Annotated in this window: 95 protein-coding genes, 1 pseudogene and 1 riboswitch (2 of these 97 cut by a window edge); of the genes and pseudogenes, 67 read left to right on the forward strand and 29 right to left on the reverse strand. The window is 40.8% G+C overall.

All coding sequences use genetic code 11. The annotated features are described in order from the left end of the window. From IPP86_08555 to IPP86_08590, 8 genes are all read left to right on the forward strand, one after another. On the forward strand, positions 1-25 hold the end of the coding sequence (locus IPP86_08555; GenBank protein MBL0138564.1) for an O-antigen ligase family protein. It extends 797 nt beyond the left edge of the window; only the last 25 of its 822 coding nucleotides appear in the window; its start codon lies beyond the left edge, outside the window; its stop codon occupies positions 23-25. Then, complete coding sequence (locus tag IPP86_08560; protein MBL0138565.1) at positions 22-930, forward strand: sulfotransferase; 909 nt, start codon at positions 22-24, stop codon at positions 928-930. The genes IPP86_08555 and IPP86_08560 overlap by 4 nt, the downstream gene beginning before the upstream one ends. A 2-nt stretch (positions 931-932) precedes the next feature. Continuing rightward, positions 933-2,051, forward strand: coding sequence for a glycosyltransferase family 4 protein (locus IPP86_08565; protein ID MBL0138566.1), 1,119 nt, complete (start codon positions 933-935; stop codon positions 2,049-2,051). 1 nt (position 2,052) lies between these two features. After that, a complete protein-coding gene (locus tag IPP86_08570; protein ID MBL0138567.1) occupies positions 2,053-3,153 on the forward strand; it encodes a DUF1972 domain-containing protein in 1,101 nt (366 codons plus the stop codon). Then, on the forward strand, positions 3,134-4,216 hold the full coding sequence (locus IPP86_08575) for a GNAT family N-acetyltransferase (protein ID MBL0138568.1): 1,083 nt from the start codon (positions 3,134-3,136) through the stop codon (positions 4,214-4,216). The genes IPP86_08570 and IPP86_08575 overlap by 20 nt, the downstream gene beginning before the upstream one ends. Positions 4,217-4,425: 209 nt before the next feature. Next, positions 4,426-4,617 carry a cold shock domain-containing protein gene (locus IPP86_08580; protein MBL0138569.1) on the forward strand — a complete coding sequence of 64 codons (192 nt, stop codon included), beginning with the start codon at positions 4,426-4,428 and terminating at the stop codon, positions 4,615-4,617. An 86-nt stretch (positions 4,618-4,703) separates the two neighbouring features. Beyond that, on the forward strand, positions 4,704-5,549 hold the full coding sequence (locus IPP86_08585; protein ID MBL0138570.1) for a polysaccharide deacetylase family protein: 846 nt from the start codon (positions 4,704-4,706) through the stop codon (positions 5,547-5,549). 255 nt (positions 5,550-5,804) lie between these two features. Then, positions 5,805-7,400, forward strand: a complete 1,596-nt coding sequence (locus IPP86_08590) for a hypothetical protein (GenBank protein ID MBL0138571.1) — start codon at positions 5,805-5,807, stop codon at positions 7,398-7,400. Positions 7,401-7,498: 98 nt separating this feature from the next. Here the strand turns inward: IPP86_08590 and IPP86_08595 are convergent, their stop codons facing one another. The 7 genes from IPP86_08595 to IPP86_08625 form a co-directional block, all read right to left on the reverse strand. After that, positions 7,499-8,782 (reverse strand): T9SS type A sorting domain-containing protein, encoded by a 1,284-nt coding sequence (locus IPP86_08595; GenBank protein MBL0138572.1) that lies wholly within the window; start codon positions 8,780-8,782, stop codon positions 7,499-7,501. Next, positions 8,755-9,078, reverse strand: coding sequence for a hypothetical protein (locus IPP86_08600; protein ID MBL0138573.1), 324 nt, complete (start codon positions 9,076-9,078; stop codon positions 8,755-8,757). The genes IPP86_08595 and IPP86_08600 overlap by 28 nt, the downstream gene beginning before the upstream one ends. A gap of 4 nt (positions 9,079-9,082) precedes the next feature. Next, positions 9,083-12,418, reverse strand: a complete 3,336-nt coding sequence (locus tag IPP86_08605; protein MBL0138574.1) for a T9SS type A sorting domain-containing protein — start codon at positions 12,416-12,418, stop codon at positions 9,083-9,085. Next, positions 12,372-15,206: a hypothetical protein gene (locus IPP86_08610; protein MBL0138575.1), complete on the reverse strand. Its 2,835-nt coding sequence runs from the start codon at positions 15,204-15,206 to the stop codon at positions 12,372-12,374. The genes IPP86_08605 and IPP86_08610 overlap by 47 nt, the downstream gene beginning before the upstream one ends. A 14-nt stretch (positions 15,207-15,220) precedes the next feature. Continuing rightward, a complete protein-coding gene (locus IPP86_08615) occupies positions 15,221-15,673 on the reverse strand; it encodes a hypothetical protein (protein ID MBL0138576.1) in 453 nt (150 codons plus the stop codon). 525 nt (positions 15,674-16,198) lie between these two features. Further along, complete coding sequence (locus IPP86_08620) at positions 16,199-17,116, reverse strand: T9SS type A sorting domain-containing protein (protein ID MBL0138577.1); 918 nt, start codon at positions 17,114-17,116, stop codon at positions 16,199-16,201. Positions 17,117-17,271: 155 nt separating this feature from the next. Continuing rightward, a complete protein-coding gene (locus tag IPP86_08625; protein MBL0138578.1) occupies positions 17,272-18,897 on the reverse strand; it encodes a hypothetical protein in 1,626 nt (541 codons plus the stop codon). A 372-nt stretch (positions 18,898-19,269) separates the two neighbouring features. Between IPP86_08625 and IPP86_08630 the strand changes: the two genes are divergently transcribed. The 20 genes from IPP86_08630 to metH all read left to right on the forward strand — a co-directional run bounded on the left by IPP86_08630 (position 19,270) and on the right by metH (position 43,442). Further along, positions 19,270-20,331 carry an undecaprenyl/decaprenyl-phosphate alpha-N-acetylglucosaminyl 1-phosphate transferase gene (locus tag IPP86_08630; GenBank protein ID MBL0138579.1) on the forward strand — a complete coding sequence of 354 codons (1,062 nt, stop codon included), beginning with the start codon at positions 19,270-19,272 and terminating at the stop codon, positions 20,329-20,331. A gap of 141 nt (positions 20,332-20,472) precedes the next feature. Next, on the forward strand, positions 20,473-21,603 hold the full coding sequence (gene wecB / locus IPP86_08635) for a UDP-N-acetylglucosamine 2-epimerase (non-hydrolyzing) (GenBank protein ID MBL0138580.1): 1,131 nt from the start codon (positions 20,473-20,475) through the stop codon (positions 21,601-21,603). A gap of 57 nt (positions 21,604-21,660) precedes the next feature. Further along, entirely contained in the window at positions 21,661-22,860 is a 1,200-nt protein-coding gene (wecC, locus tag IPP86_08640) for a UDP-N-acetyl-D-mannosamine dehydrogenase (GenBank protein MBL0138581.1), read from the forward strand. Between the two features lie 41 nt (positions 22,861-22,901). Beyond that, positions 22,902-24,212 carry a polysaccharide biosynthesis C-terminal domain-containing protein gene (locus IPP86_08645; GenBank protein ID MBL0138582.1) on the forward strand — a complete coding sequence of 437 codons (1,311 nt, stop codon included), beginning with the start codon at positions 22,902-22,904 and terminating at the stop codon, positions 24,210-24,212. A gap of 127 nt (positions 24,213-24,339) precedes the next feature. Beyond that, positions 24,340-25,605, forward strand: coding sequence for an O-antigen ligase family protein (locus IPP86_08650; protein MBL0138583.1), 1,266 nt, complete (start codon positions 24,340-24,342; stop codon positions 25,603-25,605). Then, positions 25,602-26,729 carry a glycosyltransferase gene (locus tag IPP86_08655; protein MBL0138584.1) on the forward strand — a complete coding sequence of 376 codons (1,128 nt, stop codon included), beginning with the start codon at positions 25,602-25,604 and terminating at the stop codon, positions 26,727-26,729. The genes IPP86_08650 and IPP86_08655 overlap by 4 nt, the downstream gene beginning before the upstream one ends. After that, positions 26,713-27,723 (forward strand): glycosyltransferase, encoded by a 1,011-nt coding sequence (locus IPP86_08660; GenBank protein MBL0138585.1) that lies wholly within the window; start codon positions 26,713-26,715, stop codon positions 27,721-27,723. The genes IPP86_08655 and IPP86_08660 overlap by 17 nt, the downstream gene beginning before the upstream one ends. A gap of 123 nt (positions 27,724-27,846) precedes the next feature. Continuing rightward, positions 27,847-29,451 carry an alginate lyase family protein gene (locus IPP86_08665; GenBank protein ID MBL0138586.1) on the forward strand — a complete coding sequence of 535 codons (1,605 nt, stop codon included), beginning with the start codon at positions 27,847-27,849 and terminating at the stop codon, positions 29,449-29,451. Positions 29,452-29,516: 65 nt separating this feature from the next. Beyond that, positions 29,517-30,737 carry a glycosyltransferase family 4 protein gene (locus IPP86_08670; GenBank protein MBL0138587.1) on the forward strand — a complete coding sequence of 407 codons (1,221 nt, stop codon included), beginning with the start codon at positions 29,517-29,519 and terminating at the stop codon, positions 30,735-30,737. 137 nt (positions 30,738-30,874) lie between these two features. Then, positions 30,875-31,921 (forward strand): nucleoid-associated protein, encoded by a 1,047-nt coding sequence (locus IPP86_08675; protein ID MBL0138588.1) that lies wholly within the window; start codon positions 30,875-30,877, stop codon positions 31,919-31,921. An 86-nt stretch (positions 31,922-32,007) separates the two neighbouring features. Next, positions 32,008-32,910, forward strand: coding sequence for a protoheme IX farnesyltransferase (gene cyoE / locus IPP86_08680; protein MBL0138589.1), 903 nt, complete (start codon positions 32,008-32,010; stop codon positions 32,908-32,910). Positions 32,911-32,912: 2 nt separating this feature from the next. Beyond that, entirely contained in the window at positions 32,913-33,566 is a 654-nt protein-coding gene (locus tag IPP86_08685; protein ID MBL0138590.1) for a cytochrome c oxidase subunit 3, read from the forward strand. 62 nt (positions 33,567-33,628) lie between these two features. After that, a complete protein-coding gene (locus IPP86_08690; GenBank protein ID MBL0138591.1) occupies positions 33,629-34,444 on the forward strand; it encodes a cytochrome c oxidase subunit 3 in 816 nt (271 codons plus the stop codon). 29 nt (positions 34,445-34,473) lie between these two features. Beyond that, complete coding sequence (locus IPP86_08695) at positions 34,474-34,812, forward strand: cytochrome C oxidase subunit IV family protein (GenBank protein ID MBL0138592.1); 339 nt, start codon at positions 34,474-34,476, stop codon at positions 34,810-34,812. 14 nt (positions 34,813-34,826) lie between these two features. Then, positions 34,827-35,486 carry an SCO family protein gene (locus tag IPP86_08700; GenBank protein ID MBL0138593.1) on the forward strand — a complete coding sequence of 220 codons (660 nt, stop codon included), beginning with the start codon at positions 34,827-34,829 and terminating at the stop codon, positions 35,484-35,486. An 89-nt stretch (positions 35,487-35,575) separates the two neighbouring features. Beyond that, positions 35,576-36,109 carry a DUF420 domain-containing protein gene (locus tag IPP86_08705; protein MBL0138594.1) on the forward strand — a complete coding sequence of 178 codons (534 nt, stop codon included), beginning with the start codon at positions 35,576-35,578 and terminating at the stop codon, positions 36,107-36,109. Positions 36,110-36,111: 2 nt separating this feature from the next. Continuing rightward, a complete protein-coding gene (locus IPP86_08710) occupies positions 36,112-36,339 on the forward strand; it encodes a hypothetical protein (GenBank protein MBL0138595.1) in 228 nt (75 codons plus the stop codon). A gap of 133 nt (positions 36,340-36,472) precedes the next feature. Further along, entirely contained in the window at positions 36,473-37,534 is a 1,062-nt protein-coding gene (locus tag IPP86_08715) for a rhodanese-related sulfurtransferase (protein MBL0138596.1), read from the forward strand. A 22-nt stretch (positions 37,535-37,556) separates the two neighbouring features. Next, positions 37,557-39,161 (forward strand): T9SS type A sorting domain-containing protein, encoded by a 1,605-nt coding sequence (locus IPP86_08720; protein MBL0138597.1) that lies wholly within the window; start codon positions 37,557-37,559, stop codon positions 39,159-39,161. 133 nt (positions 39,162-39,294) lie between these two features. Further along, positions 39,295-39,470, forward strand: a riboswitch (SAM riboswitch). A gap of 120 nt (positions 39,471-39,590) precedes the next feature. After that, positions 39,591-43,442 (forward strand): methionine synthase, encoded by a 3,852-nt coding sequence (gene metH, locus IPP86_08725; protein ID MBL0138598.1) that lies wholly within the window; start codon positions 39,591-39,593, stop codon positions 43,440-43,442. A gap of 201 nt (positions 43,443-43,643) precedes the next feature. On the opposite strand, the gene IPP86_08730 is transcribed toward metH, so the two are convergent. Then, positions 43,644-44,855, reverse strand: coding sequence for a hypothetical protein (locus IPP86_08730; GenBank protein MBL0138599.1), 1,212 nt, complete (start codon positions 44,853-44,855; stop codon positions 43,644-43,646). Continuing rightward, positions 44,852-45,190 (reverse strand): PadR family transcriptional regulator, encoded by a 339-nt coding sequence (locus IPP86_08735; GenBank protein MBL0138600.1) that lies wholly within the window; start codon positions 45,188-45,190, stop codon positions 44,852-44,854. Before IPP86_08735 ends, IPP86_08730 begins: the two co-directional genes overlap by 4 nt. Before the next feature lie 351 nt (positions 45,191-45,541). Here IPP86_08735 and IPP86_08740 point away from each other — a divergent pair, with 351 nt between their 5' ends. The 5 genes from IPP86_08740 to IPP86_08760 all read left to right on the forward strand — a co-directional run bounded on the left by IPP86_08740 (position 45,542) and on the right by IPP86_08760 (position 52,448). Then, a complete protein-coding gene (locus IPP86_08740; protein MBL0138601.1) occupies positions 45,542-46,588 on the forward strand; it encodes a hypothetical protein in 1,047 nt (348 codons plus the stop codon). 70 nt (positions 46,589-46,658) lie between these two features. Continuing rightward, on the forward strand, positions 46,659-48,092 hold the full coding sequence (locus IPP86_08745) for a TolC family protein (protein ID MBL0138602.1): 1,434 nt from the start codon (positions 46,659-46,661) through the stop codon (positions 48,090-48,092). A 9-nt stretch (positions 48,093-48,101) separates the two neighbouring features. Then, entirely contained in the window at positions 48,102-49,496 is a 1,395-nt protein-coding gene (locus IPP86_08750; protein ID MBL0138603.1) for an efflux RND transporter periplasmic adaptor subunit, read from the forward strand. A 59-nt stretch (positions 49,497-49,555) separates the two neighbouring features. Further along, a complete protein-coding gene (tsaB, locus tag IPP86_08755; GenBank protein MBL0138604.1) occupies positions 49,556-50,278 on the forward strand; it encodes a tRNA (adenosine(37)-N6)-threonylcarbamoyltransferase complex dimerization subunit type 1 TsaB in 723 nt (240 codons plus the stop codon). A 322-nt stretch (positions 50,279-50,600) separates the two neighbouring features. Further along, positions 50,601-52,448, forward strand: a complete 1,848-nt coding sequence (locus IPP86_08760) for a tetratricopeptide repeat protein (GenBank protein MBL0138605.1) — start codon at positions 50,601-50,603, stop codon at positions 52,446-52,448. A 46-nt stretch (positions 52,449-52,494) separates the two neighbouring features. Here IPP86_08760 and IPP86_08765 read toward each other — a convergent pair whose 3' ends face one another. Next, complete coding sequence (locus IPP86_08765; GenBank protein MBL0138606.1) at positions 52,495-53,172, reverse strand: response regulator transcription factor; 678 nt, start codon at positions 53,170-53,172, stop codon at positions 52,495-52,497. Positions 53,173-53,628: 456 nt separating this feature from the next. On the opposite strand from IPP86_08765, the gene IPP86_08770 reads away from it, so the two are divergent. From IPP86_08770 to IPP86_08780, 3 genes are read left to right on the forward strand one after another with little or no spacing between them, the layout of a single operon-like run. Then, complete coding sequence (locus IPP86_08770; protein MBL0138607.1) at positions 53,629-54,102, forward strand: hypothetical protein; 474 nt, start codon at positions 53,629-53,631, stop codon at positions 54,100-54,102. Positions 54,103-54,152: 50 nt separating this feature from the next. Further along, positions 54,153-54,557: a hypothetical protein gene (locus IPP86_08775; GenBank protein ID MBL0138608.1), complete on the forward strand. Its 405-nt coding sequence runs from the start codon at positions 54,153-54,155 to the stop codon at positions 54,555-54,557. Between the two features lie 52 nt (positions 54,558-54,609). Further along, on the forward strand, positions 54,610-55,230 hold the full coding sequence (locus tag IPP86_08780) for a hypothetical protein (GenBank protein MBL0138609.1): 621 nt from the start codon (positions 54,610-54,612) through the stop codon (positions 55,228-55,230). A gap of 66 nt (positions 55,231-55,296) precedes the next feature. On the opposite strand, the gene IPP86_08785 is transcribed toward IPP86_08780, so the two are convergent. The 9 genes from IPP86_08785 to IPP86_08825 form a co-directional block, all read right to left on the reverse strand. Further along, on the reverse strand, positions 55,297-58,740 hold the full coding sequence (locus IPP86_08785) for a pyruvate carboxylase (protein ID MBL0138610.1): 3,444 nt from the start codon (positions 58,738-58,740) through the stop codon (positions 55,297-55,299). Positions 58,741-58,882: 142 nt separating this feature from the next. Further along, positions 58,883-60,910, reverse strand: coding sequence for a thioredoxin domain-containing protein (locus tag IPP86_08790; protein ID MBL0138611.1), 2,028 nt, complete (start codon positions 60,908-60,910; stop codon positions 58,883-58,885). A 126-nt stretch (positions 60,911-61,036) separates the two neighbouring features. Next, positions 61,037-62,104: an alpha/beta hydrolase gene (locus IPP86_08795; GenBank protein ID MBL0138612.1), complete on the reverse strand. Its 1,068-nt coding sequence runs from the start codon at positions 62,102-62,104 to the stop codon at positions 61,037-61,039. Positions 62,105-62,212: 108 nt separating this feature from the next. After that, positions 62,213-62,656 carry a DUF1801 domain-containing protein gene (locus tag IPP86_08800; GenBank protein MBL0138613.1) on the reverse strand — a complete coding sequence of 148 codons (444 nt, stop codon included), beginning with the start codon at positions 62,654-62,656 and terminating at the stop codon, positions 62,213-62,215. 77 nt (positions 62,657-62,733) lie between these two features. Then, positions 62,734-63,894, reverse strand: a complete 1,161-nt coding sequence (locus IPP86_08805) for a hypothetical protein (GenBank protein MBL0138614.1) — start codon at positions 63,892-63,894, stop codon at positions 62,734-62,736. Beyond that, complete coding sequence (locus IPP86_08810; GenBank protein MBL0138615.1) at positions 63,891-64,619, reverse strand: ABC transporter ATP-binding protein; 729 nt, start codon at positions 64,617-64,619, stop codon at positions 63,891-63,893. The genes IPP86_08805 and IPP86_08810 overlap by 4 nt, the downstream gene beginning before the upstream one ends. A 6-nt stretch (positions 64,620-64,625) precedes the next feature. Next, the gene (locus IPP86_08815) at positions 64,626-65,837 is read right to left on the reverse strand and encodes an ABC transporter permease (protein ID MBL0138616.1); all 1,212 of its coding nucleotides are present in this window, start codon (positions 65,835-65,837) and stop codon (positions 64,626-64,628) included. 12 nt (positions 65,838-65,849) lie between these two features. Next, entirely contained in the window at positions 65,850-67,004 is a 1,155-nt protein-coding gene (locus IPP86_08820) for an ABC transporter permease (protein MBL0138617.1), read from the reverse strand. 56 nt (positions 67,005-67,060) lie between these two features. Beyond that, positions 67,061-67,816, reverse strand: coding sequence for an outer membrane lipoprotein-sorting protein (locus tag IPP86_08825; protein MBL0138618.1), 756 nt, complete (start codon positions 67,814-67,816; stop codon positions 67,061-67,063). A gap of 286 nt (positions 67,817-68,102) precedes the next feature. Between IPP86_08825 and IPP86_08830 the strand changes: the two genes are divergently transcribed. The 5 genes from IPP86_08830 to rpmA all read left to right on the forward strand — a co-directional run bounded on the left by IPP86_08830 (position 68,103) and on the right by rpmA (position 70,945). Then, positions 68,103-68,729: a phosphoribosyltransferase gene (locus IPP86_08830; protein ID MBL0138619.1), complete on the forward strand. Its 627-nt coding sequence runs from the start codon at positions 68,103-68,105 to the stop codon at positions 68,727-68,729. A gap of 190 nt (positions 68,730-68,919) precedes the next feature. Beyond that, on the forward strand, positions 68,920-69,342 hold the full coding sequence (locus IPP86_08835; GenBank protein ID MBL0138620.1) for a hypothetical protein: 423 nt from the start codon (positions 68,920-68,922) through the stop codon (positions 69,340-69,342). Between the two features lie 117 nt (positions 69,343-69,459). Next, entirely contained in the window at positions 69,460-70,041 is a 582-nt protein-coding gene (locus IPP86_08840; protein MBL0138621.1) for a CDP-alcohol phosphatidyltransferase family protein, read from the forward strand. 257 nt (positions 70,042-70,298) lie between these two features. After that, the gene (rplU, locus tag IPP86_08845; protein MBL0138622.1) at positions 70,299-70,610 is read left to right on the forward strand and encodes a 50S ribosomal protein L21; all 312 of its coding nucleotides are present in this window, start codon (positions 70,299-70,301) and stop codon (positions 70,608-70,610) included. A gap of 62 nt (positions 70,611-70,672) precedes the next feature. Then, entirely contained in the window at positions 70,673-70,945 is a 273-nt protein-coding gene (gene rpmA / locus IPP86_08850; protein ID MBL0138623.1) for a 50S ribosomal protein L27, read from the forward strand. Positions 70,946-71,070: 125 nt separating this feature from the next. Here the strand turns inward: rpmA and IPP86_08855 are convergent, their stop codons facing one another. Beyond that, positions 71,071-71,478: an SRPBCC domain-containing protein gene (locus tag IPP86_08855; GenBank protein ID MBL0138624.1), complete on the reverse strand. Its 408-nt coding sequence runs from the start codon at positions 71,476-71,478 to the stop codon at positions 71,071-71,073. Positions 71,479-71,735: 257 nt separating this feature from the next. On the opposite strand from IPP86_08855, the gene IPP86_08860 reads away from it, so the two are divergent. From IPP86_08860 to IPP86_08900, 9 genes are all read left to right on the forward strand, one after another. Next, positions 71,736-72,425, forward strand: coding sequence for a WYL domain-containing protein (locus tag IPP86_08860; GenBank protein ID MBL0138625.1), 690 nt, complete (start codon positions 71,736-71,738; stop codon positions 72,423-72,425). A gap of 84 nt (positions 72,426-72,509) precedes the next feature. Then, positions 72,510-73,007 (forward strand): DinB family protein, encoded by a 498-nt coding sequence (locus IPP86_08865; GenBank protein ID MBL0138626.1) that lies wholly within the window; start codon positions 72,510-72,512, stop codon positions 73,005-73,007. A 254-nt stretch (positions 73,008-73,261) separates the two neighbouring features. Beyond that, complete coding sequence (locus IPP86_08870; protein MBL0138627.1) at positions 73,262-75,625, forward strand: TonB-dependent receptor; 2,364 nt, start codon at positions 73,262-73,264, stop codon at positions 75,623-75,625. Positions 75,626-75,636: 11 nt separating this feature from the next. Beyond that, complete coding sequence (locus IPP86_08875; protein MBL0138628.1) at positions 75,637-76,359, forward strand: hypothetical protein; 723 nt, start codon at positions 75,637-75,639, stop codon at positions 76,357-76,359. A 1-nt stretch (position 76,360) separates the two neighbouring features. Then, entirely contained in the window at positions 76,361-77,407 is a 1,047-nt protein-coding gene (locus tag IPP86_08880; GenBank protein MBL0138629.1) for a histidine kinase, read from the forward strand. Between the two features lie 3 nt (positions 77,408-77,410). Beyond that, the gene (locus IPP86_08885) at positions 77,411-78,532 is read left to right on the forward strand and encodes a histidine kinase (protein ID MBL0138630.1); all 1,122 of its coding nucleotides are present in this window, start codon (positions 77,411-77,413) and stop codon (positions 78,530-78,532) included. 13 nt (positions 78,533-78,545) lie between these two features. After that, on the forward strand, positions 78,546-79,334 hold the full coding sequence (locus tag IPP86_08890; protein MBL0138631.1) for a response regulator transcription factor: 789 nt from the start codon (positions 78,546-78,548) through the stop codon (positions 79,332-79,334). Between the two features lie 259 nt (positions 79,335-79,593). Further along, positions 79,594-80,277 carry a hemerythrin domain-containing protein gene (locus IPP86_08895; protein MBL0138632.1) on the forward strand — a complete coding sequence of 228 codons (684 nt, stop codon included), beginning with the start codon at positions 79,594-79,596 and terminating at the stop codon, positions 80,275-80,277. Between the two features lie 236 nt (positions 80,278-80,513). Beyond that, on the forward strand, positions 80,514-81,074 hold the full coding sequence (locus IPP86_08900) for a DUF2807 domain-containing protein (GenBank protein MBL0138633.1): 561 nt from the start codon (positions 80,514-80,516) through the stop codon (positions 81,072-81,074). A gap of 191 nt (positions 81,075-81,265) precedes the next feature. Here the strand turns inward: IPP86_08900 and IPP86_08905 are convergent, their stop codons facing one another. Next, positions 81,266-81,925 (reverse strand): DUF2461 domain-containing protein, encoded by a 660-nt coding sequence (locus IPP86_08905; GenBank protein MBL0138634.1) that lies wholly within the window; start codon positions 81,923-81,925, stop codon positions 81,266-81,268. Positions 81,926-82,063: 138 nt separating this feature from the next. On the opposite strand from IPP86_08905, the gene IPP86_08910 reads away from it, so the two are divergent. The 8 genes from IPP86_08910 (at position 82,064) to IPP86_08945 (ending at position 93,825) form a co-directional block, all read left to right on the forward strand. Then, positions 82,064-84,412 carry a hypothetical protein gene (locus tag IPP86_08910; GenBank protein MBL0138635.1) on the forward strand — a complete coding sequence of 783 codons (2,349 nt, stop codon included), beginning with the start codon at positions 82,064-82,066 and terminating at the stop codon, positions 84,410-84,412. A 68-nt stretch (positions 84,413-84,480) separates the two neighbouring features. After that, positions 84,481-85,752 carry a serine--tRNA ligase gene (serS, locus tag IPP86_08915; protein MBL0138636.1) on the forward strand — a complete coding sequence of 424 codons (1,272 nt, stop codon included), beginning with the start codon at positions 84,481-84,483 and terminating at the stop codon, positions 85,750-85,752. Between the two features lie 26 nt (positions 85,753-85,778). Next, entirely contained in the window at positions 85,779-87,644 is a 1,866-nt protein-coding gene (locus IPP86_08920; protein MBL0138637.1) for a tetratricopeptide repeat protein, read from the forward strand. A 31-nt stretch (positions 87,645-87,675) separates the two neighbouring features. Further along, entirely contained in the window at positions 87,676-87,981 is a 306-nt protein-coding gene (locus IPP86_08925) for a DUF4286 family protein (protein ID MBL0138638.1), read from the forward strand. Beyond that, the gene (locus tag IPP86_08930) at positions 87,978-88,826 is read left to right on the forward strand and encodes a DUF1571 domain-containing protein (protein ID MBL0138639.1); all 849 of its coding nucleotides are present in this window, start codon (positions 87,978-87,980) and stop codon (positions 88,824-88,826) included. Before IPP86_08925 ends, IPP86_08930 begins: the two co-directional genes overlap by 4 nt. A 41-nt stretch (positions 88,827-88,867) precedes the next feature. Continuing rightward, the gene (gene rsmA, locus IPP86_08935; GenBank protein MBL0138640.1) at positions 88,868-89,647 is read left to right on the forward strand and encodes a 16S rRNA (adenine(1518)-N(6)/adenine(1519)-N(6))-dimethyltransferase RsmA; all 780 of its coding nucleotides are present in this window, start codon (positions 88,868-88,870) and stop codon (positions 89,645-89,647) included. Positions 89,648-89,664: 17 nt separating this feature from the next. Then, positions 89,665-90,618, forward strand: coding sequence for a hydroxyacid dehydrogenase (locus IPP86_08940; GenBank protein ID MBL0138641.1), 954 nt, complete (start codon positions 89,665-89,667; stop codon positions 90,616-90,618). A 177-nt stretch (positions 90,619-90,795) separates the two neighbouring features. Further along, positions 90,796-93,825, forward strand: a complete 3,030-nt coding sequence (locus IPP86_08945) for a T9SS type A sorting domain-containing protein (GenBank protein ID MBL0138642.1) — start codon at positions 90,796-90,798, stop codon at positions 93,823-93,825. A 7-nt stretch (positions 93,826-93,832) separates the two neighbouring features. Here IPP86_08945 and IPP86_08950 read toward each other — a convergent pair whose 3' ends face one another. The 3 genes from IPP86_08950 to serA form a co-directional block, all read right to left on the reverse strand. After that, on the reverse strand, positions 93,833-95,104 hold the full coding sequence (locus tag IPP86_08950) for an aspartate kinase (protein ID MBL0138643.1): 1,272 nt from the start codon (positions 95,102-95,104) through the stop codon (positions 93,833-93,835). Between the two features lie 75 nt (positions 95,105-95,179). Next, positions 95,180-95,656: a GNAT family N-acetyltransferase gene (locus IPP86_08955; protein MBL0138644.1), complete on the reverse strand. Its 477-nt coding sequence runs from the start codon at positions 95,654-95,656 to the stop codon at positions 95,180-95,182. Between the two features lie 38 nt (positions 95,657-95,694). After that, complete coding sequence (serA, locus tag IPP86_08960) at positions 95,695-96,927, reverse strand: phosphoglycerate dehydrogenase (protein ID MBL0138645.1); 1,233 nt, start codon at positions 96,925-96,927, stop codon at positions 95,695-95,697. Between the two features lie 226 nt (positions 96,928-97,153). Between serA and fbp the strand changes: the two genes are divergently transcribed. Then, entirely contained in the window at positions 97,154-98,173 is a 1,020-nt protein-coding gene (gene fbp, locus IPP86_08965; GenBank protein ID MBL0138646.1) for a class 1 fructose-bisphosphatase, read from the forward strand. Positions 98,174-98,228: 55 nt separating this feature from the next. On the opposite strand, the gene IPP86_08970 is transcribed toward fbp, so the two are convergent. Beyond that, entirely contained in the window at positions 98,229-99,107 is an 879-nt protein-coding gene (locus tag IPP86_08970; GenBank protein MBL0138647.1) for a hypothetical protein, read from the reverse strand. A gap of 166 nt (positions 99,108-99,273) precedes the next feature. Here IPP86_08970 and mfd point away from each other — a divergent pair, with 166 nt between their 5' ends. Next, positions 99,274-102,624, forward strand: a complete 3,351-nt coding sequence (mfd, locus tag IPP86_08975) for a transcription-repair coupling factor (GenBank protein ID MBL0138648.1) — start codon at positions 99,274-99,276, stop codon at positions 102,622-102,624. Between the two features lie 17 nt (positions 102,625-102,641). Here mfd and IPP86_08980 read toward each other — a convergent pair whose 3' ends face one another. Beyond that, complete coding sequence (locus tag IPP86_08980) at positions 102,642-104,546, reverse strand: hypothetical protein (GenBank protein MBL0138649.1); 1,905 nt, start codon at positions 104,544-104,546, stop codon at positions 102,642-102,644. Between the two features lie 207 nt (positions 104,547-104,753). After that, positions 104,754-106,025 carry an ABC transporter permease gene (locus IPP86_08985; protein ID MBL0138650.1) on the reverse strand — a complete coding sequence of 424 codons (1,272 nt, stop codon included), beginning with the start codon at positions 106,023-106,025 and terminating at the stop codon, positions 104,754-104,756. Positions 106,026-106,423: 398 nt separating this feature from the next. Between IPP86_08985 and purH the strand changes: the two genes are divergently transcribed. From purH to rodA, 6 genes and pseudogenes are all read left to right on the forward strand, one after another. Further along, positions 106,424-107,950 carry a bifunctional phosphoribosylaminoimidazolecarboxamide formyltransferase/IMP cyclohydrolase gene (gene purH / locus IPP86_08990; GenBank protein ID MBL0138651.1) on the forward strand — a complete coding sequence of 509 codons (1,527 nt, stop codon included), beginning with the start codon at positions 106,424-106,426 and terminating at the stop codon, positions 107,948-107,950. Between the two features lie 82 nt (positions 107,951-108,032). Beyond that, positions 108,033-109,055, forward strand: a complete 1,023-nt coding sequence (locus tag IPP86_08995) for a rod shape-determining protein (protein MBL0138652.1) — start codon at positions 108,033-108,035, stop codon at positions 109,053-109,055. Positions 109,056-109,259: 204 nt separating this feature from the next. After that, complete coding sequence (mreC, locus tag IPP86_09000; GenBank protein ID MBL0138653.1) at positions 109,260-110,060, forward strand: rod shape-determining protein MreC; 801 nt, start codon at positions 109,260-109,262, stop codon at positions 110,058-110,060. Beyond that, positions 110,050-110,517 carry a rod shape-determining protein MreD gene (gene mreD / locus IPP86_09005; protein ID MBL0138654.1) on the forward strand — a complete coding sequence of 156 codons (468 nt, stop codon included), beginning with the start codon at positions 110,050-110,052 and terminating at the stop codon, positions 110,515-110,517. The genes mreC and mreD overlap by 11 nt, the downstream gene beginning before the upstream one ends. Before the next feature lie 45 nt (positions 110,518-110,562). Further along, positions 110,563-112,481 (forward strand): annotated as a pseudogene (mrdA, locus tag IPP86_09010) (penicillin-binding protein 2). A 44-nt stretch (positions 112,482-112,525) separates the two neighbouring features. Continuing rightward, positions 112,526-113,746, forward strand: coding sequence for a rod shape-determining protein RodA (gene rodA / locus IPP86_09015; GenBank protein MBL0138655.1), 1,221 nt, complete (start codon positions 112,526-112,528; stop codon positions 113,744-113,746). Positions 113,747-113,798: 52 nt separating this feature from the next. Here the strand turns inward: rodA and IPP86_09020 are convergent, their stop codons facing one another. Together IPP86_09020 and IPP86_09025 are read right to left on the reverse strand one after the other, a co-directional pair. Then, positions 113,799-114,188 (reverse strand): hypothetical protein, encoded by a 390-nt coding sequence (locus IPP86_09020; GenBank protein MBL0138656.1) that lies wholly within the window; start codon positions 114,186-114,188, stop codon positions 113,799-113,801. Between the two features lie 73 nt (positions 114,189-114,261). Beyond that, a complete protein-coding gene (locus IPP86_09025; protein MBL0138657.1) occupies positions 114,262-115,032 on the reverse strand; it encodes an energy transducer TonB in 771 nt (256 codons plus the stop codon). A gap of 193 nt (positions 115,033-115,225) precedes the next feature. Here IPP86_09025 and IPP86_09030 point away from each other — a divergent pair, with 193 nt between their 5' ends. After that, on the forward strand, positions 115,226-115,343 hold the start of the coding sequence (locus IPP86_09030) for a HAMP domain-containing histidine kinase (protein MBL0138658.1). 1,100 nt of this gene lie beyond the right edge of the window; 118 of the gene's 1,218 nt are visible here — the first part of the coding sequence; the start codon lies at positions 115,226-115,228; the stop codon falls past the right edge of the window.

Genomic DNA, 115,343 nt, shown 5'->3' on the forward strand with positions numbered 1-115,343 from the left:
AACTTCAGAACCTTCGCTCGTATGAAAAACTGGCCCGACTTCCTTGTTGTTGGTTCTGCACGTGCAGGCACAACTTCTTTACAACGTTATTTACGTCAGCACCCTGGTCTTTTTCTCCCCAAACTGAAGGAGCCTTGTTTCTTTTCATTCGCGGAAGATAAAGCAACCTACAAGCACGGTAAATTTGCATTCGCAGTTCGTGATCCAAAAAAATATCTGGACTTATTCGAGACTGCTGAAAAAGAGCAGGTGAGAGGTGAAATTTCTACGCCTTATTTGTATCTGTATGAAAAGACGATTGCGAATATTCGAAAATATCATCCGCATGCTGATCAACTCAAAATCCTGATTTTGCTGCGAAACCCTGCCGATCGCGCATTTTCTCAATATATGTGGAGGGTAAGGGATGGGAGAGAGCCTTTGAGCTTTGAAGAGGCGATTGCAGCCGAACAAAAAAGAAAGCAGGAAGGTTATAGTTTTGATTATTTCTATACTGATCGCGGATTTTATTTTTCACAGGTGAAAGCTTACTTAGATGCATTCCAAAATGTGAAGATTGTTTTGCTGGATGATCTTAAAGAGCGTCCAATGGAAATGCTTTCTGAAATCTGTGAATTTCTTGGTGTTGATGAGCACTTCGATTTTCTTCGTGAAGAAAGCCTGAACTCTTCGTATGAACCTCGCTGGAAATTTATCAGTAAGCTCATCACAGTGGAAAGCAGGACAAAGTTTCGCCTGCTCAATCAACTACCCGATTCCTGGAGACAGGGAATTCGCGAACAATTTCGTCAGTGGAATTCAAGACGCAGTACCCCTGTGAAATTGAAAGCGGAGACAAGGCTCAGCCTGCAAAACCTCTATCGTGAGGATATTCAGAAACTGGAAAAACTCATTCACCGGGATCTTTCCGCCTGGTTACTGCCGGAATGAGTATGCAACATCCATCAGTCGCTATTATTGATCCGGTTGGTGCCAAAGCCGGATTGGATCAGTATAACCTTTCTCTTTTGCAAGAACTAAAATTGCTGGGTTGTAAAGTCCGACTCTTTTCTAATTTTTCTAATTCTGCAATCGAAGGAGAAAATTCATCTTTTTTTAAATTCAAGGAAAAACAAAATCTGTTTTCTGTTTTGTCGCTCATGAACAGCTACAGAAAGGCCTTGAATATTTCAAAACAGAATAAGATTGAATACCTGATTTTTCACATATTTCATTTTAATTATTTTGATGAATGGTTGTTGCGAAAAGCATTTCTGTCAGGCTATAAGATTATTCTGATTATTCACGATGTGGAGAGTTTTATATTTAAGCCTAATGCCGACAGGCTTCAGAGAATATGCGGAGAATATGCATTTCGCCTGGTTGTTCACAATGAGTTTTCAAAAAGTGAATTAATCAAAATATTCCAACCCTCTGTAAACAAGAATGTCACAGTCATTCCGCACGGAAATTACATTGCGTTGGCAGAATCTAAAATTTCCAAAGACAAAGCAAGAACTGAACTAGGTTGGGATCAAAATGGTAAGTATGTATTATTCTTTGGAATGATAAAACAAACAAAAGGACTGGATGTATTGTTGAATGCATTACCCAAAACAAATCCGTCGTGTAAACTTGTTATCGCCGGTCGTTTGCGGAAACATTCTTTCAGTATTTACAATGAAATTATCCGCCGTGAAAAATTGACGGGAAGAATTCTCTTGAAAATCCATCACATTTCCAATGAAGAAAGAAATCTTTTGTTCTCCGCTGCGGATTTGATTGTACTCCCATACCGTAAAATATATCAAAGTGGAATTTTGCTGATGGCCATGAGTTATGGACTTCCGATCATTGCATCACGATTGCCGGCAATGGAGGAAATTATCCATCATGGTGAGAATGGATACTTGTTTGAAGCAGGAAATCAGAATCAGCTGTCGGAACAAATTAATTACTTGTTAGGGGATCCTTCACTTGGTAAGAAATTGGCCGGACAAGCATTCACCGACAGTGCAAAACATCATGACTGGAAGTCGATTGCCGCTTCTTTTTATTCCTTATTTTCCTGAAATGAAAATTGCGATCATTGGTTCCCGCGGAATCCCGGCACGTTATGGAGGCTTTGAAACATTTGCGGAGCATCTGGCAATGGATCTTGTCAGACATGGCCATGAAGTTACTGTAGTTGTGAGTAAAAATCATCCTGGACTTGAAACACTGGATTCAAGAATAAAAATCATCCAATCAGCCTATAAAAAAAGTGTTCATCCCGTGTGGTATTACTGGGATTCCCTGCGTCTGACCAAAGGAAAACAGGATATTGTCCTGGTGTGTGGAGTAGGTGGGGCACTATTTTATCCGATGTACAGAAGTGCCAAAACACAACTGATCACCAATGTCGATGGACTTGAACACCTGCGTACGAAATTTTCAAGAGTGAAAAAAAGTTATGTAAGACTGGCGCAACGATTAACCAGACAATACAGTCAGCACATCATTGCGGATGGTACAGGAGTTCGTGATTTCTGGACGCGATCTCTTCATGTTCCGGAAAGTAAAATTTCTGTCATCGAATACGGTGCGGATGAACCAATGAAATTCCGTACTGAAGATTTGGCTAATTATGGTGTAGCGCAAGGCGGATATTATCTAATTGTGGCCCGACTGGTTCCTGAAAATCATATTCGTGAAATTGTGGAGGGTTATTTGCAAACTTCCACTTCCAGGAAATTAATTGTTGTTGGCGGGACTGATAATTCCAATTATGTAAGGGAGATCTTGAAACTGCAAAGTCCAAATGTGAAATTCGTTGGCGGGATCTATGACAAACAGATTCTGGATTCTTTGCGCATTGGAGCTTTCGCGTATTTGCACGGGCACAGTGTTGGAGGGACAAATCCTTCTTTGCTTGAAGCTATGATCACTGGTGCTGTATGTGTTTGTCATGATAATAAATTTAACAGGGAAGTAACAGCAAATTCGCAATTGTACTTTACTTCTGTTCCGGAGCTGGCAAGACAGCTTGAAGCGCTGGAGCATTTGTCTGATGAAAAAATATCGGGGTATAAACATTCCGCTATTCAACGTGTGAGATCCTATTATACCTGGGAAAGAATTTGTTCTGTTTACCGCAACCTCTTTGAGAAAATCCATGGGCGAAGTGAAAAATGATATTTCTTTTTCAGAGTTCGGTGATCCGGATTTTCACAGGCTTATTCAACTGACTGAAAATACCTATCCCGGTCAGGACATTTCAAAACCTGCTTATCTTGATTGGGAGTATTTGCGGAATCCGGATGGAAAGGCAATTGTTTTTGTTGCTGAAAAATTTAACGAGTTGTATTCTCAATACATCATTCTTCCCAGGAAATATTTTGCAAATACCAAAGTGCTGAATGGATCTTTGTCTGTGAATACACTCACGCATCCGGATGCCCGCGGACAGGGATTATTTCCAAAACTCGCGGAGCTGACATACGATAAAGCGAGCCGACAGGATATTCAGTTCACTGTTGGTTTTCCTAATCCTGTTTCATCCCCGGTTTTTCGTTCCAAATTAAATTTTAATACACTTGGATATCTTCCGGTTTATGTGAAGATTCTCAAGCCATTGAATGTTCTGAAAAAATATTTCTCCAAAGGAAATTTGAAGCGGGGAGAAGAACAGCAAATTGAATTTCCGAATTCAGAAAACAGGGATGGATTCACAATTGATCTGTTCGATCCCGAAAAGGATGCATCAGACTTCGAAAAGTTTCATCAGAAATTTTTAAAGGATAAAAAATATTGCACACTTCGTGATCTTGCTTATATCAAATGGAGATATCTGGATATTCCGTCAAGAAATTACCGGACGTATATGATCACGAAAGACGGCTTAATCAATGCGATTATTGTTTTTCGGATCACTGAATTTTTCGGTTTGAAAACAGTCAGCATTCTGGAGTTGATGAAATATGATGAGCCGGAATCAGAAACCTCTGCTAGGGTTCTATTAACCTGGCTGTCCGGACAGGCTAAAATTCATCAACTTGACCTGATCATGATGGTATTTCAGGACCTCTCAACAGGGAAAATCACTCCTTCCAGACTCGGTTTTCTTCCGGTTCCTTCCAGGTTTTTGCCTCAACCATTGGAATTCATTCTAAGAATTCACCACGAAAAGGCGAATATTCGGGGTATTTTGGACTTCAAAAATTGGTATCTCAGTCTTGGGGATCTGGATACCTTTTGAAATACCATCTTTTTTACATTCATAAACAGTTGAATAACAGGTATATATAGTTTTAAATTGGCTTTATGGGAACCTGATTCTTTTACCTTCCCCATTACATCCTCATCTGATCACAAATTCATAAATATCAGCGTCCCGAGAGGGTGGTATCGATTATTATCGTACCTTTGTCACACATCAATTAATATAATACAACACAATCAATTAAAATGGAAAAAGGAATTGTAAAATTCTTTAATGAAACCAAAGGATTTGGCTTTATTAAAATGAGTAGCTCTGATAAAGAGGTATTTGTACACGTAACTGGTCTGAAAGAAGAAATTCGTGAAAATGACGAAGTAGTATTCGACCTCCAGGAAGGTAAAAAAGGTTTAAATGCTGTGAACGTACGCCTCGCGTAATTTCATTCGTTATACTTTACCGGAAAAGCCTCTCGAAATTCGAGGGGCTTTTTTCATTTCCTACCTTTGTATCCAGCTTTTTTCTGATGAATATTCTCACGATCGATCTCGAAGACTGGTTCCACATCCTGGATCATCCTGCGACCGAACGGCCTGAACAATGGTCAGGGTTCGAGTCGAGACTGGAAGGTAATGTAGATCGTTTGCTGGATTTGCTTGATGAACACCAACAACAGGCAACATGGTTTTGCCTCGGCTGGATCGCGAAAGAGTATCCTGCCATTGTAAAAAAAGTTGCCGCGAAACACGAGATTGCCTGTCATTCGGATATACATCAGCTGGTGTATACCCAATCACCTGCAACTTTCAGAGAAGACACACTCACTGTGATGAAACGACTGGAAGATCTTTGCGGAAAGAAAATGAACGCTTACCGTGCATCAGGATTTTCAATCACCGAAGAGACTTCATGGGCATTTGAAATCCTGAAAGAATGCGGAATCACAGTGGATTGTTCTGTTTTTCCGGCAAGCCGTAACCATGGTGGGTTTCAGAAATTCGGAACTGCGCAGCCATGCCGAATTTCAGTTGGCGGGACTTTTCTAAAGGAATTCCCGCTGAACACGGTGCGTTTGATGGGAAAGGAAATTGTTTTCTCCGGAGGAGGATATTTCCGTGCATTGCCTTATGCATACATTCATTCGCAAATGAAAAAGTCGGAATACGTGATGACTTATTTTCATCCGCGTGATTTTGACCCTCAGCAACCTGTCCTCCAAACATTACCATTTAAAAGAAAGCTGATGTCGTATGTAGGCCTGAAAGGAGCTTTGCCAAAGTTTAAGAAACTATTGAGCGATCATTCTTTTGTTGATGTAAGAACAGCGGAACAGCAAGTCAAATGGGATCATACACCGGTTGTTTATTTGTGATTAGAAAATCCGTTCAATTATATTGTTTGTGATTTAATATCAATTTTAACACAGAGTATCACAGAGTACACACAGAGTTACACAGATTATTAAGGGTTGAATCTCCTCTATGTTACTCTGTGTGTACTCTGTGATACTCTGTGTCTAAAAAAATAATTATCCTAACGTTCAGAATTCCCATGTTTAGATTAGGATTTGTATATTTGAACAAACCCGCACAGAAGTTTCTCTATTAATTTCAGCAAGCAATTTTTTATGAAAATATCCTTACGGTTCTTCATCCTCTTGCTCCTTTTCGCAAATCATCTCTTTGCCCAGGAATTTCTATTTCCACTCAACCGCGACATGAATACCCGCATTGGCGCTATTCTCAACAAGGATACAAGCGGACTTCATACCAGCATTCAACCCATGATTGTACCGGAATTGAATAGCATTGCATCCCTGGATACTGTTCTTGCCGCTGATCTGAAAGATTACAAATTCTACAAAACATGGGTAGGAAGAAAACTCCGCAAAGAACATTTTCTTGCCGTCGATGCCGATGATATCAAATTATCTGTTGATCCTGTTTTCAATGTGCAGTTGGGACGTGATCAGAAAAATGATCGTAATGTGTATGTAAATACGCGCGGTGTTTTGGTGATGGGGAATATGCAGGACAAGTTTTATTTCTATTCCGGGTTCCATGAAAACCAGGCAAGATATCTTACTTATGTTGACAGTCTGGTGCGAAAGGATACTATTGTACCCGGACAAGGAAAAGTGAAATTTCTTGCGAACGAATCATTTGATTTCAGCCAGGCGACCGGTGGGGTGGGTTATAGAGCAGGTAAACATTTTGATTTTCTCCTGGCAAACGACAAGAATTTTATCGGCGACGGGTATCGCTCTTTGCTGCTTTCGGATAATACGTATAGCTATCCTTTCCTGCGTATACACATGAGCTTCTGGAAATTCAGATATTCGGTGTATTACATGGTTTTGCAAAATATGCGTGGTGGCTATGATGAGAACATCGGTTATACCAAAAAGTATGCTACCATGCATTATCTCGATGTCAATATCGGGAAAAAGAATTCTCTCACTGTGGGGATCTTCGAAGCGGTGATGTGGAAACCGGCTGCATCCAGAGGATACGAATTACATTATCTGAATCCGATTATATTCCTTCGTCCGGTTGAAAATTCCGTGGGCTCACCCGATAACGCGTTACTGGGAACCAACATTCGCTGGAAGTTGAATTCAAGAAATACACTCTACGCACAACTCATGCTGGATGAATTACTGCTTGATGAAGTACGTGCAGGCAAAGGCTGGTGGGGAAACAAGCAGGCGTTTCAATTGGGTTACAAAAGCTGGAACCTGTTTGGTTTGAAACAACTCAACATTCAAACGGAATTTAATTTCGTGAGACCATTTACCTATGCACATCGTAGCAATTCACAGAATTATTCCAACTCCAATCAGGCTCTCGCGCACCCATTGGGTTCGGATTTTGTTGAATCGGTTTCCTTTATCAATTACCGTTGGAAAAATATTTTCGCTGAGATCAAAGTTCAATATGCGAAAATGGGAAGAGATACAGGTTCTGTGAATCTTGGTAACGATATTTTTAAACCCTACGATACACGAAAGAATGAGTATGGAAACAGGATGTTCCAGGGCTTAAGCAGTACACTGAACAGTGTCGAATTCCGAATCGATTATCTCGTGAATCCGAAAACGAATTTCAATATCGAACTCGGTGCCGCGATGCGTACTTTTAAAAATGATCGGAGTAATGATCAGTCACTTTTGGTTTTCTTCGGCTTACGAACTTCTTTGGAGAATTACTATTTTGATTTTTAAAAAAAATCTGCGCCCCCTTTCGAGGACGCAAATTCAAAATGGAAAAATTCTTTGCGATCTCTGCGGTTCACCTCTGCGCTCTTTGCGCGAAAAAAAACTCACTTCCCTCCATTCACAAAAACCTTTTTCACCATTGCCCCCCTTGCATCCGACAAAGTCAACACATAAATCCCCGGTGTAGGAGAAAACGATGGAGTACGATGAGTATTCATACCCGCTATGCAATCAAAATTTTCTTTTAATACACAACGACCCATGAGATCAAAAAGAGACAGCTTTAATTCAGATGCCAACTCAGCATTAAATTCCAATTGAATGGAACCTACGGAATTTTCATAAGCAGTAAAATCAGAAACACCCGCTTCCAGTTCAGGAACATTCACGCCGGGTGGGGAGAGTTTTACAACCCAGACGTCTTTTAAGCCATGGTTTCCTACTACATCATAATCTGTAGACTCTGTCGATCCAACCGCGATATAGCCGCCATCGCTTGTTTCGATTGCATCATAAGCAATATCATCTTCAGAGCCACCTAAACATTTACTCCAAATAAAATTTCCAAGACTGTCAGTTGTCATGATAAAAAAATCACTTTTGAAAGTGTTCAGACAATTTGTTTGAAAATTTGTAGAGCTGGAAGTGCCCGCAATTATTGACCCATTACCGGAAATTAAGTGTGTTTTACGATCTGTATCGTAAGAAGACCCTCCAAAGCAAATCGAAGACTCCAGATTTGTCGAATCAATTGTAAAGAGCCAAATATCGGAGGCGCCACTAAAATTTGAAATATCGAAATCATTAGATTCAGTATTGGCTCCAATTTTTATTTTATTATTTGCATCGAAATAAATACTGCCACCCCAATCATTATATGACCCTCCAAAGCATTTTTGCCAAACAATATTATGAGAAGCATCAAGTTTTGCAATTAACAAGTCCTGAAATCCATGATTCCCGGTAATTATACTATCATCTGAATCGGAGGAAATTGAGAAGTAAAACACGTTCGTGTCTCCTTCAACCACTGAAACTCCATAATCTCCATCATATCCCCCCAGAGTTTTTTCCCACAATATATTTCCAACGCTATCCAGTTTAACTGCCCAGGCATCCGGCGGCAGGTGTACAAATGAAAGATCCCCATCGCCTGTAAGTGATCTTGTGGTGCCAATGAGAATATAGCCACCATCCTTAGTTTCTTTAATTTCATTTCCAACTTCATCATTCCCGCCACCCAGACATTTTTGCCATAGTAAATTGCCGGAACTGTCTGTTTTTACAACCCAAATATCCGGAGATGAACCATGCATTCCTATAACATCACCATCTTGAGAACTTGCTTTACCAATCATTATTATTCCACCATCTTTAGTAATTTGCATGTTATTCGAAATTTCATATCCAAAACTTCCCCATAGGATTTTTCCCAAATTAGATTACCATTATTATCGATTCTGAATAGCCACAGATTACCATAACCATTATTATGATGTACATCCCCATTATGCGATTCTGTATGTCCGGAAATATAAAACCCTCCTGTTGGTGATTCGCATATGCTTAACCCCATATCATCATTGCTTCCACCAAAGCATTTCTTCCATTGGATAGCAGGAGCCTGAGAATAGGTGCTTTTACATAAAAAACAAAACAAAAAGGAAAGTAGTATTGTTTTCATTTGTCTATTCCAGTTTAATAAATTTGGATATTAGCTTGTTTTCGATTCGAATAAAATAAATTCCGGGGGCAAGGCTCTCAATGTGAATGTCCTGTTGTGAATTTAAATATAATTCCTGTTTTACACAAGCACCGTACACATTTAAAATCTGAATTAATTTTTCATTTTCAGCCCCTTCCACATGAATGAGGTTAGTAGATGGATTTGGTGAAATTTTCAACTCGCCGAGTTTCTGGTCAGACTTACTTGCATTTCTCTGAGAAGGATTCGGATTCGGACAGGTTTCTTCATATTCAAGGATGTTGCAGGCGATGCAATTAACATCACAGTCCTGGCAATCAATATCTATTTGAACGGGATTTACACGACAATCAAAGTATTTTGGGACACAGACAGCAGGTATAAAAATATGATTTTGATCCAGAGGAGGCACAGCGTTGTTTGGTTCGCAAGTTAGTTGATGATAATCAATCCTGTAATAAGTATACTGAGGGCAATTTGTTGGTGTGTTAACAGTTCCATTAAGTATTCGAAATTGTGTACCGAAGGTTATTTTTGTATTAATAAATTCTCCGAGCGATGTATAACAAGATGTTGATCCACACAATTGAGTATTCATACCGTCATTATTAAAAAAACAAGCACTTAATTCTAACTTATCATAAGAGTACATAGTATCTGGCCAAGGACCAGGTCCTCTATCATGATGCCCGCTAAAGAGACCCCAGCGCATTGAATAATTGCTGTTGAAAGTGCAACCTTCGAATAGAGTTCTTGCTCCATAGGAAATATGAATAAGCCCCTGGTCTCTGGCATCCACACAGCCTTGTGTGTTCCCGCATACAGGTGTAGAACATTCATTCACAGTTTGATGGTTCATACTCTTCCCATTATATATTTCATTAAAAGTGCAGTTAATAAATTTTGTCTGTTCATCCCCATTTAAATCAATAATCATAGGTGAAAAGTAAGACTTCAATACCTGACCATAAAAATGGCATGTTGTAAACGTGAAAGCTTTTCCATTTGGAATTGCGGCATAACCATTTTCGGAACCGACGAATGTACAATAGTTGAAATTGAACCTTTTTTCAAATAAATCTAATCTTGAAGGAGGATTTGGTTGAGTTGTCTGATAAGGGTAAGCAAGAACTTCATAGGTTTGATCGCTTTCGTTTTCGATCCCGGCGTTTTTATTAAAATGAAATCTGCATCCATTAAATTCGATAGCAGGATCTGTGCCGGAGTTAGTACTTCTGATTTGCGAATTTCCGTTTTCCCATTCAATATCCACTCCTACACCGGGCATGGATGCAAGACGACCAACGGCATTGTGATTAAATTCTGAATTGTTTACAATTATCCCATGGCCACCAACCAGTGAAAAACCATTTCGACCATTCCAGTTAAATTTGCTCCTGCCGATACGAATATTGAGATTATCGCCAATCGGAGGTGGATTAAAGTTGCATACATTATCCGCTATCATTAATCCATCCCTCCCAAAATGATGCGCATTTACATTTTTAATAATAACACCTATTGAATGATCAATGAATATTCCGTCATGCGGTAATTGAATCCCATCAGTATAATGCCCACCATAAATGATGTTGTCGGAGTTTCCATCGAGTTCAAGATTTTCAATTTTCATGTTGTTGCAATTCACCATTGCAATGCATTCTCCTATATAAGCTGCAACACGATGCCATGCAGCGCCACCTACTACACAGTTGACCAGTCTGCCCTGCCAGCACGCTCCTGTTTCATCCCACAATGGTAAATGTGTCCTCAATCCACAATTGTTATATGAACTCAACCAGCGATCTCCTGTTATAGGATCAAATGCTCCGAATTTAAGACAATCAACGTATTTTATTTTTGTAACAGGCTGTTGTCCTGCATAATCCAGATTTCCCCCTTTGATGGTAAAGTCTTGCCAACCATCCATACACATTATATCATGACCTTTTAAATACCATTGGCAGGGTACATCCGGAGTGTATTGATATCCGACGTAAAATGTTCCGGCAGGAATTGTAAGAATGCCATTTCCTGGTCTTGGAGGGCCATTTGCATTATACCTATCTGGTTTCAAATTATTTCTAAAGAAATTCATGGCCTCTTCAAAAGCACATCGGTCGGATTCAGGGTCACCATTGGCGCCAAAATCCGCATGTAAATCTTTTATTACTGTAAAATTGCCGTTGTTCCCGCCACTACATGTTTGAATTGTTGAAAAATCGATATAAGGATCACAGTGAAAATTTTGACACCCTGTAGAGCTTATTTCAAAAAACGATGAATCAATGCAACCCTTTGCATCGGTCACAATAAGAGTATCAATTCCGGCATACAAGTTCAAAGCAATAGGTGTTGAATCACCGGATGGTATCCATTGGTATGAAAATGGTAGCGTACCACCAAGGATAATACTTCCTGCATTTCCATCATTTGTACTATCTGATGAAGCATTGGTCGCATAGATGTTTACCTGAAGAGGAGCAGGTTGATCAAGTGTAATAGTCGAAACTCCATAGCAATTGTTTGAGTCCTTCACGATTACAGTATAAGTTCCCGACCAAAGATTATTCGCTGTGTCTGTTGTGGAGACAGATGGAAACCAATTGTAGGAATAGGGCAACGTTCCTCCTGTAGCAGTGACAAGAATGGAGCCACTGGTGTCATCATAGCATGGAATCGCAGATAAGATTGTTGAGCTAACGGTTGGTCCATTTGAATTTGAAATAATGGCGGTGGTTTTTACTCTGCACTTGTTCAAATCTTCTACAATCAATGTATCAATTCCCTGAGGGACCGATTTCTTTTCTGCCTCATTAGATCCTGATACAATCCAACGATAAGCATAAGGGCTTATTCCTCCGCTTACCGTCGGAGTGACTTCTCCGTTAGATTGGCCACAACCGGAAGGGGTTATGGATAATGAAACACTTAATTCAGTGGGTTGAGTAATTGTAAGGTTTTTAAGACTTAAACAACCATCATTGTCAGTAATTTTAACGGACTGTGTACCAGCAGGCAGTCGCACAGCGACAGAATCTGTATCACTTGAATTTAGCCATTCAAAATGGAATGGAGCCTTTCCCGAGCTAATTGAAATTTGCGCACTACCATCACGATAGCCATGGCAGGAAACATGTGAAAGCACGCTGATTGTACTAACAGGTCCATTCGTATCAGCAACAATGGCCTCATAAGTTTTAAAACATCCATTGGTATCGCCAACAATAACAAAATAGTTTCCTGCCTTTAAATTGGTTTCAGTTGAATCTTCATTTCCTGAAAGTGACCAAAGGTAATTGTAAGGGAGGCGTTCCACCGGAGGGTGTTACAATTGCAATTCCTGTACTGTCTTTGCAAACGGAAGAAGTGGTTGAAAAAGTAACAGTAATGGAGTCGGGTTGATAAATATGGACGGTGTCAGTCAGCAAGCATCCATGCACATCTGTTGTATTTACTATAAACGTGTCGGGAGCCAGGTTGGAAATTTCATATGCAAAACCCAGACTATCGGACCAGGAATAATAATATGGTGGTGTTCCACCTTGTGCGATTACCTTTGCATAACCATTCTTATAGTTATAACAAGATACATTTTTTGTGGAAGGATAGGTTTCAAATGTCACACAAACATTATTTGATAATGCGAATGCACCGAATTGAGTTATTGTATTTAAAGAAGTTACATTACCGATGATACTATCTCCTGAAGAATGAGAATTGCCAAGATCCTTCCACCGCGTGCCATTCCAACCGGCTACACGCATTTCAGTAGGTTTGGTTAGAATACAATCATCATCATTCCAACTCAGATTAACTTTTACAGCTGAAGAACCATTTGTACGGTACAATTTCCAATAATCACAAGCACTTATGTTCTCAATTGTAGAATCCATTTCATTCCCGTAATTCTGTTGTGCAGGAATGAGAACCGACAGGAAAGCATCCGTTGTATTGGCAGGTGCTGAAATTCCCAATGGATGATAGGGATGGGTTAATTCAGGAGATCCGAGTGGGAATAAAAATGAATCGTTACCGATCTTGGAGACAAATCCCATAATATAACTTGAATCACTTCCCCCAGTTACTTTTATATTGTCGCTTAGCGTAAGTAAATTGATCGAATCGGAATGCAGATAGTATTTGAATAAATTTAAGGAATCGGTAACTGTGATAGGAGTTGCCAATTCAACATAGTTTCCTTTTTTGTCTACTTCGAGCTTTTTGAACTGAATTGTTCCGGAGCCATTCCTTTGAATTGTTTGTATGGATCCGGCTTTAAATTTTGAAAATCCCCCGTTTGCACCAAATTGCATACCGCTTGTACTTTCTACAACAACATCACCGGAGAAGAATGTCGATTCTGAGTATGCAGGGTAAATGTTCACTCCGGAGCCTTTTTGAATGAAGGTCACATTGCCGTCAAACTTGTCTCCGAATGAATTTGCTAAAATAAAATTATGTGCAGTTGAACTTGAATCTTTGATGATGGTATTCCAGCCAAATGTATTTCCGCCGCTACAGACATCGCCTGTGGTTCCATACCTTGTAATCGTAACAGAGGAGTCAAAACTTGCTCCATTTAATTGAATGTTCCGGCCATAAAAAGAAAATGGCCGCTCAAAATAAACACCAGAATTCAATATTAGTTTACTCGAAGCATTGTTCATTATAATTGAAACACTGTCAGAACTTGAATATTGAAAATTCTTTAATGTTAAAATACCGGTAAATGTGGATAATATGGATAGTGAACCTGTGCCTACAACTGTACTTATTCCTCCGGAATTCCCGAAGTTCATTCCTGCAAGAGCATTGTCAAGGATCAATTTACCCTCAAATACTGCATCCCCGGAGTTGGCTACATAAAAGCGATCAGAACCTGTTGTGGAATTCAGATTTTTCATCGTTACACTGTCCTGAAAAAGAGACTTGTTTATGCTCATGGTGCCGATGCCGTTTTTAATTACAACCGGTGAGGCGAATGTGTCGGGAGCGCTTGTTCCTGTGGTGAAGGTGCAAGCGGAAGAAGGATTGTGATAAATAGTTGTAGCCTTCGCAAAATAAGACCCTCCAAGAGATGTCGAATTGGAAGAGCCTGTAGTTGTGATTGAAGTGATTCCTAGAAATCGTGTCCCGTCAAGATAAAGTAATGGAGCACTTGCGCTGAATGTTGCTTTGAAGCTGGAGCCTGATTCAAAGGCCAAACGAGCTGTTCCTGTAAGAGTCAATGAAATACTAAGAGTTGAATCTGATTGCACAAAATTCCGAAAATACAGATACCCGGCACTAAAGCCTCCGGCTCCTATGTAAAGATTCTTGCCATTAGCAAGACCCGCGCTCCCGGTTGAATAACCAAAATACACTTCACCATTCGGAGTATCAAAAGTTATATTGCCATTGTAAGCAGCTGTTCCGTAATAGTTGGACCAGATATTTTTCCCTTGAAAACACACATCTCCATTAAATGTATTTCCTGAGCCGCGGTGTGCAAGATAAATTTTAGATGTGCTGCGATTAGCCAGCCAGAGTCGGGAATTGAATGTGTCCGGAAAGGAATCCGATAATACAAGTATTCCATTGGCGCTATCAACAATTGAAACCGCGCTATTAAAGGTGTTTCCACCTTTTCCGTTATCAGTAGCTGTTCCCTTTTTTACCACACTCAATGAATCGTTGAATGTGGAACCATTTAAGAGGATACTGTTTCCTGTTGCATAAACTTTTGCTCCGAACTGAGTTCCTTTAAAAGTAATGGTGGCAGTTCCATACATTGAAAGTATACCATTGTTGACTTGTCCGGATGTAAAAGTTGCATTTCCACTAACAGTAAGTGAATAAGATTGCAAGTCCAGTACTCCGGAATTGATTGAAATAAGCTTTATGCTGGTGTTGGAAGCAAGGTGTACATTGTTTGAGCCGGTGACAATGGTGACACTGTCATTGCTTGAAGGTACTCCATTCGGGGTCCAGTTTGTACTCGTTGACCAATCAGTGGATGTTGTACCATTCCAGGTAAAATTACCGGCAAAGGCTTGCACATTAATTGCAAAAACAAAGATTAATAAAACTAAAAGTCGTCTTGAAGTAGAAATAATATTTTTCATGGTGAGGAAAGGTTTTAGCGATTAAAAAGCACTGAATCTGTAAAGGAGCCATCTTGCCGTTTTATCCGAATTTCCGCAAAATAATCGGTCAGTCCGGGATAATGTCCAAGTCCTATACTGACATTAAAATCATTCCTATAAAAGGATGTTCCATCTCCAAATGATCCGGGAACATCGAATAGGAAGTTTTTGGATAAGTAGTCACTGCCACCCAAAACTGAACCGAGTTTAACTTCAATCTGATCGATTCCTACGGTATCAAAAAGATCGATTGACATGTTTGCAGAAAACACTGTGGTATCCGTTAATGCCGGCAAACCACCCAGACTAGTGTCAGAGCTAATGGCAGTAACCTGCACAGACATAGCCAAAACAGGATATTGATTTGATTGAGCAGAAATAATTTTATTACTAAAACAAAATAAGGCGAACAAAAAAATCGCCTTGAAGCAAAGGGGAGTTTTCATGAGATTTGATTTATTAATTAAAAAAACACCAAAATGACCAGGAAAATAATATGAATAAAAAAAGAACGAATAATTGAAATCCTTATGCTATTAAAAACAAACAGCAAAAAATAATTGAAAAATTAATATGAAAAAATAATCAACGAAATACCTCTATCGAAGGTAAGAATGTAAAATTTAGATATGCAATTAATTTAACAAAAATATTTTCATTAATTGACGAAAATCATAAAATCATATGCCAGTGAATTCAAATTAGAATGATTCTAAATAGAAAAGTGGAATTTAAAATCGGTTAGGAATGATGGATATTTCTTTGAAATGAAGGATGTGAAGTAATTTTGCAGGAATATTCAGAAGACCAAAACAGATAAATGGGAAAATGTAATTTTCTAAAAGGGCTTTCATCTAAAGCAAGATGCTGGCAACATTTTGTACAAATGTTCTGCCAGCATCTTTGAATGAAATTAAAATAAAGATGAATAGAAATTTTGAAGCGAGTTATTTTATTTCAAGTTGAGGGTTTCAATGTGCCACCACAAAATTCATTCGATTGGAATGATTGCTGCTCACAAATTCAATCGCATAAACACCATTTGAAAATTGCCCGGTAGAAATGGACTGAGTTCCCGGAAGAATTTTTCCTTCCAGAATTTTCTTTCCAAGCATGTTGTAAACGCAATAGTTGATTTCTTCAGCATTCTTCGAAGAAATATTCAGATTTTCTTTTGATGGATTTGGAAACAAGGAATAAGAACTTTCCAACAGATTGTTTGATCCAATGCCGGTAGTGCTGCTCAATTGCACATCATCAATAATCAATGATGTTCCAAGATGAGGTTCTGTAGGCATATCGGCTAAACTGAACTTCGTGCTGAAGTTTAATGAATAATACGCCACAGGATCAGGTGATGTAAATGTGATCGGAACAGAAGTATAAGTATACACAGAAGAAATTCCTGAAAAGACGACTTCCGCATTTCCAACCGGATTCATCATGTAGTCGTAGACAGTGAGCCTTGCGATTCCGGAATCATCGGCAACTGAATTGTATTTGTAATAAAAACTAAAATCAGTTGGTTGAATCTGAATGCTTACAAATTCCAGAGCACCCCAGGCGGTATACACGGAATCTGTATCCGCACTCACACTGCCTGCAATCCCATGATTTGTTGTGTAATTGTAAGCGTTGCGCATTTCCATCGCGAAATTGCCAGTGTTGGCATCAGCTGTCTTTGAATAGTAGGGCCCATCCCAGACAATCGAATCCATAATTGTATTTCCAAGCGAATCAATGCTCACTGACATGAGATAGACATTTCCCCAATTGCTTAAGGTTCCATCCCAATTCAGGGTTTCAAAATTACCATTCGGTATCTGGGCGGAAACCTGCTTATTGCTGAACAGCAAGGCGAAGAAAAGAAGGGGTAGAAGCTTTTTCATAGGATTTGGTTTTTGGATTTGGTTTGGTCTGGAATTACAGTTGTAAAACTAAATCCATCAGGGGCAATTACCTATTTTTTCAGGTAGACTTGAGGTAGACAAGGTCGTAAAAAACAGTATACAGCAGGTAAACAAATTGGGAAATTATAATGAAATCATAGTTTCAGGATAAATTCGGTCAGATTGTCCTCCGAATTAAGCTGAAGTTTTTTGCGTAAACGATAGCGAGCTGTCTTGACACTGTCCGGAGAAATATTCAGAATTCCGGCCATCTCTTTGATCGATAAATTGAGCTTGATGAGGGCACAAATTTTCAGATCATTCGGACTGATATCAGGATAAGCCTGCCGGATCCTCGCATAAAAGTTCTTGTTGATGCTTTCAAACTGAACGTTGAAATCAGCCCACTCTTTTTCCTGGTTTTGTCCTTTGTTGACCAAACGGGTAAGCGGACTGTCCTTCGAAATGCTCTGATCCGCTTCGAGTTTTTCGCGAAGTTCCTGCATGAGCTCGTTTTTTTGTAACATCTGAACCGTCAGCGCCGATAACTGAGCTTCCTTGTATTCCAGTTCATTTTGCATGTATTGTTCGCGCAGTACTTTTTGTTCTTCAAGCGCTTTGACGAGTTCTACTTTGGTCTGCAAGAGCAATTTGTCGCGTTTGTGATTTTTACGGATAAAATAAATGATACCACCGGCAAAGAGCAGGAGGAAAGCGATGGTAGCCCAAAGAAGATAATTTGTAAGTCTGGAAATGTCATTTTCATTCTGAATAAGCTTCAGCTGACGTTCTTTTTCCGCTACATCAAACTGGATCTCCAGGCTTTTCTGAATCTTTTGTTTCTCCCAGGAATTCATGGAGTCGCGAATGACAGCTTCTTCTTCACTCAATTTCAGTGCACCTGAAAAATCGCCTTGTACTTTTTTCAGCTCAATCAAATGGTCAATCGCATTGAGGTAGAATGAACGATCCGACAGTACTTTCGCAATGGATTCGGCTTTCAGATAATCAGATTCTGCTTCGTTAAAATTCTTTTCGAAATGCATTTTCCATTTGCCGATTGCCAATAATGCCATCACTTCCTCCTGACGATTGCCGGTGCTGTCAGACAGGAAAAATGCTCGATCGTAAAGGGATTTACTTTCACTTTTGTTGCCTTTTGCCGCTTCGATATCCGCGACACGGATCAGGGAAACCGGAAGGTATCTGTAATCTTTTGTAAGGATTCTTTCTTCCAGAGCTTTGCGATGAAAATATTCTGATGAATCGGGAAGATTCAGTTTTGAATAAGCAACACCAAGGGAATTGTAAATAATTCCAAGATATGTAGTTGTGTCTTCATTTTCCGAAAAACCAAGTAAGGCTTCTTTACTCATTGCAGCAGCTTCTCTGTATTTCCCTTGCCGTAAATTAATCGTACTGATCAGCTGCAGACATTTACTGCGCCCCTGCAGCGCCTTAGCCGGAAAGGTTTTTTCGAATTTTTTAAATTCTTCCATGGCCCTGAGTGCGTAATCAAGTCCATCCGTATAACTCACACTGTACGTACAAATCCCCATGTCAAGCAAGGCGAGGGCAATGTTTTCAGTGTCTTGTTCAGTTTTCGCCTCTTCGTACGCTTCTCCAAACAAACGAAGCGCGTCAATGTCATTGTCTTTAAAAAGCTCGTCCCAGCCTTTATCAAGAAGGTCTTTGGATTTTGAGGCAAAAAGTTCGGGTGAAGCAAAGAAGCAGAATAAAAAAATCACCAGAAGAGATGGAAAAGTTTTTGAGCTATTCATAATAATCTTCAGTGGTGCTGTAGCTTTTGTTGTTCTCAAAAATAAATTGTTCAATTGAATCTCAAAACACTTCTGTCAATTTGTTTTTAATGTCAATGAAACAATCCTGTATCACAAAGAACGCAAAGATTTTCACAAAGCGCACAAAGTGAAATTATGAAGACATACTTCTTTGCTCTGTGCATCCTTTGCGTTCTTTGTGATAAATAATTGTTTTAATCCTATAAATACCCGCACTTAAAAGGGTTGGCCTTGAAATGTCACTTCAGTGCTATTCAGACTCCTCAAAAGTGTATTAAATGTGTTCATATCCTGAAACCAAAGAGTCATCCAAAAAGCCTTGCTTATTCGTACATTTGTTGCATCTAAAAAATGATGAACCCGCTTTTCCTTTCCGCCTTCACGGCATTCATGATTTCCCTGGCTTCGATCCCGTCTCTTATCAGGGTCGCAAAAAAGGTGGAACTATATGACGAGCCGGATGAACGAAAATTGCATCCAAGCAATATTCCATTGCTGGGCGGACTGGCAATTTTCGCGGCGACGATATTTTCCTTCACATTCTGGGCAGCAGGTTACTTCGAGCAGCAACATCTGTTTATTGTAGCCTCACTGATCATTCTCTTTTTCCTTGGTTTACGGGATGATATCATGCCCTTGCGACCATCGGCGAAAATTTTTGGTCAGGCTGTCGCCGCTTTACTCGTAGTACTTTTTTGCAACATACGTTTGCTCGGTATGCACGGCTTATTTGGATTGCATGCTTTGCCCGTGTGGGTGCTGGTATTTGTTTCTGTTTTGGTAATTCTGTTCATCATCAATGCCTACAACCTGATCGATGGAGTGGATGGTCTGGCCGGAGGGTTGGGATTCATCGCATCAGCAGTATTTGGTGTGTTGTTTTATCAATACAATGATCTTCTGATGGCGGTATTAGCGTTTTCTTTATGTGGCGCATTGCTCGGTTTTCTCTTTTTTAATTTTCATCCCGCGAAAATTTTCATGGGCGATACCGGATCCATGACACTCGGATTTATTCTCGCGATTCTCTCGCTGCGTTTTGTTGAAGTGAGCCGAAGCGTTCAACTACCGGAGTTGTTTGATTCACGATCCGCTCCTGTAATGGTACTTGCCATTCTCATCATTCCGGTGGTCGATACATTACGTGTTTTCACCATTCGTATCATCCATAAACGATCACCTTTTTCTCCCGATCGAAACCACATTCACCACAAATTGCTTCAATTGGGATTGAAGCCCGCATTGGTCACTTTGACGCTGTATTCCGTGAATTTGCTCTTCATTGCCGCCGCATACGTTTTTCGAAAACAGGATCCTTCTCTGGTTTTTTACCTGATGCTGGCTAATGCTTTGTTATTCACTCAGTTACCTTATCTGGTGCTGAAATTCAAAAAAATGAGGCAAATCGCCTGAAATCGCAACCCCTTTTCTTATAAACTGTACAACATCTTGTGATAAACCCCTCATTTCATCAGCGATTTGAGGCCGGGGAAAATTGAGGACTTTGTCCTGATCGAAGGATTTTCCCGTTTATCGGAAACATAAAATTTAAGAATGCAGAGCAATTCCCTGAAGTTACTTTTTGTTTTTGGAACCCGACCGGAAGCCATAAAACTGGCTCCTCTGGTGCGGGAATTTAAAAACAGAAAAAACGCGGAGGTAAAAGTTTGTGTGACAGCACAACATCGTCAGATGCTGGATCAGGTATTGGAGTTTTTTGATATCGTTCCGGATTACGATCTGAACATCATGAAACCCAACCAGACTCTTTTCGATGTAACGGCGAATGGTTTGAAAGCGCTTGAGCAGGTACTTACTGATTTTGAACCGGAGATTGTTTTCGTTCAGGGTGATACTACTACTTCCTTTGTTGGTGCACTCGCGGCGTATTACAAAAAAGTCAAGGTAGCTCACATCGAAGCCGGACTTCGAAGTGGAAATAAATACTCTCCTTTCCCTGAAGAAATCAATCGCATTCTCGCAGGACATCTTGCCGATTATCATTTTCCACCTACACAACAATCGGTAGAAAACCTCAGACGGGAAAACATTTCAGAGCATGTTTATAATGTCGGCAATACAGTGATTGACGCGCTTTTCCTCGGACTTGATCTTGTGAAAAAGAAGGATGAAAATGCATATGCGAAAGCATTTGCCGGCATAAAACTGGATCACCGAATTGTACTCATCACAGGTCACCGTCGCGAAAGTTTTGGTGAACCATTCGAAAATATTTGTCATGCGATCAAAACCGTCGCCTCACAATTTCCGGATGTTGAATTTGTCTATCCTGTTCATCTCAATCCGAATGTACAGGAGCCTGTTAACCGTTTGCTCAGCGGATTGAAGAATGTTCACCTCATCACACCGCTCGATTACCCGCATTTTATCTGGATCATGGAAAAATGTTATGTGGTACTCACCGATAGCGGCGGTCTTCAGGAAGAAGCACCTTCACTCGGCAAACCTGTATTGGTGATGCGTGAAGTAACAGAACGACAGGAAGGCGTTGATGCAGGTACAGCGAAATTAGTTGGAACAGATAAAGAAGTTATCATCCGTGAACTAGTGACTTTACTTTCCGATAAAGTCGCGTATGAGAAAATGGCGAAGGCTGTAAATCCATATGGTGATGGTACAACCTGCAAACAAATCGCGGATATTATTTTGAAAATAAAAAAGTAAAACCAGAAGCAATCATCTTCTGAGAAGATATTGTTCTCCGGTGAAAAGAAAATTATTATGAATGTAACCATCATGGGCCTCGGATACATAGGCCTGCCAACCGCCGCTTTGATTGCCAGTAAGGGAATCACCGTCAATGGTGTGGATGTAAATAAAACTGTAGTAGATACAATCAACAAGGGCAAAATTCACATCGTTGAACCTGATCTCGAAGGATTGGTGCATTATGGAGTTCAGCGCGGACATTTACTTGCTTCCACACAGGTGAAACCTGCTGATGTGTTTCTTGTCGCTGTTCCAACTCCCTTCAAAGGCAATCATCAACCGGATTTGTCATTTGTTGAAAAGGCTACACGAATGGTTTTGCCACATTTGAAAACAGGGAATCTGTTTATCATCGAATCGACCAGTCCTGTTGGTACGACAGAGAAAATGGCGAAAATCATTTTCAAAGAAAGACCTGAATTGAAAGATAAAATCTGGATTGCCTATTGTCCGGAACGCGTATTACCCGGAAGTGTCATCTACGAATTGCAACAAAATGATCGTGTCATCGGTGGAATTGATGAAGCAAGCACGGAATCTGCGGTTCGTTTTTATTCGAAGTTCGTGAGAGGAAATCTTCACCGCACCAACTCACGCACCGCCGAGATGTGTAAACTGGTCGAGAATGCATACCGTGATGTGAACATTGCTTTCGCGAATGAGTTGTCAATGATTTGCGACAAAGCGGATATCAATGTCAATGAACTGATTGATCTTGCCAGTAAACACCCGCGTGTTCGCATTTTAAAACCCGGTCCCGGAGTTGGCGGTCATTGCATCGCTGTGGATCCCTGGTTCATTGTTTCTGAGTTTCCGACAGAAGCAAAAATCATCAAACAAGCGCGTCTCATCAACAACTATAAAAGGGAGTGGGTGATGAAGAAAATAAAAACGGCTGCAAAAAAATTCCAGAAGGATAAAGGCCGTGCACCGATGATTGCCTGCATGGGACTTTCCTACAAACAGGATATTGATGATTTGCGTGAATCACCGGCACTGGAAATTTATCATGAACTCGAAGCAGAGAAATTTAAAGTCATGGCTGTTGAACCCAATATCCGCAAACATGCTGAACTGGAAATAACAGATACGCTGAGGGCAGTAATGGAAGCCGATATCATTGTGTTTCTTGTTTCGCATAAAGAATTCCGTTCAATCACCATGGCAAGTGATAAAATAATTCTCGATTTTTGCGGAGCGACAAGTAAGTAAGCATCACAACCGAAACCGAATACGTTTCCGGTAAAACCCCTATGGAACAGGTTTTGAATATCTTTTCTCAATACAAAAATCCTGATGGATTGCTCAAGTCCATTTCACACTCCTTTGTGTTTCGGGTGCTTGGCCTGTTATTGATTTATCTCAGCCAGGTGTTGCTGGCCCGACTCATGGGCCCGAAAGCATATGGAGACTATACTGTCATCATCACCATCGTCAACATTCTCCTTGCCATTAGCTTGTTTGGAATGGATACAAGTGCACTGCGTTTCATTCCATCCGCGCTTGCGAAAAAGGAATACGGATATGTCCATGGCTTCATTCGCTTTTCGTACCGACTGATTACATTTATTTCTATTGCCTGTAGTATTGCCTTATTTGTTTTCCTGCTTGCGAAAGCAAAAAAATTCAACATCGCCTTTTCTGAAGGATTATTTTGGGCGGTATTGCTGCTTCCTTTTCTCGCTTTCATCTACCAGGCCAGTTCTGTATTGCGTGCATTGCAGCAAATAAAAACTTCCCTGCTTCCGATTTATATCCTGCTCCCGGTTTTTATCAGTGTTGGTTGTATTTATTATTATTCAGATCACAACAAACTGACTGTAGATGCGGCAATGATGATTAATCTGCTTTGTACTGTCGTCGTTTGCATCTATATTAATAAAAAAGCGGGGCGAACAGTTACTCAGCTGGTTCCACCGGCGGAAAGTACTGCTCGTACAGGCTTGTGGACCAGTGTCTCAGCGATTATCTTTATCAGCACGCTCTTAAACATGTTGCTCAAGCAGAGTGATATCTTGTTTGTGAGTTATTTCCTTGGAAATACAAAAGCCGGAATCTATGGTGCGGCGGTGAAAATTTCCACGCTCGTTGCACTGGGTTTATCGGTTACAGATTATGTCTTTATGCCGAAAATCGCTGCTTTGTGGGAAAAACGACAGGTGATTCGTCTTCAAAAACTTGTGCATGAAGGGTCCAGACAAATTCTGTTGATTACAGTTCCAATCGCAGTGGTTTTACTGACAAGCGGGAAATGGTTGCTTGGATTTTTTGGTGACGCATTTTCTTCAGCCTACCTGCCATTGGTTATTCTCATCATTGGGCAATTGGCAAATGCTGTAACAGGAATGGTAGGAGGATTACTGACTATGACCGGCAATCAAAAGATGTTTCTTGTTTTTTACATCGCGGCATTCTTTTTTCAATCCCTGATGAACATTATTCTCATTCCTGCTTTTGGTATTCTGGGAGCTTCTATAGCATCTTCAGCAGGACTCATCATCCTGAATGTCATAGGTTACCGTTTTATTAAAAGGAAGCTGAAAATTTCAGCGAGTGTTGTCTGAATTTTTCCCTGAATGAACATCAGAAGATTATACTGACAATCGATCCTGCTTAAGCCTGTTCCAATAGTTTCCTGTTTTTCATGACGCCAAATCAGGGTGGAATTCATAAATTCGCCTTGTGATTGAAATGGCGCTCGTACAACCTCGTTTTGAAATCAGATCCTCTTTGTTTGACAGGATTTTGATTTTCTTGCTTGTGTTCAGTATTTATTTTGAGGCCAACCTGCCCTACGTTGGTACCGCGAGTACACCCTTCATGATCTTTGGGTTTACCTTCTTATACATCGGACTTACACGACTCAAAACACTTCTTCGTTTATTCTCGAGCAAGTATTTTATTGCTTCCATCGTCTTTGCCGTCATTTGTATTTTCATGGAAACAATGCATCCTTTTGCTTCCTATGATTTTATTTTCCGCTATCTGAACATGACGCTTGGGATATTTTGTATCGCTGTTCTGTGTCGGGACAAAACGGCATTCGATATCGCCTTGTTTACATTTATTCTTGCCAGTGCATTTCAATCATTCATTCTTATTTTCGGAACTGTCCCTATGTTACGTAGCTTTTCAGCGGAAGGATTTTACGATGCTTCCCGTGCACGCATCCAGGCATTTGAAACTTTCTTCCTTCGTGGTAACCTGAATGATATCTCATATTTCTCGTCCATTGGCGCATTGATTGGGTTGATCTGGATGTATTATGAAAAAGTTCGGTGGAAGAGAACTGTACTTGCGATTCTCACTGTTCCTTCTATTCTTGGCGTTTTTCTTCCGGCTTCACGCACCGGAGCCATTATCTTTTTTGTTTCCATTTTGATTTTTGTTTACAAATCAAAAATTAATCTTCGAGCTTGGGTTCTGCCTTCAATCATTCTCCTGATTTTTCTTTTTGTAGCAGTCCCTGATGTGGTTTGGGTTCGACTCGGATCAATTCTTCGATTTGCTGAATTACAGGAAACGGATTCCCGAACAAAAGTTTATACTGCGGTACTTAACAATATTGATCAATATGCGCTCACAGGAATCGGGGCGGGAAATTATTGGCATGGATGGGCTGTGGCTGCAGGAATTACCAATCGTTTTACTACCGATGTTGCCATGGCGGCACACAATGCCTTTTTTCAATTGTGGATTTATTGGGGCTTACCTGGATTGATTTCCTTCCTCTTGCTGATTTATTTATTTTGGACTGCACTTGACCGTAATATTTCAGGTGACAGAAGAAAATCATGTCTGTATATTTTTATGGCAATGATTCCGATGATTTTTCTGTTTTATCATTCATTTTATCATAAATCATTCTCCATTGGTCTCGGCATGTTGCTGGGTTCCCGATTCTGGGATTTTTTTAATCTTGAACAAAACCGAATCGAAGGGGAGGAGCTGAATTGAATAACCTCACCCATCTTGCAATTGTTATCGGTAGTCTCCGTATGGGTGGCGCTGAAAAAGCAGCTGTTCACCTTGCGAATGAATTTGCTTCAAGGGGAATTCGTGTCGATTTGGTACTGGTAAATGCAGATGGGGAATTCATGAGCAGTCTTGACCCTGCAGTTCGGGTGGTCGATTTACAGGCGGGGAAAACAAGAAACGCTGGAAAGCCGTTTTATAATTATCTCAGGAAAGAAAATCCTCAGGTTATAATTGCTATTCAGTCGCATGTTCAGCTCATGGTGCTGATGACAAGACACCGCTACAGGATGAAAATTCCTGTGATACTGAATGAGCAAAGTTTATTTTCGGCAAATGTCCCTGCACAAGGATTGAAAAATTTCATATTTCGATTATTAATCAAAAAGTATTTTCCCATGGCCGATGCGGTTGCGGCGGTTTCAACTGCAAGTGCATTGGATTTCACGAATTGTTTTCCTGAATTAAAGGGGAGAGTTGATATTATTTACAATCCGGTTTTATCTAAAGTAGTTCCGGTAACAAAATTTCAGATTCCTGATCATCCTTTTCTTCATGATAAAACTATCAGTGTAATAATGTCAGCAGGCAGATTGGTTCCAAGCAAAGATTTCCCGACATTATTACGAGCATTTGCGGTGATGAATAAAGCTCATAATGCACGACTCATCATTCTCGGAGAAGGTGGGGAGAGGGGTAATTTAATTGCCCTTTCCGCTGAATTGGGTATAAAAGATTTTGTTAGTTTGCCCGGGTTCATTTCAAATCCAATGTCATGGATGAACTATGCCTCAGTTTTCGTGCTGAGCTCCGAATATGAAGGTCTTCCGTTTGTACTGGTTGAAGCAATGGCAGCAGGCTGTCAGGTCGTGAGTACGGATTGCCCTGGAGGTTCATCCGAAATTCTCGGCGACGGTAAGTACGGAGCACTTGTACCGGTCCATGATCACATTAGTCTGGCAGCAGCAATATCGGAAGCCATAAAACATCCGATAGATGCGCAACAAATCAGGAGACGATCTGAAGAATTCACTGCTCCTAAAGTAGTATCAAATTATCTTGAACTCATCAGTAAGTTAATCAACAGGAATGAGCAAAGGCCGTAAAAAAATTCTGCTGATCGGTCCAATGCCGGTTCCCCCGGGCGGTGTTTCTACACACCTTTCACGTTTGTTATTACTTTCAAAAGATGTAAAGGATCTTCAAATTTCGGTACTCGATATCCGAAAGAGAAGATGGTATGGCATGCATGGTGAAAGCGGAAACTGGTTCAGGATTTTTTTCGAGTTTTTGACAGCTCATTGCATCCATATTCACATCAGCAAGCCGGTAAAAGCAACCCTTGGCCGTATTGTAAAAATTTTAGGCAAAAAACTTTTTTATACGCAGCACAACCTGAGAGATCTTAAAAAGCAATCCACATTGCGTATTATGAGGTATGCGGATAAAATAATATTTGTTCAACAAGCACCGGAATTACCTGAATTTATTCAGAAAAAATCAATTGTCATACCGGCTTATCTTCCTTCACTACAGGAGCATCCGGTTCCTGAATGGTTCGAGAAGGAAATACAGAATCATCCGAATGTGCTTTTGTCTCTGGCTTTTCATGAACCTGACAGGCCCACACTTTTTGAAGGAAAAGATTTGTACGGCTTTGACCAGATTATCGAAACGATAATTTCCATTCATCAAAAAAAATCACTACGGGATTGGATGATCATGTTAATAGATCCGAATGGTACAATGGCCTCTATCTATGCTAAAAAAATGGCAGACATCGAAGAGCAGACCGGAATCCGCATGATTTTTTTTGGAAAACCATTTGATGTTTTGTCGGTCATGCCGCATTGTAAGATGTATCTGCGTTCGACCTGGTCGGATGGTGACGCGCTTTCACTTCGCGAAGCCCTGGCTTCCGGAATTCCGGCGGTAGCAAGCGACTGTGTTGAAAGGCCCGCCGGGACCATTGTTTACAAAACCGGCGATGCGGAAGATATGAAAGAAAAAGTGCTGGCAGTAATGGAAAACCCTTACCGCATCACCTTCCAACAGCCTGATTTTTCTCTAAATCTTTTCGACCTATATCGCAGTGTTTGAGATTTTTGCGTTTTTTTTATTATAAATTAACCAGACACTTTCCCGTTTTCATCTGGAGTCCTAAAAGGACACACCCAAAGTTGCTATATTCGTAGAGAACAGGGATCAATCAATTCGGATTCAATGAAACTTCTCAGGCTGTTGCGTACCGCGCGTCATGTGCATCCCGACCAGATTCGGTTGAAGATGATGTATGCCTTGAGAAAAGCGAAGGCGGAACGAGGTAAATTGCAATTATCAGATCCGGGAACACTTTCTATTTCTCCCATCAAGCTTAAAAAATATCTGTCCTTACAACCATCTTGTCATGGCGGAACTTTTAATTTCCTGAATCACAGTATTGCTTTTAGCATTGATCCCGATTGGAATTTTAAAGACTATGGTGCCTTGTGGACCATTCGTCTGAACTCATTTGAATATCTGTATCATCCTGAAACAACTCAGAAGGAAGGAAATTTTTTGATGAGCAGTTTTGCACGTAAAGCGGAGAGCAATCAGTTGCTCTATGATAGTTATTGCGTTTCGCAACGGATCATGAATTGGACCAGCTTCCTGTCTCGCTACGAATCGAATGATCTTGAAATCCTTTCCTTCCTCTGGAAACAAGCCTATTATCTATCCGTCAATCCGGAATATTATTTAAAGAATAATCACCTCCTTGACAATGGTTTTGCATTGTTGCGTGCAGGATTGTTTTTTGGCGAAGAAAGATTTTTTCTGGCCGGACAGAGCATTCTGATCAACGAACTCAATAAGCAACTATTGAATGATGGGGCGCACATCGAGCTGAGTCCGATGTATCATTGCTCTGTACTATGGAGGTTGCTGGAAAGTATTGATGCCATGCAAATGGTTAAACAAGATTATTCACCACTCAATTTTTTACTTCGTGATGCCGCGTCTAAGATGTTTGGCTGGCTCGAAGCAATCGTTTTTGCAAACGGGGAATTGCCATCCATTAATGACAGTGCCATTGACGGAGCACCGGGCCTGGCTGCTCTCGCTGATTATGCACATGTGCTCGGTATCAAATGTCAGCACTCTACTTTAGGGATGTCCGGCTTGCGTAAATTTAAAAACCGCCATTTTGAGCTGCTTGTTGATGTGAATGGTTTCACCCAGGCATCAGCACCCGGACATGCACATGCAGATGCTTTGCATTTTATATTGCATGTTTTTGGTTCAGCTTTTATTGTGGATACCGGTGTATCTGTTTATGAAAAAGGACCTGTACGTTCTTATGAGCGTTCAACTGCGGCGCACAATACAGTAGAGATTGGAGGGAAAAATCAAAGTGAAATTTACGGAAACTTTAGAGTGGGCCGCAGAGCAAGGATTGTGCACCTGCAGGAAAAAGGACACATGATTGAAGCCACACACGATGGATACAAGTCCAGCGGAGCAATGCATACCCGGAAGTTTGAGTTTCATGATAATGAGATTGTCATAACCGACCATATTCGTCAGGAGGGTACTTCAAATGGAATTGCGTTTTTGCATGTTGATAAAAAATGCGGCCTGCGCCTTGAGAATGGTCGACTATTTTCTAAGTTTGTTCAGGTCAGTTTTGAGGGAGCTGACCATGTCGAATGTAGCGATTCCTGGTATTCTCCTGCATTTGGTATCCAACTGCCTGCGTATAAAGTGAAAATCCCATTTTCAAAAGGCCTGGTTACGAGGATCTCAATAGGAGGTACTGAAGACAAGGAGCAAAAATCCGGTCAATAATCGGAAGTTTTTAAAAACTGATTGAAAAGGAATTAACACAAAGGCATGCAAACAATTTGTTTCTGATGAAAGTAATCAATGTAATTACCCCACATTTTCCACCGGAAGTCACAGCCGCGTCACATCGTCTGGAGGCATTGGTTGGAACGTTGGGATCAGAATACAAAGTTCACGTATTTACTTTAACAGAGATAGGAGAGAAGGCCAATGAAAAGGAAGTTCAGCTCACTGATAATATTACTATTCATTATACAAATCTGCCGGCATACACCAAGTCTTTGTTTTTTATCCGTGCTGTTTATGAATGTATTTATTCCTTTCGGATTGCTTTCAAAGCCGCACGTAAACGCGCTGATTTAACTTTTGCCACAACACCATATATGTTCTTAATTCCTGCTGTGATCCTTGCCGGATCAAAAAGCAGGAAGATCATGGATGTTCGTGACCTCGTATGGTGTTATCTTCCGGAAAGGAATTTTATTCAGCGCAGTGTGAAGAAACTGTTTACAGGAATGGTCCGTTATTTTCTGGGAAAATATGATTTCATAACTGTAACGAATACCTCTGAAGAACAATGGGTGCTGAATGAAACTGATATTTCCAGTGAACGGATAAAGATTATCAGCAATGGAATCAGTGAAGATAAATTCAAACGCTTATCTACAATCAAATACTCCCAACCGGAAAATCCTTTTGTGATTACCTATATTGGCAATATCGGGAATGGACAAGATCTGAACCCGATTCTCGAAGCAGTCAAAGGGATATCCGATATCAAATTGAACCTGATCGGAGATGGTATCGAACTCGAAGATTTCAAAAAGAAAGTCAAAACTGAAAACCTTCGCAATGTCCGCCTTCATGGTAAACTGAAATGGAACCGATTGCTTCCTTTTTATCAAACATCCACCATCCTGTTCGCCCGACTCGGGAAAAATTATCAAAGCGCGATACCTTCAAAATTGTTTGAATACCTGAGTACCGGACTTCCGGTAATCTTCAGCGGAAGCGGTGAAGCGGCAAAACTGCTTCGTCAGTTTGAGAACACATTTGTGCTTGAATCAGAAGATCCTGCAGCGCTGCGACAATTGATTCTGCAAATCAAAACACTTCCGCTTACCCGCTCTTTCGATAACATTCTCAAAACAGAAGAGCTCTTTATCCGTGAACGAATCAATCAAAACCTGCTTCCTGTCATTGCTCAACTGCTCAATGTAGAAGAGTTCATTTCTTCCGTTCCTGAAAAAGTCCACGAGGATTTTTCACTCCTCGAAGAATTGAATTGATGTTTTTCTTCAATTTCTAGTGTCATTCTGCAATCTGCAATCTACAATCTACAATCTACAATCCACAATCTGCAATCTACAATCTACAATCCAAAATCTACAATCCACAATCCACAATCCTTCCTCTTCACTAAAAAATGCTCGACTATTCAACCTGCTCTCTCAACAAAGTCGCTGTTCACCAGGTCGGAAATAAAACGAATGACGAGGAGCTCGTTTTATCAAAAGCACTGCTGGATATTTCTGATGAAAAATTGAATCAGCTGCTGATTAGTTTTTTCTTTCATTCATTTACTTCACCGGAATATTATTCATTTACATTCAGTAATGATGATTTCACGCTAAATCCCTTGTATACCTACGCGTCTTCGGTGTTTGAAAATCCGAAAGTTCTGCACAGGGAATCAATACATATAGCCAAACATCTTTTTGAGCAGTCCAACAATGCACAGATAAAGTCAGGTGATTTATTTGTCGCGTACATTTCAGAGGTTGTTGTTGAAGATGAAGTCACAGATGTAATTGGGATTTTTAAATCTGAATCAAAAAATACTTTCCTCCGTGTCGATAACAAACAAGGAGAGTTTCGGATCAAAGCGCAGGATGGAATCAATGTTGAAAAGCTTGACAAGGGTTGCCTGATTTTTAATACCCACAAGGACGACGGTTATAAAATTTGTATCATCGACAAAGCAAATAAAGCCGTGGAAGCTCAGTTTTGGAAAGAGCGGTTTCTTGTTTTAAAACCCTGTCAGGACAATTTTCATCAGACAAAACAGTTCATGGATATCGCGAAAAATTTTGTCGCGAAACAATTGCCTGAGGAGTTTGAAGTAGGAAAGACAGAACAAATTGATCTGCTGAACAGATCCGTGGAGTATTTTAAAACTCATGAATCATTCAGCAAAAAAGAATTTGAGAAAGAAGTTTTCCAGGAACCTGAACTGATCAAATCATTCCGTAATTACGACAAGTCCTACCGTGAAGAAAATACCATCGAACTCACGGATACATTTGAAATTTCTACCCAGGCTGTAAAAAAGCAAAGCAAGATTTTTAAGAGTGTTTTGAAGCTTGACAAAAACTTCCATATCTATATTCATGGCGACAAGGAATTGATAGAAAGGGGAGTGGAAAAGGATGGCAGGAAATACTATAAAATATATTACAAGGAAGAAGCCTGAAATTCCTCCAAATCGGCTGATTTTTCATTTGTCCTGTTCTGTATTAATTGGTAAACTTGCAGCCCGTTTCACCCGCGCCCTTCACAATGCAGGAAAAATCTTTGGCCCTAACCGAACAGGTGTCTCTTTCCGCTAAAATTCAGGATTACGTTCAGCTTACCAAGCTTCGCTTGTCAAGCCTGGTCGTTTTTTCAGCGGCTATGGGCTACGTCATCGCTACCAATGGCAATTTTGTCTGGTCGAATTTCCTGCTGCTGATGTTGGGAGGATTTTTAGTCACCGGAGCTTCCAATGCTTTCAATCAGATCATTGAAAAAGACCTGGATAAATTGATGACCCGTACAGAAAATCGTCCTCTTCCTACCGGTCGTATGTCTGTTACCGAAGCTCTTGTTGCGGCATTGTTCATGGGGATATCCGGTGTGCTGATTTTATGGTTGAAAATGAATGCCTTGTGCGGCATCTTAAGTTTGCTGTCACTCTTATTATATGCTGTGGTTTATACCCCGGCTAAACGAATTACTTCATTCTCTGTATTGATAGGAGCTATTCCGGGTGCTTTTCCTCCCTTACTCGGATGGATTGCTGCAAAGAATGAAATTGGTTTGGAAGGACTTGTACTCTATGCCATTCAGTTCATCTGGCAGTTTCCGCATTTTTGGGCAATTGCCTGGATGCTGCACGATGATTATCAAAAAGCCGGCTTTAAAATGCTTCCATCCGGTACCGGTCGTACAAAACACAGTGCTTTCCAAACTCTTGTCTATTCAATCTGCCTGGTGCCAATGGGATTTCTTCCCCATTTTTTTGGTTTTACCGGATGGATTTCCACGGTACTGATGATTGTGTGCGGCATCGTTTTTTCGATCCAGGCCTATCGTCTGTATGTCAGCTGTGAAATGAAGGCGGCACAAAAATTAATGTTCGGTTCATTCATCTATCTTCCTGTTGTTCAAATCATTTGGATGATAGATAAATTATTTCAATAAAAATGATTGCAGAACTAATTCCAAATGAGCGTACTCTCCTCGAGCGAAAAGCCAAACGCAGCTTGCTCTGGATTGGAGTGATCAGCATCCTGATGTTATTTGCCGGACTAACTTCCGGGTATATAGTCAGACAAGGAGAAGGAAAATGGGCTCAGTTTGATTTGCCAATGACCTTCGCGATCAGCACAGTAATTATTGTATTGAGTAGTATCCCGATGCAATGGGCCGTTATTTCCGCCGGAAAAGGAAATCAGAAAAATCTGGTTACTGCTCTCATTATCACAGCTTTGCTGGGCATCGCATTTGTGATCAGTCAATATGTTGCCTGGTCAGAATTGTTCAGTCAGGGTATTGCATTCTCAGGAAGAATAAAAGATATCAAAGGCAATTTCCAGTATGTACCTTCCGGCTCAGAATCCGTTACTGAAGCAGGCGATGCCGGAAATGTCGCGGGCTCCTTTTTATATGTCATTACCGGATTGCATGTGATGCATTTATTGGGAGGTTTGATTGCATTATTTATTGTATTTTCGCGCGCATTGCGGCAAAAATACACCGCCACAGATTTTAACGGAGTCAGAATGTGCGCAGTTTACTGGCATTTTCTCGGAGGTTTGTGGGTGTATTTATTTTTCTTTTTACTTTACGTCCGGTAATCAGAAACCCCCGCAACAAAACACGTATAAACACACCTAACACATAAACTGATTTTACGTTCATGGCAAACCATTCAGCAGTAGCATCACCTTCTTCCTCCAGTGTCTGGGGTGGAGGCACATCCCCTTTCGGTATGCGTTGGGGAAAGATGTTCATGTGGATCTTCCTGGTCTCGGATGCTTTTACTTTCTCAAGTTTAATCATCGCCTATGGCGCAATGCGTCATCGTTTTCCGGACATCTGGCCTAAGCCGGGTGATGTATTCACACACTTCCCATTCATTCACGGACATGTGCCATTGGCTTATGTAGGATTGATGACTTTTATCCTCATCATGTCCTCCGTGACAATGGTGCTAGCAGTGGATGCGGGTCATTCCATGAATCGCAAAACTGTTTTGCGTTGGCTTGGTCTCACCATCGTTGGTGGTTTTATGTTCCTTGGTTCACAAGCCTGGGAGTGGTATCACTTCATCGAAGGTTCTGAAAAAGGAGCTTATGTACTTGCTGACGGTCGCTTCGCCCGTACGGATGATCTGGAACCGGGAGTTTTGAAATTTCACGACGGAACAAAAGTTGAAGGCGCTGAAGCGGAAGCATTGGTTGCATCTGCTGTGAAAAATATTAAAGGTGCTAATCTTACTGAGAACGAGTATGGAAATACTCCTTTGTTCGGAAACTTCTTCTTCTTCATTACCGGATTTCACGGTTTCCACGTATTCTCCGGAGTGATGATCAACCTGATTGTTTTCATCCTTGTCTACCAGGGCGCTCTCGATCGTAAAAAGGATTATGAGCTGGTTGAAAAAGTCGGTTTGTACTGGCACTTCGTTGACCTTGTTTGGGTCTTCGTCTTCACATTCTTCTATCTCGTTTAATATTCCTCCATCCGAAAACATACATCATCATGTCTGATATTCACCACGAACATGTTTCGCACGCCGCTGAAGAAAAAGCGCATAGTGCATTGAATAAAAAACTCATCTGGCGCGTATTCTGGATACTCTTGTTTATTACGCTCTTTGAAGTGGGTATTTCTTTTACAGGAATTCCGCACACAGTTCTCATCTGGACCTTCGTTGCGCTTACTCTGGTGAAAGCTTATTATATTGTCGGGTTCTTTATGCACCTCAAATTCGAAGCGATTGCCGCGAAATACAGTCTCTTGCTTCCGTTTGTATTGATCGTGTACCTCATCTTCATCGCCTTGTATGAAGGTTCCGCATTGATGAATGTACCGTATTAATTTCCAAAATCTAAATGGCTAACTCGCCCTTCAAAAGGGTTTTAATTCCCCTTGCAATTCTGCTTTTCCCGGTCGTTTTGTGGCTGGTCATAACAAGAGGAACAAATCATTTTAAAAATCTCCCTGTTCTTGGTCCTGTTGAGATCAATGCACAGGGAGATTCTATTTTTCATACAATCGGCTCTTTCTCTTTTGTAAACCAGGAAGGGGTCGCCATCACGGATAAAGATCTTCAGGACAAAATTTTTGTGGCAAATTTTTTCTTCGCGACATGCAAGACTGTTTGTCCAAAAATGAACGAACAGTTTAAAAGGGTGCAGGAAAAATTCAAAGATGTCCCGCAGCTGAAGATGCTCTCTTTTACCGTTGACCCTGATCACGATTCTGTAGCTGTACTCTCTGAATATGCTCACAAGATGGGCGCTGATTCTTCCATGTGGTGGTTTCTGACCGGCAACAAAGATTCGATTTACGCTCTGGCCCGTGAGGGATTTCTGGTGCCTGCTGCTGCGGGAAAAACAGCGGATGATTTTTTTCATTCACAGGATCTAATTCTCGTTGACCAGAATAAACACATTCGCGGAATTTATGATGGTACCGAAATAAATGAAGTGGATACACTCATTGATGAAATAAAATTACTGCTCTACGATACCAAGTTTGAGGAAAAATAATAAACGGGTGCATAGACACTCCTTCTGATCAGCATTGTTCTCGCCGCTGATGCATTACAATCAACCCATCAAAAAATCAATCTTATCTTATGATTCCCGCGAATGAAAAATTGTATTTGAGGCTAATCTATATTGTTTCAATTGTAGTTTTTCTTGCTGTCGTAGTTCTTGGTAGAATGCCCAAAGCGGAGTTCATTCCTGAATGGGCAAAAGTGCTGCCTGCGTTGAATGCAACATTGAATGCAATTACCACCGTGCTGTTGCTCATCTCATTTTATTTTATCCGGAAGAAAAAAGTTGAAATTCACAAACGATTGAACCTTGTAGCCTGCGCTCTCTCAACCGTTTTTCTGCTTTCCTATGTTACCTTTCATGCATTCGGCGTGGAAACAACTTTCCCCAAAGACAATCCTGTCCGTCCATTCTATCTGATTTTGCTCTCCACACATATCTTATTGGCAGCAATTGTTTTACCATTGGTTTTAATATCTTTGTATCGCGGTTTGACAAATCAGGTTGGCTTGCACCGGAAAATAGTCCGTTGGTCCTTTCCAATCTGGTTGTATGTTACCACAACCGGTGTGATTGTTTACCTGATGATTTCACCCTATTACAAATTCTGAAAATGAAAAAGCTCCTTTTCCTTTCGTTGTTACTCACAATGCTTTTCATCAGCTCCGGCGCTTCTGCCCAGTGTTCCATGTGCCGCCGTGTGACTGAAACCAATGTACACAGCGGAGGCAATAAAGTTGGTAAAAAGCTTAATTCCGGAATTTTGTATTTATTGGCTGTTCCATACCTCATTGGTGCAGTGGGTGCCTTTTCCTGGTATAGAAACCGGAACAAATCCTGAACCCTTCAGGATTGCCTAAAAATCTGTATTTTAACAATTCTGGGAGTTCCTTCATCTTATCATAAGATATTGATATGTAATATTTTATAATCAATTTTTGTGATCAGCCTGCATTTTCTATCTTTGATGCTAAATGATATTGCATAATAAATACGACAAAGAAACCCTCACCAAAAAGCTCATGGCTGAGGATTTTAAGAGGAAAACAGTTTCCTTTTACAGATACGTACTAATTAGCGACGTGAATCAGTTCCGTGACAATCTGTATCTCCGGTTCCAGGAATTGGGCATCCTTGGTCGCGTGTATGTAGCCCATGAGGGTATCAACGCTCAAATTTCTGTTCCTGAATTTAATTGGGAGAAATTCCTCGCCCTTCTTGATTCCAGCCCTGAGTTGAAGAATGTCGATCTGAAAATCGCTATCGAAGATGATGGAAAATCATTCATCAAACTCATTGTCAGGATACGGACAAAGATTGTAGCCGATGGCTTGAATGACGGAGCCTTTGACGTTACCAATGTTGGTCGTCATTTAAACGCGAAGGAGTTCAACGAAGCCATGCAACAACCCGGAACCGTCGTTGTTGATTTGCGCAATCATTATGAAAGTGAAGTTGGCCATTTCAAAGGCGCGATATTACCACAAGCAGATACTTTCCGTCAGGAACTTCCAATGGTGCTGGATATGTTGCAGGACAAGAAGGATAGTAAGATCCTCCTTTACTGCACTGGGGGTGTCCGCTGTGAAAAAGCCAGCGCGTTTTTTAAACATCATGGTTTTAATGATGTCAACCAGTTGAATGGTGGAATCATTCACTATGCACGACAGGTAAAGGCGGAAGGTTTACAAACAGAATTTATCGGAAAGAATTTTGTTTTTGATCAACGATTAGGCGAACGCATCACCAACGATATCATCAGCAATTGTCATCAGTGCGGATCGCCAAGCGACCGTCATGTGAATTGCAAGAATGAAGAATGTCATCTCCTGTTCATCCAGTGCGAAGCTTGTGCTGAAAAAATGAATGGATGCTGTACTCCTGAATGCATGGAGATCGCTGCAATGCCAATTGAAGCAAGACGCATTCACCGCAAAGGAAAAGGAAAAGAAATTCACCGCAATGTTTACAAAAGCAGGTTGCGTCCTAATCTGCGCGAAATTCTTGAAAGACCACTTACTCATCAACAACAATAAACTCACCTCAAATCAATCTATCATGAACAAAACTTTACGTATTCTTCTTACAGGAGTACTCTTGGTACTGGGAACCCTTGGTACAAAGGCTCAGGTACTCTTCACCGAATCGTTTACTTCCGGAACTATGCCTGCAGGTTGGACAAATGACTCACTTGGTTCAACGCCTCAAAATGTATGGTTGTTCATCAATCAATACAATCGTGCTGTTACAGGTGCAGGCTTTGATACTCACTTCGCAATATTTGATAGCGATGAAGGCAGTGTAAATGACGACATCCCTGAATTGGCTAGTCTCACAACTCCTTCCATCGACATTTCCGGTGCTACAAGTGGATCATTGTATCTTGAAATGGATGAACAATACAAAGCACTTAGCGGTCCATTGTCTGACGGATCTTCCCGAAACATCGAGTATTCAACAGATGGTGGTACCAGCTGGACAGTACTGGTTTTTGATACAGTAGATTACGGTTTTCCAAATCCTGCTGTCCATTCTCAGTATGATTTATCACCTCTTATTGGAGTTGCATCAAATCTGTTGCTACGCTTCACATGGACCGGTACCTGGGACTGGTGGTGGGCAATTGATAATGTTCAGGTTATTAATTATCTTCCTTGTAACGCTCCTCCAAATGCAGGTACTACCGTTGCAGATTTGACTTCTGTTTGTTCCACAGACTCCATTCATTTGAGTTTATCAGGTGCTGATGTTGCTTCCGGCTTGACCTATCAATGGCAAAATTCTCCGGATGGAACCAGTTGGTCCGACATCCTGGGTGCAACCAATCCGACATTGACCACCGCGCAATCCGCCGCAACCTATTACCAATGTGTACTTACATGTAGCGGTCAACCTGCATCGTCTGTTCCTCTTCAGGTGGTGATGAATGCACCAACTTCATGTTATTGTACTCCGGCATTCAGCACAGGTTGTGATGCAATTGCAAAAGTTGCCATCAATACTTTGTATAACGAGAGTGGTGGTTGTAATGGAAATCCGAACAATTACATCAATTATCCTGATACAGGAACCGCCACTACTTCACTGGAGCAAGGCCTGACCTATACTTTCACCTTCGCATCCGGTCCGGGTTCAGGTTCACACGGGGCAGGTGTATGGTTTGATTTCGATCACAACGGCGACTTCCAGGGTCCAGGCGAATATTTCCATCTGGGCGATGCAATCATAGAATCTTCTCCTGACACCACTATTTCCATTCAGATCCCAATTGGAGCAAGTCTGGGAGCGACAAGAATGCGTGTTCATTACATGTTCAATACCATAGTTACTGTTACTTCCGATTGTGAAGATGGAGGTTATGGAGAAACTGAAGATTATACAGTTCACATCATTCTTCCTGTAGGAATCAATGAAGCGATTCTGAATACAGTTAGCGTTTATCCTTCTCCTGCAACAGATCAAATTCGTGTGAACCTTGGACAATTAAAAGGCTCATCCGTAATTTCAGTTGTGGATCTGATGGGTAAGACAGTGTTCCAAAATACTGTAGAGAACCAGGCAATCTCCCGTTTTGATTGCTCTTCACTTACCAATGGAATTTATTTTGTTCGCGTTGAAAATTCTTTGGGTTCAATCACCCGCAAAATTCTCGTAAGCAAATAATCTCTTTTTCATTTTAGATGACGAAAAGCCTCCGGAAACGGGGGCTTTTTCGTTTTTAGCTGAATTTTGAAGGAACCTGGAAACTTTGTATATTTGCAGCAGTTCTTTTACAAATGTCCGTTAAAAGCGGACCTGCTTATCCAGAAAGGTGGAGGGAATGCGCCCTGTGAAGCCTTGGCAACCCTTAATTAGAGTTCAAAGTTTAAGGTTCCATTTTCAATGTTGATTTATTCAGTATTGAAATTGAAAATTAAATGAACAGAAGAAGGTGCCAACTCGCTCTTCCGGAAACGGAAGAAAAGATAAGTCAGAGTGATCTTCGATATTTATACATGCTGTATAATGAAATCTCTCCTGACTTGTTCAAGGGAGATTTTTTTTTGCCTTTCGGATTGGTGAAGAACACAAGAAACTATTCAGTATTTAATTATGCCCAACAACAAACTTTCCGGTTTAAATTCTGCTTCTGCATCAGAAGCCGCGCTGCGTGCCGCTTTGCAACAACGTATTCTTGTTATCGATGGTGCAATGGGCACCATGATTCAGCGATACCGTCTTGAAGAAAATGATTATCGGGGAAAACGTTTCAGTGATTTCAAAAAATTACTGAAAGGGAATAATGATCTCCTGTCTATCACGCAGCCACATATCATTGAAGAAATTCACCTGCAGTATCTTGATGCGGGAGCTGACATCATTGAAACAAATACATTCAACGCGCAACGTATATCACTCGCCGATTATGGAATGGAAGACCTCAGCTATGAGCTGAATTTCGAATCTGCCCGCATTGCGAAAAGCGCATTGAAAAAATTCCAGGAAAAATTTCCGGAACAGTCACGTCCTGATAAATGGGTAGCCGGAGCACTCGGACCAACCAATCGAACTCTTTCATTGTCTCCGGATGTCAACAACCCGGGCTACAGGGCCGTTAGTTTTGATGAAGTGGTTTTTGCTTACACAGAACAAACACGTGGATTGGTGGATGGTGGTTGCGATGTATTGCTGGTGGAAACAATTTTCGATACCATGAATGCAAAAGCAGCATTGGTCGCGATACAAAATGTTTTTGAGGAAAAAAATATCAGCTTCCCGGTAATGATCTCCGGAACCATCACTGATGCCAGCGGAAGAACTTTGTCAGGACAAACTGTCGAAGCGTTTTTGAATTCCGTCTCCCATGTGAATTTGCTGAGCATTGGTTTGAACTGTGCACTCGGCGCTAAAGAAATGCGTCCGCACATTGAGGAGCTTTCAGAAAAAGCGTCATTCTATGTAAGCGCTTATCCGAATGCCGGATTACCCAACCAGTTCGGGGAGTATGATGAAACTCCGGAACACATGGGACATCAGATTGAAGATTTCCTGAAGAGCGGATTTTTAAATATTGTTGGTGGCTGTTGTGGAACGACTCCGGATCACATCCGTAAAATCGCAAAGATTGCCGCTACAGTTCCTCCAAGACCCATTCCTTCAATTGAACCCTATCTGCGTATCAGTGGACTTGAGGCTGTGACCCTGCGTCCTGAATCCAATTTCATGAATATTGGTGAAAGAACAAATGTTACCGGCTCCAAAAAATTTCTTCGACTCATTAAGGAAGAAAAATTTGACGAAGCATTATCAGTCGCGCGCGAACAGGTTGAAGGAGGAGCACAGGCAATCGATATCAATATGGATGAAGGAATGCTGGATGGAGTACAGGCAATGTCCACCTATCTCCATCTCCTGGCAGCCGAGCCCGATATCGCGAAACTCCCGATTGTAATTGATTCTTCAAAATTTCCAGTGATCGAAGCAGGACTGAAATGCACTCAAGGGAAATCCATCGTGAATTCTATCTCACTCAAAGAAGGCGAAAAGGAATTTATTCGTCAGGCAAAAACGGTGAGACGTTATGGTGCTGCTGTGATCGTCATGGCTTTTGATGAACAGGGGCAGGCAGATACATTGTCAAGACGAATTGAAATTTGTGCCAGAGCATATAAAATACTTACTGAGCAAATTAATTTCCCTCCGCAAGACATCATTTTCGATCCGAATATTTTTCCTGTAGCGACAGGAATGGAAGAACACAGAAAAAACGCTGTTGATTATTTTGAAGCGACACGATGGATCAAAGCAAACCTTCCATTTGCAAAAATCAGCGGAGGCGTTAGCAATGTTTCGTTTTCATTCCGTGGAAATGATATTGTCAGGGAAGCCATCCATTCCGCTTTTCTGTATCATGGAATTCGGGCGGGAATGGATATGGGAATTGTAAATCCGAGTCAGCTTCAGGTCTATGATGATATACCAAAGGATCTTCTGGAGCGGGTGGAAGACGTACTTCTCGACCGACGTGATGATGCGACAGAAAGACTGATAACGTATGCGGAATCACTGAAGGGAATTGTTCGTCAGAAAGAAGAAAAGGATGAAGAATGGAGGAAGGGAACTCCGGAAGCCCGACTGAGTCATGCATTGGTGCATGGTATTACCGAATTTATTGAACAGGATCTGGAAGATGCTCGCAAAAAATTCCCGGTTACATTGCAATTGATCGAAGGTCCTTTGATGGATGGAATGAATATCGTCGGCGATCTTTTTGGAGCAGGAAAAATGTTCCTGCCACAGGTGGTCAAGAGCGCCCGTGTAATGAAAAAGGCGGTGGCTTATCTCGAACCTTACCTGAAAGCGGAAAAAGACGCGGCTATTCTAGCCGGAAATTCTACCGGACTGAAGGGTAAGGGTAAAGTTCTTATGGCCACGGTGAAAGGAGATGTACATGATATCGGGAAAAATATCGTAGGTGTTGTTCTTGCGTGTAATAACTATGAGATTATTGATCTCGGTGTGATGGTTCCTGCGGAGAAAATTCTCGAAGCTGCACGAAGAGAAAAAGTAGATGTGATCGGATTGAGCGGACTCATCACACCATCTTTGGATGAAATGGTTCATGTCGCGAAAGAAATGGAACGTGAAGGGTTTCAGATTCCATTACTGATCGGTGGAGCTACAACCTCTAAAGTTCATACCGCTGTAAAAATTGAATCGCATTACAGTCATCCGGTTGTTCATGTGAACGATGCGTCCAGGAGTGTCGCCGTAGTCAGCAATTTACTCTCTGCTGATTTACGTGATAAATTTGTTCAGGATACAAAGGATGAATATGCGAGAACCCGGGAGTATCACAAGCAATCAAGAGCGGCTACCAAATACATTCCTCTTGATCTTGCACGGAGAAATAAAATGAATTCGGATTGGTCGGCAATTGAAATTTCAAAACCGGCAATGACCGGAACAGAGGTTTTTACCGATTATCCACTGGAAGAAATTGCTCAGTACATCGACTGGACACCATTTTTCATCAGTTGGGAAATGAAAGGTTCATATCCGAAAATATTGAATGATCCTGAGCGTGGAGCTGAAGCGAAAAAATTGTTCGCGGACGCGAATGAAATGCTACAGCGAATAATCCGGGAGAAATGGTTGCAGGCGAACGCCGTGATTGGAATATTTCCGGCTGTTTCAGAGGCAGATGATATACATGTTCTGGATGAACACGGTCATACAAAAGAAGTGTTTTATACTCTTCGTCAGCAGTCTCAAAAACCTGACAATACAGCCAACCTTGCATTGTCGGATTTCATTCTTCCGATTGCACATTCTTCTCTCGCTCATCAGACGATTGAGGTTGCAGCGATGGCCAGGGCTCCGCATTCCGTTGAGGAATTTTCTAATGCAAACAAAAAATCAGGTCGCATCGATCATCTGCCGGAATCTGATTACATCGGAGCATTCGCGGTAACTACAGGTATTGGTATCGAAAAATGGATCGAGAAATTTGAACGGGAGCATGATGATTATTCTTCCATCATGTTGAAGGCTCTGGCTGATCGTCTGGCGGAAGCATTTGCTGAATTACTGCATACACGTGTTCGCAGAGAATTCTGGGGATATGCTAAAGATGAAAATCTGGAAACGGAACAAATTATCAGGGAAGAATACCGTGGCATTCGTCCGGCTCCCGGATATCCTGCTCAGCCTGATCATACAGAGAAACTTACCATTTGGAAATTACTTAATGTTGAAGAAAACACAGGGATTCACCTCACCGAAAGTCTGGCCATGTATCCTACTGCTGCAGTCAGCGGTTTGTATTTTGCTCACCCGGATTCAAAGTATTTTGGTCTCGGAAAAATTGAACGCGACCAGGTACAGGATTATGCGAAGAGGAAAGGAATGTCTGTGGAAGAAGTGGAAAGATGGTTGGGTTCGGTGTTAGCATATTCTGCTTAGGCTTTTTTTTAGTGGTTGGTGCTTAGTGGTTGGTGCTTAGTGCATAGAAGTTAGTTTTTAGTGGTTATTGCTTGGCGCTTAGTTGTCCTGTGTAAATTTTCTTGTTGTAAAAAAAAGCTTACCTGAATTTCAGGTAAGCTTTTTTTAATTCAGAGACGGGAGGATCAGAAAACAACAAACCCGAATATTATCTGAATACGTTTAATGACTTTCTGATTTTCCCAACTCGTAATTCAGAATAACCTGCCTGTTGATTTCCGCTTGATATTCCAGCAGGTTCAGGTTGTGCACCACAAATCTCAATTGTGTATTACTGAAAGTCGCATCGCTGATTAACAAAGTGGACAATCCGGGTTTTGATGAGAGGGACTGATTGTATGCATTAATCTTATCGATCAGGGACTTCAGCGAAACCTCCGGATCATTTTGCAAATAGGATTTCACAAGCTGGTAATTTTTGGATACAGGAAGATCCATCACAGATATTTTTTTAGCATTTTCTATGGGCATGTTTTCAATTTTGGAAATTATACCGGCCTTAAAATTCTGCAGATCGTTTACCATTGAATTTGTCGCATCAAGTTCCGCTTCATTGGCTGTAGATTTATTTTCTGCGCTGAGCGAAGGATGTTCGACTACGGAAAGCAAGCTGTTGTTTTTATCATGCAGACGATGAAGGATCGTTTCAGTGGAACTCAGCATGGTATCAACTTCATCTGTAGTGGAATTTGAATTTGAAAACGCTGTGAGAGCAAACAACATTCCTCCGGCGGCAAGGAGGAGAATTGTTGTAACCATCGTGTTCATTTTAATTAAAGGATTTCTGAAGTTGCTGAAAAAATAAGCAGGTAAATAAACCAACAGCAGGGAGAACAGACTTAGCTTCCAGAGAATATTAGCGCCGGGCCACCACATTAATTTGAAAAGTACACCCATACTCGCAAGTATACCTGTGACCAGTCCGATGAATAAAATTACTTTATCTTTCTTGCCTGTTGATTCTTTCAATTTCAGGGTAATCATCAGGGGAAGGAAAAGGAAACTGAAGAATACAATTCCCAAAACCAAAATGATTCCTGCTCCGGGGAGATGGAAATATTTCAAGAAAGCCCCCAGGATAAAAGCAAAAGAAGTAATTCCTCCGCTTAACAACATCGTTTTTTTCATAGCATAATAGTTTTTGAATGTGAGTAATTGTTGTGTTTCCTCTTCCAGTTCCGATAACTTGTGTTTATAAAACCGGCGTAAAATTTCAGGGTACTTTTGATCGAACTCTTTCAGATCATGGAGCTCCTGTTCCAGGATGCAACAAATATGATCCAGAAGATTATCCTGGAGATCCTGCGTCTCAATGCCTTTTACACGCAGGTCTTCAGCGATACGTTCAACGATGTCTTCGCTTAGAGCGATCATCCCTGTGATGTTTTAATGTCAAGCAGAAATTTCATTGTATTGAGGAAGTCCGATAATTCACTAATCTTTTCTTCCGCGGAGGATCTGCCTTTTTTTGTCAGTGAATAATATTTGCGGACCCGCTTTCCGATGTTCATGGTTTCGGTACTGAGTAAACCATCATTTTCCAGCGCGTGTAAAGTAGGATACAACGCCCCTTCTGTAATTTGAATTTTACCACCGGTAATATCCTTCACCTTCTGAGTGATTTCATACCCATACATTTCCTTATGCTCTGAGAGCAATTTGAGGACGATGGTTTTTAGTGTGCCTTTGACGAGTTCTGATGAATACATAGGACAATGATACATAAGATCCTTATGTATGTCAAGACTTTTTTTTAAAAAAATCTCTAATTAGTTGAAAATGAATGTAAAAAAAATGAAATGGAGTGCGAAATCCATGGCCTTATCCTGTTCTGAATTTCTCAGAGGCCACTTTTTCTCGTCCTGAAGACGATGGATGAGGACAAGGATTTTCGAATCCGGTTCTGTACGGCATCCATTATGGCTGTGAACAACAGGTTCCTGATGAGTTGTGCATAGAGTGTCATTGTATTCGTGAAAAACGGTATGGAAAACTCTGTTGTAGCGCACTACAGATGATACTCAATATTGTTCACCTTTAATGACACGGAATACTCTCCCATGAACTCTATTTCAAAGAAGAAAGTCAGCTATAAAATCGTCGAGGAATTATTTATTTACCTCGAAGATTTCGGGAGGCTTGTGAACTTACCATTCCGATATCCTGATTTGTTACGCTATAATTATTCAGTTCCACTTATGGATAAATATGGTAAGGACACCTTGTGGGAAACGGTATATTTTCAGCCATCGGAGACGGAGGAGTTGAATCAAAAACTGGTTCAGACCTATGCCATGATGAAAGTGGAGGGGAACATGTCCCTCATGGAACATTTGTATGTCGACCGTGTGGATTATTGTCCCTTCGGGAATTCCCGTCCTTTCAGGATCCGTATAAAAAATCAATTCAACGACAACTACGATTATTATTATGTAAAACTGGCGGATGCTTCCCGTGTATATGGTCTTGAATTTGAAGATTTGCTTTCTCCCAATCAGATCAACTATTTGGTTGATTCAGATACCCTTGTAGAGGAACATATTATCGGGATACCGGGTGATCAGTTTATCCGGAATAATCTCGACAGTAAGGACATGAATCCAACCCGATTAGCAAAGGAGTTTATCAAATTCAACGAACGTTGTTTTGCCCGCTTGCTGGGGGATATGCGGTCTTATAATTTTGTGATTGACATGACTCCTGATTTTGACGATACGCAATTCCGGTTCAGGGCCATCGATTTTGATCAGCAGTGTTATGAAGGGAAGAAAACGCTTTATTTACCTCAATATTTCAAGGAAAATAATCCATATGTGGACTTGTGTTTGAAATATATCAACAAAGAAACTGCGCGGCAATACCAGCTTGAAGAACGAACTATGATGGCAAGACGTCTAAAAACATCACGTTTTCGTATTGCAGCTTTGCTCGAAGTTCTGGAGCACGACCATATTTCCCAAAAAGAAAAAGTCAATCAACTGAAGGCGGAACTGGCAGAACATTACCAGAATGATAGTTTTAAAAAGAGTAAAAGTATGGGTGATGTAATGCGCCTGAGTCTGGAACATTTGATTGAGGATTCTGCCGAATCGGGCTATACCCTTTGATTTGGTTAATCTTGGTTAATCCGTTTTATTATAATTAGCTTTGTCCTACTTTTGACCGCACGCAAAAAATATGAACTACCGTTTCACAGGTAAACTGTTTTTAATTTTCTTCCTGGGTACACTTGTCGCGAATGCACAAAACCCGTGGACTTTGCAGCAATGCATCGACTATGCGCTGGAGCATAATCTTCAGGTAAAACAAACTGATCTCAGTGTGCAGAACAGCAAAGCACAAGTGGACCAAAGCCTGGCAGGTTTTTTCCCGAGTCTTAATGGAAGTGCTTCGCACAACTATTATTATGGACGGAGTATCGACCCGTACACAAACGGATTTACCACGCAGCAGGTACAGTCGAACTCTTTCGGTATCAGCAGCAGTATTTCTGTATTTGAAGGACTTCAGTTACAGAATACACTTAAGCAAAGCCGGCTGACGTATTTAAGTAGTCAATACGACCTGAAAAAAATCCAGAACGATATTTCACTCAATGTGGTAACGGCCTATCTACAGGTTTTGTATACAAAGGAGATTCTTGCTTTTACAACCGACCTGGTAGATGCTTCTCGTGTGCAACGTGATAAAATAAAGCGCATGATGGAATTGGGTTCTGTTTCGAAAGGGAATTTACTGGAGATGGAATCACAACTGGCGGCAGATGAAACCCGGCTCGCTCAGGCACAATCCAGCGCTGATCAGGCATTACTTACATTAACCCAATTATTAGAATTGGAATCGACAAAAGATTTCCGTTTGGAATCTCCTGTGGTGAGTGTGCCTCCTGTAAACGCGGATGTCATGAATGCCGAAATCATTTATGCAGCTGCACTTACAAACCAACCTGATATAAAAGCATCCGAATACAAACTTGCCGCTGCTGAAAAAGGACTTTCCATTTCACGTGGTGCTTTGTACCCTCGTCTTTTCGCGAGTGGAAATATCAGTACGAGTTATTCAACATCCAGTAAAGAAGTTGCCAGCTACACCATTGGCCTCCCAACAGCTAGTTTCTCCGGTTTTACCAGTGCAGGAGATTCTGTATTTTCCATTGTACCCAATGTAACGCCGAATCTGGAGCAATCTCCTTTCCGTGATCAGTTGAATAATAACCTGGGCAAATCGGTTGGTTTTACGCTTCAGGTACCTTTATTCAATGGTTGGGCTACACGTTCATCCATTAAACGTTCAAAAATTAATCTTGAGCAAACCCGGCTTGGTCATGAAATGACCAAAAAGAATCTCTACAAAAGTGTACAACAAGCGGTATTAGACGCGATGTCTGCCTACCGTCAGCATGAAGCTACACAAAAAGGTGTGGCAGCAATGGAAGAAGCATTTTCATACAGTCAGCAGAAATACGATTTGGGTTTAATCAGTTCTTACGATTATCTCCAGGCAAAAAATAACCTGGCGAAAGCCAAAGCGGATTTACTCCAGGCAAAATTCGATTATATTTTCAGATTGAAAATTCTGGATTTCTATCAGGGAAAACCATTGACCTTCTAATTGATTTTTATGGCAAAGAATAACAAACTAATGAAATGGCTGATCATTGTTGTGGTCGTGCTTCTGGCAATTGCAGTCATTGGAAAAAGAGCCGGTTGGTTTGGCGGACAGGAAAAGAAACAGGTAGTTGTTGAACAGGTGGAAAAGCGTGATATCACCGAAATTGTATCTGCCAGCGGAAAAATTCAACCTGAAGTAGAAGTGAAAATCAGTCCGGATGTATCCGGTGAAATCGTTGAACTTAATGTGAAAGAAGGTGACCGGGTAAAAAAAGGACAGCTCCTTGTGCGCATTCTTCCGGATATCTATCAGTCTTACCTGGATCGTTCTGTCGCAACTTTGAATGCTACAAAAGCAAATTCCGAGAATGCAAAATCAAGAATCGTTCAGGCTAAATCACAATTTGAAAAAGCAAAACTCACTTACGACCGGAATAAAAAATTATTTGACGAAAAATTAATTTCCGCTTCCGATTGGGAAACAGTTAAATCCGCTTTCGAGGTTGCAAAAGCTGAGGTTGATGCCGCAGAACAAAGTCTTTCAGGTGCTGATTTCAATATCCGTAGTGCGGAAGCATCCGTGAAAGAGGCTCAGGATAATCTCCGCAAAACTTCAATCTTCGCTCCTGTGGATGGCACGATCTCCAAACTTAATATAGAAAAAGGTGAACGTGTTGTAGGAACTTCCCAAATGGCCGGTACCGAAATGATGACACTCGCCAATCTGAATGAAATGGAAGTAAATGTTGACGTGAACGAAAATGATATTGTAAGGGTGAATGTTGGCGATACAGCCAATATCGAAGTTGATGCTTATCTCGGAAAAAAATTCAAGGGTGTCGTTACTGAAGTGGCTAATTCCGCGAATATATCCGGACTAAGTGTTGATCAGGTTACAAATTTCACGGTGAAGGTGAGAATCCTTCGCGAATCATATGAACAAATTCTGGACCCTGAACACCCAAGTCGTTCTGTATTCAACCCGGGAATGTCAGCTACAGTTGATATCATGACCAAAAAAGCAAGAGGTGTACTTTCTGTTCCGATTCAGGCAGTAACAACCCGCGACACCACAGTCGGCGGAGGAGGTAAAATGAATGAAAACGGCGATGAAATGCAGGACGAAGAGGCAGTTCGTGTGAAGAATGAAAAAGAAGACAAAGCCAAAACTCCTGTCGAGTCAAAAGAAGTTGAATGCGTATTTGTCGTGGAGAATGAATCGGTGAAATTGGTTCCGGTTGAAATTGGTATTCAGGATAATAATTACATCGAAATAAAGAAAGGCCTCACCTCTTCCCAAAAAGTAGTGTCAGCTCCTTATAGCGCGATTGCAAAGCTGCTGAAAAGCGGTGATGCCATTGAAGTGGTAAAAAAAGAACAACTCTATAGCAAGGATAAAAAATAATACTTTCCGGATGTGAAATTAGAAGCCGGGTGTTCATTTACCCGGCTTTCTTTATTCAAATGGGCCTCATTTTATCAATAGAAACAGCTACATCAGTCTGCTCTGTCGCGATCGGCAGGGATGGAGAGCTGCTTGCTTTGAAAGAAATTCATGAAGGCTTTTCTCATGCTGAAAAGCTTACCCGATGTATCGAAACAGTCTGCGAGGAAGCTTCTGTACTTCTCGCCGATTTGGACGCCATTGCAGTCAGCAGTGGTCCAGGTTCCTATACGGGATTACGGATTGGTGTAAGTACAGCCAAAGGACTTTGTTTTGCCCTGGACCTGCCATTGATTTCTGTCCCTACTCTTTACGGAATTGCATTTGGACTTCGAAAGAAACTGGTGAAAGAAAATGCCAATGTACTTTCAACAAAGGAATCAAAGAGGAAAATTTATTTAATTCCAATGATTGATGCCCGTCGGATGGAGGTGTACACATCTCTATATGATATTCATTTAAATGTTTTATCAGCAACCCATGCTGAGATTATTGATGAGGCATCTTTTTCGGAATTACGAGCTGATGGACATGTTTTTTTTGCCGGTGACGGAGCTGTCAAACTGGACCAGATTTTTGGAGATTCAGAAAAAGTGTCTATCCATGCAGATGTCTTGCCATCTGCAGCTTTCTTTGTTGCTGAAGCGGAACGAAAATTAGTAAACGGAGAGACAGAAAACACTTCAATTTTCGAACCCTTCTATTTGAAGGAATATATCCCTGGCAAAAGTAAGGGGCAATAAAAAAGGCTACGGTTTCCCGCAGCCTCGATGCAATTCAACCATCATTACTGATGGATTTACCCCCATGAATTGCAGTATCAAATTTTTTTCGCTTCTAAAGGATAAACCTTTTTTAAAAGCGGCCGCCAAATGTAATGGTGCACTGAGGTAATCCCAAAAAACTCAGGTATACAATTGGGGGACAATCCTGCGTTTTCGGCCATTTTTTACGGGACAATTGGTGGACAACATGAACTTACTCTGTGTACTAGCCTGAAATTGGTGGATTTGAACTGAATTTATTTAATTGCATTGATTAGTTGGATTCGAATAAACTGCGTTCATGTCGATCAAATTTTCCCGGATTCATTTTATCTGGGCATTCTTACTTTTTGGTTTCTTCTCCTGTAGCCAGCCTTCACAAAATGATCCTGCTTTAAAAGGGCTGGAAGAAAGACCTTTTGTGATCATTAATCAGGGATTTGTTTTAGATACAAACAATGCGGAAGAGTCATATAAAATTCTGAGCACAATTGAAAATCAGTCAATTGTTGATACAATTTATGCACAGCTTATTCATAAATTAATTGAACAAACCCGTTATGAACTTGCCTTGGAGCATTTGCAGAGATATAAGAAATCCCTGAAGCCCGGAAATTTCAAAATGCAGGCTTTTGTACAATCTCATTTGGGTGAAGTTTATTATTACACAGCACATTATGACAGTGCGGCTCCATATCTTGAAGCCAGTTGTCAATTTTATAAAGTACTGACAGATTCATCTTCCCTTGCCAGAGTTTACAATACCCTTGGATCTGTTTATTCATTTAAAGGTGATTTTGCAAAAAGTGCCGAATACAGGTATAAGGCATTGGGATTGTATGAACAACTTGGCGACTCTTCGAATGTAAACCTGGTGAAGATTGATTTGGGTGATAATTTTTACGATCAGGAAGATTTCACAAAAGCGATAGAATGTTACAATACCGCACAAAGGTATTTTCTGAGTGTTGGTGATTCGGTAAATATTGCCGGAGCGCATGCATGTCTTGCTTCTGTTTATCAGCAAATGAAAGACATTCCTAATGCACTCTACCATGCGAAAGCTTCCGTTGCAATTCAACGAATACTAAAAGATGAATCAGGGCTACCGGAATCGCTGAATTCATTGGCGGTTACTTATATGAGAAACAAAGAGTGGGAGAGGGCAGTTCCATTTCTGAAAGAAGCTTTTTATTATATTGAAAAATCGAATGACGCAAAGGAACTCCCACCAATACTTCATAATATTGGTGTATGTCAGTCTGAACTGGGTCATTTGGATTCCGCCGAGGCCACATTTAAAAAATCAATAGATATATCCGATAAAAGCGGTCAGCGTTCGGGTGTATTAAATACATATAAAAGTCTTTATAAATTATCGAAAAAGAAGAAAGATTTCGAAGCCGCGGCTGATTATTTGATGACCATCATGAATCTGAAAGATTCATTGTATGATTCGGAGAAAACGAAAATAATCAATGAGTTGAGTGTAAATTATGAAACTGAAAAGAAAGAAGAGCAAATCACGGATCTAAATCAAAATACAAAGATAGCTGAGCAGAGAAAGAAGATTCTGATCATCGGGATTACATTAATTTCTCTTCTCGCTTTCATGGTTGTTCTCTATCTGGTTAGCAGGAACAGGAAAAACAAACAATTGTTTGAAGCAAGAAGCCTGATACACGAGCAGGAATTGAGTTCTGTGAAGCGCGAGCTTGAAATCAATAAAATCAGGTTACAGGATTTTACTCAGAACCTGATCAGCAAAACAACGCTCATTGAAGAGTTGGAAGCGAAACTTCGAGCAGGCTCATACACCCAATCCATGACGGATGACCAGTTTCATTCGTACGTTGATGAATTTTCAAAAATGAAACTGATGACGGAAACTGATTGGAATCAGTTCCGCCTCTATTTTGATTCTGTTTATCCGGGATTGATCCAGAAAGTCACTACATCCTTCAATCAGATTACATCCGCTGAATTAAGATTGTTTCTTTTGATTAAATTGTCAATTGGTAACAAAGAGATTTCCGCGATGCTTGCTATTTCTCCCGACAGCGTAAAGAAGACACGTTACCGCCTGAAGAAAAAACTGAATTTGCCGGAGGAGGCCAGCCTGGATGATTTTGTCATGACATTTCATTAAGCACTAAAACCAAATTGCCAGGAGTTGCAGTTATTCCTGCTTTTTTTTAGAAATAGTTTCGGTAATGAATTGTCGTCTTCCTCTCGTACCGTTCCAATACTTCAAAAAAGTTTGTACACTCAAGACGTCTGTACAAATCACAAAATACTTTGTCGACAGTTTTCTTACTCAGGAATAATTGTTCGGCAATTGCTTTGGATGTGTATCCGGCTTTACGGAGTTCAATCACTTTTTTTTCCCTTTCACTGAAGGAAATTTCCCTGCCGATGTGATTTCCTCCAATGATGTTTTGCTTTCTACAATAATGAAATAGTGCATTGCTCAGAAGGTCATTCATATGTACTTTATATTCTGAAACATTCAGAATGGCTTCTTCTATATCTTCCAGCAAGTGATGATCAGCAAGAATCCCGGAAGCGCCGGCATTTACCAGTTCAATCATGATTTCATCATTAATTGTTTGTCCTGACCACCAGACCAGTAATCTTTTTTGATTATAACTCTGATCCGGAAGAGAGATGATCTCATCCGGAGTGTTTATCCTGACCAGGAGGAGATCGTGTTCTCTCATTGTATTGCCATTGTAGGAGCGAATGTCAGGCAGTATTGCTGATATTTTGATGTTGTCTTTTTTTGATAAATGCGCGGAGAGCCATTGCGCAAATAAATTTGGAAAGCCGCACAAGACGGTGCGCACTTCATTGTTTTCTTCTTTTTTATGCATGTCCGAAGAAAGGAATGATCATGGTTTTTCGCATCCACTATAAGAGGGAAATCGTGGAGTAAATGAACAGCGACTGAATGGAAATTGTTGATTACTCAAATATTCTCAGCATTTGTGCAAACTTCTCATCAAATATGAAATGGAATTTTTTAGAATACATGGGAAGTGTACTATCTAAATTGAGTATCACTTCCATTGTTTGAGCCTCGAAGTGAAATTAGTTTTGTCATCGAAAATAAAATTGATTCAAATATGCTTTTGCCTATAAATATTTTATTTAAGCTGAATGCGATGAGAGGGCTGTACATTATGTATGGCAAATATCGTTACTGGCCCTTCGGGGCAAAATGTATTCGTGGGGTGGCTCTCCCATGCTCAGTCTTAACCCCAATTTCAAAAATATATTTTAAAATAAATCATAATCATTTCAATTCTAAACCACATAAAAACAATCCCATGAAAAAGTTATTTTATCTGAGTGTTATTTGTCTGCTCTTCATTCAATCCGCATTTGCCATTGAAAGTAATTCAATTGCCGAACGCAATAACCTGCCTACATTCGAAATGGCCCGGCCTTGTACCTTAGTTGTTACGCTATCCGGTGGTTTGCACCGAAAGAAATCCGGATGCACCGGTCTTGCCATCGGCTGTCTTGATTTTTCTGTCAAATTTAATTCCGCTCCTGTAGGAGGCGGTAATACAGATGTCGGTCTCGAAATGAGAAGTGCTTCTCAGTTGACGCTTTCGGCATATTATCCGGAAAAAATTACAGATAAGGATTTTGAAGTGGAAGAAGATACTCCTGTTGGCTCTTCAATTTGCGAACAGTTGGGCTATTCATCCATTATCATCAAAAAAGGGTTTTATAAATATACAAGAGACAAATCCAATATCCTCACAGTTGATTTGACTTGTATATCCAAAAGATGATTTAATTTACCTCACTCGGATAATTTATTCTAAACAATAAAAACAAAAAAATGAAATCTACTATAAACCTGAAATGGTTGTTATTTCTGCTAATACTTGTTGGGAATATTGCACATGCTGATCCACTTAAGATTACAACGCACACTAAAATAAGTTTTGGCCGCAATAGCAAGGGTTGCAAGGGATTTGGGATATGCACTTCGACCTGGGTAACTTTCAATGAGTGTACATTGAGCACAGGAGATGATGGTAAAACATTTGTTCTGGAAGTTCCTGCTGTAAACGCCGGTTCATATCCTGAACAGTTTTCTCAGAAGAGTTTTATCATGGAAGAAGATTACACTTTTCCTGCGGAAATTCAAAGGAGCCTGAATCTCACAAAACCAATTCTAATAAAAGCGGGTTCTTATAAGATGGAAAAATCGTCGGCTGGATTTACCATCTTTTTTAATTAATATTTTCATGGGTCCGTAAAATGAATTGCGGACCCATGCTAAATTCAAACATATGAAAAAATACTCTTTGATTGTTCTCGTTTTTATTATGTGTTGCTCCTGCAGAAACGCGTTTATGCTTTACATGGGAATGCACAACCCGAATAAAACTCCGCACCTGAGCACCGTGAAAAATTATTTGGCCGGGAAAAATATGAGAACCGATAATGTTGTTTTTCCAAAGGACTCCACAAGCCTTGCGCAAACCGCGAACAATCTTCATTTTGGATTACCCTATCTGGTTGTTTATAACAAGGAAGGGAAAAGGGTAGTCGTCAATGATTCGACAACTTGTAACAATCCGAAAGACGAATTTACAAAACGGGTCTGTGAAAGACAGCCTCTTGGAATTGATACATCACGTGACCTGAGGACTGAACTTCAAAAATATGTTGAAGTTCCTTTGGTGAACCGTACAACCCCATATCGTCTGGAAGAAACAAAACCACTTCTCCCGGATGATGCTTTCGATTATACCGTATTCATCTTTTGGGCCTATTGGGGTGGGAAGACAAACACCAAATACATTGAGCCCTGGGAGAAAAATCTGCTTGCACAGGAAAAGTGCAGGGTGAGAGTTCTTAAAGTGTGTATGGACAAGACCATAGAATATGAAAACTACATGCAACACTAGCTACACTGAATTCCTTCAGTAGATCTGGAGTCGCAGAATTTTTAGTTATTTATTTTTGAAAATCGACTATTCTTCAATTTCTATTACGAGGTCTTCGGATTCTACCATCGTAGCTTCGCTTAACGCGAGGCGTTTGATAGTAAGATCTTTTGTCGCGGTGATGGTTGTTTCCATCTTCATTGCTTCAATTGTGAACAAGGGAGCATTTCGTTTTACTTTTTCGCCTGCTTTCACAAAGATCCTTGCCAATCGTCCCTGCAATGGTGCGCCTATTTGATTATCACCGGATGCTTTTGGATTGCTGGCTCGCCTCACCACAACTGTCCTGTCTTTTACTTCAATCGAACGGGTTTGCCCATTGAGCCGGAAGAATACAGTGCGGTTTCCGTCATCATCAGCATGATCACTCACATACAACAACCGGATGAGCAGAGTTTTTCCTGTACCGATGTTCACCATGATTTCTTCGTTGCTTTTCATGGGGAAGAAAAAGGCGGGAGTAGGGAGAGGACTTAGTTCTCCAAACTGTTTTTGAAAATTATAATATTCTTCAAATACTTTTGGATAGAATTTCCAGCTCAGAAAATCAAGAAAGCTCTGGTAGTGATCAAATTTTTCCTGGAAGAGAGCGAATTCTTTTTCAAATTCTATCGGTTGAAGATGCGCATTCGGGAGGTCTGTATACGGTTTTTCATCTTTCAGAATCATTTTTTGCAACTCTTCCGGCCAGCCTCCATAAGGTTGACCTAAATCTCCGCGGAACATGCTTTTCACAGACTCAGGAAACGATAACGTTTCACCTTTTGCATATATATCTTCCTTTGAATAATTCCCTGTAACCATGAACATAGCCATGTCACCTACAACCTTAGAGCTGGGTGTTACCTTGACAATGTCTCCGAACATTTCGTTGACATCTTCATAAGCTTTTTTGATATCGTCCATTCTTTCCGCTAAGCCGAGAGATAGTGCTTGTGGTTTCAGATTGGAATATTGTCCGCCGGGGATTTCATGTTTGTATACTTCCGCGGTTCCGGCCATCAGACCGGATTCAAATGGATAATAATATTCACGTACTGTTTCCCAGTAATTTGAAAAGTCATTGAGTGAAGGAATGTCAAATCCGGTTTCATGCGGAGTATTTCGCAAAACTTCAGCAAGCACGTTGAAGTTTGGTTGCGAAGTAAGTCCGGACAAAGAAGCCAAAGCGACATCTACAACATCTACACCTGCTTCTATGGCTTTCAGATACGTTGCATTTTGTATTGATGAAGTATCGTGCGTATGTAAATGAATTGGAATGTCGATTGATTTTTTCAGAGCATTGATCAGTAGTTCCGCGGAATAAGGCTTAAGCAGTCCGGCCATGTCTTTGATGCCAAGAATATGTGAGCCGGCGTCTTCCAGTTTTTTTGCCATATCCACATAATACTGCAATGAATACTTCTGACGCTTTGGGTCAAGTAAATCACCGGTGTAACAGATACATGCTTCCGCAAGTCCGCCTGTTCTTTCACGAACCGCACGAATGCTTACGTTCATGCTGTCAATCCAATTCAGCGAATCAAAAATGCGGAATACATCTACTCCGTTTTCCCAGCTTTTTTCAATGAATTTTTCAACCAGATTATCCGGGTAAGAGGCATACCCTACTGCATTGGCACCACGGATCAGCATTTGCAGCAAAATATTTGGCACCGCTGACCGGATCAATTGAAGACGCTTCCAGGGACATTCATGCAAAAAGCGAAGCGCTACATCGAAGGTTGCACCGCCCCAGACTTCCATAGAGAATAATTGCGGATGATGACGGGCATAACTTTCGGCGACTTTCAACAAGTCCGTTGTCCTTACTCGTGTTGCGAGCAAGGATTGATGCGCATCACGAAATGTAGTATCGGTGAATTTTACTTTTGCTTCGTCTTTCAGCCAGGCCGCGAATTTTTCCGGTCCAAGATCATCCAGTTTTTGTTTTGTACCGTTTGGAATTTTCTGATTTCTGTCGAATGCCGGGACTTTAGGGCTATGAAAAATTTTGCTCTTGTCAATTTTAGCTACATCCGGATTTCCATTCACAAGTACATCCGCCAGATAGCGCAGCATTTTCGTTCCTCTATCCTGGCCGGCTTTTGTAAGTAATAAATCGGGATGTTTTTCAATAAAGCGTACAGTGATATTTCCGCTTTCGAAAAGTGGATGCATGATCACATTTTCAAGAAACGCGATATTGGTTTTGACACCACGGATCCGGAATTCTGTGAGCGCTCGATACAACCTGCGGCTGGCTCCTTTGAGTGTCCGGCCTTTGGCGGTTATTTTTACCAGCATGGAATCAAAGAAAGGAGAAACTTTTACACCCTGGTATGAGCTGCCCTCGTCAAGCCGGATACCATAGCCGCCGGCATGACGATAGGCGATGATGGTTCCATAATCCGGTTTGAATTCATTCGATGGATCCTCTGTTGTGATCCGGCATTGAATTGCGAATCCATTACATGGAATTGAAGCCTGATCTGCAATGTCGATTCTTGGAGAAGAAAGAGCAGTGCCATCTGCAATTAGAATCTGACTTCTGACAAGATCGATGCGGGTGACTTCTTCAGTTACTGTATGTTCTACCTGGATACGTGGGTTTACCTCGATGAAATAAATATTTTCATCCTTGTCCACAAGAAATTCAACAGTACCTGCATTGTTGTAATTTACATACTTCGCGATACTCAGCGCATACTTATAAAGATTGTCTTTTGTTTCCTGTTTCAGATTGGGTGCCGGAGCTATTTCCACCACTTTTTGAAACCGTCTTTGCACACTGCAATCACGTTCATACAAATGCACAATATTGCCTTGGTTGTCGCCAAGGATCTGAACTTCTATATGCTTTGGGTCATCAACATATTTCTCGATAAAGATTGTATCATCTCCAAATGCGTTTCCGGCTTCACGGCGGGCTTCTGAAAAGGCTTTTTCAAGATCTTCTTCTTTATGAATCACTCTCATTCCCCGGCCGCCACCTCCGGCACTTGCTTTAAAGATGACCGGGAAACCAATACGCCTTGCTTCTTTCAGCGCGATTTCTGTCGAGGTTAATTTCTCTTTGTTGTCTTCAATAACAGGTACGCCACAGGCGCGTGCAACCAGTTTGGATTTTACTTTATCTCCAAGTTGATCCATAACCTCCGGTGTCGGGCCAACGAAAATGATTCCTTCTTCCCTGCAACGTCTTGCGAAATGAACATTTTCACTGAGAAAACCATAACCAGGATGGATCGCCTGGATTTTATTTGCTTTGGCGATACGAATAATCTCTTCAATATCCAGATAGGGTTTCAGGGGATCGTTGTCGGCTCCGATCTGGTAGGCTTCATCTGCTTTAAAACGATGTAACGAATATCGGTCTTCATAAGTAAAGACTGCAACCGTACGGATGCGAAGTTCTGATGCGGCACGTAAAACGCGAATGGCGATTTCGCCACGATTGGCGACAAGAAGTTTTTGAATTTTTTCCATAGGGAGATGAGCAGAAAGAGGCTAAACCAAAGAAAGTAAATTACCTCAAAGTTGATTCAGGCCGGAAGCAATATCTGTCAACAAAAAAGTGTTGGTTACACCCGATTTACGGGTGCAGGAGTAAAAACTAAGTAATTGAACCCTAGTTGACAGGCTGGGAAATTTGTTCTAATGCTTCCTGAACTGTTTTCACCGGTAATTTGCAAGTGTGGTTCTGACATACGTAGATCAAAGTTTCTCCTTTGATATAGCGGTTGTTCAGCAGACTGAGTTTTCCGGAATCGTTTTTACATCCGGCATAAAGTACATTGATCGTGTACAGAGCCTGGAGTTGTTTGCGATAAATTTCAGCCTCCCCACCAACGATCACCACTTCTTTTGATGGATAAACAAATCTCATCAACAAAATTGCCCAGTTGGAATATCCTGAACCGTATTTTTCCATTTCTTTTGAAACCGAATTCACCATTCGGGACGCAATTTCGGAATACCTGTTGTTTTCAAAATAAATTCCAAGAGAATAAAGACCTTTCGCCATACTTGAATTAGATGCCGGAATTACATTATCGTGTATTTCTTTTTTACGTGCTATTAGTGCAGGGTCAAGATCAGATGTAAACCAGAAAAATCCGGAATCAGCATCGTAGAAATGTTCAAGAGTATAGTCTGCAAAATTAGCGGCTTCCATTAACCAGGATTCTTCAAATGTCGATTCGTAAAGTGAAATGAGGGCTTCTATAGTGAAAGAGTAATCTTCCAGATATCCGTTTATACTTGCTTTGCCATTTTTATAACTGTGAAATAGTCCACCATCATTACGTTTCAAACTTTTTAAAATAAGGCTTGCATTCCTTTTGGCTGTCTTCAGGAATTCCGCATTCCCAAAAGTCATGTAAGCATCACAACAGGCTTTTATCATCAACGCATTCCAGGATGTGAGCTGTTTGTCGTCAAGTCCCGGACGAATTCTTTTGGAACGGACACTTAGCAATTTGTTTTGCGCATCGCGCATTTTGTTTTTTAAATCCGAAACTGTAAGGGAGAATTCTTCAGCAATGTCTTTGTCTTCGCGATGACGAAGGAGAATATTGTTTCCATGTTCCCAAAGCCCTTTCGCGTTGACATTGTAATAAGCCTGAAAAAGTGGAAAATCATTGTCGAGAATTGTTTGCAATTCCTCTGCTTTCCAGGTGTAAAATTTTCCTTCCTCTCCTTCAGAATCCGCATCCAGGGCGGAATAAAAGCCACCTTCGTCGGAAGTCATTTCCCTTTGTACCCATTCCAGTGTTTGTTCCACAACGTCTTTGTACAGTTCATTCCCGGTCGCACGATATGCTTTTGAATACAACGAAATCAACTGTGAGTTGTCGTACAACATTTTTTCAAAATGCGGAACTTTCCAGATGGAATCGACAGAATACCTTGCGAATCCTCCTCCAATCTGATCGTAAATTCCTCCAAAAGCCATTTTGTTGATTGTGAGATATACATGCTCCAAAAGTTGTGTATCCTTATTTGCATGGGCGTAGTCCAGCAAGAATTCATAATTATTTGGCAAAGGAAATTTTGGAGCACGATTGGGTCCGCCTTCTTTTTGATCAAAATGTCGTTTCCAGCCGGTGACTGTTTTGTCCAGAATATCTTTGGAAAATTGTACAACCTCATCGGATGTGTGGATGACTTCTGTTTGTTGAATTCCTTGTGTTAGTTCTTCCGCATATTGGCGTGCTTTTTCAGGTTCATTTACATAGAAAGTATACAGTTTGATCAGAATATCTTTCCATGCATGATTTGGAAAATAGGTGCCTCCGTAAATAGGTCTGCCATCCGGAAGAGCAAAACAATTTAATGGCCAGCCGCCACTACCTGACATCAATTGAACAGCAGTCATGTATACCTGGTCAATATCCGGCCTTTCCTCACGGTCAACTTTAATGCACACATAATGATCATTCATCAGTTGGGCAGTGATTGAGTCTTCAAAGCTTTCCCTCTCCATCACATGGCACCAGTGACAAGAGCTGTAGCCAATAGAAATCAATATAAGTTTGTTTTCTTTCTTCGCTTTGTTCCATGCTTCATCACCCCAGGGAAACCAATTTACCGGATTGTGCGCATGTTGTAATAAGTAGGGACTGCTTTCGTGAATCAGTGAATTTGTGTGCTCCATTTGCTGTTAAATACAGGTCAATAGCCCGGAATGGAAGAGAAGAATGATTTTTAAAATGCAATTTACATATTTAATTGAAAGAAATCTTTATTGTTCAATTTCAATATTCATGTATAAAAATTGATTTCAATGAATGGCCTCATTCTGTAAAGCAGAATCCCGGGGGACAAGGAAATTTCGAATAGTGTTCAAATAAGCTCTGGGTTGCTCAATGGAGATTGAATGACCTGCATTCGGAATGATGATTATGCGGTGATCCGGAAACATTTCAAGATATTCATTGGTGTATCCCCAGTTTTGATTGTCGCATTGTCCTTTCATAATTAAAACGGGAAAATTACATTTCAATAGTTTCGTTCGAACATCCGGTGTAGAAGCAAAACTGGCGACAGTCATCACCTGACAATAATATCCTCCGCCATTTTCTGCGACCGGAGCCTTTGAAATATCACATACTGTTGATTTATTGGTTTCATTGCTTAAATGAGTTTGAAATGCGTCAGCCTCCTGATCTGAGGCAATTTTCCATCCAAATGTTCTTGCAAACCATGCCATAGCTTTGGTTCTGATATTTTGAGTCATCTGGTTTGCCTGTGCATTTGTATAAGCCGGTTTTTTTAATTGTAAGCTTTCCGGAACAGAAATTGCAGCCAATTCTTCTTTGATGGGCAGAAGCGGTCCGGGTCCGGTGAAAATTATTTTTTCAATTTTATCAGGGTGATCCGCTGCATAAAGCGTTGCAAGAATTGCTCCCCAGCTTTGAGCAAGCAGAATTACTTTTTTCGATCCGATCCGTTCAATAATTTCTTCGAGATCTTCTTTGTGTCGTAGAGCCGTGTATTGCTTGATGTCATCAAGCCGATTGGAGTAGCCGCATCCAACCTGATCATACAGGTAGATGTCGAATCCATCTTCATTCAATGGAGTAAGTGATCTGATATTTCTGTCATAGATTGGACTACCAGGTCCTCCTTGTAAGAATAAAATCGGAATGCCTGTCTGATGTTGTGTTGCTCGTATCAATGTGTAGGCAATTTTTGATCCGCTGTTTAAATTCCAGTACTCTGTTCCTGCACGTGTTGTCAAGTGCGGGATATTGTAAGATCTGGGTATAAAAACAAGACTAGTATAGATTGTAAGCAATAACAAAAGAACAATACCAAAATACCGTAATACTTTTCGTTTTCGAAGCATGGAATTACCTCTTTTGGATTTTAGGATAAAAAATGCAAATCACTTTATTGAATACGGGCAGAAATAATTAAACTCTCAACAAGAAGCTCTTCATTAAATTGCTGTCCTTTATGAACGATTTATTTTGATTTTACTTTTGTGCTGAATTTTCTTTTTAGAAAATTGCTCATCAAGCAAGACCGCTTCTTTTAGAAGTTTCACTAAGGCTTTTTCATTGATTTCACTTGTAGATTTAAATATTTTATAAAAAATCTGTTTGTTTGTTCCATGAGTCAGATATTGATCAACGTCTGCTAACTTATTTCCATACCAGAATCCCATTAGCACACCTTCTTTGATACCTCCACGAGGAACGGTAGAAGGCCAGAGGATACATATGCCTTTATTGCCATAGAAATAGGGCACATTGAACGAGATTTTTTCTTTGACCCTTTCAGGAAGATTTTCGAGAATAATCTGTCGCAGGACATCGATGATGATGCGTTCCTTATCAGGTAAATATTCATATAGTTCAACGAATGAACCAAATTTTTGCGATAAATGATTTTTCATTCAAAAGCGAAGTCAGGTTGAGATAAAACCGTGATCAAAGTATCAATTTTCTTTTGATCAAAGAAAATCAATTTCGCTTAGAAACTAAACTTTATTCTTAGGTAAATGGTGTTTCCTGTTGTTTGATAATCTTCCGTGATTTTTTCGAACATGCATTGTGCTGTCAAATCAAGGTCCATAGATTCTGAAATATTAAAAGACAAACCGGGTAAGAAAATTGTACTGTTTCTTGTTGTTGAAAAAACAATGCCCAGGTTACCTGTGAGAAGCGGAGAAAATTGTTTGTTGACATTGGCATAAAACGAATATTGATAAGGCATTAAAAATTTAGCATTTAATACTCTGGGTTGTGCTATAATGGCAGAGCCTTCAGAAATAAAAACCCGGCTTTGATAAAGTGTTGAGAGGGAAGCGTACCAATTGTTATTAAATGAGTAATCCAATGTGAGAGAAGTACTGAGTACATTGTTTCCTTCTGAAGATTCATTTTTAGGAATAAAATAACTGAATTCACCTTTGAAGCCGGCATCTTTGATATTGCCCGCCCAACCACATCCGATAACCCAGTCGGTATAGTAAATTCCTGTTAAGAGTTGTAAATCGTAATTCCATTTATTTGTTTTATAAAGCACAGCCAGGACTGTTTGATCAGAGTTTTCACCAAGTTTAAATCCGGCTTCCAAACTAGTATTGGTATTGGGAAAGTACTGCATTCTTAAACCATCATTTCCCGGCCTTTCTTCGTAATCAAAATCAAGAAAATTAGATGCATTGAACAAATCATTTGGATTCCAAATTGTATTGATTCCCCAATTTATTCGTTGCCTTCCCAGAGTGAGAGTGAATTTTAGATGCGTGTAACTCATCATAAGTCGGTCAACGGTTGAATGTAATACCATAGCCTTTTTATTCACCCATAATTTACTGAGTTTAAAATATCCTTCATCAATATCGATATAATCTCCAAACCCTTGTATTAATTTAATTTGTTCTCCATAATACAGCCGGCTTCTGACTTCAACACGGGCAAGAAGGCTGTTTGTAAAATTCCATTTAAAATTTATCCTGTTATGGACCAGATTCCATGTATAAAGTGAATCAGCATTATTGGTAAATGAGGAAGCCTGCAGGTCTTTTATATAGCCTTTTAATTCAGGTTTTGTAAAAAGATTTTGGACAGCGAATAGGAATTCAGGTTGTAAAACTAATGCCAGGAATATAATCACTAAACGTTTCATGACCGGTGCTCCAGTTTTACCTTGGTTGGAAGTTTTTCTTTACCGGAAACATCAGATGTTACTTTGCCATCTTGTAAAGTGATCACCCGATGTGCCCTTTCAATGACGCGCTGGTCATGTGTTGAGAAGAGAAAGGTCATATTTTGCTCCTGGTTCAGTTTTTCCATAATGTCAAGCAGGTTGGAAGCAGAGACCGTATCAAGGTTGGCGGTTGGCTCATCTGCAAGAACAAATTGCGGTTTTGATGCCAATGCTCTTGCAACAGCGATGCGTTGTTGTTGTCCACCGGAAAGTTCTGCCGGACGTACATTTCCTTTATCGGGTAGTCCAATCTGGGTCAGAAGTTCTTCCACCCGATTTTCACGGTCCTTTTTGGATACCTTTTGAAGAAGCATGATAAACTCAATGTTCTCTTTTGCAGTAAGCACTGGAATTAAATTGTATGATTGAAAAACAAAGCCAATATTGCGCAATCGAAAATTGATTAATTCTCCCGGGCTCATCTTTGTAATATTATGCCCATTGATTTCGATATATCCTCTGGTTGGTTTATCAAGTCCTCCGATCAAATTCAACACAGTGGTTTTTCCTGAGCCGGATGGACCAACAAGGGCTGTAAATTCACCTCTTTTAATATGAATATGTACTCCGTTTACAGCATAAACCGGAATCGTTTTTTCGTTGTAGATTTTAACAACATTGTGGGTGTCGATAACTGTATCCATAGTTCTTTACTTACGAATGGCATCTGCCGGGTTAAGCGAAATGGCTCTTCTTGCCGGAAAGAGTGATGAAACAATGGTAGTGCTGATAACCAATTCCAGAATTATTCTGTAGTCACGAAAATTCAATACCGGATAAATTACGTCACTATAGCCAAAACTTGCATATACTTCTTTGTATACAGACATATCTATCCCTATCCTGCCAAAATAGAACGTTGTTAACCATGCCAGAAAGATTCCCGGAGGAGTTCCGCTAAAAACAAGAAAGACTGTTTCAAAAAAAATCATCTTGAATACATTTGTTCTTGTCAAACCAAGAGCCATCAGCATTCCTATTTCTCTTGTTCTTTCCAGAATGGCCATCAGCATTGTGTTGATTATTCCAAAGGCAAGCGCAAGCATGATGATTCCCATATATATATACATGCTTTGATTGGTGGTCGAAACTACCAGGTCCATTTCAGGAGCTAACTCACGCCAGTTTTCGATTTTCAGTAATGGATACTTTGTTCTCAATTTGCTCATTACCTGATCCAGTGTATTATTCGAATGCAACAGGATCGCGATTTCAAGAAGTTCATTCCCTGTTGATGTGAGCTCAGCCAGATCCTGCTTTTTGATAAAGATGTTTGATTCATCAAAAGGAGTGTTTTTAGTTCGGAAGATGCCGCAAATTCGAAAAGCCCCTGAAACTATATTGTTTTCTTTGTCCATAAATGTCAGGACAACTTTTGATTTTAGTTTTAATTTTAGCTTAGTGATTAATTTTTCACCGATGACCAGTTCATTGACTGCTGAACTTGTAAAATAAGTTCCTTCAATAATATTTGTTTCCAGATGTGTAGTAGAGGATTCCTTCACGGGATCAACTCCGCTGATTTTAACACCGGAGCTTCCATTGGCAGTTGCAATCATTCCCCTTGTTATAACCCTTCCACTTGCTGATTTTACCTCTGGGAAAGAAGAAATGGTCGTGATGATTTCCTGACCATCAGGGATGATAAAGTTTACATCATAATCCTTTTGGAATTGAGATGAATGTATTTGTATATGTGAGATTTCTTTTTCTATGGCCATACGAATCCGGTCTTCAACCATTCCATTCAGATAAGCCTGAATGAATAATCCTGCCCAGGTGCCAAATATTATTGAAACAATAATTACTGCACTTCGAGTTTTGTGTCTCCAGATGTTCCGCCAGGCAATCTTGATGATCATTTTATAATCTCCTCAACGTTTCATGTTTGTGATTGCATTCATTCGCATGATCTTTAATAGAGGGAACATGCCGATTAGTAAAGAAAGGATCATTACTATCAAGGCTTGCGTTAAAAATATCTGAGGATCAAAACTTGCTGGCCATATGGCATCGAATCCAAAATTTTTATAAGCATCAGCCATACTGCCTTTGAATTTAATCGGATGCAGTTCAAAGTAACGAACCACCGGGTAGCTTAAGAGTAATCCTAAAATTGTTCCCAGAACGGAGATCAGAATGGTCTCGCCGGTAAGCATCAGTGCGAGATGAAGTCTTTTCATGCCGATAGCGAGCATCATGCCGAGCTCATATTTGCGTTCAGCTAACATCATAATTAAAGTCCCAAAAATTCCAAATGCAATGAGCAAGTAGAGAACACCAATAAAAATGTAGAAATTGACATTGTCAGCCCTAATATGCCCTTCTATATCCGGCATCATTTTTTTCCAGGTTAATACTTCAAGTTCTTTTCCGGCTTGTTTGCTCAATGCATCTTCGGTTTGTTCCAAAAATGCAGGTGAGGAAATATTGAATGCGATGGTTGTAACCCGATTTCCTGTGCTTAAAAATGTCTGGGCAAATGATAAAGGGAGAAATACAAGGGATTGATTCAGTTGAGGTGAGCCAAATCTGACGATTCCGCAAACAGTAAATTTACCAGCGGCAGTATTTCCCTGGTATCCCTGACCTAAGAGGATGACGGTGTCATTCACTGAAATTTGTAATCTTTTCGCTAAATCTTCAGCTATTAATGCGCCTTCTTTGCGATCATTTAAATATGAGCCCTTTACAAGTTTTTCTTTGAGTCCGGTTAAATTGTTTTCTGGTTCCGCCTGTGTACCAACCAGCATACAGCCTACGGTAGCATTTTCTGAAGATGCTAAAATGAATGATTCAACTCGTGCAACAGAGCTTGTGATATTTTTTACTTTGTTTAGTGTTATTATTTTTTCTTCGGAATATTCAATACTATTCTCAAGTGTTTGTTCATTCCAATATCCTTGTTGATGGATTTGTATATACCCACTGTAAAAACTCACCACATTTTTAACAAGGTTGTCGAATACACCTTTTTGCAAGGACTTCATAGTTACTGCCAAAAGAACTGCAAACGCAACCGAAGCCATTGTGATTAATGACCTTCGTTTGTTTCTCCAAATATTTCTCCAAATGAATCGAAATATCATTCTTTTATCCGTTGCATATTTTGACTGGAAAAGAAACTATCTTCAATTGGTTTATCAAATTGCAGAGAATGGTAAATTAGAATTGTCTTGTTCCCTTTTTTGTCTGAAGGGATCATTTCCAGGTAGGATGGAAGCAACCTGCCGCCAAGTACTTTGATATCGCCGGCGATCATAGTATTAACCAAGCCATTCTCTTCATCGTAATATTCCGCTTTCAGGATCAGTTGGTCTTTCTGATCGATCCATAAAATGACTTTTCCCCACACAATTGCCGCTTCAGATTTTGGAATCATTTGAATTTTATAGCAGATCCGGTTATCAATCTCTTCGGTGTTGACGATTGATTGATTATAGTCTTCGACAATGCTTGCTTCTTTCACCAGATCATCATTTGTAAAATCAGTTCCCATCCAGCTTTGATTCATCATTGATGGAGGAAGCTTGATATTCCGTTCAATGGATGGTATCCAGTTCCATACTTCCTTTTTTCGTTTTAAGAAAACAATCCCTTTGTCTTTGGCAGGTTGTGTAATTAGAATCATTGCAAAATCGTTACCCTTGGTCCATGATTTCAGCTTCATTTCCCTGGTCCAGCCTGACCTCACGATCTTTATTGTCATCAGGGACTCTGAGCTTTTCCCTTTTGCTTTCGCATCGGCGATCCGTATGATTTCTTTTGCATCCTGGGCACTAAGTGTCAGAAAACATATGAGTAGTTGAAGTAACGTTAAAGTGGATATGATTCGTTTCATTTTTAACAATGCAATTAATTGAGATTGAAAATTGAATTGCCCTTTGTCTAATAAATTGCTATTCGTTGTTAGCCAAAAAAACGGGGATATTCATATGTTAAAATCACATCATAAACAGAAAGAACCAGGAACTTGTAATTGGCAAGTTAATTTGAATATATTGAAACAGGAATGATTAAGTTCATGGAAAGCTCTGATTGTAATCAGAATATTTCTCCTTTTGAAGTTTCATTTTGGACAGGAATTTTGAGAATTGAAATAATAGGGAGTTTGATTAGTAAATCCAATGGTGTATTCAAGCAGAACAGATGCAGCCAAAAAACTGATCCCGTTTCTCAGTAAATACAGAGATTCGGATGGTGTGGTTGTGGCTCTGCCCAGAGGCGGAGTTCCGATCGGAGCTATAATTGCGAAGGCCCTGAATCTCCCTCTTGAGCTATTGCTGGTAAAAAAAATCGGTCATCCCGACAATAGTGAACTAGCAATAGGAGCTGTAAGTTTGGATGAGGCTATCCTCGAGCAGCATTTTGATATTGAGAAAAATTATTTTAAAACTGAATGTGAAAGAATCAGGAGCAATTTGAAAGAAAAATATTTGCTGTATTCTGCCAAATCTGGGATATCAGATTTTACGGGTAAATTGATTATTCTGACAGATGATGGTATTGCCACCGGTTACACAATACGCCTTGCATTGCAAATGCTCAGAAAAAAGAACCCTTTAAAAGTAATTGTGGCGGTACCTGTCGCTCCTCCTGAAACTATTCAAAGTCTGGAGTCAACAGCGGATGAGGTTATATGCCCTTTGCAGCCTTCAGGATTTATGAGTATCGGGCAATTCTATGAAGAATTTTCACAGGTGAGCGATGATGAAGTAGTTGAATTAATGAAGGAGAGCAGGAAATTCAATTAACAATTCAAGTGAACATAGAGGTCTTCCATGGAAGTAAGCAATTCCAGTTCTTTAAATTTAAGGTCAATTTATTTTTATACAAAAATATACTGTTAAATGAAATGACAGAAGTCATTCTTTTCGAAAATTCATTTCGTTTCTATCTTCTTTATAACAGGTAACTTTATAGTATAATTTAAATACTGAAATCATGAAAAAGGAACAGGAAAAGCAAATCGGATTGTGGCTTGATCATGCAAAAGCTCATTTTATTGATGTGAGTGCTGAAACTCCTGTAATACAGACAGCTTATTCATCTCTTAATCCTGGTGAGCGGGAAGATGGTGAACATGGATCAGGAATCAGACTCGGCAATAACCGGTCAACCAACAATGAATACCAGAATCATAGCCGTGAACAAGAAGCTTACAGAGAGTTCTATAAAGTGCTTTTGAACAGGTTAAAGAATTATGATAGTATTTTTATGTTTGGCTCAGCTGAAGCAAAAGATGAATTGCATAATCTGATGAAAACAGATCATCATTTTGACACCAAACAAATCCATATAGAGCCATCAGATCATCTTACGGAAAATCAAATGATAGCCAGGGTGCTGAAGTATTTCAAAAATTAGTGTTTGGAATAAAACCGACTGGTTATTCTTAAGCTGTGTCATTTTCAGTTTGGTGATGTGTTGTTGAATTACACAGTAGTATTGAAAATTTTATATATTTAATTTTAGAAGTAGTTAATGTCCCGTCCGGCATTTTATATCATCAATGGTATCACCATTTATAGAATTCTGGCAGCGCCTGTATTAATCTGGTTGATTTATAGCGGCAATTTAGAATTGTTTAAATGGTTATTGGGCGTTAGTTTTTTTACGGATTTGATTGATGGTTTTCTGGCTCGAAGATTCCACGTTGAAAGTGTGATGGGAACCAGACTTGATTCAATCGGTGATGATCTCACTATACTTGCCGGATTTTTTGGCATGTATTTTTTCAAACATACTTTTTTTATGGATCAATTGCTGTGGTTTTATTTATTGGGAGGGTTGTTCGTGATCCAAACGATTATGTCATTTATTCGCTATGGAAAAACCACTAGTTTCCATACAGTACTTGCGAAAATGTCAGCTATTTTGCAGGGTAGTTTTATGCTGTTATTGTTTTTCCTGCCTCAACCGATTTATATTTTGTTCTACGTGACTATTGTCTGTACAGGATTGGAATTATTGGAAGAGATTGTTCTCACGTACATTTTAAAGGAATGGAGAGCGAATGTGAAGGGGTTGTATTGGGTTGTTCGGGATAAATATCTCTACTCCTGAATATTTCATATTTGCTATCGGATAATTCCCCAGATTGAGTATTCTTACGCTTTGAATGATATAAACGGGATCCATAACAGAGTCATTGATTGCCCTGATTAAAGCCCTGATGGCTCATCTATTTTATCGAAAATGATGTTTTTTGCTAAAATAGAGGCATAAATTTTCGACTTAGAATTTGCTTTTAAAAGGATTCTTACTACATTTGCATCCCTCAAAAAACTGAGGGGAATCCAAAAACGTTAATTTTCAAGAAAATGTACGCTATTGTAAACATCGCCGGACAGCAATTCAAGGTTCAGAAAGATCAGACAGTGATCGTTCACCGTCTCGGTGGAGAAGAAGGTAAACAGCTGGAATTCAGCGACGTAGTGCTTGTTGACGACAACGGCAAAGTGAAAGTTGGAGCTCCTACCATTAAAGGTGCGAGTGTTTCGGCTAAAATTCTGGGCCATGTTCGCGGAGATAAGGTTATTATCTTCAAGAAAAAGCGTCGTAAAGGCTACCAGAAATCGACTGGTCACCGTCAGGATTTGACTAAAATCCAGATTGAAAGCATTAAAGCTTAATCAGGACAGCAGAATTGAATTTCAAAATCATCATCAGAACACATTAAAATTACAATACTAAAATGGCACACAAAAAAGGGGTCGGAAGTTCGAAAAACGGTCGCGAATCACACAGTAAACGCCTTGGTATAAAAATATATGGCGGACAACGCGTTATTGCCGGTAACATTATCGTTCGTCAGCGTGGTACCCGTCATTTCCCGGGTGAAAATGTTGGTATCGGAAAAGATCATACTCTTTTTGCTTTGATAGACGGTACTGTTGTTTTCAGAAAAAAATTGAATGCAAAGAGCTTCGTTTCTGTTGCTCCTGCAACGGATCGCGCTGAAGCATAATTGCCTCAAACGGTTTAGAGTTTAACAAAAAGCCTTCTCATCGAGAAGGCTTTTTGTTTTTGTATTCAGAATGATGATGAATTGAATCTTCTAAAATCGATTTTTTCCTGGAATATTTTTTCTGATTATTTTCCTGAATTTTTAAGATAAGCTCTCCAGGGCTTCCAGTAATATTCCATCCATCCCTTTGTAATTCCCTGAATATGGTTTGCCGGTACACCTGTGTGAGTCATAATGATCAAGGCATCCTTCCCATCCTGATCAAATTGTAAAACCAAAACAGAAGGAACTTTCAAGTCTTCCCAATCCGCAGCCTGCCAGCTTTGAACAATCAGTTTGCCTTTCACAAGCAGCAGATTTTTTCCTGAGATGTAGCCATCCCATGCACTGAATGCAGTACCTGCTTTTTCTGAAATTTTTGCTTTTCCGCCACCGGTTAATAAGCTGTGTTCTTTTGAATTAAGATACATGGAGTACAATTGCTCTGCAATTTGATTCTTGAAGCGAACCGTTTGAATGATAGCCTTTGCCATGTTGTAATGATTGAATGAAATAGATACTGGCACTTGTAGAATGAAGCAGATCAAAATATGAATATTTCAGAATCTGAAATTAAGCATCCATGATTGCATTTTACCTCAGGTAAATTTAGTTAATTTTACATTCAATATAATCAGTATTTCAATCCAGAAAATAAACACTCACACCCACACCCACACCCACACCCACACTCACACTCACACTCACACTCACACTCACACTCACACCCACACTCACACTCACACTCCTCTTGAACCGTATCGATCGTCTCTTCGGAATCCTGACACTGCTTCAATCGCGCAGATTTACAAAAGCGGAATTGATCTCTGAAAAATTTGGAATCAGTATTCGTACAGTATACCGTGATGTAAAAGCGATTGCCGAATCGGGTATACCTGTTAGCTTTGAAGCAACCAAAGGATATTTTATTATTCATGGATATTTTCTCCCTCCAGTCTCTTTTAGTTCTGAAGAAGCCAATTCATTACTGCTGATGGAAGCAATTGCTTTGGGATTTGCGGATAAGTCAATTCAGAAACATTATGCATCCGCTCTAAACAAGGTAAAAGCGGTCTTGCATTCCGGGCAAAAGGAAAAAGTTGAAAAGCTAAGCAGGACAATGCGAATTCAGATCCCGGATTGTTTCAATAATGGATTTGAATATTTGAGTCCGATTCAGAATTCAATCATCTCCGGAACTAAACTTTCCATAAAATATAAAAATGCGAAGGAAGAGGTAAGCAAGAGATTGGTAGAACCGATTGGATTGGTTTTTTATGCGATGAGCTGGCACCTTATTGCCTGGTGTCATAAGACCGGGGAATACAGAGATTTTAAAGTCAAGAGGATAGTTGATCTGCAAGATACAAGGGAACAATTCAGTATTTCCAAACACATGGATCTGAATGATTACATGAAAAAACTTCCGGTTGATTATTAATAATATTTGAAAATTATTTTCATTCCGAAAACAGACTGCCATAGGGTTGTCAGTCGCTGTCATTTACTTTGTCAAAAAAAGAAAATGAAAATTCTGGAAATGTTATTAAAGGAAATGAATCAGGAAGCTGAAACTACGCAAAAGATGCTCAAGCAAATTCCTGATGACAAGTACGATTGGAGGCCACATACCAAAAGTATGACCATCCGGCAATTAGCCACACATATTGCTGAGCTTCCAACCTGGGTTAAAATGATTCTGACAAGCCCTGAACTTGATTTTGCATCTAATCCATATCATCCGGTTGTGATCAATTCAACTGCAGAGTTGCTGACCTATGCTCAGAAATGTCTGGAAGAAGGGACAACAAGTTTGGCCGCAGCCAAAGAAAGTCAGCTGGATGATACCTGGGCTCTGCGAGAGGGTGATATCATTTATCAGAAAACTTCCAAGGCTGAATTTATTAGAATAACCTTTTCTCAGATAGTACATCACCGGGCACAAATGGGAGTTTATCTTCGCCTATTGGACATTCCAATCCCGGGGAGTTACGGTCCAAGTGCTGACGAACAGGGCTTCTGATAAATTCTAAAAAACTGCATTTTTACTCTTCTAAAGCCGCAAAATTTGCCTGGTTTTAGGAGAGTTTTTTGTTTTTAAGCCTTTTCTGTTGAACCCTGGAAATTCCCCGGTTTTCTGCTCCCCTTTGAGTAATTTCAATCCTTACTTTTTACCCTTCACACTGTTTTTTATACGTTTCAGTTATAGCACTCTATGTGTAACCGGTTTTTGGGTTTATTTTGTGCTTAAATTCAAGCTTAATTTGTTTTAGGTCTATGAAAAGGAATTCAGTACTTCTGATTTTACTCTTGATCATCAAATCTTCGGTTTTTGCTCAATTACCATCTCAGACAATCCGGGGTTCGGTGATCGACAAGGCAAGTCACGAAACATTAATCGGTGCAGCAGTGCGTTTATTGGATAGTACTGAATTCAAAGGCACCGCCTGCGATCTCAATGGAAATTTTCGTTTGGAACATGTTCCATTAGGCCGACAAATGCTGAAGGTTTCTATGATCGGTTACAAGGAAGTTACTTTGTTTACTGTCGTGACTTCGGGGAAAGAAGTCGTACTAACTATTGAACTCGAACAATCTGTTATCGAAGGCAAAGAAATTACAATTGTTTCTGAGCGTGAAAAAGACAAGACCAATAATGAAATGGCAACTGTTAGTGCCCGGTCTTTTACTGTAGAAGAAACTTCACGTTATGCAGGTAGTTTGAATGACCCTTCCAGGATGGCAGCAAATTATGCAGGAGTAAGCAGCACTTCTGACGCTCGCAATGACATCATCATTCGTGGAAATTCACCTTTGGGAGTTTTATGGCGTTTGAATGGGATGGAAATTCCAAATCCGAATCACTTTGGTTCTCTTGGAACAACCGGTGGTCCGGTGAGTATCCTCAATAATAATTTACTTGACAAATCTGATTTTCTCACAGGAGCATTCCCTGCAGAATATGGCAACGCTCTTGCAGGAGTTTTTGACTTACAAATGCGATCTGGAAATAATGAAAAGACGGAATTTCTTGGACAAGTTGGATTCAATGGTTTTGAATTGGGTGCTGAAGGCCCGATTGGAAAAAAAGGTGGTGCCTCTTACCTTATCAATTACCGCTATTCCACATTGGGTGTCTTCAAAGCTTTGGGAATAAACTTTGGTACGGGAACTGCAGTTCCGGAATACCAGGATCTTTCTTTCAATGTGAATGTTCCAACAAAGAAGGTCGGCAAATTCGCATTGTATGGAATCGGTGGAAAAAGTTATGTGGAAGTTCTGGACAAAGAGAAAGATACTACACAGACAAATTTATACGATGGAGAGCGGCGTCAGGATGGTTATTTTGGAAATAACATGGGTGTGATTGGATTGCAACACACATATTTTTTCAATTCGACGACCTATTCAAAATTAAATCTTTCCGTCTCATCAGCAGGTGAAAAGTACAAGATTGATTCGATTTCTGTTCTTGACAATTCACCTGTGCCATATTACCGGAATAATTCAAATCAACAGAAATATACTTTTGATTACAGTTGGAATAAAAAATTTTCAAGTAAAGATTATTTGAAAATTGGTTTCACTATTAATCATTATGAGTACGCTTATCATGACAGCGGCTATGAATATGATCATTGGGAGCAATACAGTAACTTCAGCAAAGGCAGTAATCTCTATCAGGGATTTGTTCAATTGCAGCACAAGTTTAGCGATCATCTGGCACTGACAGCCGGTGTTCACGGACAAGATTTTGGCCTGAACAATACCTATGCTATTGAACCAAGAGCCGGTCTGCGTTGGGAAATCAGGGAAGGTTCTTCCATTAGTGCCGGTGCCGGAATGCATAGCCAGTTGCAACCCATGTTTGCGTATCTGGTTCGTTCTTATCTTAGTGATGGTTCTTATGTCGAAACGAATCGTAATCTCGAGATGACAAAGAGTAACCAGTTTGTTCTCGCATTTGACAAGTCTTTCAAAAAGGACATGCGTATTAAACTGGAGGCCTATTATCAGGATTTGTACAATGTCCCTGTGGAGACAAAAGCAAACTGGTATTCTATCCTGAATGAAGGAGCGGATTTCGGAATTGGAAGAGTCGACAGTCTGGTAAATACCGGTACAGGTAAAAATTATGGGCTGGAACTAACGGTTGAAAAATTTTATAGTCATGGATATTATTATCTCTTCACCGGTTCCCTTTATGAATCGAAGTACAAAGGCAGTGATGGAAAAGAGCGGAATACCGCATTCAATGGAAATTTTACGGTGAATATACTTGCAGGAAAAGAGTGGAAAGTAAAGGGAAAAAATGTTTTCGGCGTTAATCTCAAAACGACTTATGCCGGCGGTAAACGATATCTGCCGATTGATCTGGCTGAATCCGTTCTGTACCAGGAAACCAGGTACGATGAAATTCATGCTTACGAGAATCGGAGGAAAGATTATTTCCGTACTGATTTGAAAATTGGATATACAGTGAATAAAAAGAAGTCAACGCATGAGTTTTCAATTGACTTTGACAATATATTCAATACAAAAAATATCTGGCAGGAACATTTTGACACGAAGACAGGTAAGACCATCACGGAATACCAGATTGGATTTTTCCCGATACCGCAGTACCGTTTAACTTTTTAATTAATTCATAGATGAAAGCAGAAATTTCAAACTTATTGGAAATTAGTTTTGTGTTGTTGACCTTTATTTTGTTCGCTCTTATTGTGTGGGCTGTTAAAATGATTCGATTGAAAAGAGGGGAGGAGCAAATTCACGCAAGGAAAGGAACCTTAAAAGTTGGAGCTGTATTAATTGTTTGGTTAATGGGATTAAAGCAATTATCCGGTATGCATTTTCTGGATAACTGGACTTCCATGCCTCCGCATTTTCTTGTTTTGATTGTTCCGCCTTTGATTGGAATATTTATACTATTCTTTTCACCTCGTTTCAGTAAATTTCTTGAATCAGTGCCTACTCACTGGCTGGTTTACATTCAATCGTTTCGGATTTTCATGGAGTTGATTCTTTGGGGATTGTTCCTTGAAGGTGTAATTGGACAGCAAATGACCTTTGAAGGAAGGAATTTTGATGTGCTGGTTGGTATTACAGCTTTGCCCGTAGCTTATCTGATTGCCAAAGGAAAATTTAAATCGAAGTCCGGAATCATTGCCTGGAATATATTCGGTCTGATCATGCTGGGAAATATTGTTGCAGTCGCGATTTTATCAACACCTTTACCTTTTCGTATTTTTACAGAAGGCCCGGCCAATACGATGATCGCATATTTTCCATTTGTATGGTTGCCGGGATTTGTAGTGCCGGTGGCTTTTGCAATGCATCTATTCTCAATCAGGAAAGCGCTTCAAAGAAACTAAGATGCAAAGACAAACACACAATCCGGATTATTTTCTGAACGATTCCTTGTTCAGGATGATCGGTATTCCGGTTGTCGCCGTACTGGCAGCTTATGTTTTTTACAGGGATGCATGTACCACCTATCATGTATCGATGCTGACGGCGTTCGTTGTATCGCTCACCATTACAATTCTGATTTGGGAGTCAAACAGGAAAGTGATGTTGCAGGTACGGAAGAGATATCCGGATGTAGCCCATACGGGAAAACGGATTTTGTTATCACTGCTTTGTTTCGCTGTTGTTACTTCTTTTATTTCATTCGGGACCAGTTTTCTACTGAACCAGCTTAATATCTGGCATCACCAGGTGAGCACTGATGTTATCATTCACGATTATGTTATGGACATGGTTTTTGTAGTGATGGTTGGTGGTACCTATGAAGCAATTTATTTTTTCCGCAAATGGAAAGTTTCATTTTTGGAAGCCCAGGAATTGAAAAAGGAGAATCTGCAGAGTCAGTTGGATGCTCTCAAAAATCAGGTAAACCCTCATTTCTTATTCAATAGTTTGAATACCCTTTCATCCCTGATTGAAGAAGATAAGGAAAAAGCACTTGTTTTTGTGGATGAATTGTCAAGAGTATACAGATATCTGCTACAGAATAATGAAAGCAAGCTTACATCCCTTGAAAATGAAATGCAATTTGCCAAGGCTTACTTTTTTTTACTGCAAACCAGATTTGGGGAAGGTGTGAAATTGGAAATCGATGTAGAATCATCGTATTTTGTGAATAGTATTCCACCGCTTACTTTGCAGATTCTGCTTGAAAACGCTGTGAAACACAACCAGGTTTCCGTTTCAAAACCTTTATGTATAAAAGTGTATACAGACGACAAGGACAATTTGTGTGTCATGAATAATTTACAGAAAAAAATTCAAAAAGTACCTTCCGGAAAACTTGGTCTTGCGAACATTTCAGCGAAATACAAATTACTTAATCAGCCGGAAGTTGTGATTCAGGAGACCAGGGATCAGTTCAAGGTTGTTTTACCACTCATAGCACATTAAACGATGGAAAAACTCAATGATAAGTGGCTTCGGATAGGTGGAATAACTATTCTGAATTTATTCCTGAATATTTTCTTCTACCTCGATCTTGTACATGTTAAGCACATTCCGTTTTTGAAAGTGTTTTTACTAAGCACCGCTTATGTTATTATTTCCTGGGAAGTCACACGTTTTGTGATTTTGCTGGTTCGAAAGAAGTTTCCGGGAATTCTGAATACAAGAAAGCGGATAATAAATCTTGGAATCTATGTGACAGCTGCCACCCTAGCCATTTCACTCTTAAAAGTTGAATTTATTTCCGGAGTGGATTTTTACAACATGGGTGATACACCTCAGGATCATCCTGTGATTTTTGAGTACCTGTATAGTTTCGGAATGAATATGTTTTATGCTTTGATCATTACCGGTATTTATGAATCCCTTTATTTTTTCAATCAATGGAGAAAATCATTTTCAGAAATGGAGCAGCTTAGAAAGGCAAATCTTCAAAGTCAGTTTGACTCGCTCAAGAACCAGGTGAATCCTCATTTTCTGTTCAATAGTTTGAATTCACTGAGCTCACTTGTTGAAGAAGACAAAGAAAAAGCGGTTCAATTCATCGCTGAATTGTCGAGGGTGTATCGTTATCTTTTGCAAACCAATGAGAAGGAGTTGACTACACTAAGTGCAGAGCTCGAATTTATTCAGGCTTATTATTTTCTCTTGCAAACACGGTTCGGAAATGGTGTAAAACTGGTGGTGGATGTGTTTCCGAGTTTTCGTGATTTCCTTATTCCGCCCTTAACACTTCAAATCCTTGTGGAAAATGCAGTCAAGCATAACGTGGTTTCTACTAACAAACCTTTGATTATCCGTATTTCTACAGATGCTCTGGGAAATCTGATGGTGGATAACAATTTGCAGAAGAAGACACAATCTGTCCCAAGTGGAGGAATGGGGCTTGCAAATATTACTTCAAAGTATAAGTTGTTGAATCAGTCTGAGGTGATCATCAGAAGCACAGATGATAATTTCCAGGTTAAATTGCCATTGATCAGTCCGCAAATGCCATATGATCCATTCGAAGCAGGATTATCATTAAAACGCGAAGTACCGCCAAGTTCACAACCCTCAATCCAGTTATAAAATGAGTCAGCAATTGAATATTTTATTGGTTGAAGATGAAGATCTCGCCGCGAAGAAGTTAAAAAAAATGCTTTTCGAAATTGACGCGGATATGTGTTGTATCGGAATGACCGACAGCATCGAAAGCTCAGTGGAATGGCTCAAAAGAAATGGTTGTCCTGATTTGATTTTCATGGACATTGAACTGGCCGATGGACAGAGTTTTGAAATTTTCTCCAGGGTAGATGTTCAGTGCCCGGTCATTTTTACTACGGCTTACGATGAATTCGCCTTGAAAGCGTTCAAAGTTAACAGTATTGATTATCTCCTGAAGCCCATAAAGCCTGAAGAATTGAAAGTTGCATTGGATAAATTTAAAAACCTGAGAAAACAATCTGTGGCAGAGGATAAAAAATCAGGGACTCAGCAACAAAGTATAGAGCGATTGGTTGAAACGCTCGTTGCACAGCAACACGGTGAAAAGTACCGTAACCGGTTTCTGGTAAAATCCGGACAACGACTCATGCCCATCGGATCAGAATCAATTTCTTATTTTTTTACCGAAGATAAGATTGTGTTTATGCGGACAAAGGAGAATAATAAATTCGCGATGGATTACACGCTCGATGAGCTGGAGCAGCAGCTGGATCCAAGGCATTTTTTCAGAGCCAATCGTCAGTATATTCTCAATTCAATTTGCATTGATGAAATTCATACCTGGTTCAATGGAAAGCTGAAAGTAACCATCAAACCCAAGCCGGATGAAGAAGTAATTGTAAGCCGCGAGCGTGCGGGAGATTTTAAGGAGTGGCTGGGAGAGTGACATTGATTTTAGATTGTAGCTTTTTGAATTTAGATTGATTTGATACGCAATGATAATTTGTTGTGTGGAGAAAGATAAGCCCGGATAATCTCCGCAACAATCATCAATCTAAAATCTAAAATCAACAATCAGCAATCAGCAATCCTAAATCCATCCGTTTCATCCGTCTTTTTCTACGTTTCATCTGAATTTACTTTTGTAGACATTTAGGTCTTGTCATTTTTGGGGAATAAATTATTAACCCCTAAAAAGAAGACAAATGACAAATTTCTCTCGTCCGGATGTTTACCGGAACATTCACAAAGCGATTCGTAAAGCAATGTTTGATTTTGCCTATACGCTTGGCCGTTTGGACATTGAACAGGCACCCTCCCGGAAAGTAATGAAAGACAGGTTTGATGAATTGGTACATCTCCTCGACATGCATGGCCACATGGAGGATGTATATTCTTTGCCTTTGCTTGAAATGAAAAAACCGGGTTCTACCAGACATAATGAGGAAGAGCATGTTCAAATTCATGGAGAAATCGAAGGATTAAAGCTGCAGCTAAGTTCACTATTAGATGCAACTCCTGAAATTCGCAGAGATATTTACTGGAACTTTTATTATGCCATTAATAAATTCATCAGTGGTTACCTGATGCATATGCAAATGGAAGAGATTGTTATGACCAATTTGTTTTATGAGTTGTGTTCTGATGATGAAATCATGGGTATGACCGCGGCAATTATCGGAAGTCTTACTCCTGCTGACTCAATGCTTGTTGCGCGTTTTATGATTCCTTCCATAGAGCCATTTGAACGTTTGCATATGATGTCCCAAATCCAGGTCACTGCACCGCCGCAGGCATTTGAGGCGCTTTTAAATCTTTGCCGTGAAATTCTATCAGCGGAGGAATTTGAAGCTTTACAGAACGGTTTGTTTGCTGATTCATCTCTTTAATCGGATTGGTATTTCTGAAATTATGTTAACAAACCCGTGGCAAATCATAATTAAATGTTAAGGCTGTAGTAATCCCAACGTTTCATCCGTCTAAATCTACAGTTGAGCAACATTGCTGAACCAAAAGCGTTTCCGTCGCCGTTAATTTGCATACGTAATTCAAGAAATAAATTATACACCTCTCACCCGGAAATAACTCATAACCCCAAAGAGTTAAATCCACAAAACCTGATAAAATGAAACATGTAAAAAGACTATTCGCAATTGTTGCCGGGTTCGTTATGCCTGCACTTTCTTTTGCTTCTGATTCTTCAGCAATCATTACTGAAGTTCGTACTTCTCAGCCATATCACGCCATTGTGATGGAGGGCAATGCTAAAATTACGCTTGTTCAGGATGAAGCACCCGGTTTGTCGCTTACCGGTACAAAGGATCAGCTGTTGAATATGACTACATATCTTCGCAACGACACTTTGTACATTTTGCAAACCAACAATTATGATGTGGACGGCAAGAGAACAGAAATCCTGATCAATGTGGATGATCTTACCTTACTGTATGTTAAAGGGAATTCGCTTGTCGAAGCTTATGGATACATCAATACGGATATTCTCAGTATTAAAGTAGACAAAGGCGCGATTGTGAATCTCGACGTTCGTGCTTTAAAAATTAAATCGGAGGTTCTGGGATGTGGTTCTATTCACCTGAGCGGAACTGCAGGTTCTTTTCTGAGTGATTGCGAAGGTTGTGGATTACTTGACATGCATGATCTCAGTGTACTGGATACGAAGAGTTGAAAAGAGTTGTTTATTGTTGAATGCCCCCGTGAATTGTTTTGGTTAAGTAAAATGAGGTTTCATTGTGGTAGATGAACCTCGTCCCGCACCGGTAACGGTGCGGGATTTTTTTTAGTGAAGGGTGAAGAGTAAATAGTGAATAATGCTGGATATGTGGTATCGGTAGCTGTTGATAGTGGATTTTAAATTTATCAGCTAATCGCAACTTTCAGAAAATTCAGCATAGGAGCCATGATTTTTGCGCCCTTACCGATTTCTTTTACAAAATTTTTATTGAGCACTTCGGTGTCCTTGAAAGGATGCCAAACAATGAAGCTTGTTAATTTTAGCAATTCAATGTCTTTGTGTTCTTTGGGATACCCTTTGGGAGTCGTTTTTAATTTATAGGACTGATCAAAAGTTCCATAGTATTTTTTAAAAGCAGGATTGCTGATCACTTTATTAATATCCTTGCCATTATAATCGATTTCCTGTCGTATTTTTTTCAACTGATCACCCGGGGGCATCCAGAGTCCGCCTGCCAGAAAAGAATTACCTGGTTCCAGATGCAGATAATATCCGGGCATCATTACTTTTTTTCCTCCCGCATTGATACTTGCACCCATGTTTGTTTTGTATGGGCGTTTATCTTTTGAAAATCTGACATCCCTGTAAATTCTGAAAACGCAATCCTTGGCTGACAGTCCGGCCAGCGTTTTGTCGAATTTTACCAATTCGGCGATCACTTCATTTACCAGAGTGCCAACATCGTCTTTAGCAGCCAGGTATGCATCCTTATTTTTGTCGAACCAGTCTTTATTATTATTTTTTTTAATTGATTTCAAAAATCGGAATGTAGCAGGACTCAGCATATTTGTAGGATTTGAATTGTATTTTCTCTTGCCCTAAAAATACAAAATTTGTAATTGTATTTTGCCAAATGAACTATTGAAGGAAATTGTACTTTTGAGCGGTATAGTATTTGCTCTGGCAAATAACCATTCTATTTTATGAAAAAACTCCTCGCTTCTTCTTTATTATTTTTCATGCTGTATAGCCTTCAGGGCCAGCCAAGAGTCATTTACAGGGAACAAAAACATTTGACTTATACGTTTCGGTATCAGCAATCAGGATCTGCGGAGGTAAATCAGGTACTTGCTTTACTGGCCCAGGCTCAAGGTATGCGGCCCGGTTCCTACAGTGAAATACCCCTGGAATATGACCTATTAAAAGAAATCTCGCGCATAGGAAGAACAGAATGTATTGCAAGTGCAACTTTTTCGGGTATCCGTATCACCCGGGAATTAAAAAACAGGGGATTTGATTTAACGGAAATGCTCATGCCTGTAACGGTAAAAATGGCAATTCATGTTCCAATAAACTTAGGCGGTGACGCTGCTCCCGGAATCCGAAAAGAGCTTGCAATCCAAAGTGGAAAAACAGGTGACGCTTCTTTTGCCTATGCAGACTCAGGATCGAATACTCTAAAAGTGGATGTGACTCAGGTTGAATTTTTATTTGCTCCAAATACATTTGGAAAACTCAGGGATCGCCTTGCGATGATTCAAAATTACTATTCAGCTGATGCAACATTACAACAGCTTTATCTGAACTTAGCATCAATCCACCCTGAGGATATCGGTCAATTGGATGCCAGCCTTGGGATGCTCGGAAATGTTGATCAACAAATTGTAAACCTCGACGTCTACAATTTTCCCGGTCAGTTGGATCTTTTCACTACAGATCCGATTCATTTTGTGGACAGGATGCAGGATCTGAAGCGCAAAGCCGATGACATGAGGATACGATTGATGAATACCAAGGCTAACCTTTATATTCATTTTTATAATATCGGAATTGATTTGCTCTCAAGGGGCCGCAAGGAATCCGCAAAATCAGCTTTTAGAAGATCGCTAATGGAGAACCCTCGTTTTGCTCCTGCAGCATACCAATTAGCTGAGATAGATTATGAAGACGGTTATGTCAACGAAGCAGAGTGCCGGGTGCTGGATATTATCCGTGAAATGGATCCTGATCCGGAGACTCGCCGAATGACAACCAATCTTGCAAAATCTATATATGAGAATTATCTGAGTCAGTCCGATCGCCAGTATCAGTCACGCCATTTGAGGGAAGCACTTGATTATTTAGTCAAGGCAAATCATATGTGTGTTTCTGTTGGCGGTGTGATTTGCGATAGCCGGATTGATGAAGGATTCAGAAAGGTACGGACCGGGATTTATCAGGGCTATTTGGACGAAGCTAAATCCAGTTACCAGAATGGGGATCTTGCACAAGCGGAAAATATTTTATCGAAGGCTGTACGTTTTCAGAAGGATTATCCGAATGATGTGCTTTCCGCGAATGAAGCACTGGACATGTGGAAAGGGGTTCGTCAAAAAAGATATGACAATTTAATCCTGGAGGGAAAATCACTTTTTTCTGAACGTCAATACAATTCTGCTCTTAAAAAATATGAAGAAGCGTCTTCCTTGCAACAACAGTTTTCACTCGTACCGGTAAATGAAATCAATGAATTGAAAAGGAGTTCTGCCAAGCCACTGGTCCTTCAAATGATCAGGGAAGGACTTGACAAAGCATCTCAGAACGATCTTGCAGGAGCCCGTAAAATTTCCAATGAGGCGATTGCTTTTCAAAAGAAGTATAATCTTCAGGAAGATTCAGAAGTAGTTAAGTCATTTCAGGATCTAAAAACAGGAATATTCTCCCAGGAGTGTCAGAATGCTCAGGTTACTTACGATTCAATGTTTTCCGAGGTTAAGAATCAATTGATACTCCTCGATTATTTTAAAGCCGATGAAAAAATTCGGGAAGCCACTAAATTTTTACAGGATAATGTAATGTGCAGTCTGAATGACGGAGGTATTCAGTCCATCCGGGACAGCATTCTGCCAGCGGTTACCTATCAGACACTGATTCATCAAGTATTTGATTATCAGAGCCAAAAGCGCTACCAGGAGATGATTGACCGTTATCTTGAAGCGGGAAGCTACTTTATCCAGTTTTCGGTATCAGGATTTGGATTGAAACATGCGGGCATAGACGATTTCGCTGTTTCCAAATGCAATAATTATTTTCTGATGTTTCTGGCAGATCAATATACTTCGAAGTCGGAATATGATAAGGCTCTTGTTTTGTATCGGCAATTGTTATCCAGAGCTTATTCGTCCTCCAATTACAAAGCCGGTTTGGAGCGGTTGGGGATTCAATTGGGGCTCAAAGAAAAGGGGATTACCGGAGGGAAAGACTGGAAAACAGCAGCCCAAAAATATACTCAAGGAGATAAGCGTTTGAAATACCTGGAAAAGGGTTTCAAAAAAGGTTGGAAACAAGGCTAAAAACATCCTGTGGTCAGCATGGAATGAGGAGGCAAAAACGTATTTTTGCCTCTTCTTATATCCATTCTATGCTTCAGATCAGTGTCCTCCGTGAGAAACCGGAATTTGTCATCGAAAGACTTGCAGTCAAAAACTTTGATGCGAAAGAACTTGTGAACCTTATTTTATCCATCGATGAGGATAGAAGAAAAATCCAGAATGAACTCGATGGCCTTTTGAATCAGCAGAATGTGCTCGCCAAGCAGGTTGGAGATTTGTATAAAAGTGGAAAGAAGGCAGAAGGTGATGATCTCAAAAACAAAAGTGCGGCATTAAAAACTTCATCTCAGGAACTGAGTGAAAAGTTAAGCGCGACCGAACTTCAGTTGCAACAGGAGCTTGTGAAATTGCCGAACCTCCCATCTGAAATGGTTCCTTCCGGCAGGACACCTGAAGACAATGAAGTGGTGCATCAGGAAGGTGCTATTCCAAAATTACATGCAGATGCAAAGCCGCATTGGGAGCTGGCATCCAAATACGATATTATTGATTTTGAACTGGGCGTAAAACTTACCGGAGCAGGGTTTCCTGTTTACAAAGGAAAAGGAGCGAAATTACAGCGCGCGCTCATCAATTATTTTCTGGATAAGGCGACAGCTGCAGGATTCCGCGAAATCCAGCCACCGATCCTGGTGAACAGGGATTCAGGATATGGAACCGGACAACTTCCTGACAAAGATGCACAGATGTATCATGTACAGCTGGATGATTTTTATCTTATTCCAACAGCTGAAGTTCCGGTTACCAATATTTACAGAGATGTAATTGTAAAAGGTGAAGATCTGCCGGTCATGCTCTGCGCTTACACTCCTTGTTTCAGAAGAGAAGCAGGTAGCTATGGAAAAGATGTGCGTGGATTAAATCGTTTGCATCAATTTGATAAAGTTGAAATTGTACAGGTGCAGCACCCTGAAAAATCCTATGAAACACTGGATGCGATGGTGGAGCATGTTGCCGGATTGTTAAGGGCGTTGCAGTTGCCTTTCCGGATTTTGAGATTGTGTGGTGGAGATATGAGTTTTGCTTCCGCCCTGACTTACGATTTTGAAGTTTTTTCAGCGGCTCAGCAAAAATGGCTGGAGGTAAGCAGTGTTTCCAATTTTGAAACCTTCCAGGCCAACCGAATGAAATTGCGCTACCGTACGGGAAGTGAAAAACCGGCTCTGGCGCATACGCTGAATGGCAGCGCCCTGGCTTTACCGAGAATAGTTGCTGCACTTTTAGAAAATAATCAAAGTGCAGATGGCGTTCATATACCTGATGCGATCCGTTCTTATACGGGATTTGACATTATCAATTGAAAAACCGGAATCTAAATCTATCACGAATGATGATACTGAAAAAACAATCATGGCTATTCAACAGGTGTTTTTTACACAAAGGAATAGTTTTATTGCTATTCAGTTTCATGTTTTCGTCCGGAGCTCTCATTGCACAAACCGGAAAAGAGCGTCAACTGGCGGATCAGTATCTCAATAATGCGGAATACGACAAGGCAGCTGAGTTATACGATAAGCTATTCGATAGGGATCCTTTCGGTACTTATCCAAATTATCTCCGTTGTCTCCTTTCGATGAAGTCCTATGACAAGGCAGAAAAACTGGTACGAAAGATTTCAAAGAAACAGCCGGATAATTTAAGCTATGGTGCTGATCTTGGTTTTGTGTATTTGTCATCGGGTCAGGAACAAAAAGCGAATGATCAGTTTGAACGCACCATAAAATTACTTCGTCCGGATCAGGGAATGATTTTGTCGTTGGCAAATGCATTTTCGATGCGACAGGATTGGGATCATGCTCTTGCGACGTATATCGAAGGAAAAAAATTATTACGCGAGCGTTACAGTTTCAATTTCGAAGTCGCGGAGGTGTATTATCAGAAAGGTGATTATACCGCGATGATCAATGAGTACCTCGACGCTGTTGAAGAAAATCCGATGGTTCAGCAACAGGTTCTTAATATTCTGCAAGCCAGAGTTGGCTATGATCCTGAAAATAATCGCGGCGATCTCTTACGAACCTCACTGCTCAGAAGGATTCAAAGAAGTCCTGATCAACCTATTTTTTCAGAAATGCTCATCTGGCTTTTTGTTCAACAGAAAGATTTTGAGTCGGCCTATATTCAAGCCAAAGCTCTCGACAAAAGAATGAAGGAAGATGGTTCCCGGGTACTTTCACTCGGAAGTCTGGCCGCTTCGAATCAGAATTATTCCGCCGCGATCAATTGTTATCAGTATGTTGTTGACAAAGGGGTAATGAATCCAAACTACATTCCGGCGAAGATGGAATTGCTCAATACATACAACAAGAAGATTACAGAAGAAAATAATTTTACAAGTTCCGACTTAGAGAAACTGGAAAAGGATTACGAATCAACGTTGTCGGAATTGGGTCGTTCAGCCAGGACAGCGGGATTAGTGAGGGGTCTGGCTCACCTGCGCGCATTCTATCTGGATCGTGCGGATTCAGCGATTGCCGATCTGGAACAGACCATTGATTTCAATGGAATCTCGAAGCAAACGCAGGCAGAATGTAAGCTGGAGTTGGGTGATATACTTTTGTTTGAAGGGAATGTTTGGGATTCAGATCTTTTGTATGCTCAGGTGGATAAAGATTTTAAGCATGACGTTTTAGGTCAGGATGCAAAATTCCGGAGTGCACGTTTGGATTATTTCCGTGGAGATTTTTTATGGGCGCAGGCTCAGTTGGATGTATTGAAATCGGCCACTTCGCAACTAATCGCTAACGATGCATTATCACTTTCACTGCTCATCCAGGATAATATTGGTCTCGATTCTACTATGGATGCTTTGATGTTGTATTCTAAAGCGGACTTACTCAGCTTCAGAAATAGAAATGATGAGGCGCTGGCAATACTGGATACACTCCTGGCAAAATACCCGGATCATTCACTTACTGATGAGGCCTGGTATAAAGCGGCCAGAATTATGGATGCTAAACACGATTGGAAATCGGAAGATAGCCTCTACCAGAAAATCGTTGAAAAATATGGAGAAGATGTTCTTGCCGATGATGCATTGTTTCACCGTGCGGAATTAATGGAAAATAAATTTAAAGATTCTGCGAAAGCAATGGAATTGTATCAGGAACTTCTGACAAAATATCCCGGCAGTTTGTTTGTCGTGGAAGCACGAAAACGTTTTCGTGCTTTGCGTGGCGATGTGCTGAATTAATTTTTATTCAAGCTTACGAATCAATTCAATTATGATTATTTATAACGTTACTGTGAATATTGACAATTCAGTCGGCGAAGAATGGCTGAAATGGATGCGCGATAAACATATTCCTGATGTTCTGAAAACAGGAATGTTCAGTAAAAGTTCCATCTTGAAAGTGATGGGAGATGAAGATTCGGGCGGACAAACGTATTCGATACAATATACGTGTGAATCACTTTCCGTTTATGAACGATATGAAAAGGAGTTTGCTCCCGCGCTTCGCGACGAACACAACAAGAAGTACAAAGATAAATTTGTTGCTTTTCGCACATTGCTAGAAGTGATTCAATGACGCGTTTCTTTCTGCTTTTTTTATTCGTTTTTAAGTATTCTTATAGTCAGGCTCAGGAAAGCAGGGAGCGTCTGATCGTAAACAACATGATTGCTGCCTGTAAGTCGATGCGGACGGGTACATTTATTTTGAAATCAACGGAGCGTTTAAGGGACGGGCAATTGCATGAAAGTGAGATTTTGGTGAAACAGCAAACTCACCCACGAAATCTTTATTTGTACTGTATCTATCCAAATCCCGGAGCGGAAGCATTGTGGAGGGAAAATCTGATGGAGGAGAAGATGCTGATCAACCCGAATGGATTCCCTTATGTAAATCTGAAACTCAGTCCATATTCAGCACTGATAAGAAAGGAAACGCATCATACTGTTCATGAACTTGGATTTGACTACCTGATGAACCTGATTGGTTATTATACCAAACAACTCGGACCGGATTTTTATTCATATCTGAATATTTTAGACACTGTTACCTGGGAAAAAAGATCCTGTATCCGCTTAACATTTGATTACACAGATTACAAGACCCTCGATTATACAGTAAAAATTGGCGAAAACATAACATCGATTGCACTGAAGCTGCATCTCAATGATTTTTCAATTTTGCTTTTAAATCCTGCTGCAAAAAATTATGACGATGTACAACCCGGTCAGGTGATTCGCATCCCTAATTTTTATTGTCGGAAAATAATATTTACCATTGATCGGATCCATTGGCTCCCTTTAAAGCAGGAAGTATATGATGAATCCGGTTTGTATGAGCAATATGAGTTTTTAAGTTTTGTTCTGGATCCTGTAATTACTCCAATGGAGTTCAGTCCGGATTATGACAAGTATAAATTCTAAAGAATGTTCATGCTCAGCTATTGATTCCGTAACTTCACACCATGCATCAGGTAAGGGCTAAAAAACATCTCGGTCAGCATTTTCTGAAAGATCCCGAAATCGGAAAGAAAATTGTTGATTCTCTTGAAGGGAATTACAAGTATGTTCTGGAGATTGGTCCGGGTATGGGTATCCTTTCGCAATTTTTATTTGAGCACAAAGAATACGAAACTTACCTGATTGACATTGATCCGGAATCGATCAGTTATTTGCGTGAGCATTTTCCATTCAGACAGGACAGGATCATTGAAGGAGATTTTTTGCAATTTGATTTGCTGAAGAAGTTTGATCAGCCGGTGGCCATCATCGGGAATTTCCCTTATAATATTTCTACTCAAATTCTTTTCAGGGTTCTTGAGTTTAAGGATCACATCCCCGAAGTAGTAGGTATGTTTCAAAAAGAAGTTGCCGAAAGAATTGCCTCTGGCCCGGGAAACAGGGATTATGGAATTCTGAGTGTTTTGATGCAGATGTATTATGATGTTGAATTGTTATTTGTTCTCAATCAGGAAGATTTCCAGCCACCACCAAAAGTAAAATCAGCGATTTTACATTTTGTTTTAAAGCCCGGTTTCAAACCGGATTGTGATGAGAAGTTGTTTAAACGAGTGGTCAAAGTTGCATTCAATCAGAGAAGAAAAACTTTACGTAATGCATTGTCTGCAATGGTAGACAAAAATAAGATGTCAGACCTTCCATTCCTGGAATTAAGAGCCGAGCGACTAAGCTGGCAGGACTTTGTAGTCTTGACAAATGCAATTGCAAAAATTCAGCACACATAATTTAAAGATCTTTTTAAATGAAAGTACTGTTTATTGATACGGTTCATCCTCTATTGTGGGAATCACTCACTGCTGAGGGTTTTGACTGTGCTGAAGGATACACTTTATCTCGTGAAGAAATAATAAAGTTGATACCGGATTTCGACGGAATTGTCATTCGCAGTAGAATAATAATTGACAGGGAAGTTTTGGATGCCGCCAGGAAACTGCGTTTCATTGCCCGTGCAGGAGCAGGAATGGAAAATATAGATGTTAAATATGCAAGCTCGAAGAATATTCTTTGTCTCAATTCACCGGAAGGTAACAGGGATGCTGTAGGAGAGCATGTGATCGGGATGTTGCTGGCATTGATGAACAATCTTTTAATTGCCGACAAACAAGTTCGGGATGGATTGTGGTTGCGTGAAGAAAACCGCGGACATGAGCTGGGATCGAAAACTGTAGGGATCATAGGATACGGAAATATGGGCCGAAGTTTTGCAAAGAAATTAGCCGGATTTGGTTGCCGTGTAATTGCCTATGATAAGTACATATCAGGTTTTTCGGCAGCAGGTGTAGAGGAAGCCGACATGGACACAATCTTTAATGAAACGGATGTACTTAGTTTGCATGTACCACTTGCGTCTGACACAATGAAAATGGTGAATGATGAATATATTTCCCGTTTCAGGAAGAGTATATATATCGTCAATTCTGCCAGAGGTGGTTGTGTAGAAACAAGGGATCTTGTGAAGCATCTGAAATCCGGCAAAGTACTTGGAGCATGTCTGGATGTGTTGGAATATGAAGACAGTTCTTTTGAGAAGTTCAGGATAAGGAATTCTGAATTCGAACATTCAGATACCTGGCAATATCTCATTCATTCTGAAAAAGTGATTTTATCTCCGCATATTGCCGGCTGGACCATGGAATCCAATGAGAAATTATCCCGGGTACTTTTCGATAAAATCATGCTGATTCCGAAGTCTTAACACGGATTTGATGCATATGGCATGCATAGTTTAAGTTGAAAACCGGATTTGAATGCTCAATTGTAGTGTCATTCACATTTGAAAATATATTCTCACTTTAAGAGCGGATTTTTTTCTGATTTTTGTACTTTGCAACAATAAATTTATCCCCTAAGCCTTGTAAATTCAGTAAATATCATGTCATTCTTTTTAAAATTTGAAAAGATCCGCTTGTTTGTAATCCTGATCACATTGGGATTATTAACAAGTTCCAATATTATCGGCAAGCCGGGTAGTGAAATTCAATCAACACATGATGGAGGATGTCTTGTCACAATTACTCAATCAGACACTACAATTTGTGATGGTGCACAACTGACTCTGGGGGTAAGCGGAGTGTTTGTAGGCTATTCGTGGTCTACAGGTGAAACTACAGCAACAATTGATGTGTCGCCATCCGTACTCACTATTTATACTGTCACAGTAGATGATGGCGTGAGTACCTGTACAGATGCTGTTCAAATTACTGTTGCTCCGGTATACTCAAGCCAGGTGAATGCGTCTATTTGCCAGGGAACCACATACCAACTTCCTGACGGGCAATTTGTGAATTCAGCAGGAACTTACCCTGTAACACTCTCATCAATTCATGGTTGTGATTCGGTGATCAGTACTGTTCTGAGTATTCGGCCAACTTATTCGATTACACAAAATGCTCACATTTGCCAGGGTGCCAGCTATACATTGCCAAACGGTCAATCCGCGACTACTTCCGGATCATATGTAGTCACTTTGCCAACAGTCACCGGTTGTGATTCCACGATTACAACCAACCTTGTTGTATATCCAGTTTATAGTTCGAATGTGAATGCTTCGGTTTGCCAGGGTACAAATTACACTCTGCCCAATGGTACAATTGTAACAACAGCTGGCACTTACCCGGTTACACTCTCTACTATAAACGGATGCGATTCTCTCATTACAACCATTCTGGCGGTGAAGCCAACTTATTCGTCTACTATCAATGCATCAATTTGCCAGGGAAGCAGCTATACTTTGCCTAACAATCAGTCGGTAAGTACCGCCGGAACTTATCCGGTAACTTTACAAACTGTTGGGAATTGTGACTCAGTGATCACGACTAATTTAACAGTTAAACCTACTTATTCTATATCCAGGAATGCTGCGATATGCCAGGGAAGCAGCTATACACTTCCGAATGGTTCTGTTGTGAGTACAGCAGGAGTGTTTCCAACACTTTTACAAACCACCGGAGCTTGTGATTCGCTGATCACAACAACACTTACTGTTAACCCTACCTACAGCGTTTCCAGAAGCGCTTCTATCTGCCAGGGTTCGAGTTTTGTTTTGCCAAACGGACAATCTGTTACAACGGCGGGAATTTATCCTGTAACGCTTCCTTCTGTTTCAAATTGTGATTCGGTAGTGACCACAACACTTACGATTAACCCTACATATTCATTGTCGAGAAATGCAGTGATATGTCAGGGTGCTAGTTTTGTTTTGCCGAATGGTCAATCGGTGAATACTTCAGGTACGTATCCTGTCACCTTGCAAACTATAGACAATTGTGATTCTGTCATCACGACTACATTGGTTGTAAAACCTACTTATACTATCACACGAAACGAATCTATTTGCCAGGGTGAAAATCTTGTTTTACCAAATGGTCAGATTGTAAATACCGCCGGAAGCTACCCTGTTGTATTGTTTACAATTTTTGGTTGTGATTCTGTTATTACTACAAACCTTACAATAAATCCAGCTTATCATATTACGAGAAATGCATCCATCTGCCAGGGTGATAGCTACACTTTACCCGGTGGAACAGTTGTAACATCTGCTGGAAGTTATCCTGTGGCATTCCAAACGTTCAATGGATGTGATTCTATTGTTACGACTAACCTCACAGTGAACCCGGTCTTTACGGTCAGCTATAATGTATCCATTTGTCAGGGAAGTTCTTATACACTTCCGAACGGACAAGTAGTGACTACTGCCGGAACGTACCCGGTTATGCTTGGCACTACAGCCGGATGTGACTCGATGGTCACTGTGAACCTTTCTGTTGGACAAACCATTGTAAACACCCTGAATGCTTCGATTTGTCAGGGAGACTCATACATTTTGCCGAACGGACAGGTTGTAAGCCAGTCCGGAAATTATCCGATTACGTATCAGACCCCAACCGGATGTGATTCTACGGTGCTTACTGTTTTATCTGTTTTTCCGAACTACTCAAATTCGCAGAGTGGAGTGATCTGTCAGGGGGATTTCTTTACACTTCCGGATGGACAACAGGTTACTACATCAGGTACTTATGTGGTGACATTGGCGGCTGTAGGGGGATGTGATTCAACCATTACTACAAATCTTACTGTTTACCCAACTTTCAGAAGCAATACTTCTCAATCTATTTGCCAGGGCAAATCAGTTACACTTCCGGATGGAACAGTGGTTAGTACTCCTGGTACGTATGTCACAGCATTCCAGACAGTGAATGGTTGCGACAGTTCATATTCACTTGTACTTACAGTTATTCCGCCTCCTACGTTTTCATTCAATGTGGATGCCTGCCAGGGAGAAACATATTTACTTCCTGATGGAACACCTATTACTGTTTCAGGTACGTATATCAGTACATTGGATGATGTAAATGGATGCGATAGTCTCGTTTTCACCTTTGCTACATTTCATGGGTTTACAGCTCCCGTTATCAGTGGAAGCAGTTCGGTAAATGCCTTTGATGGAGCAGGTTATTCTGTCGCGGAGATTCCCGGACATTTTTATACCTGGACTGTAACCGGTGGAACTATTTCATCCTGGAATGGTGGAGATAGTATCTATGTAAACTGGCATGGAATGGGAACAGGTTTGGTGATCGTTACTGAATCAGATTCGCAGTGCGAATATTCAGATACACTGGTTGTAAATGTCGGTCCGGTAGGGATTCCTGATTATGCTGCAGAATATGAAATTCAGTTATTTCCAAATCCCACTTCCGGAAAATGCAAACTGACCTGGAAGGGTTCAGGTGCTGTACGTTCAATCCTTGTCCATGATATTGCTGGACAGGTGATCAGTCGTTATGATGATATTGATGGAATGGAAGCTGAATTGAACATCCTGGATATCGCAGCCGGGCTTTATTTTGTGGAGCTCACCGGACCTGCAATTCGACTTTCTTTGCCTTTAATCAGACAGTAAGAATTTATTATTTTAATTCTTTGAGAACAACCTGGGCTGTTTGCCGACTGCGTTGTTCGAGTAGAACTTTTTTTCCTTTTGTCAGTTGTTCTATAGTGGAAGGGTAATAGTGTCTTACGGTCACCAGCATCAGGTCTTCGTTGTATAGCACTCTGAAATCTTTCTGCAATTCGATCAGGAGTTCAGGGATTTTAAAAGGATCATTATCCACACAAACTGAAAAACTGATGGCTGAATTCTGCATCAGGTTAATTTTAATTTTCAGATCAGCGAACAGTCCGAATATTTTGTGAAGGCTGGCTTCTGCGATGAAGGAAAAGTCTTTCGCTGAAATTGATATCAGCAATTGAGATGGCTTATAAATGAAACAAGGTACCAGAGGTTTTGTCGCCTGGTAATTACCAACGCTGGTGCCTTTTTCATTTGGAGCCTTGAATGAACATACACGCAAAGGGATGTGTTTGTTTTCGAGTGGCTTTATGGTTTTGGGATGGATAACTGTTGCTCCGTAATAAGTCAATTCGATGGCGTCATGGTAACTCACTTGCTCAAGCTTCACTGAGTCCTGAGAATAGCGAGGATCAGCGCTGAGAACTCCGGGCACATCTTTCCAGACGATCATTTCTTTTGCATCCAGGCAATAGGAGAATATAGCCGCTGTGTAATCCGAACCTTCGCGACCAAGAGTAGTTGTGAAGTTTTCAGAAGTAGCGCCGATAAATCCCTGGGTGAGGATGATATTATTATCTGCATGCAATTGCGGTATTCTGTTTCGGATTAATTGACCAGTCAGTTCCCAGTTCACTTTCGCTTCTCTGTAAGTATTGTCTGTTTGCAAAACATCCCGTACATCCAGCCATGCATTCGCGATTCCAAAAGAGCTCAGGTATGCACTGATGATTTTTGTACTCATTAGTTCTCCCTGTGCAACAATTTGATCATAGGAGAATCCATAACCTCTGGAAGGAGGTTCTTCAGTCGCCCAATCTATTTCAACAAGACAATTTTCAAGATCGTGGCGTAGTGAATGGTTTTCCGGAAAGCCGAGATCGTCAACAATTGAAAAATGAAATTTTCTTATTTCGTCAATATAATTTTTGAGTTCAGGATCCTGATTATAATAAGCATGAACAACTTTTTCAAGCGCGTTAGTCATTTTACCCATGGCGGAAATAACCACAATGAGACGCTCTTTTTTATGAAGGGAAAGTATTGAGGCAACATTTTTTACGGACTCTGCATCTTTTACCGAAGCACCGCCGAATTTGAAAACTTTCATAGGGAGAATAAGAGAATCTTGATTTTAAATATTCTGGTAAATTAATGCATTACAAAAGCTGAAATGTTTTGCATTTCAGGGTTTGTAATTATAAATCTGTTCATCGCTCATTTTACAGTCAAGCCATTCCGCTTCAATGCTGGCGCCGACTTTTTTATAGAAATCTATTGCCGGAGTGTTCCAGTCGAGCACCTGCCAGTGAACCTGTTTCGCGTCAGCTTTTTGCGCTTCCAGCATAAAAGCGTCAAGTAATTTTTTTCCGATGCCTTTTCCTCTGAGCTTTTCTGTAACGATGAGATCGTCGAGATACAATCCTTTTCCTTTCCAGGTGGAGTATTTGATGTAATACAAAGCAATGCCGGCAATTTCCTTGTTTACTTCCGCGACATAAAATTCAAATACAGGATGGGGTCCAAAGCCATCCGTTTCCATATCCGCAATGGTGTTGGTAACGGCATCCGGAGCCTTTTCAAAATCCGCCAATTCATAAACTAACCGGAGTACATCCGATAAGTCTTCCTTTCTTCCTTTTCTGATAATGATTTCGTCCATCCTAAGCCTGTTAAATAAATTTGATGATTAATTTTAAATCAATACAATTCCCTCACCCGGATAGTGTGTTTCACCTTTTTCAATTCCTCCATCGCTTTCGCGGAAGTCTTTTTGTCGACATCCAGAACAACATAACCAATTTGGTTATTCGTCTTGAGATACTGACCGAGAATGTTCACATTCAGATGAGATAATTTTCCATTGATTTCTCCGAGTACACCGGGTACATTTTTGTGAATGTGTAATAAGCGGTGTGCATCGTACTGCACAGGTAAACTCAATGCCGGAACAGAAAGAGAACCGGTAGTGGATCCTGTTTCTAAAAAGCTGATTAATTTTCCGGCCACATCAAGGCCAATATTTTCCTGCGCTTCGGCTGTGGAACCACCTATATGCGGGGTAAGAATAACATTGCTGAGTCCCTGCAGCGGAGAAACAAATGGGTCCTTATTGCTCTTGGGTTCGCTTGGGAATACATCCACGGCAAAACCGCCGAGCTTTCCTGAATCAATTGATTTCTTCACTGCCGGAATATCCACAACATCACCGCGGCTGTAATTGATAAGGCAGGCTCCTTTTTTCATCTTCGCGAGACGCTGATCGTTGATGAGATTTTTTGTTGTCGACAGTCCTGGAACATGCAACGTAACGATATCAGACTGCTTCAATAATTCATCCAGTGTTTTTACGGAACTAGCGTTACCGAGAGAAAGTTTTGGTTCTACATCATAAAAGATCACTTTCATTCCCATATTTTCCGCCAGCACGGAAACCTGTGAACCAATATGTCCATAGCCGACGATGCCCAGTGTTTTTCCGCGTACTTCAAAACTCCCGCTGGCTTCTTTCAGCCATTCTCCACGATGAGCGGCATCATTTTTTTCAATCACTCTGCGCATCAGATTGATGCAATGCGCGATAACGAGCTCCGCGACAGAGCGGGTATTCGAAAAAGGTGAATTGAAAACAGCGATGCCATTTTCAATAGCGGAATTCATATCGATCTGGTTAGTGCCAATGCAAAACGCACCGATACCCAGTAAACGTGAGCCTGCAGCAATTATTTCTTTCGTTAGTTGTGTTTTTGAACGGATCCCGAGCAGATGAACCTGGCTGATTTTTTTCTTCAGATCAGCATCGCTCAGAGCAGCAGATATAGTCTCAATATCGGTATAGCCATGGTCCTTGAATAGTTTTAAAGAAGCAGGGTGGACACCCTCAAGCAGCAGAATTTTTATTTTTTCTTTTGGAAAAGTTGTGGATTTACTCATATTCTGGATCAGAAATTTAATTGCGGAGGAATTGCTTTTTGGGCTTTTTGCATTCCATTTCAGGGCAATTTTGAATAGATGCCCTGTGGGCGAAGATAATTGATTTCAACGGCTTAAATAATAGGTTCCTGCAATTGAAAATCAACATTTTTGAGTGATTTTAGTCACTGAAATTCAGGAAATGTCCGATCAATTCTTAGCTTTGCCCTAATCATTTCTGAAAAATATGAACAAAGTAACCACCCTCGGCCAGTTTATTATTGAACGTCAGACAGATTTCCCTTATGCAAAAGGCGAGTTATCCCGCCTCCTGAGAGATATTGGTATTGCCGCTAAAATTGTGAACCGGGAAGTGAATAAAGCCGGACTGGTGGATATTCTTGGAGAATTCGGTACCGTCAATGTGCAGGGAGAAAAAGTAAAGAAACTGGATGTGTACGCCAATGAACAATTTATCGCGGCCCTAAGTGCCGGTGGAGAAACCTGTGCAGTCGCATCTGAAGAAAATGAGGGATTGATTCACATTGATTCGGAAGTTTCTAAGAATGCAAAATATGTGGTGTGCGTGGATCCTCTTGATGGTTCATCAAACATCGATGTGAATGTTTCCATCGGAACAATATTTTCTATTTATCGTCGTACTTCATTCAGTGGCAAAGTAGAAGACAAGGATTACCTGCAAAGAGGAACTGAACAAGTTGCCGCAGGCTATATCATTTATGGTTCATCAACTATGCTTGTTTACACAACCGGAAAAGGTGTGAATGGCTTTACACTTGATCCGAGTATTGGTGAGTTTTGTCTTTCACATCCCGACATGGTTTGTCCAAAGAATGGAGTTATTTACAGCATCAACGAAGGAAACTATGTGCATTTTCCGGATGGAGTCAAGCAATATATAAAGTTTGTGCAGGTTGAAGACAGCAAAACCAATCGTCCGTATTCATCAAGATATATAGGATCACTTGTAGCTGATTTTCATCGGAATCTTTTAAAGGGCGGAATTTTCATTTATCCATCTACGTTAAAGTCGCCCAAAGGAAAACTTCGCATTTTGTACGAATGCAATCCGCTTGCCTTCATCATTGAACAGGCCGGTGGTAAAGCATCGGATGGTTTCCGCAGGATACTTGATCTACAACCGACTTCATTACATCAGCGAACTCCTTTGTTTATCGGTTCAGCCGAAATGGTTACCATGGCGGAAGAATTCATGATGAAGTACTCACCGGTGATGGCGCAGTAAGGATCTCTCTTTTATTTATATTCAGAGAGAAATATTCCAATACTATTTTATCGAATTAATTTTTTTGTTCATCCTGATCCAGGCGGATACGGAATGCATATGCAATTCTGAAAAGTGTACCGTCGGTGGTTTTAAATTCAGGATAAGTGGTATCGCCATTGATGCGCTGACCTGGTTTTATCCTGCGCAGAATAGTATGTCCTGCTTCCAGTGAAATGACATGGTTTTTGGCGATGTAAAAATCCAGGAATAATCGAAGTTGATTGTCGCTGTTTTTGAGGAATTGATGAGGCCCGCCTCGATAGCTACTGGTGATGGAACGGAACAAAGCTCCACCACGAAGAATGGATGAAAATTTATATTCAATATTCATACTTCCCGGAAGTATACCATACACTTTGACGCGATCCGAAGGTCTGTAATCAATTCCCAGCAGAGGAACAAAAAATGGTCCGAAAAACTCACTGTTATAATAGAGACCAAATTTATAGATTAGGTTTTTTTTCTTTTCATAAGCCATGATGGCCGCAGCACCGAGTTGGTACGAATCTTCTTTCCAATTATCTTTTACGTTTGCATTCGATCTTCCAACCACAAGAAAAGTGGATTTCCAGAGACTGTTTTTCCATTTGTGAACGAAAGCTACCGGCAAACGGAAACCCTGAACAGATGCGGAAGGAGTGGAATCCTGAAAACTTAAAAAATAATTTTCGTACCCCGGACTAAAAACAAGTACATCTTCTTTGAGTTTTAGTGGGATCGAAAGATCAGCGCACGTATAGGAAGAGCGAATTTCCTTTTTATTTTTTTCTGCTGATTTTACCGGAAAACTATAGGTATTTGAAACGGAAAGCACATCAAAAAAAGGTTGTGCATTTATACCTTTCGTAGCAAACAGAAAGAGTAGGAGAAGAATTACTTTGAAATGGTTCATGTCGGCACCTGATCTACAAATAAACGGAACGAGGTGGTTTTTTCCTATTCAGAAGAGATTTATTCCGCTTTCAGTGTCAGGGATTATTTTTCCATTTCGTCGAAAGTGTTTGCCTGAATTTCCTTAAATCTTCCGACCTTTGTAAAAGGGTATTTGCCCTGATTTTATGAATAAAGAGGAATTGCTGGGATTTTATACATCCCGGCCTATTGTTATTTCTATTAAATCCAGACTGTTAGAGCCGTTCGCGCACCGGATCCGGCTGGAAGGCTTATCCGGTTCTTCGGATGCTCTTATTGCCGCGGCTATTACTGCAGGAGAGCCCCGGACCCATGTGATTGTATTGAACGACCGGGAAGAAGCCGCTTATTTCCTGAACAACCTGGAAAATCTGCGCGATGAAAATCCGCCTCTATATTTTCCTTCTTCATACAAGAAATCTTTTCAAATAGAAGAGCTGGACAATGCAAATGTCCTGATGCGCGCTGAAGTACTAGGGCGTCTCAACCGTGGATCCAATACTTTGGTTGTTACCTATCCCGACGCTATCTGCGAAAAAGTAGTGACCCGTCACAACCTCGAGAAGAATTCCATCGAGATGCGTATTGGGGAGAAAATATCTGTTGAGTTCATCACTGAATTTTTACTTCATCATGAGTTTGAAAATGTCGACTTCGTTGCACAGGCAGGAGAGTTCTCTGTTCGCGGAGGTATTGTCGATATTTTTTCTTTCGCGTTTGAATTGCCTTATCGGATAGAATTTTACGGGGATGAAGTGGAGAGCATCCGCACTTTTGATCCGGGAACACAGCTGTCGGTGCAGGCGATGAACCACATTACCATCATGCCCAATGTGCAAAAGAAGCTGGTGGAGGATAGCCGCGCTTCTTTTTTTGATTTCATTCCGCCTTCCGCTGTTGTCTGGTTCAAGGACATGAATGCCGCTGTGACTTATATTGAACAACAGATTGAAAAAGTAAAAGAAAATATCCGGGAGACAAAAACATATTCTCCGGATGATTTGAATTTGATATTCGATACTCCGGCGGAATTGCTTAGCAGGTTTGAGAAATTTCCTGTTGTAGAATTCGGGCGCAGGTTTTATTATACTTCAGGTGAGTCGTTTTCTTTTCACATTTCACCACAACCATCTTTCAATAAAAATTTTGGATTACTGATCGGTAACCTGCAGAAAAATCAGGAGCAGGGAATAAAAAATATTCTATTCGCGGATTCTCCCAGGCAAATCGAAAGATTGTATGCCATCTTTGATGACCTTGAAAAAAAGAATCAACTTAAGAATAAAGTCGAATTTACAACATTGCATTTGTCCCTCCACGAGGGCTTTGTTGACCATGAAATGAAACTGGCCTGTTACACGGATCACCAGATCTTTGACAGGTATCATCGTTTTCGTTTAAAGAAAAATTACAGCAGAAGTGAAGCTTTAACGATTAAGGAATTATCCGGATTGAAACCCGGTGATTATGTAACTCACATTGATCATGGTGTCGGACGCTTTGCAGGTCTGGAGATGATTGATGTGAATGGCAAGCCACAGGAGGCTGTCAGACTGGTTTACAGAGACAATGATATTTTGTATGTGAGCATTCATTCACTGCATCGTATCGCGAAATATTCCGGGAAAGACGGAGCAGTACCTTCGCTGCACAAACTCGGATCTTCAGCGTGGTCCACTTTAAAACAGAAAACCAAGAAACGAGTCAAAGACATCGCGAAGGATCTGATCGCTTTGTACGCGAAACGAAAAGCGACACGAGGATTCGCGTTTTCACCGGATACTTATTTGCAAAATGAACTGGAAGCTAGTTTTATCTATGAAGATACCCCCGACCAGGTAAAATCCACTCGTGATGTAAAACGGGACATGGAAAAGGAATATCCCATGGATCGTCTGGTTTGTGGGGATGTAGGCTTTGGTAAAACGGAAGTCGCGATCAGAGCTGCCTTCAAAGCAGTGACGGATGGAAAGCAAGCCGCGGTATTGGTGCCGACTACCATTCTTGCCTTGCAACATTACAATACATTTAGAGACCGGCTGAAGGATTTTCCGTGTACAGTTGATTACATCAATCGTTTTAAGAGCGCCGCGAAGCAAAAGGAAACATTGGAAAAACTTGCTTCGGGTAAAATTGATATCATCATCGGAACACATCGTTTGCTTGGCAAGGATGTGAAATTTAAAGACCTCGGTTTGATGATCATTGATGAGGAACAGAAGTTTGGTGTCGCGGCCAAGGAGAAGTTAAAAGCGATTCGGGTCAATGTTGATACACTCACGCTCACCGCGACACCGATTCCGAGGACCTTGCAGTTTTCTCTCATGGGAGCCCGGGACCTTAGCATCATTACTACACCTCCTCCAAACAGATATCCTGTTACAACCGAGTTGCACACCTTCGATGAAACAATTATTCGTGAAGCGATTGATTATGAAATCAGCAGGGGAGGACAAGTGTTTTTCGTGCATAACCGTGTTCAGGATATTCACGATATGGCTGCGCTACTTGAAAAATTGGTGCCCGGAATAAAAGTAGCTGTTGGCCATGGACAAATGGACGGTGATAAGCTGGAAGAGATCCTGATGGATTTTGTAGCAGGACAATATGATGTGCTTGTAGCAACAACCATCATTGAATCCGGACTGGATATCGCGAATGCGAATACAATTATTATCAACCAGGCTCAGAATTTTGGATTGAGCGATTTGCACCAGATGCGGGGAAGGGTAGGACGTTCCAATAAAAAGGCCTTCTGTTATTTACTTGCTCCTCCAACAACTGTTCTGACTAACGAAGCACGACAGAGATTGCGAGCCATTGAAGAGTTTTCTGATCTTGGAAGCGGATTTCATGTAGCCATGCGCGACCTTGATATCCGTGGAGCCGGGAATTTACTTGGCGGAGAACAAAGCGGATTCATTTCTGAAATTGGTTTTGAGATGTATCACAAAATTCTCGACGAAGCATTGCAGGAATTGAAGGAAACAGAATTCTCCGAATTGTATCAGGAGGAAGTGAGGGAAAGGAAATTTGTAACCGATTGTCAGATTGATACTGACCTTGAAATATTATTGCCTTCCGACTACGTCAACAATGTCACTGAACGATTGGTGCTTTATAAAGATCTCGACAGTCTACAGAATGAAGAACAATTAAAAGAGTATGAAGATAAACTACGCGACCGTTTTGGGCCTTTGCCTGCGCCTGCTAGGGAATTGTTGAATACGATTCGATTGCGTTGGCTTGCGGAAAAACTGGGATTTGAAAAAATAGTTTTGAAGAATAAGAGGTTCATCGGATACTTCGTGAGCAACCAGGCTTCGCCTTTTTATCAATCTGAAATATTTACTTCTGTACTAAAATTTGTGCAGGGTAATGCTCACCGTTGTCGTTTAAAAGAAGAGAAGTCGAAATTGTCTCTCACCATGAAAGACATGGACACCGTAGATCATGCCAATGAAATGCTCCAGAAAATTCTGGGCGTTCTGGTCTGATTTTTTTAGAGAAAAAATTAGTTGTCGAGTGTAATGCGGATTTGCCCTTCGGCAAGTTCAAAAATAATCAGCTTGCCATCGACAGAATATTTGCCTCCGCCTTCTACTGCAACAGGAGTAGAACGGATTGGCAGCATGATCGCGAGGCCTTCCATCCGCTTAGGAACATTTACGATTACCACACGACGGCCACCTTCTTTGCTGATATCAAGGGTCACTTCATTACGTGCTGCCCACCATAAACCAAAATCACGGATGGTGCCATACCATGCGCGGTCGCCCATGGCTGAGATGAAAGCTTTTTCAACTTTAAGTCCGGTTGAATTCGGATGAACCTGTCCGATATAACATCCTCCATAACGGGCAATTTTCTTCGCAAGTCGAATCGCTGAAGCTGCACGATCAAAAGTATACGGCGGAATTTCATCGTCATCTGTGAGCGGGAATTCAAAAGCGTCCAGTTCGGCATCATACTCCCTGTTGTAATTCATCTGGAAGGGGAAATGTGTCAGTGAACCATTTGCGGAAACAGAGCTGCTGAAACGGTAACCTGTTGCGAGCAGACTTTGAGGATATGTGAATGGAGTATACAGATGTGTTGAACGGAAACACATGCTGTTATTTACCGGAACAAAATGATCGATGAGGAAACGGCTGACACGCATTTCACCAAAGATGCTTCCTTTGTAAGTCTTGTCCCAGGCCATCACGTATGGACGATAGTCGGGATAAACTTCTTCACCGGTTCCCTGTTCGAACTGATCAAACAAAGGAGAACCGGAGACAGAGTTACTTTGCAAATCCATTCCCGCGGCAAACAATTCTCTCAGTTTTTTGAAATCATCATTGTTGTTGAAGATGGACGCATTGCGATCGCGGATGTATTTTGTTTGAATAAAGTAAGTGGAATGTATCCCAAGCTTTTTTTCCTCTTTTGCAAAATCAAGAGATTCTTCCAAAGCTGTTCTGAAATTGATGTTGTGTGTGATGCAAACAGAAAGCTCCTTATTGTAAGGAACAGAACACAAAGTCATCGCGTCTCTGTCGCTGTTGAGGTAAATGTTTTTGAGTAATCGAAGGATCACATCAATCGTCGGCTCAAAATCATTGATTGGAGATCTGTTGAAATCCTCATGTCTCCCATTGTGTCCTTTCATAAAAAGAAAACCGATATCAAAACCGAATGCATATGCTTTGCCGAATTCATAAAAGCGTTGAGAGATGGCTGTTGATTTATCTTCATACACGGCAATAGGAGGGAGCTGTGTCTTGGAATAGCTGTAGGTTCCGATTGTTTCTTTGAAACGCTCCTTGTTGCCAAGAGAAATCTGCATTTCTTTTGGATCGGTAAATTCGCTCGTGAGCGCGTTTCCGGAATCCGGTTTGATGATAATTTCGAAATGTTGTTTGGATGGAATCGGTTCTTCGAAGCCAAACACTTCATTCAATGCACCCAGAACCTGTATACCGATCAGAGTACCACCATTTCTTGGAAATGCTGCCAGCGCCTGCAAAGCATCCGGTGAAAGCGCTGCCCCTGAGATAATCGGATACACCATCACCACTTTGTGTTCCAGCGCTTTTTTATAATCTGTGGTGATAATGAATGGAATCCCTATGCTTTTTAAACCATGAGCAACTCCAAGCCAGGAGGCAGTCGTATCAGTAACGAGGATTGCCATGCGATTCGAGGATCCACCGGAATATTTTTGCCAGGGTGTCGCCACTCTGGGAGCAAAAACCGATTTGTCTTCAGGACCACGAACATTCGGTGAAACAAAAATTTCATTTTTACGCACCTCATAAACCTCAGGGTAACTTGTATTTTTCAAAGCCCCGATCTCATCACCCTGACGATCCGAACTACATCCGGAAAAAATAATCAGGGAAATGAAGAAAAGACTCCGGAAGAATGTATTCATATAGTTACCAGGTTCAAACATATGCGCGCCTCAATTTGGTGTCATAAAGCATTCAGGCAAACTTAAAAAAAAATGAAAAGAGATATTGATTCGCAACGCTTAAGTTATGATTGTTATGAATGTGAATTAGTTATCAGACGCACTGATTATGAACTAATTGCGTGAAAATGAATGCTTGTTCAGGAAAAAGTTAAGAAGATTCCTGTTTCAGGATGCGCGAATCGCGTCAACCGGGTTCATTTGAGAGGCTTGTAAAGCTGGAATAAATCCACTGATAATTCCAATTACGGCAGAGATTAAAAGTCCCATGGTAATATTGCCGGTTGTAAGGACAAAATTGAAATCAGCAATTGATGTGGCGACCATTGAAATCAAAAAAACAAGGATCAGTCCAAATATTCCACCAAAAATGCAAAGCACGATTGATTCAACTAAAAACTGAAGCAAAATGAAATAGCTTTTGGAGCCGAGTGATTTTTGGATGCCGATGATGGGTGTTCGTTCCCTGACGGAAACAAACATGATATTCGCGATACCGAAACCTCCGACAAGAATGGAGAATCCACCCAGGATCCAGGCCGCGATGTTCAGGGTGCTGAAAAGCTCTTTCAAACCATTGGTCAGCAGGCTGGTTTCATTCAGCGCGAAATCATCTTCCTCTTTTGGTTTCAATTTGCGGATCGAACGCATACTTCCGCGCAGGTCATCTCTCAGCTCAATGGTACTGATACCTTCTTTTGCTTTCACCATGAAATAGGGGTCAACATTGTCGCTTCGCAGATTGACAAGGTTCCTGGCAAAATTTACGGGAACAATAATCTGGTTATCTGAAGAATTCCCAACCATACTGCTACCTTCCCGGTTGATGACTCCGATTATATTGATTTTAAATCCCCGGATGGTGATGGATTTTCCGACAGCATCTCCTTTTGGAAAAAGTCCTGCTTCGATATCAGCACCAATCAATGCAATGGGTTTACCGCTGTTGCTTTCACTTTCGGTGAAATACCGACCGTCTTTTAATTCCAGAGTTTTGATTTTGTCATACTGATGGGAAACACAGAGTACAAGGGCGTTTTCAATGGAATTGCTTTCGAATTTTATGGTCTGGTTCCCAAGAGTTGCCACATAGGAAAGAGCTTCGGCGGTCTCTGCTTTTCGCTGAATCTCAATCATCTCTTTAATTCCGGGAAGTGGCCTGTTGATGTATTTCCACCAGGGATATTCATCCCCTTCATTTTCAGGAACCCAAGGCCATTTTTGGATATAAATCACATTGTTGCCAAGTGTAGCAACATCTGATTTGATTTTTGTTTCCAATGCATCAGTCGCAGTGAAAACGGAAATGATTGCGAAAATTCCGATGGTAATTCCAAGTAAAGAAAGGATCGTCCGAAGTTTGTTTACCCGAAGCGCTTCAAACGCGAATAAAAAACTCTCACGGAACAAACGAAGAAAAAGCCAGAATCTTGTTGTCATATCTTGCAACAAAAGTAAGACTCTGACCGAATTGGCAATTTGTTTAACGTAAATTAACGCTGGAAAAGGAAAACGGCGGGTCAAGTCTTATTAAGCAGAAGGGCCGGTGCTCCACCGACCCTTCATGTACTAACCATCAATTCACACGCCATCCAATAAAATTCGGTCAAAGAATTTGGGGAATTTTTTCCACATCTTTCAAGTATATAAACAATCCGTGTTTAAAAAAGTTTTGAAATTTTCATTGGTCTTTCTAATCCCTACGGAGCTTGATGTTTCAACAGGTTATTTACCTTTATTCAATTCGGTTATCAGAAGAAATTTATTCCTGAAATTAATTTTCATGCTTCGCAAATCGCCACTTAAATTTTCATAAAATTGCAGTTGAATTTTTAGGGATGAAATCATTGAAAAAGATCAGTAGCGCCCTGATCTCCGTTTATCATAAAGACCATCTTGAATCCATTGTCCGCCGCCTGCATGAGTTGGGAGTGACCCTCTATGCTACTGGTGGCACGCAGGATTTTATCGAAGGACTAAAATTGCCTGTAGTAGCAGTAGAAAACGTAACGGATTATCCTTCCATTCTGGGCGGGCGTGTAAAAACCCTTCATCCCAAAATTTTTGGTGGAATCCTGAGCCGGAGAGAAAACTCTTCCGATATCACTGAAATGGAGGAATACCGGATACCTGAGATCGACCTTGTGGTTGTTGATCTTTATCCTTTCGAATCGACAGTCGCTTCAGGTTCTGACGAACAAAGCATCATAGAAAAGATCGATATCGGCGGAATCTCCCTAATCCGGGCTGCTGCAAAAAATTTCAAGGACGTCCTGATCATTCCTTCCGTGGATCAATATTCTTTTTTACTGAATATTCTTGAAAAACAGGAAGGTCAGACTTCGCTGGAAGACAGAAAACAAATGGCTCTTCAGGCTTTCGCCGTAAGCTCCCATTACGATACAGCGATTTTCAACTATTTCAATGCCGATCAGTCTGTAAATATTTTCCGCCAAAGTATACTGGAATCAAGATCCCTGCGTTATGGAGAAAACCCGCATCAGCAGGCGAGGTTTTACGGAAAGTTGGAAGACATGTTTGAGCAGCTTCATGGTAAAGAATTGTCTTACAACAATCTGCTGGACATAGATGCCGCAGTCAGCCTGATGTCAGAATTTTCCGAACCCACAGTTGCTATTCTGAAACACAACAATGCCTGCGGAATTGCCTCCAGGAATACTATTTCCGAAGCCTGGACAGATGCTCTTTCCGGAGACCCGGTTTCAGCTTTTGGAGGAATAATTATTGCCAACCGGGAAATAGAAAAAACGAGTGCTGAGGCGATGAATCAGCTCTTTTTTGAGGTATTAATTGCGCCTTCCTTTACTCCTGAGGCTCTGGAAGTGCTTAAACAAAAGAAAAACCGCATTCTTTTGGTTCAAAAAAGCAAGACCCTTCCTGCTAAACAGTTTCGTACCTTACTGAACGGTGTTGTACAACAAGACCGTGATATCCTTAGCGAGACTGCAAAGGATATGAAAACAGTAACTAAAATAGCCCCAACTGCCGTAGAAGTATCTGATTTGGAGTTTGCAAACAAAATCGTGAAGCATACCAAATCCAATACTATCGTTCTTGCCAAAAACAAACAACTGTTGGCCAGTGGTACAGGTCAGACTTCCCGAGTGGATGCTTTGCAACAAGCTATTGCAAAGGCGCGTCATTTTGGATTTGAACTGAAAGGCGCAGTGATGTCGAGTGATGCATTTTTCCCCTTTCCGGATTGTGTGGAAATAGCTGATAAGGCGGGAATAAAAACAGTCATCCAACCGGGCGGATCTATCAAAGATCAGGAGTCCATCGATTATTGCGATCAACATGGGATGTCCATGGTGCTGACAGGAGTGAGGCATTTCAAACATTAAAATTCCCGGATCGAGGCGAAAGCCGGAATCCGTCGAATCCGAAAGAATATTTATTTATCATCAACTATCCTAAATACGATTCATGGGAGTGTTCGATTTTTTAACCCAGGAAATTGCCATTGACCTCGGTACGGCAAATACCCTGATTATTCACAACGATAAAGTTGTTGTGGATGAACCGTCTATTGTCGCGATCGACCGGATGACCGGTAAAGTCATCGCTGTTGGTAAACAGGCAATGATGATGCATGGGAAAACCCATGAAAACATCAAGACGATCCGGCCATTGAAAGACGGAGTAATTGCCGACTTCGATGCCGCGGAGCACATGATCCGTGGAATGATAAAAATGATCAATCCCAAAGGCGCTTTGTTTACACCGTCTTTGAAAATGGTTATTTGTATTCCTTCCGGTATCACCGAAGTGGAAAAGCGTGCTGTGCGGGATTCCGCGGAACATGCCGGCGCCAAAGAGGTATACCTGATCCACGAACCAATGGCAGCCGCGATCGGTATTGGTATCGATGTGGAAGAGCCGATGGGAAATATGATCATCGATATCGGTGGTGGTACCAGTGAAATCGCGGTGATCGCGCTCGGTGGAATCGTTTGCGATCAGTCTATCCGTGTTGCCGGTGACGGCTTCACCAACGATATCTGGGATTACATGCGTCGTCAGCACAATATCCTCATCGGTGAACGTTCCGCTGAACGAATCAAAATAGAAGTTGGCTCCGCATTGCCTGAACTTGAAAATCCACCGCCGGATTTTGCTGTACACGGACGTGACCTCATGACCGGTATTCCAAAAGAAATCACCGTGAGCTATTCTGAAATAGCTCATGCGCTCGATAAATCCATTTCAAAAGTTGAAGAAGCGATTCTGAAAGCTCTTGAAATGACACCACCGGAATTGTCGGCGGATATTTACCGCACAGGAATCTATCTCACAGGTGGAGGAGCCCTGCTCCGTGGACTCGACCAACGCATCGCGATGAAAACAAAGCTTCCTGTTCACGTTGCCGAAGATCCTCTCCGCGCCGTAGTACGCGGAACCGGAATTGCTTTGAAGAATATTGGACGGTTTAAATTCCTCATACCTTGATTGTGTTCCGGGTTCAGAGTTCTGAGTTCCGTGTTGTTGGGTAAGCAATTGATCTTATTGTTTGATTGAATGGAAAGTCCTTGCTTAAGGAAAATAGCAAATGACATTGTGATAAATTAGTACGATAACCCGGAACCCGAAACCCGGAACCAAGAACCCGATACCCGGAATAGATGCGTAACCTCTTCCTCTTTCTCTGGAAATATAATTTCTTCATTTTTTCTGATCCTGGAGGCATTCAGCGGGTATCTTATTGTTCAGAATAATAATTTTCAGCGCGCGAGTTTTATTAATTCAACGAACAAAGTAGCCGCTGAAGTAAATACCATGGTGAGCGCGGTTACGGAATACATCAATCTCCGTGCTGCCAATGATGCTTTGTCAAGACAAAACGCTTCCCTGCGTACGCTCATTCCGGATGTATTTTATATCGACAGTGCCCTCAAACAACTGGTCGTTGATACGATCCACAAACAACAGTATACATTTCTTACAGCCAAAGTGGTGAATAATTCCATCAACAGAAGAAACAATTACCTGACATTGAACAAAGGTTCCATGCAGGGAATTAAACCTGAGATGGGTGTTGTTTCCGCTGAAGGTATTGTAGGGATTGTGAAAGATGTCTCTGAACATTATTGCTCTGTGCTCTCTTTCTTGCACAAAGACACAAGGATCAGCGCCCGTTTTAAAAAGAGCGGATACATCGGTTCCATGGTCTGGGAAGGACAGGATGCTACACATGGGATATTGACAGATATCGCGAAACATGTAAAGATTAGTCTGGGCGATACCATAGTTACAAGTTCCTTTTCTTCCATTTTTCCGGAAGGCGTAATGATTGGAACTGTAGACGAAGTTGATCCGAATACGGGAAATAATTTCCAGGACATCAGAGTGAAATTATCCACCAGTTTTGGAAACCTCACCTATGTATATATTATAAGCAACCTGTACAAGGACGAACAAAGGAAACTGGAAGAAAATCAGCCGAATGATCATTAAAATTTTAAAAAATGTATTTCGTTTCTTGTTCCTGGTCGCTATCCAGGTTCTGGTGCTGAACCATATCCAATGGAGTGGCTACTTCAATCCGTATGTCTACATCCTGTTCATTCTGATGTTGCCCATCGAAACACCAAAGTGGTTGCTTCTCGTGCTCGGATTATTCATCGGTTTAACAATTGATATGTTCGGAAATACAAGCGGAATGCATGCCGCGGCTTCCGTTTTTGTCGCCTTTGCCAGACCGGGAATTTTACGTCTCATCGCTCCACGCGACGGATACGAAGCGGAAACCAGTCTGAGCCCACAGGTCATGGGTTTCAACTGGTTTATAACTTATGTTTCCATTTTGGTCGTATTGCATCATCTCGTGTACTTTTATGTAGAAGTATTCCGGTTCAGTGAATTTTTATCACACTGTTCAGGGTCGTACTCAACGCGGCAATTACGGTTGTAATCATTCTGCTCGGACAATACCTCTTCGGAAGATCCTCAAAACGAAATGAACGTCTCATCGGGTAGACAGACAGTAATTTATTTCATCTTTTTTTCCGTCGGGTTGATTTATCTGATGCGGCTGTTCTATATCCAGGTCATTGACGACAGTTATAAAACATCCGCGGAAAATAATGTGCAGCGTCTTGTCATCGAATATCCTTCACGCGGACTCATCTACGATCGTAAAGGAAAACTGCTTGTATACAATGAACCTGTATATGATCTCATGATCATCCCGAAGCAGGCAAAACACATGGCCGATTCGCTGGAACTGTGTCAGCTCATCGGTATCACGCCTGAAGATTATACCGAGAAATACAAAAAAGCCCGGGCGTATTCGCCGGTAAAACCATCTTTGTTTGAAAAACAATTATCGGTTGAAACCTATGCGACCTTGCAGGAGAAACTTTACAAGTTCCCGGGTTTCTTCGTTCAGCCACGAACCCTGCGAAAATATCCTACGCCGATCGCGGCGCATTTGTTTGGTTACATCGGTGAGGTCGACAGCAGCATCACCAGAAAAAATCCATACTACCGCGATGGTGATTACATCGGTAAAAGTGGAATAGAACAATCCTATGAATCCAGTCTGCGCGGAGTACGTGGAAGCCGAAGGGTAATGGTCGACGTGTTCAATCGTGAGAAAGGAAGTTACATGGGCGGTAAATACGATACGGCTTCTGTAGCAGGTAAAAATCTTACGCTCTCCCTTGATCGTGATCTTCAGGAATACGGAGAAAGACTTTTCGCGAATAAAGTCGGAGCGGTAGTAGCGATAGAACCTTCCACGGGAGAAATTCTTGCCTGTGTCAGCAACCCATCCTATGATCCGAATTTATTGGTGGGTCGTGCCCGTACAAAAAATTATGCCTTGTTGTTGAAGGAGCCGACAAAGCCTCTTTTCAACCGCGCATTGATGGCCTATTATCCTCCCGGATCAACATTCAAACTCATCAATGACCTCATCGGAGAACAGGAAGGAGTGCTCAACGCTTCAACCAGTTATTATTGTGATGGAGGATATCACATGGGCAGCCAGACTGTCAAATGCGACGCGCGGCATGGTTCGCTGGCATTGGAATCAGCGATTGCTCATTCCTGTAACACCTATCACTGTTATGTTTTCAGAAGCATTGTTGATCAGAAGAAATTCAGCTCAACAGAACAAGGCTATGAAAACTGGAGAAACCATGTATTGACTTTTGGGATCGGAAAACGTTTGTTCTCGGATCTTCCGCAGGAGTTGAAGGGAAACGTGCCTACGGTTCAGTACTATGATAAATATTTCGGCAAAGGAAGATGGCGTTCATCAACAGTAGTTTCGCTTTCGATCGGTCAGGGAGAGTTGGGAATTACTCCACTACAGATGGCAAACACGATGTGCATCATCGCCAACAAAGGATACTTTACATTCCGCATATCGTAAAGAAAATCGATGAGGTAAGGACGCCCGACAAACACTTCACGGAAAAAAATTATACGGATATTGATCCGAAATATTACGAGATTGTGATCCAGGGTATGCAAAGTGTGGTGGAATCAGGAACAGCCGCGGGCTCTAAAATCAAAGGCATCACCATCTGTGGTAAAACAGGAACAGCTCAGAATCCGCACGGGAAAGATCACAGTTTGTTCGTTGGTTTCGCTCCGCGTGAGAATCCGAAAATCGCCATCGGCATCATGGTTGAAAACGGAGGCTGGGGTTCCGACTGGGGCGCGCCTATCGCGAGTTTGATGATTGAAAAATATCTCAGCGATACCATTTCACGTCCTGAATTGGAAAAACGAATGCTCGAAGGCGTGGTTCAACCTAAATTTTATTTAGAGAAACGCGCGGCCGAACAGAAGAAAGACAGTCTGAAAGCCATTGCCAAAACAGCTCAATCACCTCTCATTACACCTGTAGTGAAAAAGAACAAATAAAATTGCGTAACGAGAAAAGCATATTGCAAAATCTTGACTGGCTCATGGTCGGTATGTTCCTGCTCATGGTGGTGATGGGCTGGCTGAACATTTATGCCGCTGTGTACAATGAAGATCATCAGAGCATTTTCGACCTCAGTCAGAATTATGGTAAACAAACCATCTGGATTGCAGGCGCACTTGTGCTAGCGCTCATGATCCTGGTGATCGACGGAAAATTCTACGCCGCGTTTTCCTATCCGATTTACGGAGCGATGCTTTTGTTATTGCTCTCGACTTTCGCTTTTGCAAGGGATGTAAAAGGATCCTATGGCTGGATTGATATCGGTTCGTTCAAACTACAGCCGGCGGAATTTGCCAAGTTCGCCACCAACATGGCGCTGGCAAAATACCTCAGCACACTCGACATACGGATGCAGGACATGCGAACAAAAATCACTTCGCTGATTTTACTCGGTGTTCCCATGGCAATTATCCTGTTGCAGAACGATACCGGTTCCGCATTGGTATTCGGAGCCTTCATTTTCGTACTCTACAGGGAAGGTTTGTCCGGAAACATTTTGTTGCTGGGATTTTTAACCATCGTGCTTTTTGTGCTCACGCTGCTGGTGGAACAACTCGTTCTCTTCAGTATCATCGGTGGCGTCGCATTGGTTTTCTTTTTCCTGATCCGAAAAACACGGAAGAATATTCTCGTCATTGTTATTGGCGCTTTGCTGGCATCGAGTGTAGTGTTCAGTGTGGATTATGTATACAGAAATGTTTTGCAGGCTCACCAGAGAACACGTATTGATGTGTTGCTCGGCAAACAAACGGATCTGAAAGGAGCGGGATACAATGTGAACCAAAGTAAAATCGCGATAGGTTCCGGGGAGTTCTGGGGAAAAGGATTTCTGCAGGGTACACAAACGAAATACGATTTTGTACCGGAGCAAAGCACCGATTTTATTTTCTGTACGGTAGGAGAGGAGTGGGGTTTTATCGGATCGTCCGTAGTGATCCTGCTCTTCATGGCGCTTCTGGCACGGATCATTTATGTGGCGGAACGACAGCGATCGCAGTATTCGCGGATCTATGGTTATGGCGTAGCTTCGATATTATTTTTCCACCTCATGATCAATATCGGAATGACCATCGGCCTCGCGCCGGTGATAGGAATTCCATTGCCATTCTTCAGCTACGGAGGTTCTTCCCTGTGGTCCTTCACCATTCTGCTTTTCATCTTCATTAAGCTTGATGCTTATAGATTGCAGATTCTTCGTTGAGTTTCTATACTATGTGTTTCGCCCCATTGGGGCGAAACCTTTCAACCACTTTTCAAATACTAGTATTCCCTTTATTCGACCTCTGAAATTTGATCGTAAGAAAAGCGATAATTAAAAAAGGAAGTGTCGACAAAATGATTTTTACATTCAGGCTGAGGCAGCCGACGAAGAGCATGAATGCCAGAAGAATTCCAATGCATCCGAGGCCTATGAATGTCATGATTCTGTTGGGCTGTTTTTGAAGAAGAGTTGCCAACAGGAGAATTTGTCCTGCAAAGGGCAGGAGGATAAATGGATGCAATACTGAATCCGGGCTGGAAAAGAATTTTTTAAAGATCTCCGCTTCCGCCTGAAAAAGGAAAAGATGATTCTCTTTTCCCCATTCCAGATATCCAAACAAAGAAGAAACTACAAGAAGCAGATTGTAAATTTTGCCTTTCATCAGATCAGGTCCGGAAAATGATATCTCCCGACCTGATGCAAATGTTCTGAAAAAAAATCTAATTCAGCAATACTCAACAACCTTCATTTCCGGTGTAGAGGATAAATTCAAAATCCTGCTTGATTTTTACACCCTGGAGATTTTGTGCCGGCTTCCATTTCGGCATTTTGTTGATACGGTTCATGATCAATGTATCGGTTTCAGGATCACCGGAAGTCCTGATGACACGTGTGTTGCTGATGCTGCCATCAGGGTTCACAGTAAAACGTACTTTGCTTTGACGGATGTTCTCAGGGTTAGCAGCTGCAATGGGATTAATGACATTCTCCCGAAAATATTTTTTCATGGATCCGAATCCGCCAATAAATTCCGCTTCCGTTTCAGGAACAACTGTCATCGAATAATTCATCGAACGGATTTCTGTTTTCTCAGTAACGGCATTCATGGATTTGTAATCTACGTTGATAAAAATTTCATCTTCAATTCCGAGTCCGCGGATCATGTTTGTTTGTTCAGCAGTGAGACGATCATTCGCTGAAGTAGCCTTTTGAAATTTTCCCTGATGATTGCTTTTGATTTCCGCGGAGACATATTCTTTCAGCCAGTTTTTTGGATAGCCGGAGCTCAAATCTCCCAATGATTTCGCGGCAAGGAGCCGACTTTGTTTTACCGGGTGTAAATACGTTCCTTTTAATTCGAAATAAAATTGTGGAACAGCATTCGGTGCCGGTTTATTGTAGACGGAATCCTGTACGTAGGAAACCAATTGTTGAGAATTGATATTTTGACCCAAGGCTGTAACGATAACAAAGAGAAGCAGTACAGCGGTTGCATTGTATTTCATAGGTTTAAATTTAATGAATGTTATGAGTTTTTGTAACAGCGAGAAAGAATAAATCTTCTCATGAACAGTTAATTTATAATTCAAATGTAGCCCGTCCTCATCGCGAATCTTGTTATTCGGGAGTTATTCTGTTGTTAATGAGTTGTTAATGGGTGGTTTTCCCTCCTGAAATTGGCTATTTTTGAAACATCAAATGAAGCTCAACCGCACTACTGTTTTTATCTCCATTTCATCCGTCGCGCTTTTGATCGTTCTCATTATCCAGGTAAACTGGATGATTCATACCGCGAGAATCAAGGAGGAGATTTTTA

Source organism: Bacteroidota bacterium (assembly GCA_016720935.1).
Classification (GTDB): Bacteria; Bacteroidota; Bacteroidia; order AKYH767-A; family 2013-40CM-41-45; genus JADKJP01.

Excerpts from the sequence above, each read along its gene's own strand:
- IPP86_08760 (MBL0138605.1), top strand. The coding sequence starts at position 50,601 with ATGTCGATCAAATTTTCCCGGATTCATTTTATCTGGGCATTCTTACTT.
- IPP86_08920 (MBL0138637.1), top strand. The coding sequence starts at position 85,779 with ATGATGATACTGAAAAAACAATCATGGCTATTCAACAGGTGTTTTTTA.
- IPP86_08660 (MBL0138585.1), top strand. The coding sequence starts at position 26,713 with ATGAGCAAAGGCCGTAAAAAAATTCTGCTGATCGGTCCAATGCCGGTT.
- IPP86_09020 (MBL0138656.1), bottom strand. The coding sequence starts at position 114,188 with ATGAAAGGCAAAATTTACAATCTGCTTCTTGTAGTTTCTTCTTTGTTT.
- IPP86_08600 (MBL0138573.1), bottom strand. The coding sequence starts at position 9,078 with ATGAAAACAATACTACTTTCCTTTTTGTTTTGTTTTTTATGTAAAAGC.
- IPP86_08740 (MBL0138601.1), top strand. The coding sequence starts at position 45,542 with ATGAACTCTATTTCAAAGAAGAAAGTCAGCTATAAAATCGTCGAGGAA.
- IPP86_09025 (MBL0138657.1), bottom strand. The coding sequence starts at position 115,032 with ATGAAATACAATGCAACCGCTGTACTGCTTCTCTTTGTTATCGTTACA.
- serA (MBL0138645.1), bottom strand. The coding sequence starts at position 96,927 with ATGAGTAAATCCACAACTTTTCCAAAAGAAAAAATAAAAATTCTGCTG.
- IPP86_08945 (MBL0138642.1), top strand. The coding sequence starts at position 90,796 with ATGTCATTCTTTTTAAAATTTGAAAAGATCCGCTTGTTTGTAATCCTG.
- serS (MBL0138636.1), top strand. The coding sequence starts at position 84,481 with ATGCTTCAGATCAGTGTCCTCCGTGAGAAACCGGAATTTGTCATCGAA.
- IPP86_08970 (MBL0138647.1), bottom strand. The coding sequence starts at position 99,107 with ATGAACCATTTCAAAGTAATTCTTCTCCTACTCTTTCTGTTTGCTACG.
- IPP86_08805 (MBL0138614.1), bottom strand. The coding sequence starts at position 63,894 with ATGAAACGTTTAGTGATTATATTCCTGGCATTAGTTTTACAACCTGAA.
- IPP86_08810 (MBL0138615.1), bottom strand. The coding sequence starts at position 64,619 with ATGGATACAGTTATCGACACCCACAATGTTGTTAAAATCTACAACGAA.
- IPP86_08715 (MBL0138596.1), top strand. The coding sequence starts at position 36,473 with ATGATATTGCATAATAAATACGACAAAGAAACCCTCACCAAAAAGCTC.
- IPP86_08645 (MBL0138582.1), top strand. The coding sequence starts at position 22,902 with ATGGAACAGGTTTTGAATATCTTTTCTCAATACAAAAATCCTGATGGA.
- IPP86_08775 (MBL0138608.1), top strand. The coding sequence starts at position 54,153 with ATGAAATCTACTATAAACCTGAAATGGTTGTTATTTCTGCTAATACTT.
- cyoE (MBL0138589.1), top strand. The coding sequence starts at position 32,008 with ATGCAGGAAAAATCTTTGGCCCTAACCGAACAGGTGTCTCTTTCCGCT.
- IPP86_08830 (MBL0138619.1), top strand. The coding sequence starts at position 68,103 with ATGGTGTATTCAAGCAGAACAGATGCAGCCAAAAAACTGATCCCGTTT.
- IPP86_08575 (MBL0138568.1), top strand. The coding sequence starts at position 3,134 with ATGGGCGAAGTGAAAAATGATATTTCTTTTTCAGAGTTCGGTGATCCG.
- IPP86_08770 (MBL0138607.1), top strand. The coding sequence starts at position 53,629 with ATGAAAAAGTTATTTTATCTGAGTGTTATTTGTCTGCTCTTCATTCAA.
- IPP86_08950 (MBL0138643.1), bottom strand. The coding sequence starts at position 95,104 with ATGAAAGTTTTCAAATTCGGCGGTGCTTCGGTAAAAGATGCAGAGTCC.
- IPP86_08580 (MBL0138569.1), top strand. The coding sequence starts at position 4,426 with ATGGAAAAAGGAATTGTAAAATTCTTTAATGAAACCAAAGGATTTGGC.
- rpmA (MBL0138623.1), top strand. The coding sequence starts at position 70,673 with ATGGCACACAAAAAAGGGGTCGGAAGTTCGAAAAACGGTCGCGAATCA.
- IPP86_08930 (MBL0138639.1), top strand. The coding sequence starts at position 87,978 with ATGACGCGTTTCTTTCTGCTTTTTTTATTCGTTTTTAAGTATTCTTAT.
- IPP86_08910 (MBL0138635.1), top strand. The coding sequence starts at position 82,064 with ATGAAAAAACTCCTCGCTTCTTCTTTATTATTTTTCATGCTGTATAGC.
- IPP86_08895 (MBL0138632.1), top strand. The coding sequence starts at position 79,594 with ATGACAAATTTCTCTCGTCCGGATGTTTACCGGAACATTCACAAAGCG.
- IPP86_08840 (MBL0138621.1), top strand. The coding sequence starts at position 69,460 with ATGTCCCGTCCGGCATTTTATATCATCAATGGTATCACCATTTATAGA.
- purH (MBL0138651.1), top strand. The coding sequence starts at position 106,424 with ATGAAATCATTGAAAAAGATCAGTAGCGCCCTGATCTCCGTTTATCAT.
- IPP86_08670 (MBL0138587.1), top strand. The coding sequence starts at position 29,517 with ATGAAAGTAATCAATGTAATTACCCCACATTTTCCACCGGAAGTCACA.
- rplU (MBL0138622.1), top strand. The coding sequence starts at position 70,299 with ATGTACGCTATTGTAAACATCGCCGGACAGCAATTCAAGGTTCAGAAA.
- IPP86_08585 (MBL0138570.1), top strand. The coding sequence starts at position 4,704 with ATGAATATTCTCACGATCGATCTCGAAGACTGGTTCCACATCCTGGAT.
- IPP86_08885 (MBL0138630.1), top strand. The coding sequence starts at position 77,411 with ATGGAAAAACTCAATGATAAGTGGCTTCGGATAGGTGGAATAACTATT.
- IPP86_08735 (MBL0138600.1), bottom strand. The coding sequence starts at position 45,190 with ATGTATTCATCAGAACTCGTCAAAGGCACACTAAAAACCATCGTCCTC.
- IPP86_08625 (MBL0138578.1), bottom strand. The coding sequence starts at position 18,897 with ATGAATAGCTCAAAAACTTTTCCATCTCTTCTGGTGATTTTTTTATTC.
- IPP86_08880 (MBL0138629.1), top strand. The coding sequence starts at position 76,361 with ATGCAAAGACAAACACACAATCCGGATTATTTTCTGAACGATTCCTTG.
- IPP86_08705 (MBL0138594.1), top strand. The coding sequence starts at position 35,576 with ATGATTCCCGCGAATGAAAAATTGTATTTGAGGCTAATCTATATTGTT.
- IPP86_08855 (MBL0138624.1), bottom strand. The coding sequence starts at position 71,478 with ATGGCAAAGGCTATCATTCAAACGGTTCGCTTCAAGAATCAAATTGCA.
- IPP86_08720 (MBL0138597.1), top strand. The coding sequence starts at position 37,557 with ATGAACAAAACTTTACGTATTCTTCTTACAGGAGTACTCTTGGTACTG.
- IPP86_08610 (MBL0138575.1), bottom strand. The coding sequence starts at position 15,206 with ATGAAAAATATTATTTCTACTTCAAGACGACTTTTAGTTTTATTAATC.
- IPP86_08570 (MBL0138567.1), top strand. The coding sequence starts at position 2,053 with ATGAAAATTGCGATCATTGGTTCCCGCGGAATCCCGGCACGTTATGGA.
- IPP86_08750 (MBL0138603.1), top strand. The coding sequence starts at position 48,102 with ATGGCAAAGAATAACAAACTAATGAAATGGCTGATCATTGTTGTGGTC.
- IPP86_08710 (MBL0138595.1), top strand. The coding sequence starts at position 36,112 with ATGAAAAAGCTCCTTTTCCTTTCGTTGTTACTCACAATGCTTTTCATC.
- IPP86_08745 (MBL0138602.1), top strand. The coding sequence starts at position 46,659 with ATGAACTACCGTTTCACAGGTAAACTGTTTTTAATTTTCTTCCTGGGT.
- IPP86_08730 (MBL0138599.1), bottom strand. The coding sequence starts at position 44,855 with ATGATCGCTCTAAGCGAAGACATCGTTGAACGTATCGCTGAAGACCTG.
- IPP86_08790 (MBL0138611.1), bottom strand. The coding sequence starts at position 60,910 with ATGGAGCACACAAATTCACTGATTCACGAAAGCAGTCCCTACTTATTA.
- metH (MBL0138598.1), top strand. The coding sequence starts at position 39,591 with ATGCCCAACAACAAACTTTCCGGTTTAAATTCTGCTTCTGCATCAGAA.
- IPP86_08825 (MBL0138618.1), bottom strand. The coding sequence starts at position 67,816 with ATGAAACGAATCATATCCACTTTAACGTTACTTCAACTACTCATATGT.
- tsaB (MBL0138604.1), top strand. The coding sequence starts at position 49,556 with ATGGGCCTCATTTTATCAATAGAAACAGCTACATCAGTCTGCTCTGTC.
- rsmA (MBL0138640.1), top strand. The coding sequence starts at position 88,868 with ATGCATCAGGTAAGGGCTAAAAAACATCTCGGTCAGCATTTTCTGAAA.
- IPP86_08800 (MBL0138613.1), bottom strand. The coding sequence starts at position 62,656 with ATGAAAAATCATTTATCGCAAAAATTTGGTTCATTCGTTGAACTATAT.
- IPP86_08595 (MBL0138572.1), bottom strand. The coding sequence starts at position 8,782 with ATGCAAATTACTAAAGATGGTGGAATAATAATGATTGGTAAAGCAAGT.
- IPP86_08940 (MBL0138641.1), top strand. The coding sequence starts at position 89,665 with ATGAAAGTACTGTTTATTGATACGGTTCATCCTCTATTGTGGGAATCA.
- IPP86_08590 (MBL0138571.1), top strand. The coding sequence starts at position 5,805 with ATGAAAATATCCTTACGGTTCTTCATCCTCTTGCTCCTTTTCGCAAAT.
- IPP86_08695 (MBL0138592.1), top strand. The coding sequence starts at position 34,474 with ATGTCTGATATTCACCACGAACATGTTTCGCACGCCGCTGAAGAAAAA.
- IPP86_08955 (MBL0138644.1), bottom strand. The coding sequence starts at position 95,656 with ATGGACGAAATCATTATCAGAAAAGGAAGAAAGGAAGACTTATCGGAT.
- IPP86_08560 (MBL0138565.1), top strand. The coding sequence starts at position 22 with ATGAAAAACTGGCCCGACTTCCTTGTTGTTGGTTCTGCACGTGCAGGC.
- IPP86_08815 (MBL0138616.1), bottom strand. The coding sequence starts at position 65,837 with ATGATCATCAAGATTGCCTGGCGGAACATCTGGAGACACAAAACTCGA.
- IPP86_08980 (MBL0138649.1), bottom strand. The coding sequence starts at position 104,546 with ATGAATACATTCTTCCGGAGTCTTTTCTTCATTTCCCTGATTATTTTT.
- IPP86_08985 (MBL0138650.1), bottom strand. The coding sequence starts at position 106,025 with ATGACAACAAGATTCTGGCTTTTTCTTCGTTTGTTCCGTGAGAGTTTT.
- IPP86_08765 (MBL0138606.1), bottom strand. The coding sequence starts at position 53,172 with ATGCATAAAAAAGAAGAAAACAATGAAGTGCGCACCGTCTTGTGCGGC.
- wecB (MBL0138580.1), top strand. The coding sequence starts at position 20,473 with ATGCAGAGCAATTCCCTGAAGTTACTTTTTGTTTTTGGAACCCGACCG.
- IPP86_08565 (MBL0138566.1), top strand. The coding sequence starts at position 933 with ATGCAACATCCATCAGTCGCTATTATTGATCCGGTTGGTGCCAAAGCC.
- wecC (MBL0138581.1), top strand. The coding sequence starts at position 21,661 with ATGAATGTAACCATCATGGGCCTCGGATACATAGGCCTGCCAACCGCC.
- IPP86_08780 (MBL0138609.1), top strand. The coding sequence starts at position 54,610 with ATGAAAAAATACTCTTTGATTGTTCTCGTTTTTATTATGTGTTGCTCC.
- IPP86_08795 (MBL0138612.1), bottom strand. The coding sequence starts at position 62,104 with ATGCTTCGAAAACGAAAAGTATTACGGTATTTTGGTATTGTTCTTTTG.
- IPP86_08925 (MBL0138638.1), top strand. The coding sequence starts at position 87,676 with ATGATTATTTATAACGTTACTGTGAATATTGACAATTCAGTCGGCGAA.
- IPP86_08865 (MBL0138626.1), top strand. The coding sequence starts at position 72,510 with ATGAAAATTCTGGAAATGTTATTAAAGGAAATGAATCAGGAAGCTGAA.
- IPP86_08650 (MBL0138583.1), top strand. The coding sequence starts at position 24,340 with ATGGCGCTCGTACAACCTCGTTTTGAAATCAGATCCTCTTTGTTTGAC.
- IPP86_08690 (MBL0138591.1), top strand. The coding sequence starts at position 33,629 with ATGGCAAACCATTCAGCAGTAGCATCACCTTCTTCCTCCAGTGTCTGG.
- IPP86_08630 (MBL0138579.1), top strand. The coding sequence starts at position 19,270 with ATGATGAACCCGCTTTTCCTTTCCGCCTTCACGGCATTCATGATTTCC.
- IPP86_08905 (MBL0138634.1), bottom strand. The coding sequence starts at position 81,925 with ATGCTGAGTCCTGCTACATTCCGATTTTTGAAATCAATTAAAAAAAAT.
- fbp (MBL0138646.1), top strand. The coding sequence starts at position 97,154 with ATGAACAAAGTAACCACCCTCGGCCAGTTTATTATTGAACGTCAGACA.
- mreD (MBL0138654.1), top strand. The coding sequence starts at position 110,050 with ATGATCATTAAAATTTTAAAAAATGTATTTCGTTTCTTGTTCCTGGTC.
- IPP86_08835 (MBL0138620.1), top strand. The coding sequence starts at position 68,920 with ATGAAAAAGGAACAGGAAAAGCAAATCGGATTGTGGCTTGATCATGCA.
- IPP86_08665 (MBL0138586.1), top strand. The coding sequence starts at position 27,847 with ATGAAACTTCTCAGGCTGTTGCGTACCGCGCGTCATGTGCATCCCGAC.
- IPP86_08785 (MBL0138610.1), bottom strand. The coding sequence starts at position 58,740 with ATGGAAAAAATTCAAAAACTTCTTGTCGCCAATCGTGGCGAAATCGCC.
- IPP86_08620 (MBL0138577.1), bottom strand. The coding sequence starts at position 17,116 with ATGAAAAAGCTTCTACCCCTTCTTTTCTTCGCCTTGCTGTTCAGCAAT.
- IPP86_08995 (MBL0138652.1), top strand. The coding sequence starts at position 108,033 with ATGGGAGTGTTCGATTTTTTAACCCAGGAAATTGCCATTGACCTCGGT.
- IPP86_08820 (MBL0138617.1), bottom strand. The coding sequence starts at position 67,004 with ATGGCTTCGGTTGCGTTTGCAGTTCTTTTGGCAGTAACTATGAAGTCC.
- IPP86_08875 (MBL0138628.1), top strand. The coding sequence starts at position 75,637 with ATGAAAGCAGAAATTTCAAACTTATTGGAAATTAGTTTTGTGTTGTTG.
- IPP86_08700 (MBL0138593.1), top strand. The coding sequence starts at position 34,827 with ATGGCTAACTCGCCCTTCAAAAGGGTTTTAATTCCCCTTGCAATTCTG.
- rodA (MBL0138655.1), top strand. The coding sequence starts at position 112,526 with ATGGTCGGTATGTTCCTGCTCATGGTGGTGATGGGCTGGCTGAACATT.
- IPP86_08685 (MBL0138590.1), top strand. The coding sequence starts at position 32,913 with ATGATTGCAGAACTAATTCCAAATGAGCGTACTCTCCTCGAGCGAAAA.
- mfd (MBL0138648.1), top strand. The coding sequence starts at position 99,274 with ATGAATAAAGAGGAATTGCTGGGATTTTATACATCCCGGCCTATTGTT.
- IPP86_08870 (MBL0138627.1), top strand. The coding sequence starts at position 73,262 with ATGAAAAGGAATTCAGTACTTCTGATTTTACTCTTGATCATCAAATCT.
- IPP86_08900 (MBL0138633.1), top strand. The coding sequence starts at position 80,514 with ATGAAACATGTAAAAAGACTATTCGCAATTGTTGCCGGGTTCGTTATG.
- IPP86_08675 (MBL0138588.1), top strand. The coding sequence starts at position 30,875 with ATGCTCGACTATTCAACCTGCTCTCTCAACAAAGTCGCTGTTCACCAG.
- IPP86_08615 (MBL0138576.1), bottom strand. The coding sequence starts at position 15,673 with ATGAAAACTCCCCTTTGCTTCAAGGCGATTTTTTTGTTCGCCTTATTT.